The following is a 113,990-nucleotide window of genomic DNA, read 5'->3' as shown; positions in this document are numbered from 1 at the left end:
GATCTAACGAATTCGTACGGCATGGACACCAGATGAACGACACAGTCATTCTTTTTCACGGAATTGCCCGGACGAAGAAAAGTATGGAGAAGCTCGCGGTCTTCCTGTCCGGCCATGGATATCGGGTTATCAATGTCGGTTACCCCTCCACCAGGTTCTCGATCGGCGACCTCGTCGACCTCGTTCGGCCGCAGATCGACGCAGCCGCGAAGGAGGCGGGCGACGGCCGTCTGCACTTTGTCGGTTACTCAATGGGTGGGCTGCTCATCCGTGCTTTTCTCAGGAACCATCGCCCGCCGAACCTGGGAAGAGTGGTCATGGTCGGAACGCCGAACAGCGGCAGCCAGATCGCCGATTTCCTCAAGACCTGGCCACTCTACAGGAAGTTCTATGGACCGGCCGGGCAGCAGCTCATTACCGATCAAACCGCAATGACTAAGCTGTTCGGCACGGTCGATTATGAACTCGGCATCATCGCAGGGAACAAGACCATCGACCCGGTCTCTTCCCTGATCATCGGCCTCAGGGTTCCGAGTGACGGAAAGGTGTCGGTGGAGAGCACCCGTCTCGACGGTGCCGCGGCGCATATCGTCATTCCCGCCAACCACACTTTCCTGCCGGTCAACAAGATCATGTGGAGCCAGACCCTGTCGTTTCTGCAGGATGGGCGGTTTCTGGACTAAAACACGGATGGGCTGCCCATCGAGACAGTTTAACTTCTAACCATAGAACCGGCCCTCAGCGACCGGCGCCGATACGCCGTCCATTCATTCAGTTGGGCGTAAGCGCGCCAGGGGCCGACCTCACCGTTGAACGGTGAGGTCCTGCTTGACCTTTGAAATCAGCAGGCGTGAGCCGTCAGCGGTGAAGTGCCCGTAGTCGAATTGCACCGGGTCGCCGTTTTGTGTCCACACGACACAGTCCGGGTTGCACATGGTCTTATAGGTGGAGATATAGAGTGCTCCGCTTCCGGCCAATGCGTCCCGAATGTCGACACCGATGTGCTGCCGAGGCGCCAAATGATCGGCGGCTTTAAATGGCTGCCTGTCGTAGAGAGAGTGAGCGAGCAGCCGCGGCAAGGAGGATTTATACTCTGCCACTGGTCCGAAGACGACGATCTTTTTGGCAAAGGGTGAGAGGTAGTCCACCGTCTTTCTGATGAGTTTGACGTCATCTGCCGTCCAGCGTCCCGCCAAAACGAGCAAATCGACCTTGTGGCTCGGCAAAAACTCTTTGAATACGTAGTTCATCAGTTCCACGCACCGATCTTCGCCCTCGGCATCAAGCGTGGGACGGCATCCTGATGCGTTGGCTTGAATGATGTTGGCTCCCGGCAGCGTCTTCAATCCAGGATATAGGTGAGCGGCGTGGCTATCACCGACGAGCGCTATGTTTTGCTGATTATCTGAGAGAGCCAAACAGCCGTCGCGATCGTATTTTTCGATACCGTCGTTCGACGTCAGGAAACATTTTCCACTGCGGAAGGCTTGCGAGGGGTCGTAATCGGCAAATTCCGCCACCCGCTCAACGAGCTTGTTGTCGTCCTTCATTTGATTGGCGGCGAGTTGCCCGACGAATGCCAGCATTGCAACGGAGGCAATTGAGGCAGCCCCGGCGGCCACGGACACCATGGGTCGGTATCGCATCGTTCGGAACGGCGTTTCGATGAATCGCCACGAAACATAGGCGACGGCAAAACTCAAAGCGACCGGCACCAATTGCCAGCCATGCTCCCACGCCCCGTACTGGTTCGAAAACACCCAGATCGGCCAATGCCACAGATAGAGGGAATAGGAAATCAAGCCTATGGCGGTGGCGACCCGCAATGATAGAAGCTTGCTGACAAGCGTGCCTGGACCGGCCCAGATGATCAGAGCCGTGCCTGCCGTGGCGGGCAGGGCCATCAGCCCGGGAAACTCAGAGGTTTTTGACAAAAACAGTGCGCTCAGGCAGATCGCCAAGGCGCCGATTGCCGAAAGCGCACCGTTGATCCGCATATCGGCGAATTTCCTCAATGCCGGTGCTGCGATGAGGGAGCCGACCAGCAGTTCCCAAGCGCGATACTGCACAAGATAGAAGGCTGCCGAGCGATTGATTGGAACGGTGATCATTGCGGCAATGAGGCTGACTGCGAAAAGTCCCGCTATGGCTATCCCTGTTGCCCTGCGCCCGTACCGGCTCGCTGCCATGACGATCAGCGGAAAAATGACGTAGAACTGCTCTTCGACCGACAACGACCATGTGTGCAGGACCGGATTGAATTCCGCGGAATCATCGAAATATCCAGTCGTCAGATAGAAGTAGGCATTGGAAGCAAAGAGCGCGGAAGAGGTAACAGACTTAAAGACCCGCAGGCTTTCGTCAGGCAGCATCGTGAAATACGAAACCGCCATCACAACGGCATACATGGCCACGACAGCGGGAAGAATTCGTTTGGCTCGGCGGCTATAGAAGTTGCCGATCGAAAATCGGCCATCGCTCGCTTCAGCGAGAATGATTTTCGTAATCAGATATCCCGAAATCACGAAAAAAATGTCCACCCCGATAAATCCGCCGGGAAGAATGCGATCGAATCCACAGTGATAAAGAATCACAAAAATGACGGCTACGGCTCGCAGGCCGTCGATATCTTGACGATGCGTAATCATTTTCGGCCTCGGTGTTTGGCCTCCCAGGATTTCGTAACGTGAGACAGTTCAACATGCAACCAGGGTCAGCGTAAAATGAAAACTACTCGCCTTAAAAGCGTTTCTACCCACAGATAAAAGGCCCAGCGAGCGGGCGCCGAGCGGCCGCAAGGTCATCCAGGTTTTCGAGATAGTGTTTATTTTACCATTGGTCCAAGGACGCCGGCGAGGAGAAGCATGGCGTCCATCAGCTCAACAGTGACTGACCAAACAGCTGCCTTTCAACGGTCCCCGACTCAGGCCACGGAAGAAGACTGACGGGCGATTAAAATGAGCTGCTGAAACGCAGCGGCGGCGTTGTCATGACGCCATGCAGGAAAAATCGGGCGAACGTGTGACGAGCCCGGTGCAGCAGTGGGCCGATCTCGGGCCCGAGATGCGATGCGGCCTCAACGCGCTGGAGATAGCGGCCATTCAGGTTAAGATAATTTTCAGATATTCAAACATCCGCCATACCACAGTTCACTATTGTGAGCGACAAGCCTATCGAAGGAAGATCTGATGCCCGCCATCCTGCGAAAGAAAATTCATGGAGCATCCACCCGTGGGCAGGTCATTGACGGTGCTGAGGATATTGGCGTCGCCTATCAGGTGTTTTCCGATACGGTGGTCGAAGACGTGGTGGTCAAGAATTCCCCGCGTGGCTTCAAATTTCACAACGGCAAGAATCTTATCATAAGGCGCTGCGAAACCGAAAATGTGACGGGCGACGGCATTTACCTGACGATGACGTCGAATGTGTTGCTGGAGAACAACCGAGTCGGCGAGGCGCCCGGCCAGGGAGCGGATTGTTGCCAATTCGCCTACCAAAACCGTGACGCCAACATCAGTTCCAATGTGGTGGTCCGGGGCAACCTTTTTCTACAGAGGCCGACCAGCGCCTCGAACAAGGGGGCGCTGGTTTGCGGCAGGACCCGAAATTACCGGGTTGAATATAATTTCATCGGCGGGAAGAATTTTTCTTTTTCATCGATCGGCGACGACGCGGTGGTGCGCAGCAATATCATGCGCGACGGCCGGATGAACGATTATTCCTTCGGCTATGGCGTTGGCGATCAAGTCAGCCATGCCGGCCACCATGTTTATGACAACAGGATTGAGAACAGCAATCGCGGCGTGAGTTTGAGCGGTTATTCGGATCAAAATCTGGCGTTTCGCAAAGACATGAATATCCACGATAACGTCATCAGCGAATGTGAAATCGCTTTCTTCGCCAATCGACCATGGTCCGGAAGCTTTCGACGCAACATATTCCTGCGGTGCAAGCAGGGCATTCTGCTGAAGGGGAACGGGAAGGAGACCGCGGGGGAAGTTGACGACAACTATTTCAATGACGGCAGCTTTCTGAACGTGACTGCGCCGCCGCTTCGCTTCAACCCCGACGGAAAGGCTTCCGTTTCCTCCGGCGAATGGACAACCGAGCCCGACGAAATCCGCATCCAGTGGCGTGACAAGGGCATCGATATACCGGGCGCCAACCGGCCTTCCATTGCGGTCGAACCCGGCATGGAATTGTCATGCGTCCTATTGGCCCGCAAGGAGCAGAATTGGATGTTGGCGATCGCTGAGACTGCTTATGACGATTTCACGCCACGCGCCTGGCAAGAAAACATGCTACCTTGGCAGAAGCGCTATCTCTCGATTTGATCGACTGGTCGCATGCCGGTCCGGCGGTCGACAAAAATTGACCGATGCGCGACAACGGCGGAATGAGCGCTTTACCGCCAGGCGTCAAACACATTGTCCCTCAAGACTGGTGTTGATTCCGGTTTGTCCGCAACCTGGGACGCAGTTCCGAGAGTGCGATGACCATATGCGGCCAGCAAATGAAAGGTGCCAGCATCATGCCTGCCTCGGTCATGGCTCCAAGCATGATGAGGATGATGATGACAATTTCCTTTCGCCTGGCGCCCGATTCTGCCGGATCGGGGTCGACGATCGTCATCTTCCTGAACACGCGGGTCAGCGCAAACAACGTCCATGCGGTAACGCCTGGAATGCCGATATTGAGCGCTAGCTCAAGATAGGTGTTATGGGTCGATCGTGCATCGAAGGTAACTTTGACGTACTCTTCCATGACATCGGGCTGACGAAACATCGCAAACCCATAACCTGTTAGGGGCCTATCCCATATCAACGGCAATAGCTGTTCCCAGATATTGGTGCGACCGGAGAAGGTAATATCTTTGCCGAATGCTTCCGCAACCGCTGAAGCCACGCCGAGGTAAACGAAGCTGGCGCCGAACCCGATGATCACGAACAACAGGAAAACGACGAAGGAACGAAAAAGACGGTTCGGGTAAATGTGAATAACGCGAATGCCATACAGCATCATGCTGCCGAACATCGTCAAGACAACAGCTGTCGAGGACTTCGTTGCCACAATCAAGGCGAGAAGGCAAAGCATTGCAGCCCAGCGTATCAGGGTACTGTAACGAAGCCGGCCGAGTTTCTCCGTCGATAGCAGGCAGACAAAACTCACCGAGCAAAACTGCCCCAACGTGTTCTTGTGATAAAATGCGCCTTTGACCATGCCCGCATAGCTGCCACGCATGATGGCGAATTGTGGGAAAGCCGCTGTATAGAGAACGTTGATGAATGCGGCGGCAATCGCAAAACGGCCGAGGACTTTGAAGGCTTCGACATTGCCGTAGCGCGCGCGATACAGAAGAGGTGGGATGGCGAGAACGATGACCGCAGCCAATCCCTTTAAGGATGCGGTCTTGTCAATGGAGAAGACGATCGATGTCAGGCAGGAAATGCCGACAACCACGATGAACGGCGAAAACCTTGAGAAGACCCGCAGGAACTGTTTCTGTTCCAGCAGAAAATATAAGCCTGACAAAGGGATAAGGCCGTAAAGCAATATCTTCATCGGCAGCGGGTCGACCGCGGCGCCATCGTCGAAGTTTGCAGGCAGGCCGTACCACATGCCTGTCGCCCGCCAGAGAGACGCGTAAAACGCTATCGTAAGGACCAGCTTTGCCAGTACATCGCGCCGGACGCGCCACCGGGGCACAGACCGCCGATGGTAGCCCGCCGGATAGTGGTGTCTTGCCAAAGCTGCATTTTCTATCGTCATCAAAGGCTCTTATAAATCAATCTGGAGAGCCCCGGCTGTTCACCCCAATCAAGGCATATGCCGGGAGTCGATTGAACGGAGGCAGGAACTGATCCGTGCATTCCTCCGCTTGCACTTGCAAAGAACGAATTCGTTTGGCCGTTTCGATAACGTCGTCCTAGTTTCGCAAACTGCCCGTTTCGGTGGGCGATACAGCCAGGGCACGCTTGCCCAGTGGCCTCAAGTTTTTTGAAGCGGCGCGTCTCACTTCATCACGCGGCGCGACTTTAAGCGAACTCATACCGTGAATCCAGCCGATAAAATCATGTCATCATGTCGCGCCGTTTAACCGTCCCACCGGGGCGCTTTTGCGGCGAAACCAATTTTCGGAACCAAAAACCGAACCCGCCGTTGAATGCCATGTCCAACCGTGTCCGGGAGACAGACATGGCACGTCAGACATTCTGGAAAGGTTATCTCAAGCTCTCGCTGGTGACGGCCGCCGTCTCGCTGACGCCGGCGACGACCGAAAGCAACAAGGTGCGGTTCCACGTTCTCAATCGCCAGACCAGGAACCGCGTCGAAAGCCGCTATGTCGACAGCGTCACCCACAAGCCGGTTGCCGACAGGGATCAGGTCAAAGGTTATCCGCGCGGCGAGGACGACTATGTCCTGCTCGAAGACGAGGAGATCGAGGAGGTCGGGCTCGAAAGCACCCGCACCATCGATATCGACACATTCGTGCCGCGCGGCTCGATCGATTGGATCTGGTACGACAAACCGCATTTTCTGGCCCCTGAGGACAAGGTCGGGGTGGAAGCCTTCTGCGTCATTCGCGAGGCGATGAAGGCGAACGATGTCGTCGGCATCGCCCGTCTTGTGCTCTATCGTCGCGAGCGTGCCGTGCTCTTGGAGCCGCAGGGCAAGGGCATCGTTCTCTGGACCCTGCGTTACGGCGACGAAGTGCGCGAACCGGTGGCCGAACTCGACAGCAAGGCGGAGATCGACAGCAAGCTGCTGACGCTGATGAAGCAGCTGGTGAAGGAAGAAACGAAGGATTGGAGCCCGGACATGGTGCAGGATCCGATCCAGAAGCGCCTGAAGTCGATGATCCGCGGCAAGCAGAAGAGCCTGAAGAAGGCCGCGCCCGCGAAAAAGCCCGCACCGGTCAAATCGACCGGCAACGTCATCAATATTATGGATGCGCTGAAGAAGAGCCTCGCCGCGGAAGACGGGCGCAAGCCGCGTTAGAAAAAACGCGGTGGCATTTCGCCCGATAGGTTTCGAGAACCGTCTCAGCTCGCTTTCTTGCTGCGGCTGTCGCTGCGCGCCGGCGCCTTCTTCGCTGGCGCCTTCTTTGCCGAACTCTTGCCGCTCATCCCGGCGCTCTGGCGCAGTGCCTCCATCAGGTCGACCACCTTGCGTTCCGGCGGCTGCTTCTTCTTCGGTGGTGCTCGGCCCTCGATCTTTGCCTTCACCAGCTCGACGAGGGCAGCCTCGTAGCGATCCACATATTCGCTCGGTTCGAAACTGCCCTGCTTGGTGCCGATGATATGGCCCGCGAGCGCGATCATCTCCTTGTCGAACTTGATGTCGGGAATATCGTTGAAGACCGTCTCGGCCGAGCGCACCTCGTAGTCGAAATTCAACATCGTCGCGACGATGCAATCGTCATGCGGGCGGATCAGCAGCGTCCGGTTGCGCCGGAACAGCACGGCTTCAGCGAGTGCTGCGACCTTGCCGTCACGCATGCCCCGGGCGATCAGCGCCAGCGCCTCCTCGTCGTGTTTGTCCACCGGTGCAAGATAGTAGGGCCGGTCGAAATAAAGCTTGTCGATATCGTCGTAGCCGATGAACGCCTTGACATTAAGCACCTTGTCGCTTTCCGGCATGAGTGCGGCGATCTCGTCGCCCTCGATGACGATGTAATCGCCATTCTCCATCTGGTAGCCCTTGACCTGGTCGTCCCGCTCGACCGGTTTGCCAGTCTCGCTGTCGACGAATTGCCGCTCCACCCGATGGCCGGTCCTGCGATTGATGATGTTGAAGGAGACGCGGTCGGAAGAGGAAATGGCGGTGTAAAGTCCGACGGCGCAGGCAAGGTCGCCCACTTTCAGATGACCTTTCCAGCTTGCCCGCGCGGCCATTCCATCCTCCGTCGCAAATCAGAGCCGACTGTTGCTCTTGTCGGTTTCGAGTTCCTGGAACGCCCAGCCGCGGCCATCGGGCGCGGGGTAGGCAAGCAGTGCGTCGCCATCGCCGATCTTCTGGCGCGACGCGGCATCCCTGGCGTGAACGATCGCTTCATCGGCCGTCGCATAGGTTTCCGAGAGCGTATCGCCGAGCTTATAGGCCCAGCCATTGTCATGCGGCACGACCTGATAGGTGATATCGGCCATTTCGGATCTCCTCTACTATATAGGGGGCATCATGGCATTGCCATCATGCTCTAATTCCGATTTGTTTTACGCCGCTCGTCCAGCGCGATGATTTTCTCCACCGAAGCGATATCCTCGCTCGTGACGACGGGAACCGGATCGGCGGCGATTGCCTCCAGCACCTCCTGCGAGACGGCGCCGTTGCGGATCGCCCATTCCAGCGTCTCGCGTGTTTCCCGCTCGGCCTTGAGCTGAGCATAGAGCGCGACGATCAGCCGATCGCGGGCGTCCATGCGCCCGCCCTGGCGATCCACTCTGCGGACATGCACCATCGCAATCCACCTTTGTCACTGATTTCGTTCAGGTGTAATCAACTGCTGACGGGTGGAAAGGTTCCGAAACCGGCAGGCAGCCATTGCCCGGTGCGGCGCCGGGCTGACATTGCCATCCGCAGAATGTTCATGAGAGGATTTCATCATGGTCGATCTCAAGGCCCGTCCCCGCCCCACCGGCGCCACCGCCGTTCTCGGCCGCACCGGTTTTCCGCATGTCACCTCCGCCACCAGGGGCGAGATCGATATCGTCACGTCGCCGTCGCAGCCGGGCTTCAATCCACTCGACCTGCTCTATGCCTCGCTGTCTGCCTGCCTCGTCCTCAGCGCCCGCATGGCCGCCAGCCAGATGGGCGTCCTCGACAGGATCAGCGACATCACCGCCGAGGTTACCGGCGAGAAGGCGACGGAAGGCCTTTCGCGCGTTGCTAGGTTCAATATCGCCTTCTCGATCAAGGGCGATATCGATGAGGAGACCCGGCAGAAGATCGTCCATGCGGCTGAAGACGAGATCTGCACGGTGAGCAATACGATCCGCGGCAATCCCGATTTTTCGACGACGATATCGGCATAGGGCGAATCCTCATAATATTTATAGACAATTGCCAGCGGAGGATTGCGCGGCCCATGCCCGGCTTCTATGTTTGGGCATCGAAAGCGATGATACGGCCACCATGCAGTCCAAGCCTTTCCCGAATTCCGAACGGCCCGTCGTCGCCATCATCGGCGGCGGAGTTTCCGGCGCCGGCGTCGCCTATCATCTGGCCCGGGCGAATTGCGGCGAGCGCCCCGTTATCCAGGTCTTCGAGCCGCGCGCCGAGCTCGGCCGCGGCCTTGCCTATGACACGGATGATCCGGCTCACCGCATCAATGTCCCCGCCGCCAAGATGAGCCTGCAGCCCGACGAACTGGGCGAATTCCAGGCCTGGATCGAAGCCCGCGATGCCGTCGCCGGCGACCCCAAGGCCAAACAGCCCGATGGCTCGCTTTTCCCCCGCCGCCGGCTGTTCGGCGAATATGTCGCCTCCCTGCTGAAGCCATTGCTGGAAGATGGTCGCGTGCGTCATTGCCGCGCAGCGGTCACCGGCGTCGAGCGCCGTGCCGGCCGCTGGACGATCCGCGACGATAAGGGCGGCGTGACGCAAGCCGATATCGTCGCGATTGCCACCAGCCATCCGCCGCCCGCGGCCCCCGGCCGGCTCGCGAGCCGGCTCGCGGGCCATCCGCGTTTCGTCGCCGATACCACCAAATCCGCTGCGCTCGACGTCATCCGCCCGCATGACCGGGTGCTGGTCATCGGCAACGGCCTGACGGCGGCAGACGTCATCGCCTCGCTTGCCGAGCGCGGACATGACGGTCCGGTGACGGCGATCTCGCGCCGTGGCCTGCGTTCGCGCGGGCATGCGCCGGTGCCGCAGCCGCTCTTCGGCGATTTCCTTGCCGATGCGACGCATTCCGCCGGCGCGCTGCTGGCAAGGATCCGCGCTGCCATCGATGCGGCAAAAGCCGAGGGCATAAGCTGGCACGGCGTGCTCGATCAGGTGCGGGCGCAGGGATATGATCTCTGGCAGGCGCTGCCGGTTGCCGAACGCCGCCGTCTCGTCCGCCATCTCAGACCCTATTGGGACGTGCACCGTTTCCGGATCGCGCCGCAGGTCGAAGCAGTGCTCGACGCCGCGATTGCCGCCGGCCGCCTTGAGATCCTTGCCGGCTCCGTCGCCGATGCGCGCATCGAGGGCGAGTTCATCCTGTGTATCCTGCAGCCGCGGTATCAGCGCCAGCCGCTGGAGCGCAGTTATGACGCGGTCATCGTCACCACTGGCCCCGCTCATGGCGGTATACTCGAAACGCAGCCCTGGCTTGGAGCATTGGCGGCAAACGGCCACTTGTCGCTTGATCCTACAGGCCTCGGCCTTGCCTGCACCGGGCATTCGGAGGCGATCGGCCCGTCAGGAGAGGCGGATCCGTCGCTGCTGATCTCCGGGCCGCTGGCGCGCGGCACCTTCGGCGAGTTGATGGGCCTGCCGCAGGTGACCGAGCACGCCTTCTTCGTCGCCACCGAGATCGCCGGGAAGCTGCGGGTGAACGCGAAAAACACGCCCCCGGCCTGATTTCGCATCCCTATGTCGCGCATCGGCTGTCGCCGGGGATGGATTTCTGATACTCGCTCGGCGACGACCACATCGCGCTCGCGTCCGGGCGATTAAAAATATCGAGATCATGTCGCAGGCTGCCTCCCTTTCCGAAGCCTCGCCTTCCAATCGCCTTGCCCTTGCAGCCCTCATTCTCGGCGGGGCGGCAATCGGCGGTTCGCCGATCTTCGTGAGGCTCTCCGAAGTCGGGCCGATGGCGACGGCATTCTGGCGCGTGGCGCTGGCGCTGATCCCGATATTCGTCGTCTCGCTGATGAAGAAGAATGCGGGGGCGAAGCCGCAGAGCTTTGCCGACTACGGCATGCTGATCCTGCCGGGCGTCATGCTGTCGCTCGATCTCGCGGCCTGGCACCTGTCGATTACCATGACGTCAGTCGCCAATGCGACACTGCTTGCCAACCTCGCGCCTGTTTTCGTCACCGTGATCGCCTTCCTGTTTTTCAAGGCGCGGATCAGCCGCGTCTTCCTGCTCGGTCTTGCCCTGGCGCTGGCCGGCGTCGTCGTCTTGAAAGGCGGACCGACAGCGATCGGCAACGGCAACCTGCACGGCGACGGTCTGGCGATGATCGCCGCCTTCTTCTATGCCTGCTACATCCTTGCGCTCGGCAGCCTGCGCAGCCGGTTCGACACGAGGCGGATCATGCTGTGGAGCACGGCGTCCGCTGCCATCTGCATCTTTCCGGTCGCCTTTTTCATTGAGGGTCACATGCTGCCGGCGACCGTCTATGGCTGGTCGATGGTCTTTGGCCTCGCCTTTATCAGCCATGCCGGCGGGCAGGCGGCGATCACCTATGCGCTGGCCTATCTGCCGCCGGCCTTTTCCTCGCTGACGCTGCTGCTGCAACCGGTCGTCGCCGCGATCCTCGCCTGGGCCCTGCTCAATGAGGCGATCGGGCCGATGCAGGCGCTGGGCGGCGCCGTCGTGCTTGCCGGGATCATGGTTGCCCGAACATCTCGCTCTCCGGCTTGATCGCCTGCTGCGCCAGCGGCGGTGGATCGTCGCCCATTCTCTGGAGCAGCCACTTCTGGATGATCGGCACATCGGCATCGCCGAGGTCGTGGCCGCCGGCGATGACGTCTGAATCGACGGTGGCGCCCGAACTTTTCAGCCTTTCCTCCAGCTCGCTCGCATATTTGCCGTAGGCATCGGTCTTGCCGCTGATGACGAGCAGGTCCGTGCCCTTCAGATCGGCATGCGGACAGTCGCTCAGAACCGGCATGGAGCGCAGCAGAACGGCTTTATGAACCAGGTTCGGATGCAGATATAGAAGCGAGTTCAACAGGTTAGCCCCATTCGAATAGCCGACATAGACGATTTTCTTGGGGTCGAGCCCGTAGGACTTGACGGCGCCCTCGATGAAGGCCGCGAAGGCCTCCGCCTCGGTCTTGATGTCGTTCTGGTCGAAGGAGAAGGGGGTAATGCGCTTGTACCAGCGCGGAAACCCTTCCTCCGTCGCCCGGCCGCGCACGCCAAGCAGCGTCGCCCGCGGGGCCGCCTTGTTCAACAGCGGCATCAGCGTCGTTTCGTTGCCGCCGGAGCCATGCAGCAGCACGAAGACGCTGCCGTCGGGATTCGGCGGCGTATAGAAACGGTGGACGAAGGGCAGTTCGCGGTAATTGATTCGCGGCTGGCCGGGCATCGAAAATTGCGGCAGCACGACCTTCAGGTCATGGAGATTGGTGATCGCTTCGGGCGGCGCGAACAGCTTCGTCCCAAGAGCGGCCTGCTCTTCATCGACGGTCATGCCCGGCCTGTCGGTCGCAAGCTCTATCAGCGTGCCGCCGGGCTCGCGGGCATAGAGTGAGCGGAAATATTTGCGGTCATGCAGGTTGGTCGGCGATGCGTCGGTGGCTTCCAGGGTCTTGCGTACGGAAAGCAGCGTCTGCTCGTCGGCGGCGCGGAAGGCGACGTGGTCGACCGTGCCGGTGCCCGGCGCGCCGGACCAGAAGCCGCGCGCATCGCGCACGTCGATGACGTCGCCGGACTGCGAAACCAGCCTGTCGATCGTGCCGCGATTGGCCTGGAAGCGATAGCCGAAATGGCGCTCGAGAAAGCCGCGGCTTTCGGCGGGTTTCTCCGTCAGCATGGTTGCACCGCGCACGCGCTGGACGGCGTGCTCGACCGGGATCGAGGCGCCGTCCCAGACATCAGGCGATGTCAGGGTCTTTGTGCCGGCGAGCTTCAGGATGATATTGTCGGGGTCCTTCAGCCTCAGCACGGGTTCGCCGAATTCGTCGGTCGGCCCTTCCGATCGCAGGCCGAAGCTCATGGCCCGCGTCAGCCAATAGCCGATGCTCGCAGGGTCGATCGACAGCGATATTTCGCAGATCTGGCCGTAGCCGGCCCGTCCGGGCGCGCCATCTTCCCAGGCGAGGAAGGTCAGGAGCGAACCCGGCGATCCCGCTGCATCGCCATAGAAGAGATGCAGTTGCGTCGCGTCCTCGTAACCGGCCGTCTGCTTGACGAGGCGCATGCCGAGAAAGCCGGCGTAAAAGTCCACGTTCGCCTGCACTTTTCGAGTGACGGCTGTGACGTGATGTATGCCTGATACCATCTGGAGCAGTCCTGATTGAAGCGGTGTCGTCAGGAGCGCGAGTATGAAAGCTGCGAAGGTCATACCGTTGCCAATGACCATCGCTTAGTTTTGTTCCGCACAAAGCGCAAGCGAATCGCCGCGCTGCAGCAATTCCAAATGATCGACATATTCGAGCGCTTCTTCGAGTTGCTGCAGGGTCGGCGGCTTGACCATATAGGCGCGGGCACCGAGTTTTCTGGCCCGTCGCACGTCGCTCTCGTCGCTTGACGTGCTGAGAATGCAGACGGGAATCTGGCTAAGGCGGATATCGGCCGAAAGCGCACGCAGCACCTCGAAGCCGTCCATGATCGGCATGTTGATGTCGAGCAGCATCAGGTCGATCTGCGGCACCTCGGCAATGCCGGCGCGTTCTTCCAGCAGCCGCATCGCCTCGCGCCCGTTGGTGGCGACATGCAGGTTGAAATTCACCTTTTCCCGCCGCATCAGCTTGATCTTCAGAAGCTGGATGTCAGCCGGGCTGTCTTCCACCAACAGCACTTCGGCGAGCCGGCCGGCCCCTTCACCCGGCTGCTCCGCCGGTTTGCCGCTATGCGCGACGGCCGCTGCAGGCGGCGGCTCGAGCCGCGTCTCGGCGAGCGGCACGTCGAGAATGAAGGTGGCGCCCGGCCCAGTTTCCGCCTCGCACCAGATCGAACCGCCATGCAACTGCGCGATGCGGCGGCAGATGGCAAGACCGAGCCCGGTGCCTTCGATGCCGCGGCCGACGAGACGCTTGAACGGCTGGAAGATCAACTCGCGATGCTGAGGGTCGATGCCAAGCCCGTTGTCGCGCACGGTGAGGCGGCACATGTCACCATGCGCTTCGCCTGAGATCGTAACCTCCGGGATCTTCTGCTCGCAATAGCGGATGGCATTCGACACGAGGTTCTGCAGGAGCTGGGTCAGCAGCGTCGCATCGCCCATGACCTCCGGCAGCGCTCCGCGGATGATGACCGCGCCGCGGCTTTCGGTCTGCTGGCGCAGATTGTCTTCCACCTGATCGAGTACGGCAGAGAGCGAGACCGGCGTCAGCTCCGGCCCGCCGGAGGCCTCGAGCCTGGTGAAGCCCGAGACCTTGACGATCAGGTCTTCCATATGGTCGGCGGCACTCAGCACGTAATCGAGCAGTTCCCGGTCGTCGGCCGGCAGCGCTGGAGAACCATGCAGGATGCGGCTGAAGGATTTGATCGTCCGCAGCGGCTCCTTCAGATCATGGGCCATGGCGCGGGTGAAGATTTCAAGCGATTGCCGCTTCTGCTCCAGCTGTGCCTCCAGCATGCCGTGCATGATGGCGTTCTGGATGCAGCGATGCAGGGTTTCGGGCGACAGCGAATCCTTCGTCAGATAGTCGCGCGCGCCGCTCTTCATCACCTCGACAGCGACGGTTTCACTGCCCTGGCCGGTCAGCATGATGACGTTGGCGGCAGGATCGTTCTCCAGGATATCGGCAAGAACACCGAGCCCGTTGCGACCCGGCAGCGAATAGTCGAGCAGGATGCAGTTCGGCCGTTTCCGGCCGTTCAGCGCCAGACCCTCTTCGCCCGTCTCCGCCTCCAGGACGCTATAGGCGGTGCTGGAGACGCGGCTCAATATGCGGCGATAGACCTCGCGATCGTCGATATTGTCGTCGATGATGAGAATGCTGCAGTCTTCCGCCAATCTGTCAGTCCTCGAGCGGCAGGATGGCGATTTCGAACCAGTATTCCTTCAGCCGCTGGATCGCCGCAAACAGCCCGTCGAGATCGACCGGCTTCTGCACATAGGTATTGGCGCCGAGCGCATAGCAGCCTTCGATATCCCGCTCGTCGTCGGAAGTGGTGAGGATCACCACCGGGATCTTGCGCCAGCTGGCGTTCGACTTGATTGCCTCCAGCGTCTTGCGGCCGTCAAGGCCCGGCATGTTGAGGTCGAGCAAAATCAGCCCCGGTTTCGGCACCATCGAGGCCAGCATGTCGAGCGCCTCCTGCCCCGAGGCCGCCCAGCGGATCGAGTTGCGCAGGTTGGTGCGTTTGAAGGCGCGCATGGTCGCTTCGAAATCGTCTTCGCTGTCCTCGACGATCAGGATCGGTTGCGTGTCACGCTGCTGCATTGTGCCCCTCGCGCTTTTTTCCCAATGTAAAATAGAATGTCGTGCCGGCGCCGACCTCCGATTCCAGCCAGATATCGCCATTGTGCCGGGCGATGATCTTGCGGACGAAGGTCAGGCCTGCTCCGGTGCCGTCGTCGGAATCCTGCGACTTTTCCAGCCGTTTGAAAATGCGGAAAATGTCCTCATGGAATTCCTGGGGTATGCCCTTGCCGTTATCCCTGACGAAAAACACGTTGCGGGCAATCGTGCCGTCGTGGCCGACGAACCGATCGAGATAGCCGATCGAAACCAGCGGCGCCGGTTTGTCGTTGTATTTGATCGCATTGGTGATGAGATTGCGGAAGACCTCCGTAAGCCGCGGCGCGTCGCAGACCACATCCGGCAACTTGCCGTCGATGATGACCCTGGCATGCCGTTCCTCCAGCAGCAGTTCCATCGTCGCGACGACATCCTTGATGATCAGGCCGATGTCGGTGCGTTTGACCGCCAGCTGCTGCCGCCCGAGCCGGGAGAAATAAAGCAGGTCGTTGACGAGTTTTTCCATGCGCTGGCTAAGGCGCACCAGCCGGTTCAACCGGCGCACGCCGTCGTCGTCGAGCTTGTCCTCATAGTCCTCCAGGAGAAATCGCGAGTGGTTGTGCAGGCCGCGCAGCGGCTCCTTGAGATCATGCGAGGCGATATAGGCGAATTCGTCGAGATCGTGGTTGCTGCGCTCGAGTTCGGCCGTATAGGCCTCCAACTGGGCAAGCGTCGTTTTCATCCGCTCTTCCTGCCGGGCGCGCTCGCTGATGTCGCGCACGATGCCGACGAAGATCTTCGTATCGTCGGTCGCGACTGCGCTGATGGAGACGTCGATCGGAAAGACGATGCCGTTCCTGCGTCGTCCGGAGACCATGCGCGTCGTGCCGATGATGCGCTCCTCGCCGGTCTTCCGGTAATGGGCGAGATAGCCGTCATGCTCGGAATGGTAGGGTTCGGGCATCAGCATCTTGATATTCCGTCCGATCGTCTCCTGCGGGGAGTAGCCGAACATGCTTTCAGCCGCCGGGTTGAAGCTCCTGATCGTTCCCCCCTCGTCGATGACGATGACGGCATCGGGCGTGCCGCGCACCAGCGCGCCGAAACGGACGCGCTCGGTTTCGAGATTATGATTGTTGCGCATGAAATAAAAGATGAGGATCGCGATCAGCCAGAGCGTCGCCGCCGTAATCGTGCGGTTGGCGATCTCCTGCCAGAATGCCGTCTCGTTGTGCCTGACCGCGAAAAAGCCGAGCATCAAAAGCACGGTGCACGCAAAAGCGAAGAAAAGCGGCGCATTCCTGTTGCCGAACCAGAGCGCCGTCAGCACCAGCGGCACATAGAGAATGCCGTTGGCGACGCCGAGCGGCGTGTAGAGATCGACGAGAAGGCCGGTGAAGCAGACCGCAGCCGGGATCCACAGCGGGATTTGCGCCCGGTTTGCCGGCTGCATCCACCAGGAGCGCGCGAGCAGGCCCGAGCCGAAGATCACTATGCCGACCGCCGTATGCAGCGCCATCGCCGCATAGGGCCCCCAACGGTAACCCTGTTCGGCATCGGTGACATAGCTGGCGAGCGCGATCATGCCGAGGGTGATGACGACGTAGCTCGTCAACTCCTGCACCACCTGGCCTTTGCGCACCGCGTGGAGAGAGAGCAGCAGCGAAAGATTGGCGATCAGGAAGACCAGCGCCGTGTTCGGCCCCATGCCGCCGCCGATCTCAGCGATGAAATCGGGCGGAACCAGGAACTGCGTGATCAACACGTCGACATTGTGGAAAGTCCGCCCGATCGTGATGATTTCCACCAGCCGGGCCGCGGCGAACACCGCCGCAAGCCCTGCCATGATCGTTGCCGCCAACCGAAAGCGACGGGCGGCCAGCGTCGAGGCGGCGAGCCCCAGGCCGGACAGCACGAAGCAGAGGGCGGTGTTGAAGGCCATCGACGGAAAGCCGGGAACCAGCGAAATGATCACCTTGATCTGCAGCAGCCAGCCGGCAAGGGCGCTCGTTCCGAGAAGCAGCATCAGGCAGCCGACCGCAATCGCAAAGCCACGGTAGCGTCGCCGCCGCCGCTGGTCCTGCAGGTCCACGTTGCCATTATCCTGCACCCGTCATGCCCTCCCCGGTTCGCGCGGCCATTTTTTCCGAAATCGAGGAATACTCAATAGGCAGGCGAGGGCGCCGCCGCGCTTTTTGCGAAATGATTTTTTGAGAAGATGGATCGAATTTTCGCGAAATCGCGATATCGTGACGTCGAAAGACAGCGAGGTTCATTCGAACAATATCCAATCACGGTGCTGAATGCCTACCATAATCTACGTCGACGACAGCAGGGATGATCTCTTCTATCTCGACTATATCCGCAGGAAGCAGCAGATAGAGGTCGATCTATTCTGTTTCTCGACCGCCGAGACGGCGCTTGCGGCGCTGGAGCAGCGTGCGGCGGAAGGCTGGTCGCTGCCGGAACTGTTGGTCGCCGATCTCTACATGCCGCTCGACAGCGGCATCGCCCTGGTGAGCAGGCTGCGCCGGGACGATCGCTTCAAGGCGATGCGGCTTGCCATTTGCAGCGGCTCGGATGCTGCCGAGGATCGCGCGCGCTCGCTTAAGGCCGGCGCCGATGCCTATCTGGAAAAGCCGCTTGATCTCGCCGGGATGATTCTCAATCTTGAGATGTAGGAAACGGCAAAGGCCCGGTAACTTGTTTCCCCTCCTATGTCCCAACCATACGGCAAACCGCAATTGACAAGGTCGAGGACGCATAACAAGATGCAACCGAAGCGAAGGAAATGATACGCAAAGTAAGCGCTGAGAGAACCGATTGACCCGCGTTCGCCGCCACGAACATCAGCCAACCCCTTAGCTGAATGGGTCTGTCGGCTCTCTCGCGCTTACGTCTGGCACTGCCTTCCTGCATTCATGGATGTTGAATGCAGGAAGAATACGATACCCAGGTAAGAACTACTGCCCCTCAGTAAAATCTGCCCGTGCATCACTTGTAGTTGAGATAATTGATGATTTCCGCCTTTGAATGTCGAAAGTCCCCGTTTCGATATTCGTCATCAACCGTCTCGCAATTTTTGTAGCTCTTCGCGTCTAAGACGTATATCCCAAGATTTCGGGATCGGAGGCATCGAGGAGAGGAAGAGTGGGAATGAACAACGCCCCGGCAATTCCCTTTCATGCCGGACCGGAGCTGAGCCGGGCGATCAACCGCACCGATTTTTTCCGGCTGCTGAAGTCTGCGGCACAGCACTACAATTTCGATAGTTTCGCGCTGGCCCGTATTTCCGAGGCTTCGGCGCCTTTCGGTGAGCGCGATATCGTCATCACCAATGTCGCAGAGCGGCGTGTCGGCCTTTTCATCACGACGCTGAAGGAAGCGCTCGGGACCGTCCGGGCAAAGTCCGCCCAGTTTCTGGCAACGCCGGTTCACGGCAGGAGCGCAAAGCCGGAAGATTATCGCTCCGATCTCGTTTTCAACGAATTCCTGAGTGGCGTCTTTCTGTTCATCCCGCTGTTCACCCCGGAAGGGCGGCGTTATTGCCTCGTGCTCAGCGGCGAGCGTCAGGAGCCGGATCAGAGCGAGATTGCCGACATGCTTCTCGACGCCATGCGGATTTTCGACAAGCTGTATGAGGAAATCCTGACGCCGGAAATGTCCGGACGGCTGACCCATCGCGAGCAGGAAATCGTCAAATGGACGAGCGAAGGCAAGACGTCGGCTGAGATCGCCATCATCCTCGGTCTTTCCGAACATACGGTCAATTCGCACATTACCGCGGCGGCGCGCAAACTTGACGCTGTCAACCGCGTTCACATGGTGGCGATCGCCTTGAGGAACGGTTTGGTTACGTGACGCTGGTTTCGGGATTGGGGAATTGAGACGATGATCACCGAAACGAGCCGAAGGAACGCCGTAAAGGTTCTGTTTGTCGACGACGAATTCATCGAATTCCGTGCGCTCAAGAAGAAGATCGCCGATCTCTCCGAGCCGGCCGTCGAGGTTGAATATTCGCCGTCGATCGGTGACGCGCTGGAAAAGATCCGCTTGGCGCGTTTCGATCTCATCCTGCTCGACAACCGCCTTCTGCCGAACGCCGATTTCCGCGAGACGGTGCCGGAGCTGCGCGGCATCGGTTACACCGGCCCGATCGGCGTCGTCTCGACCGACATATCCGGCGGCTATTTTCAGGAATTCCCGGATTACGGCGTCGATTTTCGCATCGGCAAGGACGAAATCGACGCCCAGACGCTGCAGCACATCATCCGCGAATATGTGAACTACGACGTCCCGGATTTCTGGAAGGACGATTACAGCATCTGAAAAGACGCGCGCGCTGTAAGCTCAGGCGGGAAGGCGGATGAGGAAGCGGCTGCCGCTTGCATCGGAATCTTCGAGGCTGAGATCACCGCCGAGCGCTGCCAGGATCTCTCGCGCCGTCGTCAGTCCGAGACCGGCGCCAGGCACCGTTCCCGCCTGCGGCAATTTCCAGAACGGTTCGAAGATCCGCTCCCGATAGGCCGGATCGATGCCAGTCCCACTGTCGGAAACCCGGATGAACCAATCCGCCTCCTGCCGCTCCGCGGCAATGACCACATGGAGTGGCGCTTCGCTACGATAGCTCAGGGCGTTGGTCAGCAGGTGCCGGAGCACCAGGCCCAGCAGGGCAGGATCGCTCCGGAGGGAGGGCAGGCCCCGGCTTTCCAGCGTCGCATCGCGAACCGCGGTTTCGTCGGTCAGTTCGCGCCAGACATTTTCGGCCAGCGCCTGCAGATCGACCTCTTCGGGCGTCACTTGAGGTGTTCCGCCGGCAAGGCTCATCAGTGCCTTGGTCAGGCGTTGTGCGGCTTGCGCCTTTTCCATGATCATCCGGAGGCTCTGACGCTGTTCGCCGTCGAGCGTTTCCTCGAGATCGTCGAGCAGCAGCTCGGCATACATGGCGATATGGCGTAGCGGCGATTGCAGATCGTGCGAGGCGGTTGCGAGAAATCGCTTGATGCGCTCCTCATTGTTGTCGTCGGTTTCCGGTCGTCTCGTCGGGTTTGATGACATCTGGCGGTTCCCCCGATCTCTGCTGCAGCGCCGCGCATCCTTTTCAGACGCGCTAAGGACGCTGTAATCCTTTGAATCGCTGCAGGATTTTATCCCTGCAATTATCGACAATAGAAAGAGGGCGCCGGCTCTGCAACCGGCGCCCTCTTCAAGGATGCGTTAACACGCGGATTTTAGCTCGCCGACTTGCGCGGGCGACCCTGTTCGGGCGGGATGATTTCGACGGCGCCATCGGTGGCCGTTGCAGCCTTGGCGTGGCGGCGGCGCCAGTCGCCGAGGAAGAGCAGGATCGGCGCCGCGATGAAGATCGACGAGGCGCCGGCCACGAGAATGCCGAAGACCATCGGGATCGCGAAGCTCGAGACGGCGCTGCCGCCCCAGATCGCCATCGGCACCAGGGCGAGGAAGGCCGTCGCATTGGTGTAGAGGCTTCGTGCCAGGGTCTCGTTGATCGACTTGTCGATGATCTCGCGCAGCGGCATCGATTTGTAGAGCCGCATATTTTCGCGCATGCGGTCATAGACGACGACCTTGTCGTTCACCGAGTAACCGACGAGTGTCAGGATGGCGGCGATGGCCGTCAGGTTGAAGTCGAGGCCGGTGATCGCAAAGAAGCCGATCGCCTTGGTGACGTCGAGCACCAGCGTGACGATGGCGCCGACGGCAAACGGCCATTCGAACCGCACCCAGATATAGATGAGCATTGCGAGGCTGGCGATCACCACCGACAGGATGCCGGCCCAGGCAAGCTCGCCGCTGACCTTCGGGCCGATGACATCGGTGCCTTCGACGGTAGCGGTCGGATCGATCTTGGCGACTTCGGCCTTCAGCTTGGTCACAGCCGCCGTCTGCGCTTCTTCGCCGCCCTCCTGCCGCTGCGCGCGAACGAGAATGCTGCTTTTGTCGCCGAAGGACTGCAGGGTGATTTCGCCGAGGCCGAGACTATCGAGACCTTCGCGGAACTTGGCAAGATCGGCCGCCCCTTGAGTCTTGACGGACATCTGGATGCCGCCGCGGAAGTCGACGCCGTAGTTGAGGCCGGGGTGAATGAAGAGCACGACGGAGGCAATCGACAGCAGCGCCGAAACGGTGACGCCGAAGAAGCGCGCCTTCATGAACTCGATGTGCTTGTCATAGGGGCTGAACGGAATCAATGGCCGGATGTTCAGCACCTTGTACTTGCGGCGGCGGGTGATCTCGATCATGGCAACGCGAACGAAGGCGACCGAGGTGAACATCGAGATGATCAGGCCGAGCGCCATGGTCACGGCAAAGCCGCGAACCGGTCCGGAACCGAAAAAGAACAGAATGGCCGCGGCGATCAGGGCCGTCATATTGCCGTCGATGATCGTCGAATAGGCACGGTTGAAGCCCGTATCGATGGCGGCAAAGGCGCCCTTGCCCTTGCGCGTCTCTTCACGAATACGCTCGTTGATGAGAACGTTGGCGTCGACCGCAAGGCCGATGCCGAGCACGACACCGGCAATACCCGGCAGCGTCAGCGTCGCACCCACCAGCGTCAGGGCCGAGAAGGTGAGGATCGTGTGGATCAGCAGCGCGATATTTGCCAGCACGCCCCAGGTGCCATAGAGCACGAAGATGAAGAGTGCGACGAGGATAAAGCCGACGATGCCGGAATAGATACCCATCTTGATGGCGTCGGCGCCCAGATCGGCGCCGACAGTGCGTTCCTCGATGACCGTCAGCTTGGCGGGCAGGGCGCCGGCGCGCAGCATGGCGGCAAGCGTCGTTGCGCTGTCGGCCGAGAAGTTGCCGGAGATCTGGCCGGAACCGCCGGTGATCGGCTCGCGGATATTGGGTGCGCTCAGCACCTTGTCGTCGAGGACGATGGCGAAGGGATTGCCGACATTCTGACGGGTGATATCGGCAAAGCGGGTGGCGCCGGCGCTGTCGAAGCGGAAGCTGACGACCGGCTCATGCGTGTTCGGGTCGAAGCTGACGCGGGCATCCGAAAGGCGGTCGCCGGAGAGTTCGACGCGGTCGAGAACCGCATAGGACCGGCCTTCTTCGTCCTGCATCATGGTCACGCCCGGGCCGGGCTGATTGTTCGGGGCCACCATGTGGAATGACATCTTCGCCGTGGAGCCCAGAAGTTGGCGCAGCCGCGTCGGATCCTGCGCACCCGGAAGCTGCACGAGCACACGATTGGCGCCGATGCGCTGAATGGTCGGCTCGGAGACGCCGACCTGGTCGACGCGCTGGCGGATGACTTCAAGGCTCTGCTGGACGGCGTTGTCGACATTGGCGGAGATGCCGGCCCGGGAGAAGCCGACGGTAATGGTCGCCCCGTTCGCCGTGACATCAAGATCCGCCTGGCCGGCGCTGAGGCCGGTGCTGATCGGGTTGGCGAGCGTCTTGAGTTCGGTGACGGCGGCATCGCTCTGCGTGGCGTCGGCGAGCGTCACGACGATCTGGTTCTGGCTGCGCACGACGGCCTTCGGCTGGATGCCCTTTTCGCGCAGCACACGGCGCGCGTCCTGAAGCAGCGATTGCAGCCGCTCCTTGGTCAGATCCGCCTCGTCGACTTCCAGAACGAGATGCGAGCCGCCGCGAAGGTCGAGGCCGAGCGACACCTGCTCATGCGGCAGCCATGTCGGCACCCGCTGAAGGACGGATTGCGGCAGGACGTTCGGCAGGGCGATCAATAGGCCGAGAAAGATGATCACCGCATAGGTGAACACCAGCCATGGTGAAGTACGCATGTTGTATTCCTTAGATAATCGGGGGCCGGCGCTCGGGCGCTGGCGGCATGTCGTCAGATGTCGGAAGCGCGCTCAGCGCAAACGTCAGGCAGCAGCCGGCGGTCCGCGCGGCTGATGGGTCCTGGAGACCGCGGCATGAGGCGAAGCATCAAATGCCGGAAAGGCGGCGGAAATGGTCCAGCCGGCGAGATCGACAACTGGGGCAGCCGCAATGGCGGGCGATCCGCCGTCATGGGCTGCCTGCTTCGGCGCCAGCCTGCGCTCGGTGGCAAGCACGCCGCGCACGGCATCTCGCGCGGTCAGTTGCGGCGGTTGCGGATCCCGGCCGGAAGAGGAAAGCGTGTTGACGGCGGCGGCCGGCGAAATGACCAGATTGCCGCCGAGCAGCAGGCCGAGATAGGCTAGGATGGCGACAAGCAGGGAAACGGCGACACGGCTGGTCAGATGGTGCTGGTCCAGCTCCACCTTCTCCGTCCCTGTAATGTCACTCCCGTATCGGCTCAAAAGCGCGCCAATCTCTCATTCTTTCTCCAGCGGAGCAGTGCCCACCGGAATAATTGTATCAGGCTCATGCCTGTCTTCATAGGGAACACTCTCATGATGCACTTGAGCGAGGCGGTCAACCATGCCAAGCGCAATTTCGCGTTCGCCCATGATGACAGTGTCGGCGCCATATTGCTTCAGCTCATCGACCTCGGCGTCGGAATGGGCGCGGGCGACGATGAGGATCGACGGATTGACGCTGCGTGCTTGCTCGGCAATGCGGCAGGCCTCGAAGGCGTTCGGGATGGCGATGGCGATGCTGCGGGCGCCGGAAAGATTGGCGAGGTCGAGCGTTTCCCGCATCACCGCATTGCCCATCAGCGTTTCGATACCTTGCGTCTTCAGCTCGCCAATGCGCTTGTCGGAATCCTCGATGACCAGAAAAGGTGTAGCCGACGATTTCAGATTCTGTCCGACGATGCTGCCGACCCGCCCGTAGCCGACGAGAATGGCGTGACCGCTGAGAGCGGTCGGGTGCACCTCGTCGTCTTCGGGCGGCACCTCTTCGTGAGCGACCGCCGCATCCGCCGAGGAAGCGGGCTCCACCACGGCTTCCTCTCGTTTTGCACCTTCAAAAAGCGGCCGCATGCGGTCGCAGAGGAAGAACAGCAGCGGATTGAGGATGATCGAGATGATGGCGCCGGCAAGGATCAGATCGCGGCCTTCCTCCGGCAGCAGCCCGAGGTCGACGCCGAGGGCGGCGAGAATGAAGGAGAATTCGCCGATCTGGCCGAGGCTGGCCGAAATCGTCAGCGCTGTGCCGAGCGGCTTCTTGAAGGCGAGCACGATCAAGAAGGCGGCGATGGACTTGCCGATGACGATGATGAAGACGGTGGCGAGGATCGGCAGCGGCCTGTCGATCAGGATGTTCGGATCGAACAGCATGCCGACCGAGACGAAGAACAGCACGGCGAAGGCGTCGCGCAGCGGCAGGCTTTCCTGGGCGGCGCGATGGCTGAGCTCGCTTTCGGCCAGCACCATGCCGGCAAAGAAGGCGCCGAGCGCCAGCGACACGCCGAAGAGCTTGGCCGCGCCGAAAGCGACCCCGAGCGCGATCGCCAGCACGCCGAGCCGGAACAGCTCGCGCGATCCGGTATGGGCGATGCGGTGCATCGTCCATGGAATGAGCTTGCGGCCGAAGACCAGCATCAGCGCCACAAACAGCGCCACCTTCACCAGCGTCATGGCGATCATGCCGCCGATGCCGAGATCGAGTCCGAACAGCCGGCTCAGCCCGGCCGAGAGCGGCTCGACAGGCGCGTGACCTTCACCGCCGATGCTGGCTGCGGCGGGGATCAGCACCAGCGCCAGCACCATGGCGAGATCCTCGACAATCAGCCAGCCGACCGCGATGCGTCCGCGCTCCGTTTCGACCAGTCGGCGCTCCTGCAGCGCTTTCAGCAGCACCACGGTCGAAGCGACCGAAAGCGCCAGGCCGAAGACCAGGCTGCCGCCGGTCGGCCAGCCCATGAAGGCGCCGAGCCCCCAGCCGAGCAGGGTCGCAAAGGCGATCTGGGCGATGGCGCCGGGCACGGCGATGCCGCGCACCGACAGCAGGTCTTTCAGAGAAAAATGCAGCCCGACGCCGAACATCAGCAGGATGACGCCGATTTCGGCAAGCTCCGGCGCCAGGCTTTGATCCGCGACATAACCAGGCGTATGCGGTCCCACCAGCACACCGGCAATCAGATAGCCCACCAGCGGCGGCATGCGCAGCCGATGGGCAAACGCGCCGAAGATGAAAGCCAGCACGAGGCCGCCGACGATTGTCGAAATCAAGGGCGTATCGTGTGGCATTGCTGTCTCCCGATCTGGAAATCCCGTTCGTAATGTGACATATATGGTTTATATCGACCAATATGGGCAAGTTGTAATCATGGGTCAAGGCGCAAGGGAAACAATTCTGACCCCGGCTCTCTGCCGGGCGGCGCGCGGCCTGCTCGACTGGACCCAGACCGATCTTGCCGAAAGGGCTGCCGTCTCGCGCAGCACCATCCGCGATTATGAGGGTCGCCACCACGACATCCATCGCGCGACGGAGGCGCAGCTGCGCCTCGCCTTCGAGGAAGGCGGCGTCAAATTCGTCGAGATTGAAGGGGCGGGCACCGGCCTCTGCCTGCCCACCGCATAATTCCTTGAATCGGAATCGATTGGCTCACGGCGCCAGGCAGGTGGCGGAGACCTTGTAGAGCGACAGCGACTTGCCCTTGTAATAGCCCTCTGTCGGCTGCCAGTTCTTCAGCAGCTCGGGTGTCTCGGTGGCGCAGCTGAACGGACCGCCCGTCAGGAAAAGCACCTTGCCGGTGATATCGGCCGGCAGGGCGAATTCCTGCTCGTAATAGCTTTCGGGAAGGCCGGCCGGCGCTTGCGCATAGATCCTGTAGGATGTGTCGCGCAGCGTATAGAAAAGATCGGCAACCATATCGCGATCATTGGTGACGATGATGTCGGTCCCGGCCTGGCCGGCAAGGGCTGCGGCCTCGCGGCTGACCTCGGCGCGGCCGAGATAGCGCTTCATCAGCTCGTCGCCGTTCGGCAGCAGCAATTGTTGCGGAAAGATTGTCGCCAGCGGAAAGAGCAGGCTGGCGATGCCGTTGATGATAAGCGACAGCCTCAAGCCCTTCGGCCACATCCGGTAAAGCAGCCAGACGGCAAGGATGGTGCCGGCGACATAGGCGGTCACGGCCCAGTTGGCATAGGCCTTGGCGACTGTTGCCTGCAGCGTGATCAGCACCACGACCGGCATCGACAGCCAGACCAGCATCCTTTCGCGGTCGTCACTCCTGCCCTTGACCATGCGATAAACCGCCCACAGCATCGCGAAGAAGATGATCGGCCCGACGACGCCGAATTGGGCGGCGAAGAATTCAAGCCCGCGGCGGAGATTGATGCCGAGATCGCTCCAATGGGCGATATCCTGCGTATGCCGCACCGTCGTATTGTCGTGCTTGAGGTTCCACCAGAGGTTCGGCAATGCGACAACCGCCGCGACCGCGACCGCGACGATGAAATCCCGGATGCCGATGCGTGCCGCCGGAACAAGGAGGAGGGCAAGCGCCCCACCCGGAACGACGAACAGCACGGCGTACTTCGTCAGGAAGGCGAGGCCGACGCCGAGCCCCATGACCAGCGCCAGCCCGACCGAGCGCCGCTGCGTCAGGCCGAAATAGGCAAGCAGGACGATCGCAATGAAGAACAGCAGGATCACGTCGGTCGAGAAGAACACCGACGACAGTGCGACGCCCGGAAGGGTGATATAGGTGGCGCCCGTCCAGCCTTCGATCTCCCGCCCGACGAAACCCTTCGCAACCTTCATCAAAACCAGTGCCGCCGCCATGTGGATGAGCGGTCCGCTGAGCCTGATCCAGTAGATGGCGTCGGAGCCGGAAAGCTCGGTCATCGCCCGGATCACCCAGGCGATCATCGGCGGCTTGGAATAATAGCCGAGATCGAGATTCTGCGACCAGAACCAGTACTGCGCCTCGTCGACGAAAAGGTCCGTCGCATCGAAATGCAGCGTGACGACGCGCCAGAGCGTGAAGCCGAGAACGATGAGGAGACCTGATCTGGGGGACATGAACCGACAGTTCCGCTGACATGAAAGGCGCGAGTGCGATACACCAAAGGTGCCGGACTGCCAACGGGGAAGGATCGGTTTTAGAATACCCGAAGCATGCGGATGTCGCGGTTTGCGGCGAGAGAATCGATGCGGGCGACGGCGGCAAGCAGCGTCATTGCAATCAAGCAGGAACCCAATCCGAGAACAATCATTGCTCTGTCCTTGTCGACGTCATGTCTTGGTTATCGACCGGCCTATAACACGGAGCTTGCGTGTGCCTTGTAGCAGCCGTGCAACTCCGCCGCAGTATTTGCTGCCAACGGCCTTGAATTGCTTCAAAAGCCGCCACTGCGACAGGCTTATTAACCTTCAGGCAAGGAATTAACCATAAACATTGGTTTACACGTCGGAATGGGAAGATGCACTCGTTCCCACCAGGCATGACGCCGTCCCGCCGTACCGGTTGATCCGGTATCCATCTCTTCAGACAGCTCCGAAACATAGCTGATCAGAGGGCTCGACCCGCCGGTTGTAACCGGTGGTGAGGACCGTCTCCACGCTTCGTATTGATCGGATGCTGCAAGAATTTTTAGCCAGGCATCTGCCTGGAAAGCGGGTTTGGGGACAGGCGTTGAGGCAGGACATGCCATCAGATCAGGCACGTGGAGCGCAGGCAGGCAGCTTGCGCGACCGCCTGCGCTTTGCCGGTCTCGATGCCGAGCAGTGCGAACTGGTGCGCCGCAACCGGCCGGCCCTCGAAGCGCATCTGAAGGCGGGTCTCAGAGATCTCTTCCACAGGTTCCAGTCTTTCCCCGACGCCGCCCGCAATTTCGACAGCGAGCGCCAGGTCGAGCGCCTGCATGATCTGCAGTCCTCGCATTGGGACGTGCTGACCGATGCCCGGTTCGACAGCCTCTATGCCGAACGTGTCAAGGTTCTCTCCGATACCGAAAGCAAGATCGGCCTCGACCCCCGCTGGCACGTCGCCGGCCATGGCGTCATGCTGGAGCATGTCGTTGCCGGTCTCGCCGAGGAAATTGCCGGCCGTCCGCTGATGCCGTCCGCCAAGCGCCGTACCCGCGAAATCTCCGAGCTGATGACGGCGATCATCCGCATCGTCATGGTCGATGTGGAAATCGCCGTCTCGCTGCGCTTCAACGCCCAGCGCGCCGGAGAGCAGCGTGCGCTCGCCGATCAGCGCGCCGACAACGAGGCCGAGATCGCCAGGATCTTCGGCGATGTCATCGAAGGCCTTGCTGCCCGCGACCTGACGCGGCGCGCCCCCGTCGACGGCGACCATGCGGCGATCGCCGCCGCGCTGAACGGCGCATTGGATGGTCTCCAGGCCGAGTTCACCGAAATCACCGAGCGCACGCTGAAGGCCGAGGCGGCGACCGGTTCGCTCGCCGGCCTGTCGCGGCAGTTCGCCGGTACGGCGTCCGGCCAGGCCGACCGGCTGCAGCTTTCCGCCGCAGCCCTTGCCGGCATCGCCGGCAGCGTGCGCGACGGCGCCGCCGACAGCCGCGCTGCCGAACAGGCGGCCGCCTCGACGCGCGCCGCCGTCGAGGAAAGCGGCGAGGTCGTCGGCCGCGCGATCAGCGCCATGGCCGATATCGAGCAGTCGGCCGAAAAGATCGGCCAGATCATCGGCACGATCGACGAGATCGCCTTCCAGACCAATCTGCTGGCGCTGAATGCCGGCATCGAAGCCGCCCGCGCCGGCGATTCCGGCCGCGGTTTTGCCGTCGTCGCCCAGGAAGTTCGGGCGCTGGCCCAGCGTTCGGCCGAAGCCGCCCGCGAGATCAAGACGCTGGTGACGACGACCAAGGCGCAGGTCGATGCCGGCGTGCAGATGGTCGGCCGCACACAGGATTCGATCGGTAGCATCGTCCGTCAGGTCACCGACATCAATGCCGCCATTGCAGGCATCGCCACGAAGACCGGCGAACATGCCGTAAGCCTCGACAGCGTGACCGCGGACGTCAAGGGCCTGGGTGGCGAGGTGGCGGGTTGCGCCGGCCTTGCGCAGCGCTCGGCCGAAGGCGCCGACCACCTCCATACCGTCATTCTCGAGCTCGGCCGGACGATTCGTGAATTCCGCATTGCCCGGGAAAACGCCAATGTCGGACGCCCGGCCCCGGTTCGGGTGACGCCGCCGCGCGCCGTCGAGACAGCCGCCCGTCCGGCTGTGGCCGAGGACGAATACGAATATGGTGATTTTAGCCTTCCGCAGCCCTTCGCAAGCGTCGGAGGTGGGCGGAATGTTTACTAACCTATCGGATGATTACCACAGCTCGTCTTCTCGAGCCGGGGACAAGGGGACAAGGAAAAGCTGATGGTAGCAAAGAAGAGTGGCAAGACGCTGGATTTGACAGCGGTGCTCGACCTCAACGAGGCTTCCGCCTTGCGCGATAAGCTCCTCTCGCTCAGGGGCAGCGGTCTGTCGATAGACGCTTCCGGCGTCGAACGGATCGGTGCTCTTTGCGCCCAGGTTCTGATGTCCGCCGAGAAGACTTGGCAGCAGGACAAGCAGCCATTCACCTTTTCCAAGGTGTCCGATGCATTTCAGAAAACCATGCAGCTGGTGGGCGTCAATATTGATCACCTGCTTGCCAAGGAGATTCGGCAATGAAGAAAAAAGTTCTTACCGTGGATGATTCCCGCACCATCCGAAACATGCTTCTCGTGACGCTCAACAATGCCGGCTTCGAGACGATTCAGGCGGAAGACGGCGTCGAGGGCCTCGAGGTTCTCGAAGAGTCGAATCCTGACGTCATCGTGACCGACATCAACATGCCGCGCCTCGACGGTTTCGGCTTCATCGAAGGTGTCCGCCGCAACGAGAAATATCGGGCGATCCCGATCCTGGTCCTGACCACCGAAAGCGACGCGGAAAAGAAGAACCGCGCCCGCCAGGCCGGTGCCACGGGCTGGATCGTCAAGCCTTTCGACCCGGCCAAGCTGATCGATGCCATTGAGCGTGTAACCGCTTAAACCCAGGATTTGCTCCTATGGATATGAACGAAATCAAAGAGATCTTTTTCCAGGAGTGCGAGGAACAGCTCGCCGAGCTGGAATCCGGTCTTCTGAAAATGAATGATGGCGATCGCGATCCGGAAACCGTCAATGCGGTGTTCCGTGCCGTGCATTCGATCAAGGGTGGCGCCGGCGCCTTCGGCCTTGATGATCTGGTTGCCTTCGCCCATGTTTTCGAGACGACTCTCGATTGCGTTCGTTCCAACAAGCTCGAGCCGAACCAGGACGTCCTGAAGGTGATGCTGAAGTCGGCCGACGTGCTCGCCGACCTGACCAACGCTGCGCGCGACGGCGGCAGCGTCGATGAAAGCCGCAGCCGCGGCCTCGTCAAGGAGCTCGAGGCGCTGGCGAACGGCGAATTGCCGTCTCCATCGGCATCGGCCGAGGCACCGGCGCCGAAGGCGGCAGCAAAGCCTGCTCCGGCCGCCGCTGCACCCGCTGCCAAACCGACGGATGACAGCGGTTTCCAGCCGGTTCCCTTCTCCTTCGACGACTTCGGCGGCGAGGGCGATGCGGGCGCCGAGGTTCCGACCTTTGAAATCACCTTCAAGCCGCGCTACGAACTCTATTCCAAGGGCAATGACGCCACGCTGCTGTTGCGCGACCTTTCGCGCCTCGGCGAAATGACCATCTATTGCAATAGCGATGAGCTGCCGGGCCTCGATGAACTCGATCCGGAAGGCGCCTATTTCTTCTGGAACGTCACGATCAAGACGGACAAGGGCGAGGACGCCATTCGCACCGTCTTCGAATTCGCCGAATGGGATTGCGAACTGACGGTGAAGCCGGTCGAGGACGCAAGGGCTGAGGCGGCCAGCAACGACGAACTGCCGATGGTGCCGGTTCCATTCGATCTGTCGATCCTGGACGAATCGGGCGCGTCCGAAGACGTTTCCGGCGCTGCCGCCGCCGTTGCCGCTGCCGAGATCGCCTCCAATGTCACGCAGATGGCCGCCGCCGCCGCGCGCGTCGAAAAGAAGGAATCGGCAGCCGCGGCTGCGGCCGCCGCAAGCGCCGCTGCCGCCCAGAACAATGCCGCCGCCGCCGGCCAGACGATTCGCGTCGATCTCGACCGCGTCGACCGCCTGATCAACCTCGTCGGCGAACTGGTCATCAACCAGGCGATGCTGTCGCAGAGCGTCATCGAGAACGACACGACCGGTACCTCCTCGATCAATATGGGTCTGGAAGAGCTGCAGCAGCTCACCCGCGAAATCCAGGACTCGGTCATGGCGATCCGCGCGCAGCCGGTAAAGCCGGTCTTCCAGCGCATGTCGCGTATTGTCCGCGAAATCGCCGACATGACCGGCAAGTCGATCCGCCTGATCACCGAAGGTGAGAACACCGAAGTCGACAAGACGGTTATCGACAAGCTGGCCGAGCCGCTCACTCACATGATCCGCAATGCCGTTGACCACGGCATCGAAACGCCGGAAAAGCGCGCCGCCGCCGGCAAGAACACCGAAGGCACGGTCCGCCTCACCGCCAAGCATCGATCGGGACGCATCCTGATCGAGCTTGCCGACGACGGCGCCGGCATCAACCGCGAGAAGGTCCGCCAGAAGGCGATCGATAACGACCTCATCCCCGCCGATTCCAACCTTTCGGATGAAGAAATCGACAACCTGATCTTCCTGCCGGGCTTCTCGACGGCTGACAAGATCTCCGACATCTCCGGCCGCGGCGTCGGCATGGACGTCGTCAAGCGTTCGATCCAGGCGCTCGGCGGCCGTATCAACATCACCTCGAAGCCGGGCCACGGCTCGGTCTTCACCATGAGCCTGCCGCTGACGCTCGCCGTCCTCGACGGCATGGTGGTCACTGTCGCCGGCCAGACGCTGGTCGTGCCGCTGACCGCGATCGTCGAAACCCTGCAGCCGGAAGCGGCCGCGATCCATTCCTTCGGTGCCAACCACCGGCTGATCTCGATCCGCAACAGCTTCTGCCCGCTGGTCGATGTCGGCCGCATCCTGAACTTCCGCGCGACCCAGGCCAATCCCGTCGAAGGCGTGGCGCTTCTGGTGGAATCCGAAGGCGGCGGCCAGCGCGCCCTGATGGTCGACGCCATCCAGGGTCAGCGCCAGGTGGTCATCAAGAGCCTGGAAGCCAACTACACCCATGTGCCGGGCATTGCCGCTGCCACCATTCTCGGCGACGGGCGTGTCGCTCTCATTCTCGATGTCGATGCGGTTGTCGGCGCCTCGCGCGGCCAGTCGCTCAAAGCAGAAATGTCGTTAGCAGCGGTAGGGTAAGGGAATGTCGTACGCCGTAAAAAATCTGAACGAGGGGGATCGCGAGCTGATCGCGTTCCGCATCGGGGATCAGGAGTTTTGCGTGAACATCATGTCGGTTCGTGAGATCCGGGGCTGGACCCCGGCGACCGCGATGCCGCACTCGCCCGGTTATATGCTGGGAGTCATCAACCTGCGCGGCGCGGTGCTGCCGATCATCGACCTTGCCGCCCGGCTCGGCATGAAGCCGGCCGATCCGACTGCCCGTCATGTCATCATCGTCGCCCAGGTGCGGCGCAAGGTCGTCGGCCTGCTGGTCGATGCCGTCTCCGATATCCTGACGGTGACCGACGAAACCATCCAGCCGACGCCGGAGATTTCCTCCGAGCTCGAACGTCAATTTGCCCGCGGCATTCTTGCCATCGACAAGCGCATGATCTGCCTGATCGAACTGGAATCCCTCTTTCCCGAGACCGAAAGCGAAGCCGCATGAACGCAATGGGCGCAAAAGATCAGAGACAGGGACCCGACGAGGTCCTGGCGAGCGGAGAATATCCGCTGACGCGCCGCGACCTCACGGAGATCGCCGCGATGATCTATTCGGATGCCGGCATCTTCCTCAACGAGACGAAGGCGTCGCTGGTCTATTCGCGCCTGTCGAAGCATATCCGCAATCTCGGCCTGTCCGGCTTCCGGGAATATTGTGACCTCGTCGCTTCGCCGGCCGGTGCTGCGCCGCGCCGCGAGATGCTGTCGCATCTGACGACCAATTTTACCCGCTTCTTCCGCGAAAACCATCATTTCGACCACCTGCGCGACCATGTCCTGCCGGAACTTCTGCAACGGGCGAAATCCGGCGGCAGGGTGCGCATATGGTCGGCCGCCTCCTCCGACGGGCAGGAGCCTTATTCGATCGCGCTCACCGTGCTGTCGCTGATGCCGAACGTCGCCGATTACGACTTCAAGATCCTCGCAACCGACATAGATCCGAAGATCCTGGCGATCGCCCGGGCTGGCGCCTATGACGAAAACGCGCTCGAAACCGTTTCGCCCGCCATGCGCAAGCAATGGTTCAGCGAAGTCGAGGTGCAGGGGCGCCGGAAGTTCCAGGTCGACGACAGGGTCAAGCGGCTGATCACCTACAACGAGCTGAACCTGATGGCGCAGTGGCCGTTCAAGGGCAAGTTCGACGTCATCTTTTGCCGCAACGTCGTCATCTACTTCGACGAGCCGACGCAGATGAAGATCTGGCAGCGTTTCGCCGGCCTGCTGCCGGAGGGCGGTCATCTCTACATCGGTCATTCCGAGCGCGTGTCGGGCGAGGCGAAACATGTCTTCGACAATATCGGCATCACAACCTATCGCTATACGGCCAAAGGTTCTGGGAGGAAGGCATGAGCGCTCCTGCAAGGGTTCTCGTCGTTGACGACTCCCCGACGATGCGGGGGCTGATCACCGCCGTCCTGAGTTCCGACCCCGAGGTCAACGTCATCGGCCAAGCCGGCGATGCGCTTGAGGCGCGCGAGGCGATCAAGCGGCTGAACCCAGACGTCGTCACGCTCGACATCGAGATGCCGAACATGAACGGTCTCGATTTCCTCGAAAAGATCATGACGCTGCGTCCGATGCCTGTCATCATGGTATCGACAATGACCCATCGCGGCGCCGAGGCGTCGCTTGCTGCCCTTGAGATCGGCGCCTTCGACTGCGTCGGCAAGCCGGCGCCGGGCGAACTCAGGCCCTTCGGCGACCTCGCCGAGAAGGTCAAGGCAGCCGCGCGCACGCAGCGCCAGTTCTCCCATCCGGTCGCCGCCCCGACCCCTCCGCCCGCCGTTGCCGATTTCCGCGTCGGTCGCAAGATCGTCGCGATCGGTTCGTCCACAGGCGGCGTCGAGGCGCTGATCGCCGTGTTGCAGAAGTTCCCGGCCAATTGCCCGCCGACTGTTATCACCCAGCATATGCCGCCGACCTTTACCAAGAGCTTCGCCGAACGCCTGAACCGCCTCTGTGCGCCGGTGGTGCAGGAAGCGACCGATGGCGCCCGCCTGGAAATCGGCAAGATCTATCTGGCGCCGGGCGGCGAGCGTCATCTCCAGGTCAGCAACGCCTCGGCGCCATGCTGCCGTCTCGTCGACCGGGCGCCGGTCAACGGTCACCGCCCCTCGGTCGACGTGCTGTTCGATTCGGTCGCCGAGCTGGCTGGCCGCAACGCCGTCGGCGTCATCTTAACCGGAATGGGCCGCGATGGCGCCGCCGGATTGTTGAAAATGCGCCACGCCGGCGCCAGAACACTCGGCCAGAACGAAAAAACCTGTGTCGTTTACGGAATGCCAAGGGTTGCTCATGAACTTGGCGCCGTTGAGCAGCAGTTGCCCCTGTCTGCCATCGGTGAAGAAATATTGAAAATGACAGCCGCCCGAAAGGAAGGGACCGAATAAATGTCGATCGCGGAGAAAATCAAAGTTCTGATCGTCGACGATCAGGTAACGAGCCGGTTGCTGCTCAGCGACGCGCTGACCCAGCTCGGTTTCAAGCAGATCACGTCCGCAGGCGACGGCGAGCAGGGCATGAAGATCATGGCCGAGCAGCCGCACCACCTGGTGATCTCGGACTTCAACATGCCGAAGATGGATGGCATCGGCTTCCTTCAGGCCGTTCGCACCAACCCGAACACCAAGAAGGCGGCCTTCATCATCCTCACCGCCCAGGGCGACCGCGCACTGGTGCAGAAGGCAGCCCAGCTCGGCGCCAACAACGTGCTCGCCAAGCCGTTCACGATCGAGAAAATGAAGGCGGCCATCGAAGCCGTGTTTGGAGCCTTGAAATGATGACTGAGGGGGCAGCCCGCCGCGTGCACATCATTCAGGGCGAGTACAAGGTTCTGAGCGATCCAAATGCGGTCCTCTCGACCATTCTCGGCTCGTGCGTGGCTGCGTGCCTCAGAGACCCTGTCGCCGGAATCGGCGGCATGAACCACTTCTTGCTGCCGGGTTCTGCGACATCGCCGACATCGGGCGGCGATGCCACGCGTTACGGCGTGCATCTGATGGAACTGCTGATCAACGGTCTCCTCAAGCAGGGCGCCCGGCGCGACCGGCTGGAGGCCAAAATCTTCGGCGGCGCGAAGACGATCTCGACATTTTCCAATGTCGGTGAGCAGAACGCCGCCTTCGCCATGCAGTTCCTGCGGGATGAAGGCATTCCGGTGGTCGGCTCCTCCACAGGCGGAGACCATGGACGTAAGCTCGAATATTGGCCGGTCTCCGGTCGTGCCCGGCAATACCCCCTGACCGGCGCCGAAACGCAGAGAACCGTCGCTCTCGAGCAGCGCCCCGCCGCTCCGCCGAAGCCCGTCGAAACCAGTATCGAATTTTTTTGATGGCGAGGATTTTCATATGACATTTAATCCGGTGATGGAGCCGCCTGCGCCTGTTGAAGCGTTGAGCGACATCCTGATGCGCATCGTTTCGGAACTGCACGATGTCGCCTATCTCATCGAGCGCATTGAGCCGCAGCTTCTCGATCTCGGTGGTGCTGAAATCCTCAATTCGCCGGATTCCATGAAGGTCATGCAGGGCATCGATCTCGCCGTGCAGAAATCGCGCGGCCTTGCCGAGTTCATCGACACCATCACCGGCGAAATCCCGCACGGCTGGGCCGTCGACGTCGCAACCGCGCTCAGCCTCGTCAAGCTGGCGGAGATGCAGAAGGCCCTGGGCGGCGCCACACGCCACGGACATTCCCAGCCCCTGAGCAAGGCCGCCGGCGACTTCGATTTCTTCTAGTCCTTGGGGGGCCGCGCCCCTTCACGAAACGCTCGCACAAGTTTCGCCGATTATTCGTCAGATGAGGCAATAAGCCTGCTTTGTCCCTGACGGATCGTGCGAGAACAGAATGAATCTGTTAAATCAATTAGTTCAGATCTTTAAGAACTTCGGTTCCCTTGGCCGAACGCGCCTGATGATTCTCGGAGGCGTCGGTGCCGTCTCCATCGCAATCGTCCTTGCGGCCGCCCTTTTCGTCAACAAGCCGGCACAGGAAACGCTCTATGTCGGTCTGGACAATCCTGATCTCAACCAGATCAGCATGGCGCTTGCCGAAGCCAACATCAATTTCCAGGTCGGCACCGACGGTGCCAGCATCAGTGTCCCCGCGGGGATGACGGGCAAGGCCCGCCTGATGCTTGCCGAGCGCGGCCTGCCGAACAGCGCCAATGCCGGCTACGAACTCTTCGACAATGTCGGCTCGCTGGGCCTGACCTCCTTCATGCAGGAGGTGACGCGGGTTCGGGCGCTGGAAGGCGAAATCGCCCGCACCATCCAGTCGATCTCGGGCATAACGGCCGCGCGCGTCCATATCGTCATGCCGGAGGTCGGAAACTTCCGAAAGCAGGAACAGAAGCCGACCGCCTCCGTCATGATTCGCGCCAGCGCCACCACCGGGCGGAGTGCTGCGACCTCGATCCGCCACCTCGTCGCCTCGGCCGTGCCGGGGCTTGACGTCGATGATGTGACGATCCTTGATTCCGCCGGTCAGCTGCTCGCCTCCGGCGACGAAGCCAGCAACAGCTCGCTCAACCGTTCGCTCAACATCGTCCAGAACGTCCAGCAGGAAGTCGAATCCAACATCGACAAGGCGTTGGCACCCTTCCTCGGCATGGACAACTTCCGCTCCAGCGTCACGGCCGATCTCAACACCGACGCCCAGCAGATCCAGGAAACGACCTACGATCCCGAATCCAAGGTCGAACGCTCGGTCCGCTCGACCAAGGAAGCCCAGCAGTCGCAGCAGAAGCAGTCCGACAGTGCGACCACGGTCGAGCAGAACGTTCCGCAGGCGGCTCCCGAGGCCGGTGGTTCGGCCGGGCCTGAATCGCAGGACAAGTCCGACAAGCGCGAAGAGCAGACCAACTACGAAATCAACAGCCGGACGACGGCGACGACTCGCAACAGCTACAAGGTCGAGAAGCTCTCGATCGCCGTGGTGGTCAACAAGGGCCGCATCGCCAAGATGGTCGGCGAGCCTGCAGATCAGGCCAAGATCGATGCCTATCTTGCCGAAATGCAGAAGATCGTCGCTTCGGCGTCCGGCATCGACGCCAAGCGCGGCGACGTCGTCACCGTCACGGCCATGGACTTCCTCGAAAACCAGCTGCTCGAAGACGCCACCGGCGGTGTCCGCGTCATGGACATGCTGAGCCGCAACCTTGCCGGCATCATCAACTCGCTGGCCTTCGTCGCGGTCGCCTTCGTGGTGGTCTGGATGGGGCTGCGGCCTCTGGTGCGCAGCGTCAGCGGCAATGGCAGCTCTCAGGTTCTCGGCGACGCCACGCCGGAGGCGGCCGGTCTCGAGCTTCCGGACTTCGCGCCCGCACCTGGCGCCTCCGGAGGAGCCCTCATGGACGGCTTCGGATCCGACTTCGGCTTCGACAGCACCGAGGATCTGCTCAGCCTCGGCGACGACGACGGCAACTTCAACCGCCGCGTCAAGGAAGGCCCGGAACGCAAGCTTTCCCGCATGGTCGAAATCAACGAGGAACGCGCCGCGAAAATCCTCCGGAAATGGGCGATCGACGAAGCAGCGTAAGACAAAAGGCCGGGCAACCGGCCTTTTTTCATATCGGAGCCAAGCATCATTCCTGGAGCGGAAGAGTTATCAACTTGTGGACTCGCGTAAAACGCGAATGAAGTTGCGACACAGCCAGAATCACCTTAGCCTTCCAAATATCTTGATGGCTGGAAATGATCATCGAATCAGTGCATGGGCGGCAGCGGAAGTAAATCCCTAGAAGTCGGAGATGGTGATTTGCATCGGCTGGCTTACCCTTGGGTGATTCGAAATGGGATTCGAGCGGACTTGAATTGAATCCCTTATAGAAAAATTGCTGTTGCACCGAGTTTGATCGTTTCTCAGCCGCAGGACATTGCCAATGGATATGGACGTAATTCAGGCGAGCAAAGGCGAGAGGCAAATGTCGAATTTTGCGAGCGCTGTGGTGCCGGATCTGTTGCCACGCGATCAACTGCTCCAGCGCCTGCACGGTGTCGCCAACACTGGCAGGTTGCAGTCCGGTCTGCGCGCGCTGACCGAGTATGTCGGTGCTTCGCACTACCTCCTGGCGCGCTGCGATCTCCTCCAGGAAAGCGGCCTCGATTTCATTGTCTCGTCGGATTGGCCCTTTGACCTGGTCAGGGATATCGCCAATGATCTGGTTCGCGGCTATGCCCGTTCGACTGAGCTGGAAAAATGCATGCAGGTTTTCCAGCCGAATTTTGCTCTTATGCCTGACAATGCCGAGGTGCCGGACGGCGCCAGCCGCCAATATTGTTCGGTCACCTTCAATGTCGGGCGATCGCGGCTGGCCCTGATGTTTCTGTTCGGCGAGGGGTTCATTCTGTCGCCGGAGCGCCTGCGGGATGTCGGCCTGCTTGCCGGTTATGTCGCGAGTTTCCTGCGCTGCGGCGGAACGAGGGTCGATCGTGATTTCGAATTGACCGACCGCGAGCTCGAATGCCTGTTCTGGATCGCCGAGGGCAAGACCAGCGACGAGATCGCGATGATCCTCGGCATCTCCCGCAATACCATCAACAACTACATCACCAGCGTGATGCGCAAGACGGCGACAAAGACCCGCTCCGAGGCCATTGCCTTCGCCGTCCGCAATAATCTCGTATAGGGGGGATCCATGGCGCATCCATCAGCCAGGACGATGAGCAGCGCCGAGCAGTTGCGCATGGTGCGTGTGAACAGGATTTCCAGCCGCTCCGATCTCTTTCCGCGGCTGATTGCGATGCAGAAGCTCGCCGATGCCCACGGCTTTGCGATCTTCCGCGTCAGCGGGTCGGGTCTTCCGGCCAAGCAGCGGCTTGTCTGCGAGCTCGAGAACTGGGGCTCCGCCAATGCCGGTTTCGGCAAGGCCTTCACGGATGCCTATGGCGATGTCCTTCTCGAGCATATCGACAAGTCGCTATTGCCGCTCTCATGGGCCGGCGGTTACGACCGTGCCGCACCCGGTCCTGCCGACTTCGCGCCGTTCATGACGCGACTGCAGGATGGTATCCTGCCTTTTTCCGGCCTTGCCTTTCCGGTGCGGCTCGGCGCCGTCGGCAACGGTTTTATCGTTTTCACCGGCGATGAGATCGATCCGTCGAGCGATACTATTGTCGAGCTGCACGGTCGCTGCTGTCATATCATGATGGATCTGCTCTCGCTCGACGAACGCCGCACGGCGGCCGCCGAAGCGCTCAGCGAACGCGAGATCGCCTGTCTCCAGCTTGCCGGCGACGGCCGCATCAGCGAAGAGATTGCCGACAAGCTCGGCCTGTCGGTGCACACCGTCAACGCCTATCTCGGCTCGGCGACCATCAAGCTCGATTCCGTCAATCGCATCCAGGCGATCGCCAAGGCGATCCGGCTCGGCTACATCAGCTGAACCGCATGGATATGCTCTCGAAAGAGCGGATGAAAGCTCTCATGTCCTGATGACAGGTCAGCCGGCCAGCGCACGCGGCGTCTGGCTGACGCTGTAGCGCGATTCCCGAAGGCTCTTTTCGAGGAAGCGGGTGTTCTCATCGGGATCGGCCGAGGGATCCTGGAACGCGATATGGTTGATCTCGATGCCGGCGTGATCTTCGGCAAGCGTCAGCTGCGCATAGACGGTGACGCCGCGCGGCTTGATTTCGAGATCGAGAACGACTTCGGGCTTGCCGCCCCACTCCAGCGTATAGTTGCCGCCCAGGCCGAAATTCACCGTGCCCGGATGAAAGAAAAGCTCCGCCGCCGAAGCCACGAGATCGGAAAGATTGCCGTAATACTCGAAGCGCAGCAGCGAAATAAGGTCAGAAGCATCCAGGAGGCGCAGTTCCGTGGCGACCGGGCTGATCGCGACTGCGAGGATTTTTTCACGCTGGGTAGAGTGGGGGCATTTTTTCATTCGGCTTATCTTACCCGTTTGTTCTTGGCGTCTGCGGCGTAGACCCGGTGGATCAGCTCCGCAACGGCCTTATAGAAGACTGACGGTATGACACTATCTACCGAGACTTGCGCAAACATGGAGCGCGCAAGCGGCGGATCCTCGAACACCGGTATGCCGTTTTTCTCGGCGATCTCCCTGATTTTGAGCGCAATGAGGTCCTGGCCCTTGGCCAGCACCACCGGCGCGTCGTTTTCTTCACGCGCGTAGCGCAGCGCCACCGCGTAGTGCGTCGGGTTGGCGATAACGAGTGTCGCCCGGTCCACATTGGCAATCATGCGCCGGCGCGCCCGGTCGCGCATCAGCGAGCGCTGCCGGCCCTTGACGAAGGGGTCGCCCTGCGCCTGCTTGTTTTCTTCCTTGATCTCGTGCCGCGTCATCTTCAGCTCGGTGAACCAGTGATGGCGCGTCCAGAAGACATCGGCGATTGCCACGATCGCGGTCGCGATCAGCACGACGATGATGATCTTGCGCATCGCTGTCGAGATCCGCACCAGAATCGTCTGCGGGTCGGAGAACATTGCGTCGATCGAGCTGAAATATTCGCTCCGGAGCACGAAAAACAGGATCACCCCGACGACGACGACCTTGAACAGCGATTTTCCGAACTCGATCAGGCCCGGCAGGCTGAAGAGCCGTTCCCAGCCTTTGGCGGGAGAGATGCGTGAGGCCTGTGGCCGGATGCGTTCGAGCACGGGCGTCGGTAGGTTCTGGAAGATGGAGGAGGCGATGCCGAACACCATGAACAGGATGAAGGCGGGCGCCAGCAGCGCCGCAACTGCCCAACCGAGCCGGACGAACAGCGAAAGCACATCCGGCCCCGTCTCGATCTTCCATTGGTCGGGCTGTTCGAAGATGTCGCGCAACGTTTCAGCCATGCGCCCGACGCTGGCGGGGAGGAAGAACACCAGATAGATATAGGTGGCAAGGATGGTCGCGAAGATCGACAGCTCGCGCGAAAACGGCACGTTGCCTTTCTCGGCGGCATCGGTTTGCTTTTTCGCGGTCGGGGCTTCTGTTTTGCTGTCCTTGTCATCGTCTGCCAAGACGCGGCCCTCCGTCAAAGAAATAGGCCGCAGCTTGAGCGCGGCCTATCGGTTGAAGGGTAGTCGCCTGCGACGCGGCGATCAACAGCCGCCTTGTGGCGTGCCGGATTTGTCAACAGGCTCGAAGTGTTAGGCGGCTGCCGAAGCGTCGCCTTCCTTCTCCTTGAGCTCGATCTGGCCTGAGTTGGCCAGGCGAATCGCTTCCTGCGCCACGGCGCGCCGGGCAATGGCGATCTCGCGCGGGTTGACGCCGCCCATGCCGCTCTGCAGATCCGATTCGATCATGCGGCGCTGGCGCGGGCTGATGGCGGAGAGAACCGATTCGCGGATCTCGGGCGGCGAACCGCGCAACGCGACGGTGAGCACATCTGTCGAGATGTCGTTGAGCAGCATGACACGGCTGCGCTGCGGCATGTACATGAGGTCCTCGAACAGGAAGATCTTCGGGCGGACCTTGTTGACGGATTCGCGGCTGATCGATTCGAGCGAGGTGAGCAGCGTGTCGACCTGCGGCTTGTCGAGTTCGTTCATGAGATCGGCGACCTTCGTCGAGCCGGCGGCATTGCGCTCTGCCTCGACCTCGGCAAGCAGCGTCATGACCTGGTTCTCGATGATCTGCGCAGCCTTCGGGCTGACCGTCTTCATGTTGACGGTTCGGTTCATGATGTCTGCGCGGCGATTGTCGGGAAGCTGCAACAGCACCTTGGCGCCGAAGTTGGAAGGCATCATCGAAAGAATATAGGCGACGGTCTGCGGATGTTCGCGCAGCAGGAACTGGGCGACGAATGTCGGCTCCGCCTCGCTGAGGCGATCCCAGATCGAGGTTTCATAGGCCTGGAACGCCGTGCGGCGGCCGAGCAGGCTGTCGACCTCGTCGGGCGTCAGGCCTTCTTCCAGAATGGCCTCGATCGCCTTGGCATTGTCCATCAGGCCGGCGCCCTCGGTGAAGAGGTCTTCGAATTCGGAGACGAGCTGCAGGAGCTCGTCCGGCGGAATGGCGCGCAGCGACTGGGCGGATGAGATAATGGTCTGCAGTTCGGCCTGGGTGAAATATTTCAACAGCCGGCCGGCGACGCCCTTTCCCATAGCGAGAAGAACAGCCGCCGCCTTTTCAGCCTGGGTCAACGGTTTCCCGGCTAGCGCGCCGCCGAAATCGTCAAAGTCCATCATGGTCTAACCTCTCCGTCCCACACAGGGATCAGGCTTTTTTCGTACTCAAAACTTCTATCAGTTTCACACCGAATCGGGTGTCGTCGTTATCAAGCACCGTAATCTCGCCGCGGGCAATCCTGCGGCCGTTCACCATGATCTCGACCGGCTCGCCGATCTTCTTGTCGAGGGCGATCGTCGCCCCCTCATTGAGGTTCATCAGCCCCGAGACCTGCATGCGGCTGGTGCCGAGCATGATCTGGACATCGATCGGAATGTCCATGATCAGTTCAAAATTGGAATTCAAAGCGCTGCCGAGCGGAGCCGGCGATGCCTCGAAGGAAGGGCTGCCGCCGAAATCCATGCCCGCAGCCGGGCCGGCATTGCCGGCACCGAAATCGCCGCCGAAATCGTCGCCGCCGAACGGGCTGTCCGAAATCTCGCCGCCGAAAGCCGCCAGATCGGTTCCTGCTGCGAAGGCGTCGTTCTGCAGGTCGTCGCCAAACTGCGGCAGGTCGCCATCGGCATCCTGCTTCAGCACGCCGCGCAGATCGTCGATCGCCTGGTCGAGATCCGCTTCGCTGCCCGGCATATCCAGGGAGAGGTCGCTGTTCTGCTGTGTTTTCTTCGTAGCCATGAAATCACTATTCCAGTTGAAACTTGCCTCAAACTGCCTTTGCAGCCCAAAAGCCAGAGAACCGATTAATTCATTAAATGACGGATGAGTTCGTCATCCGAGTTCATCGTATCCTTGACGCGGACCATGTAATTTTCGCCTGAACGCCCGAACTCGCACACATACAATTCCTTGCTGTTGGCGCTGACCTCGACGCGCACGTCGCCATGGTCACGGAACGGGATGACATCGCCGACCATCAGCTTGGAGATCGTGCGCAATGTCAGGTCCTGCAGCCTGATCTTGGCCTCGAGCGTGACATGCGAACGGCGGACCTGGTCGCCGAGCTGCTCGGTCCATTCCGCCGATTGGCCGGTCTGGCGCTTCGGTTTCGGCGGCGTCACTTTGGTCTTGAGAAGCGCCGTCTGTGGAACGATCAACGAAAATTCCGACACGATACCGGCAAGCGTGATCGACATGTTGATGGCGGCGGCGAATTCATCCGGGCGGTCCTCCGGCGGCCGGGCACGCATCTCAAGGGCGTGCGGGACCGAAAGGCTCGGTTCGAAACCGCCGGGCGCGTTGACGGCCGAGCGCAGCACCTTGGCGATCTTGTCGAAAACCATCACCGCCAGGTCCATTTCGATGATCGACAGCAGCCGGTGGGCCGGCTCCTCGATCGTATCGGCGGTAGCGCCGAGCAGGTGTTCCATCAGCGTGATGACGAAACCGTTGCCGCAGGCAATCGTGATGTTCTGCGACCAGTTGCGCAGCGTCACGTCGACGAGCGTGACGTTCGAGCTCAGGTCGTCGATCAGGTGGTTCTTGTAGCCGATCTCGCAGCCGAGATAATTGACCGTCACGTCGAGGCCGGTCTCGCTCTTGATGACGTCGGGAAAGAATTCGCTGTAGATTTCCCCGAAGGAACTGCAGATCTTGGCGACCCTGCCTCTGTCGCCGAGCCCGCCGGTCAGCTTGGCGAGAAGGGCAGGATCCATTGCCGGTTTGTCGTGCGAAGCATTGCTCATGGTCATTTAAGCCGCCTTGTTTTCGCCGCCTGGGTTCATCATTTCCTGTTCGACCGCATCGATGGACGGACGCTCGTAAGCCGAGATCGTCTTGCGGCCGTATTCGAGAGCGACCTGCGGCACCGAGCCGTTCATGTAGGCAAGCAGCGTCTGCTTGACGATGACGTAGAGGCGGTGCTGCTTGTTGCGCACGATCTTGATCTGGGAGACCAGCGGGGAGCAGAGGCAGTAGGACAAGAGAATGCCGAGGAAGGTGCCGACCAGCGCCGAGCCGATCAGGTGACCGAGCACCTCGGGAGAGTCGTTGATGTGGGCCATCGCCTTGATAACGCCGAGAACGGCCGCGACGATACCGATGGCCGGGAAGGAGTCGCCCATGATCTGGATGGCGTGGTAAGGTTTCATCTTGTCGTGCATGATGGTGTTGAGTTCTTCGTCCATCAGCGCTTCGATCTCGTGGCTGCGGGCGTTGCCGATGATGATCAGGCGCACGTAGTCGCAGATGAACGCCGTCAATTCCTTGTTCTTCAGAACGGTCGGAGCCGACTGGAAGATGGTCGATTCCGCCGGATTGTCGATGTGGGCTTCGATTTCGTTTCGCGACTTGGTGCGCAGGTCGCGCATCAGCGAATAGAGCACGCCGAGCGTATCGAGATAATTGCGTTCCTTGGGAACTGCGTGCTTGAAGGCTTCGCCTAGCGCCTTGCCGGAATCCTTCACCACCTTCATCGGGTTCGCCATGATGAAGCTGCCGAGACCGGCGCCGCCGATGATGACGAATTCGAAGGGCTGGAACAGGGCGTCCACGTGGCCGCCCATCGCCATGAAGCTGCCGATGATACAGCCGCATACAACTACAAATCCAATAATAATGTTCATCGTCAGCCCAATCTGAACGTTGCTTTTCTTTGAGACGGATAGGGTTTCTGCCTTGCGTGAGGCTGATGAAAGGCCGCCGGCCAGGCATTTTCGCGTGCCAGCTTCGCGCAAGCATCTGCCGTCAGTCTAAAGGAGACGAATGGGTGCCCGCGCCCGTTTCTGAGATGCCGCCTCAGCGAAATCCCGGCCGAAACAGACAGACGACGCCCGGCTTTTCGTTCCGTTAATCGCCAATGCTTGGAGCTTACCGACATGCAATCCGGTCTTTATGTTTCTCTGTCGTCGCAGATGGCCCTCGAAAAGCGCCTGACCACCATCGCGGACAACATGGCGAACGTGAACACGACCGGTTTTCGCGCCACCGAGGTGAAGTTCGACGAGATGGTGGCGGCGACCAAGAACAAGCTGAACACCAAGGTCGCCTTCGTTTCCCAAGGCAACGACTATCTGAACGAGGCCAATGGCGAGCTGCAGCACACCGGCAACATGCTGGATTTCGCCATCAAGGGCGATGCCTGGTTCTCGCTCGATACGCCGGCCGGCCGAGTGTTGACGAGGGACGGCCGCTTTACGCTGAAGGACACCGGCGAACTGGTTTCGATCCGCGGATATCCCGTTCTCGACGCCGGCGGCGCGCCGATCCAGCTCAACTCCAAGGGCGGCGAGCCGGCCGTCGGCGCCGACGGCATCATCTATCAGGGCGACCGCCAGGTCGGTTCGCTCGGGCTGTTCGAGGCCGATATCAGCAAGGGTTATCTGCGCTACGAAAACAGCGGCATCATGACCACCGACCAGCCGCGTGCCGTCGTCGACCGCTTCAATGTCGGTGTCGAGCAGGGTTATCTCGAAAATTCCAACGTCAACGCGATGCGCGAGATCACCCAGCTGATCGAAGTCAACCGCGCCTTCGAAAGCGTCTCGTCGCTGATGCGTGACAGCGAGGATTCCTTCAAGGAAGCCGTCCAGACGCTAGGGGGCAGCCGCTAAGCATGAGCACGACGCTACTGTCCGAGGACGGCCTTTCCCCGAAGCTGGCGCATCTGGCAGGCCTCGTCGACCGATACGCATCGCCGGAATTCGCCGTTGCCCATGGCGGTCGCGTGCACACCATCGCCGCCGGCCACTACACGGTTCGCGGGCTTTCCCGCCACGTTCGCCTCGGCGAGTTCGTCGCCCATAAATCGGCGACCGGCATTCATCTGGGCGAGGTAGTTCGTGTCGAGCCTGATCTGATCTATGTCTGCCCGATCGAACCGGGCGAGCCGATCGGCATCCACGATACGGTGATCCGCAAGGGCGCCTTCCGCATCTCACCGTCGGACAGCTGGTGTGGGCGCACCGTCAACTCGCTCTGCGAGCCGATCGACGGGCTGGGGCCGATCGCCGAGGGCCTCGACCGCCGCTCGATCTCCAATGCCGCGCCGCCCTCGATGACCCGCAAGCGGGTCGAGGCCGGTTTCAAGACCGGCGTGCGCGCCATCGACATCTTCTCGCCGCTCTGCCTCGGGCAGCGCCTCGGCATCTTCGCTGGCTCCGGCGTCGGCAAGTCGACGCTTCTCTCCATGCTCGCCCGCGCCGATGCCTTCGACAAGGTCGTCATTGCGCTTGTCGGCGAACGCGGCCGCGAGGTACGCGAATTCATCGAGGATACGCTCGGCAGCAACATGAAGAAGGCGATCGCCGTCGTTGCCACCAGCGACGAGAGCCCGATGCTGCGCAAGATGGCGCCGCTGACGGCGGTCACCATCGCCGAGCATTTCCGTGACAAGGGTGAGAATGTTCTGTTCATCGTCGACAGCATCACGCGTTTCGCCCATGCCATCCGCGAGGTGGCGACCGCCTCTGGAGAGCCGCCGATCGCCCGCGGCTACCCCGCCTCCGTCTTCACCGAGCTGCCGCGCCTGTTGGAGCGCGCCGGTCCGGGCGCCGAGGGCGCCGGCACCATCACGGCGATCATCTCGATCCTCGTCGACGGCGACAACCACAACGACCCGATCGCCGATTCGACACGCGGCATCCTCGACGGCCATATCGTCCTGCAGCGCAGCCTTGCCGAAGAAGGGCGTTATCCGCCGATCGATCCGCTCGCCTCGATCTCGCGTCTTGCCCGCAAGGCCTGGACGCCGGATCAGGAAAAGCTGGTGTCGCGGCTGAAGGTGCTGATCCACCGCTTCGAGGAAACCCGCGACCTGCGCCTGATCGGCGGTTACCGCCAGGGCGCCGATCCCGATCTCGATATGGCGGTCAAGCAGGTGCCGATCATTTATGACGTCCTGAAACAGTCTCCGGGCGATCGCGACTCGCCCGATGCCTTTGCCGATCTCGCCGGCGCCCTCAAGGCTGCAGCCGGCATCGGCAATCAGGGCGGAGCCATCCAGAGGAGATAGACGTGTCAGAATTCGACGACGAACGCATAGCTTCCCCGAAGCAGCGCAGGAAGGCCGCCGGCCTGGATCGGTTTCTGACCGTTGCCGGTCTGGCGCTTGCCGGCGCCTCCGCGTTCTTTCCGTGGTATGTATTCTTCAACGAAGACAAATTCGGCATCAACGTCGCCGCCAGCGACAATTCGCGCGAACTGCCGGATTGGCCCGCCCGCAACGTCTTCAGCGTTTCGCCGCTGGCCATGGTCAACAAGAACGAGCCGGACAAGAAGGCGCCGCCGATCGATCCACTGACGACGGCGACGGTCTCCGACCTCGGCAAGGAGCGCGAGGGCCGCCCCATCCTGGAGGATCAGCCTTTTCCCGGCAAGTCGTCCTTCCGCCTGCTGCACGTCTCCAATGGCCGGGCGCTGATCGAGGATACTTCCGGCATGTATGTGGTGCGCGTCGGCTCGATCCTTCCGGACCAGAGCCGCCTTGCGACAATCGAACAGCGCGAGGGAAAGTGGATGATCGTCACCTCCAAGGGTGAGACCTACCAGAACAACTGAACCTGCCGGCCATCGCTGAGGCAACAGGGGCTCCGCCGCGAACCGGCCGGAGCTCCTTTTTTTGCGCGCGGCGCTCCCCGAAGAGCCGTCGAAACCTGAATTCCCGTAAGTCCCACGCAAGATTACCGCACTAGGTTCGGGACAGTAAAAACGGAGAGTCTCATGCAACCGATCCAACTTTTCGACTTGGCTTCGCGACAGGCGGAATGGCTGACGATCCGTCAGCAGGTTGTTGCCGGCAATATCGCGAATGCCAATACCCCGAAGTTCCGCGCCAAGGACGTCACGCCCTTCGACGCCGTGCTCGACAAGTCGGATATCACCATGGCGCGCACCAATCCGGCCCATCTCAGCGGCAATGATTTCAGCACCAGTGGCGATATCGACGTCAAGGACGCCGCACTCGACCAGGAAATCGGCGTCCAGGAATCCGGCAACACGGTCGGTCTGGCCGAGGAGCTCTCCAAATCTGGCGATATCAAGCGCCAGTACGATCTGAACACATCGCTGGTCAGTTCCTTCAACCGCATGATGCTGATGACCGTCAGGAAGTAAACTCATGGATCCGCTTTCAGCAGCAATGAAAATCGCTGGTTCCGGGCTCGAGGCGCAGTCGACGCGCCTGCGCATCGTTTCGGAAAACATCGCCAACGCCCGCTCGACCGGCGACACACCAGGTGCCGACCCCTATCGCCGCAAGACGATCACTTTCGGCCAGCAGATGGATCGCGTCAGCGGCGTCGAGACGGTTGACGTCAAGAAGGTCGGCGTCGACGAAGGCGACTTCAGCACCGAATTCGATCCCAGCAATCCGGCTGCGGACCAGAAGGGCGTCGTCAAGCTGCCGAACGTCAACATCCTGGTCGAGATGGCCGACATGCGCGAAGCCAACCGCTCCTATGACGCCAATCTGCAGACCATCAAGCAGACCCGCGATCTCATTTCCTCCACGATCGATCTCCTGAAGAGCCAATAATAATGATCAGCAGCGTCCAGAATGTCAGCAACCTTTCGATGACCCGTGCGCTCGGAGCCGTCGATACCGAAAATTCCGCCTCGTCGTCCGCCGCCACCATGCCGGGCACCGCGGGTACTGCCAATAATATGAGCTTCGCCTCCGTCATGGGCAATATGGCGAGCGACGCGGTCACCAGCCTGAAGGGTGCGGAAAGCATGTCCTTTGCCGGGATCAAGGGCACGGCGACGACGCGTGAAGTCGTCGATTCCATGCTCCAGGCCGAGCAGACGCTGCAGACGGCGATCGCCATCCGCGACAAGGTCGTCTCGGCCTTTCTCGAAGTCACCAAGATGCAGATGTAACTGATTTGAGGACGAACACATGAGAGCGCTCGCCATCGCAGCAACGGGCATGGATGCCCAGCAGACCAATCTGGAAGTCATCGCGAACAATATCGCCAACATCAATACGACGGGTTTCAAGCGTGCCCGCGCTGAATTCTCCGATCTTCTCTACCAGACCGAACGCGCCAAGGGTGTCGCCAACCGCGCCAACCAGGCGGTCGTTCCCGAAGGCGCCAATATCGGCCTCGGCGTCCAGACCTCGGCGGTCCGCAACCTGCATCTCCAGGGCGAACTGACCCAGACCGGCAACGACCTCGACGTGGCGCTGATCGGCAAGGGCTTCTTCCAGATCCAGTCGACCGACGGAACGACGCTTTATACCCGCGCCGGCGCCTTCAACAAGAACGACCAGGGCCAGCTCGTCACCATCGACGGCTACGAGGTCCTGCCCGGCATCAACATTCCGACGGGCTCGACCGAACTGACGATCAGCCGCTCCGGCCAGGTTTCGGCCAAGCTGCCCGGCGCCACGGACGCGACCGTGCTCGGCCAGCTGACGCTTGCTGATTTCGTCAACGAGGCCGGTCTCCAGCCGATCGGTGACAATCTCTTCCAGGAAACGGCGGCCTCCGGCGATGCCGTCGTCGGCAATCCTGACGAGGAAGGCTTCGCCTACATGAAGCAGGGCTATCTGGAATCGTCGAACGTCGACCCGGTGAAGGAAATCACCGAGCTGATCTCGGCCCAGCGCGCTTACGAAATGAATTCCAAGGTGATCACCACCGCTGATGAAATGGCCTCCATCGTCAGCAAGAACCTGAAGTAAAGGGAAGGGCCGAAACATGATGTTTTGCCGGGCACGACACATCTCAGGATGGGTGGCGGCAGCCACGATCGCAGTCGCGGGCATTTTCTTGCCCGCGGACGTGGATGCCGGCATGGGTTATGCCGTCGTCCCGACGACGATCATCTACCCCGGCGACACATTGTCGGCCAGCCAGCTTCAAGAGGTCGAGGTCACCAACCCCAACCTCGCCGGTGATTTCGCCAAATCCATTTCCCAGGTCGAAGGCATGGTCTCCAAGCGCACGCTGCTGCCGGGCCGGACGATTTCGGTTTCGGGTCTCCGCGAAGCCTACACGGTGACCCGCGGCTCCTCGATCCGCCTGGTGTTTTCACTCGGCGCGATGACCATCTCGGCTGCCGGCACGCCGCTCGAAGACGGCTCGACCGGCCAGGTCGTGCGCGCACGCAATATGGATTCCGGCGTCATCGTCAGCGGCACGGTGCTTGCGGACGGCACGGTCCATGTGAGGGCAAAATGAAATTGTTCTTCCGGTTCTTGACCCTTGTCGCGGTTCTCGCGATCAGCCTGGCCGACGTCGCGCCCGCCTGGGCGCTGACCTCCCGCATCAAGGATATTGCCTCCCTTCAGGCCGGCCGCGACAACCAGCTGATCGGTTATGGCCTGATCGTCGGCCTGCAGGGCACCGGCGACGGCTTCCGTGCCTCGCCGTTCACCGAGCAGTCGATGCGGGCGATGCTGCAGAATCTCGGCATCTCGACGCAGGGCGGTCAGTCCAATGCCAAGAACACGGCGGCCGTCATGGTCACCGCCAACCTGCCGCCCTTCGCAAGCCCCGGCAGCCGCATCGACGTCACGGTAAGCTCGCTTGGCGACGCGACGTCGCTGCGCGGCGGCACGCTCGTCATGACCTCGCTGTCCGGCGCCGACGGCCAGATCTACGCCGTCGCGCAGGGTGCGGCCATCGTTACCGGCTTCCAGGCCCAGGGACAAGCGGCGACCGTGACCGAAGGTGTCACCACCGCCGGTCGCGTACCCGGAGGCGCCATCATCGAACGCGAACTGCCGTCCCGCTTCAAGGACTCGGTCAATCTCGTCCTGCAGCTGCGCAACCCCGACTTCTCGACGGCGATCCGCATCGCCGACATCGTCAACGGGTATGCCTCGGCACGCTTCGGCGGCCCGGTCGCCGAAGCCAAGGATTCGCAGGAAGTGGTGATCCAGAAGCCGCGCACGGCCGATCTCACACGGCTGATGGCCGACATCGAAAATCTCATCGTCGAAACCGACACGCCAGCCAAGGTTGTCATCAACGAACGCACCGGAACGATCGTCATCGGCTCCGACGTCCGCGTTTCGCCGGTCGCCGTCAGCTACGGCACGCTGACGGTTCAGGTCACCGAGACGCCGCAGATCATCCAGCCCGAACCCTTCTCGCGCGGCCGGACCGCGGTCCAGCCGCAGACCGATATCGCGGCTGAGCAGACCGGCGGGCGCGTCGCCATCATCGATGGTCCCGATCTCAGGACACTCGTTGCCGGCCTCAACAATATCGGCGTGAAACCGGATGGCATCATCGCCATTCTCCAGGGCATCAAGTCGGCGGGCGCCCTGCAGGCGGAGCTCGTGCTGCAATGATAAAGACCATCAAAGACATAACGGTCCTGCAATTGCTGCGCCGGCTGGCGCTGCCGGCAGCAGGTCTCGTCCTTCTGTCGATCCCAGGCGCCTTCGCGCAGGAGCATGCGCCGGCGGGAGACATCACCTCCCAGGACGAGGTCAAGCAGTTCTGCACCAATATCGCCGACCCCGCCCGCGACCAGCGTTACCTCCTGCAGAAGCAGGAGCTGGAAAAGCTTCGCGCCGACATCGACGCCCGCATGGCAGAGATGGACAAGCGCAAGGCCGAATACCAGGACTGGCTGAAGCGGCGCGATGATTTCCTGAAGCAGGCCGAAGCCGGCCTCACCGAGATCTATAAGAAGATGAAGCCGGATGCGGCTGCACTCCAGCTGCAGGATATGAAGATCGAGGTGGCCTCCGCCGTGATCATGCGGCTTGGACCGCGTCAGTCGAGCCTCATCCTCAACGAGATGGACCCAGCCAAGGCAGCGGTCATCGCCAGCGTCATCGCCAGTGCGTCCGATCCCAATACGTCGAAGGATCCTTCATGAATATGCGTTTCCCGGCCGCGATCGCCGCCCTCGCACTGCTTGCAGGTTGCCAGTCTCCGACGGCAGTCAGCGAGATCGGCCGCGCGCCTGCCATGAGCCCGATCGGCAGCGGCCTTGCCTACGGACAGACTCCGCAGATGGCGCTTTATCCGAAGCAGCCGCGTGCCGTGGCGCAGGGTTATTCGCTGTGGAGCGATTCGCAGGCGGCGCTTTTCAAGGACGCGCGCGCGCTCAACGTCGGCGACATCCTGACCGTCGACATCCAGATCAACGACAAGGGCTCGTTCGACAACGAGACCAACCGCAGCCGCAAGAATTCGAGCGGCATGAGCTGGGACGTCAACGCCCAGATCTTCGGTTGGACGCCCGAGTCCAAGACCGACCTGACCTATGGTTCCGACACCAGCACCGACGGCAAGGGCAAGATCGAGCGCACCGACAAGCTCACCCTTCTGGTCGCCGCCGTCGTCACCGGCATTCTCGAAAACGGCAACCTCGTCATATCGGGCTCGCAGGAAGTCCGCCTGAACCAGGAACTGCGTATCCTCAACGTCGCCGGTATCGTTCGGCCGCAGGACGTCAATGCCGAAAACCAGATCTCCTACGACAAGATCGCCGAAGCCCGCATCTCCTACGGTGGCCGCGGCCGTCTGATGGAAGTGCAGCAGCCTCCGCGCGGCCAGCAGGCCGTCGATCTTTTCTCGCCGCTTTGAGGCTGAACGACGATGGCAGAGCCGGACGCAAGCGCAGGTCAAGCAAAGAAGAAATCCGCCACGCTGATGACGATCATCGGCATCGCCGTCCTGACGCTGCTCGGCGCCGGCGGCGGCTGGGCGGTCGGCACGATTGTCGCGCCCAACATCAAGGGCGCCAAGGAGGCCGAGCAGGCCAAGGACGCCGAGGCCAAGAAAAAGGCCGAGGAAGGCCTGGTCCATATCTCGACCGAGGCCAACAACGTCGTCCAGCTCGAGCCGATCACCTCGAACCTCGCTTACCCATCGGAAAACTGGGTTCGACTCGAGGTGGCGCTGCTGTTCAACGGGCCGCCGGATGTCAAGGTTTCCGAGGATATTCACCAGGATATCCTCGCCTATATCAGGACCGTTTCCCTGCAGCAGATCGAGGGGCCACGGGGCTTTCAATATCTCAAGGATGACATACAGGAACGTGTTGACCTTCGCTCGCAAGGGCGGGTATCGAAGGTCATGTTCAGGACATTTGTCATCGAATGATTCGTCTCATAGTTTTCCTTGCCGCCATGATGGCGGTACCGGAACTGGCGGTGGCACAGCAGCTGCCGACTGACTTGCTGAACGTGCCCGTCGATGGCTCCGTCGCCGCCTGGATCATCCGAACATTCGGCCTGCTGACCATTCTCTCGGTCGCGCCCGGCATCCTGATCATGGTGACGAGCTTCCCACGCTTCATCATCGCCTTCTCGATCCTGCGCTCGGGGATGGGCCTTTCCTCGACGCCCTCCAACATGATCCTCCTGTCGCTGTCGCTGTTCATGACCTTCTACGTCATGTCGCCGACCTTCGATCAGGCCTGGCAGAACGGCGTGCAGCCGCTGCTTGCCAACCAGGTCAACGAGACCGAGGCCGTCCAGCGCATTGCCGAACCCTTCCGCACCTTCATGGCGGCCAATACCCGCGACAAGGATCTGGCACTTTTCGTCGACCTGGCGCGTGAACGCGGGCAGACTATCCAGACGACCGATCCGATCGACTACCGCGTGCTGATCCCGGCTTTCATGATTTCCGAGATCCGCCGCGGCTTCGAGATCGGCTTCCTCGTCGTGCTGCCGTTCCTGGTCATCGACCTCATCGTCGCCACCATCACCATGGCGATGGGCATGATGATGCTGCCGCCCACATCGATCTCGCTGCCGTTCAAGATTCTCTTCTTCGTGCTGATCGACGGCTGGAACCTGCTGGTCGGCAGTCTGGTGCGCTCCTTCAACTGACCTGCCGCGACTGATGGCTTGGCCATGAGGAGCTTCGGACCGGTGTCCGCTAGGTTTGGTTCGCGAAATCCGTCAGCAATGCCAGACCTTCGGGCCAGTCACCCAGAGCGCTTTGGCCATTGATGTGGCCGGCAGCGCCAATGATTTTCAACTCGCTGCCCCATTGCCTTGCGCGCATTTCGGCGTAGGGCAGCGAACCATAGGGATCGTTGGTGCTTGCGACGATCAGCGATCGAAAGCCGAACTGCGCTTCCGGGACATCTGCAAAGCCTGCCGCGTCCGTAGGAAAGCTAGAGGACAGAGGGTCGGGCACGGCGGCGAGGAACGCTCCCTTGATCCGCGAAGGGGCACGCGGGTGCCAATGTGCTACAAGCAGGCAGGCGAGGCTATGCGCCACGAGAACAGGCGGTGTTTTAGCTCCGCGCACCGCCTCATCCAATGCTTCGATCCAGTCGGAAAGATCCGGCTTATCCCAGTTCCTCGGCGTAAAACGGCGTATGGCTGGATTGGCCTCCTCCCAACGGCTTTGCCAGTGCGTATTTCCGGAATTGCCGATACCCGGCAGATGAATGAATTCGGTCATATCTCGCCTCTTCCTAGCGTCAGCGGAAGTATGGCGATTTACACCTTTGAACGAAATTGGCATCTATCGGAAAACGAGGCAGTATTCCGATAGATTGAAGGTTGATGGCGAAGCGCACCGATACCAATCCAGATCTTGATCCAACCGACATCGCCATCATCGAGCTCTTGCAGGATGATGGACGCATGAGCGTCTCCGAACTCGGAAGGAAGGTCGGCCTTTCCCAACCGGCAGCGTCGGAGCGTCTCAAACGGCTCGAAGAACGCGGTATCATCGAGGCGTACCGAGCCGTCATCGACCCCGCCGCACTCGGACTTGGCATGATGGCGGTTATTCGCCTACGCACCACACATGAGCATATCAAGACATGCCTGAAGCAATTTTCCGAAATGTCGCAGATTATCGAGGTTCTGAGGCTGACGGGAGAAGATTGTTTTCACCTGAAAGTCATTGTTCCGACGCCCGCCGACCTTGAAAGCATCGTCGATGCTATCGCGCGCTATGGTTCGGTCACGACGGCCATCGTTCTGCGCAAAGAGCCGCCTAAGCGTATCGGGCGTGAACTGATTGCAAAGGCGTAGTTTTCGCAAAAATACCCGCTGAAGCGAATAGCTTGTTCGGCGGGTATACCGGCTCGGAAAAACCTTACTCGGCGCCGAATGGCGCCGTGCGCGGCGGCAGCGCGGCAATGTCCATGTGGTCGGGTGCGAGACCCTGTTTGGCGCGCGCGGCCATGATTTCGTAGGCCTGCTCCAGATGATTGCAGAAGCGTTCGGCGTCGAAGAGCGGCGCGATATAGCGCTTCTCTTTCAGATGCGCCTTGTATTCTGCGATCCTCCCGGGGTTCTCAGCCAGCTCAACGGCCATATCCTCATAGGCCTGCAGGTCGCTGGCGACGAGGTCGGGCAGGTCGATCGCCCTGAGCAGGCTCTCGCTGACACGTGAGGCGAAGTTGGTGCCCTTGACGGTCAGGACCGGCAGGCCACCCCAGAGCTGCTCCGAGGTGGTCGTGTGACCGTTGACGGGGAAAGTATCGATGCCGAGGTCGGCGGCCTGCTGACGGTCGATATGTTGTTCGTAAGGCGCGCGCGGGCAGAATATGATCCGCTTGGGTGAAATGCCCGCCGTCTGGAACTGCTTCAACAGGTTCGCCTGGTTGCGCGGCGTGTTCGCCATCAGCCAGAGCACGCTGTTCGGCGCCCGCTTGAGAATGCGGCACCAGCTGTCGATCGTCTCCGGCGTGATCTTGCGGTTGCCGTTGAACGAGGCGAAGATGAAGGTCTCTTCCGGCAGACCGAGCTGCTCGCGGGTGACGGGGCGCGGCTTCGGGCGATGCATTGGGTCGTTCGGCTGGTAGCTCTCCGGCAGCCGGCAGAATTTCTCATGGTAGAAGGGTTTGGCCACCTCGGGCAATACCGAATGGTCGCCGATGACGTAGTCGAGATCGATATTGACCGTGCTCCCGGGGAAACCGAGCCAGCCGACATGTACGGGTGCCAGCGGCAGGTTGAAGGCTGTCGCGCGACTGCCGGAGGTATGGCCCTTCAGGTCAACCATGATGTCGATATTGTGCTCGCGCACGACTGCCAGCACCGCCTGGTCGGAGAAGCCGTGAACGTCGACGATCCGGCCCCAGCGGCTGCGGTCGGTAACGTTGTGCTTCAGGTATTCCGGGCCGGTATGGCAGAAGAGCGTCACCTCGAACCGGTCCTTGTCGTGCAGTTCCAGGATGCGCTGCAGGAGCTTCATCGTCGCATGGCGATCCCAGAAGTCCGACGACATGTAGCCGATCCGGATCTTGTCCGACCATGTGTGCGGCTGGTTGCGGCGGAAGGCCACCCGTTCCGGATTGAGGGGGGTAGTGCCGATCGTTGCATAGCGGTTGTGGTCTTCGTTGCCGCACCAGTGCAGATGATAGAACGGATTGTCCTTGCGCAGGATCTCGAGATCGCCCTTTGCGAGTGCAGCATCAATCACCGCCTGATGTTTGCTGGCCTCTTCGAACTCATTGAATTCGCGGGCGAAAACCAGGTGCAGGAAGCGAAATGCAAGGTTGCCGGGAAACCGCTTGAAGAGGTTGCGCGAAAGGCTCTGATTGGTTGCGTCGTTCAGATCGTCGCTCAGCAGCAGGGCTGCCAGGCGCATATGATCGGGATTGGCGCTCTGTGACAGCACCGTCTTGAACGGGCGAATGATATCCCGCTGCTGGCGCTTCAGATAGATTGCGGTGATGATGAAGGCGAGTTCGGCGTCGTCCTGTGCCTTGGCGAGGTTGCGCATGGCAATCAGCAAAGCATCATCCTCGTTGCCGATCTCATAATGCAGCTTGGCAGCCTGTTTCTGGTATTCGTAGGCATTCGGTCCTTCGCAGTTGCCGGCCAGGCCATAGGCTTTCGCGGCATCGGCCTTGAAGCCGAGCTGCACGAGGTTCTTGGCCAGCAGCGCGTAGGTCTTGGCGTCCTGCTGCAGATCCATGAGCTGGTTGAGCGTCGCCAAGGACTGTGTGTAGCGGCCCGCCTGGTAATCTCTGGATGCCGCAGAGAACGAAACTTTGCTGTTCAAAACCCAACTCCGTGAAGGAAATGTTCTGGCATGGCTGTCGATCGCCGACGCGCGCCCGAGCCGTCCTCCCCGAAAACGGGTGGATCGATCCGATGATGCTATCCCGGCACCTGCCACATTGCCATGTGAAGCTTGCTTGAAACCGGTGCGCCGCCTGAAGACGCTTCCTTTCGTGAGAGAAAATGGTTCCTTTCCCGGTACGTTAGCATGCGAAGAAATAGATTAAGCCGGCATTAACTATGCGATGTAAGGAGCCGGCTCGGACCCTCCATTTTTAAGAAGTTGGCAAGCATTGGCTGCGAGATTGCCCTGGACATGACGGGTTTGGGCCAAACAAAAAAAGGCGCCGAGTAGCATGAAGCTGGTCCGTCATCGCCGGTACTTAGTCCGGTATGTCCTCCTTTTTGTATCTTGTTTCCAGGGGACAGATTTATGACAAGCATTAACACCAATTCTTCTGCACAGGCCGCTCTGCAGACGCTGCGTAGCGTCAACCAGAACCTGAACAGCACGCAGAACCACGTTTCGTCCGGCTACCGCGTCGAAAAGGCTTCCGACAACGCTGCTTACTGGTCGATCGCAACGACCATGCGTTCGGACAACAAGGCACTTTCCGCCGTTTCCGACGCTCTCGGCATGGGTGCTGCCAAGGTCGACACCGCTTACACCGCCATGGACAGCGCCATCGACGTCGTCGGCGACATCAAGGCCAAGCTGGTTGCCGCCACTGAAAACGGCGTCGACAAGGCCAAGGTCCAGGAAGAAATCAGCCAGTTGCAGGAACAGCTGAAGAGCATCGCTCAGTCGGCCTCCTTCAACGGTGAAAACTGGGTTGCCGGCGCTGACGGCACCAAGAGCGTCGTTTCCTCCTTCGTCCGTGACGGCTCCAACGCCGTTTCGGTCACCACGACCGACTACGTTCTCGACGACAGCTCTGCAGGCAACGTTCTGTTCGGCATGAGCGGCGGCGCGGTTGAAACCTCCACGGGTATCCTCGGTACTTCGAATGGTGCGACCGGTTCGATCTACTCGATGGACATCACCAGCTTCACCGCCGGCCAGATCCAGTCGGCTCTGACCAACGTCGAAGCGGCCCTGAAGTCCATGACCAGCGCCGGCGCTGCTCTCGGCTCGCTCTCCAAGCGTATCGACAGCCAGGACGACTTCGTAAACGCTCTCAGCGACTCGATCGACTCCGGTGTCGGCCGTCTCGTCGACGCCAACATGGAAGAAGAATCTTCCAGGCTCAGCGCCCTGCAGACCCAGCAGCAGCTCGCAATCCAGTCGCTGTCGATCGCGAACTCCTCTTCGCAGAACATCCTGTCGCTCTTCCGCTAAGAGCGGTTGGCAAAGGCTTTCAAGTTTCGCGGCCGGGTCATTCCCGGCCGCGAAATGTTTTAACATAAGGTTAATGAAAATCCTTCTAAGTGTCAGATATTTTTACATTATTTCCATTTTGAATTTAGCTTTCCTTAACCATCTTGCTGTTTTCTAGGCCCATCGAAACGGCGAGTTAACCTTAACGAGAATGGTTAACAGGCATGATGCTGATCGCTGTGGGCCGGCCGAAAATCCGGAATGTCCCTTCTTAAAATCTGCCAACAAGGGGCAAACAAACTATGACGAGCATCAACACCAATAACGCTGCAATGGCAGCCCTCCAGACTCTCCGTGGCATCAACCAGGGTCTCCAGACAACCCAGGCTCACGTGTCGTCCGGCTATCGCGTCGGCCAGGCGTCCGACAATGCTGCTTACTGGTCGATCGCAACGACCATGCGTTCGGACAACAAGGCACTTTCCGCCGTTTCCGACGCTCTCGGCCTCGGCGCCGCCAAGGTCGACACCGCTTACTCCGCCATGGACAGCGCCATCGACGTCGTCGGCGACATCAAGGCCAAGCTGGTTGCCGCCACTGAAAACGGCGTCGACAAGGCCAAGGTCCAGGAAGAAATCAGCCAGTTGCAGCAGCAGCTCCTGAGCGTTGCTCAGTCGGCTTCCTTCTCCGGCGAAAACTGGGTTGCCGGCGCTGACGGCACCAAGAACGTCGTTGCCTCCTTCGTCCGTGACGGCTCCAACGCCGTATCGGTCGTGATGACCGACTACGTTCTCGACGACAGCTCTGCAGGCAACGTTCTGTTCGGCATGAGCGGCGGCGCGGTGGAAACCTCCACGGGTATCCTCGGCACGTCGAATGGCGCCACCGGTTCTGTCTACGCCATGGACATCACCAACTTCACCCTCGGCCAGATCCAGTCGGCTCTGACCAACGTCGAAGCTGCCCTGAAGTCCATGACCAGCGCCGGCGCTGCTCTCGGCTCGATCTCCAAGCGCATCGAACTGCAGGAAAACTTCGTATCCGCTCTCAGCGACTCGATCGACTCCGGTGTCGGCCGTCTCGTCGACGCCGACATGGAAGAGGAATCCTCCAAGCTCAGCGCCCTGCAGACCCAGCAGCAGCTGGCCGTCCAGTCGCTGTCGATCGCGAACTCTTCTTCGCAGACGATCCTCACGCTGTTCCGCGGCTAATAATCCGCAATATCGGCCCGCCGGTCTCCAGCGGGCATCTACGAAACGAGCCGCGCTTCAATGGAGCGCGGCTTTTTTAATGTCTGTTAACGGTTGATTAACCATAATGCTGTTTTCTCAGGTCAACGAGACGGCGGGTTAACCAATTTTAAGAACCGGTTAACAGGCATGAGGCTGGTCCCCGTACCCGGTAGCTTTCCGGAATGTCCCTTTTTATCAACTGCCGACAAGGGGCAATCATTTCATGACCAGCATTTTGACGAACGTTGCGGCGATGGCCGCTCTTCAGACACTCCGCGGAATCAATGACGGCCTTGAGGCGACGCAGAACCGCGTATCGTCGGGTTACCGTGTCGAAAAGGCCGCCGATAACGCCGCCTACTGGTCGATCGCAACGACCATGCGATCGGACAACAAGGCTCTCTCCGCCGTCTCCGACGCTCTCGGCCTCGGCGCCGCCAAGGTCGACACGGCTTACTCCGCCATGGACAGCGCGATCGACATCATCAGCGAAATCAAGGCGAAGATCGTCGCCGCGACCGAAAAGGGTGTCGACAAGACCAAGGTCCAGGAAGAAATCGGCCAGCTGCAGCAGCAGCTGCTCAGCATTGCGCAATCGGCTTCCTTCTCCGGTGAAAACTGGGTTGCCGGCGCTGACGGCACGAAGAGCGTGGTTTCCACCTTCGTGCGCGATGGCAACGGCAATGTCTCGGTCAAGACGACGGACTACATCCTGGACTCGAGCTCCACGGGCAACGTCCTCTTCGGCATGGACTCGGTTGGCTCGATCGAGACGAGCTCCGGCATTATCGGCACCTCATATGGTACGATCGGCTCGATCTACTCGATGGACATCAGCAGCTTCGGCTCGGTCGAGATCTCCATGGCTCTGACGTCGATCGAGGCCGGCCTGGAGGCGATGACCAAGGCTGCCTCGCAGCTCGGCTCGATTTCCACGCGCATCGACCTGCAGGAAAATTTCGTCGGCGCGCTCAGCGACTCGATCGACTCGGGCGTCGGCCGCCTCGTCGATGCCGACATGGAGGAAGAATCGAGTAAGCTGACGGCGTTGCAAACGCAGCAACAGTTGGCGATCCAGTCGCTGTCGATCGCCAACTCCAGCGCTCAGAACATCCTCACCCTGTTCCGCAGCTAAATCAGGCGCTGAAGCTGGACCGAATCTTGCGCCTTCGTCCGGCAACAAGCAAAAAACCTATGAACCGCGCCCGAACGGCGCGGTTTTTTTGTTTTATATCAATGGCTTGGATTGAATAGTGATCGACCCACCGCGTTCGGTGCTGTGCTCTTGCCCAACGGGTTGATATCGAGTTACCTTTACTTTCAGTTGATTTGCTTTTGCGACACGCCGGTAGAAACTCTACCGGAGGCATGACGCCACGTCAGTCGCCGCCGGCATTCCGGCCTGCCCTTTGACCTTATTCCGAGACCCTGTCGATGACCGTTAAGATTACCAGCGCGGCCGCGGTGAATGCGCTTGCGGTGCTGCGCAGCATCAACAAAGAAGCCAGTCAGACCCAGCAGCAAGTTTCCTCGGGCTACCGTATCGAGACGGCCGCCGACGATGCATCCTACTGGTCGGTCGCGACCGTCATGCGCTCGGACAGCACCAATCTCGGAACGATCGGGGATGCGCTCGGTCTCGGGGCTGCCAAGGTGGACGCGACCTACACGGCGATGAATTCGGCGATCGATCTTATGGGCCAGATTCGCGCCAAGCTGGTTGCGGCAAGAGAGCCGGGCACCGACAAGGACAAGATTAATGCCGAGATCAGCGAATACAAGCAGCAGCTGCAGACGATAGTCGAATCGACTTCGTTTGCGGGGGAGAACTGGCTTCTGAACGGAAATACCACCGCGCCCCCGACATGGTCGGTCATATCGAGCTTCGTGCGCGCTCCGACCGGCGAATATCAAGCCCGGACCATCGACTTCCCGTCGTCGCAGACCATCCTGGTCGACAAGAACAATGCGAGCGGCGGTCTGTTTACCAAGGCGGTCGATGCCAATGCGATCAACAATACCGGCGCGACGGCGCGCAACTACTACCTGCTGAACGCCAATTCGACGACCCCGGCGGCAGGAACGGAAATTGCCATCGGCAAGAATACGACCGATGCGCAACTGACCGACATGCTCGATGTGACCGACTCGCTGCTCTCTTCGCTGACGACGACAGCCGCATCCATCGGCGTGATGAAAACGCGCATCGACGATCAGATAGACTATACCGCCGATCTCTCCGATTCGATCGACAAGAGCGTCGGTGCGCTCGTCGATACCGACATGGACGAGGCTTCGATCCGGCAGAAGGCGATCGAAACCCAGAAGCAGATGGCCGTCGAAGCAATCTCGATCCTCAACACGGCTTCCAGCAAGATTCTGATCCTGCTGGAATAAAGGTGGGCGCGATCGCGGATGGCGGCGTCATTCATCCTCGCGCAAGTTTGACTTCCTAGTTTCCGGCATGAAGGCATCGTCCGAAATTCGTGCCGGCGCAAGGTGAAGCCCTTGCCCGTTTCGAAGCGACATGCCGGTGCGCAAAGTCGTTTTGAGCGGGGGTGGATATGCTGCATGCCTCCCGAATGCTGGATGGTTCTTTATGAGCATTACGCTTTCCCGGTATTTGAAGGATTTCGGTGAACCGGAACCGTCAGCGCCGATCATCGAGATGGACGATTTCGGCGGCGACGGTTTTCCCGAGATGCCGAGCGAACCGGCGATCGACGTCGAGGCGGAGCGCCGCGACGCCTATGCGCAAGGTCATGCCGCAGCGACCGCTGATTTGACCGAAAAACACGAACGCGAGGCGCAGACGCTGGCCGAGGTTCACGCGCGTGAGCTCGAAGAGCTGAAGCTTCGCTACGAAGTCGAGGCCGCAGCGATCATTGCCTCCCGCGTCCGCGATATCGCCGAAGAGGTGGCGCAACTGGTCAGCGCCGGTGCCGCCATCGCCATCGCGCCGGTAATGTCCGAAGCGCTTGCCGCCAAGGCTGCCGAAAGCCTCGCCGTTCTGCTGCGCGAGGCGATCCTCGAGGGTGCCGCCGGTCCGATTCTCGTCCGCGGGCCAACCCGGCTTTTCGATCTATTGAAGGCCGAACTCGGTGAACATGCCGGGTCGGTACGACACCTTGAGACTGACGATATCGATCTTGCCGTCGAAATCGGCGAATCCGTCATCGTTACCCGTATGTCCGCCTGGGCAGCCAGCTTGAAGAAAGTTCTCGAATGAGCGAAGGCGAAAACCACCATCACGGCAAGAACGAGATCATCATCGTCAAGAGACATGGCGGCGGTGATCACGATGGCGCCCATGGCGGTGCGTGGAAAATTGCCTATGCCGACTTCATGACGGCGATGATGGCGTTCTTCCTGGTCATGTGGCTGGTCAATGCCGCCAACGAGGAGACCAAGGCCTCGGTCGCGACCTATTTTAATCCGATCAAGCTCTCCGATGAAAAGCCGACCGAAAAGGGCCTGAAGAAGCCCGTCGACAACGCCGAAGGCGAGGAGAAGCAGGAGAAGTCTAAGCAGAAGGAAGAAAATCCGAACGACGGCAAGGCTTCGGCGGATGGCGACGACCAGACATCGACATCAGGCGACCAGACCAATTATTCCGAGGCCGATTTCTTCGAAAACCCCTATTCGGTTCTGGCCGAGATCGCGCAGGAAGTCGGCCAGCAGGCCAATGTCAGCGCCAAGGGCGATGGTGGCGCCGCCGATTCCGGCCCGGCCACCGGCGCCGATGGCGGCGAAGCCTATCGCGATCCCTTCGATCCGGATTTCTGGACCAAGCAGGTCGAAGTGACGACGGCCGGGAAATCCGCGCCTCCCGGCAAGACCGACGAGCAAGCGGCCGAGAGCGGCGCAACCGAGGTCGCGAAGGTCGAGCATATGAAGCCGATCCCGCTGGCCACCGATCAGAAGGCCGGCCAAGAAGCCAAAGAAGCTAAGGAAAACAAGGGCGCGGCCGACAAGGACGGCAAGGCGCCGGACGACAAGAAGTCTGGCGATAAGAAGGCTGAGGACAAGAAGGCCGAAACGCCGAATGACGCCGATCATCAGAAGGATGCGGACAAGAGCGCGGCTCAGACCGAGCAGCAACAGCAGAAAGACGCAGAGCAGCTGCAAGCTGAGATCGCTGAGCAGATCGGCGGCGTCGCCGGCAAGCTGGCCGAAGGCCTGACCGTGACGGCATCCGAAGGTGGATTGCTGGTCAGTATCTCCGACCAGAACGACGACTCGATGTTCAATATCGGTTCGGCGGTTCCCCGCCAGGAGATGGTGCGCGCCATGGAAAAGATCGGCGCGATTCTGAAGGAGAGGGGTGGCGCGGTCGCCATCCGCGGCCACACCGACGGGCGCCCGTATAAGGGCACGCAGAACGAGAACTGGCGGCTTTCGATGGATCGCGCCCAGAGCGCCTATTACATGCTGGTGCGCGGCGGGCTCGACGAAAAACGCATCTCGCAGGTCTCGGGCTTTGCCGACCGCCGGCTGAAGCTGCCGTCCGACCCTTTCAACGCGACCAACCGCCGGATCGAGATCCTGGTGCAGGCGGATCGAGGATAACAGGATGGCGCGTCGGCAGCATCGCTATGTCGGATTTGTGGCGCTTGGCCTGGCGATGCTGTCGCCGGTTGCAGGCAAGGCGCAGGATCCGGATGATCTGGCGCCGTACAAGATGCTGCGATCGCTGCAGTTCGTGCAGGATTCCGTCGTCGCCGGCGATCATTCGGCCGGCGAGATGCAGCGCTTCATGCTCGGCACGATCGACGAGCGGCTGCGCACCGTCGACACGGCGGTCTTCGATGACGACCGCAACGTCGATGCGGCGCTGATCTACGCGATGAGCGGTGGCAATCCGCAGACGCTCGAATATCTGATTTCCCACGACGTCAACGGCTATTTCGACAATCGTGTCACCGATGTGCTCAGAAAATATCTGAGCGGCAAGGGGTTGCTTGTCGCCAAGACGCTGGAGGAGACGGCCAGGGAATACCGCGACAAGAAAATCGGCCCTTACCTGGCATTGATCGGCGGCAACGTGCTGATCGCGACAAAGCCGACAGACGCGCTGGATCTCTATGACCAGGCGCGCCTTGCAGCACCGGGTACGATCGTCGAGGAGGCGGCGTTGCGCCGCTCCGTCGCCATTTGCGTCGACAAGGGGATGCTCGACCGGGGCATGGCCTATTCGCAGCGCTATATCAGGCGCTTCCTGCATTCGCCCTATGCCAGCCAGTTCGCCGATCTTTTCGTCACGCTCGTCGTCGGCCACGACCATGCCGTCAAGCCGCAGGAAGTCATCGACATCCTGTCCTTCATGGATGCGCCGCGCCAGCGCGAGGTCTATCTGCGCATCGCCCGCGCTGCCGCGATCGCGGGCAAGCCGGAGCTGGCCCATATGGCGGTCGAGCGTGTGCAGTCGCTTGGCGCCGGCACCGACAATGTCTTTGGTCCGCTGGCGGACTTTTATGGCGGCATGGCCGGCCTTCCCACGGACGATATCGACCGGGCGGCGAAGAATGTCAGCGGCATCGCCGGCGACGCGCTTTCGCCGCGGGATCAGGCGCTGCAGGAGGCGGCCCGATCGGTCGCCGAGCAAATCCTGCGCGCTCCCGACCCGGCAAGCCTGACGCAAGCCTCCAACCCTAACACTTCTGATCAGGAAATCACTTCTGAAAAGGCTGCGGCTATAGCTCCGCAACCGGGAGCGCCGGGCGCGCTTCCCGAGCCTGTTCCGGGAGGTGTGGCATCGACTGGCCAGAGCCAGGGTACCGACCCCTCATTCAACGCATTTGTGACGACCAATCGGTCCAAGCTCGACGAGATCGACGGTCTTCTGGCGCAGGAAGGCAACGAACAATGATGGATATGAGCGTCTTGGGCGGAGCCGCCGGTGCGGAGTCCGCCGCGGCTGCAAAATCTGCACGGCCGATGGGCAAAGACGATGCCGCCGGCCAGAAGAACGGCTTCTCCGATGCGCTTGCCAAGGCAAGCAACGGTGCCGTCAATGACGACGCCGACGATGCGCAGCAGGGCGGGGTTGCCGATGCCGGCGCCGAGAACACGGCGCGGACAATCCGCAGCCGCAGCGGCGGCAAGCCGTTGATCGATCTCGGCGACGCCGCGCTGAAGGCGCAGGCCGAGGTGCAGCCGGCGACGATTGCCGATGTCGTAAAGGCCGCGGTAAAGACTGCAAAGGCCACGGTCAAGATGCCGGCGGATCTCGCCTTCGGCAAGCTTGACGCGAAGGACCGCTCGGCCGAGGAGGTCGTTCAGGCGGCCAAAGGCGGCAAGCACGGCAAAGCCGATGCATTGCGGACCGATACTGACCAGGACAGCGAGGACGACGACGGCGGTATTTCCGATGTCCTCGGCCTGCTAAAACAGGATCCTGTCGACGGCGCGGTCGCTTTGCAGGCGGCAGCAGGTGCCCACGCCTCCGCCAATGCCGATGAACTCGAGACGGCCGGCAAGAAGATCGAGGGCATCGACGCCAAGGCAGGCGGCCATGCATCCGACGCCCTGGCGGCCGTCAGCGGCAAAGCTGATAGCGGCAAGGTGGATGAAGTCAAGGTTCCCGGATCGGAGAGTGCCGAAGCCGCCGACGGCAGGACGTTCAGGATCAGTCGCGCCGATGGCCGTGGCGTGTCGATGGATGTTCACCTCGGCACCGATCAGGCCGGGCCGAAGGACGGCGCGAAGAAGGCCGATGTCGAAAGCGTTTCGGTCCTTGAATCGCGCCGCTATATCGGCCTGATGCAGAACTCGAATTCCGCCGCCGTCACCGCCGCTCTCTCCGGCGATTCCGAATGGGCGCGCGCCATGGAACCGAGCTCGGCGCTCTCCAACGCGGCGGAATTTACCAGCACCGGCAAGGTGGTTAATACGCTGAAGATCCAGATGAACCCGCTCGATCTCGGCATGGTGACGGCGACCATGCGTCTGTCCGGCGACGCCCTGAACGTCGACCTCAAGGTCGAAACCGGCGCGGCCTATCGTCAGATGAAGGAAGATCACGGCAAGATTCTCGAAGCTCTGCGCAGCCAGGGCTATGCCGTCGACAACGTCACCATCAGCATGGCGCCGGTCGAGCGTAGCGACGCCGGCAATCAGGCAGGCAGCCAGGGCCAGGCCTCCCAGCAGCAGTCGCTCGCCCAGCAGGGGCAGGGCGGCGAGGCGCGCGAGCGCCACAATCAGACGGCACAGCGGACGGACGGAGGCTTCAATGGTGCAGGCGAGACCGGTATTGAAGACGTTTCTGCTGGCCGCAGCGGCGGCACTGGCGGCGTTTACCTCTGAGGCGAAGGCCTCGACCGGCGCCTGCGAACGCGAGATCCAGTCGGCAGCTGCCAAATACGGCATCCCGGAAGGGATTCTCTATTCGGTCGGCCTGACGGAGACTGGCCGCAAGGGCTCGCTTTATCCCTATGCCATGAACGTCGAAGGCAAGGCGCTCTTTCCGCCTTCCGAACAGGACGCCATGCGGCAGTTCGATGTCGCCCGCAGCAGCGGCGCCAAGCTCATCGACATCGGCTGCATGCAGATCAACCACTACTATCATGGCGAAAATTTCGGTTCGGCCGAGGACATGTTCGACCCGCATCGCAACGTCGAGTATGCGGCGAAATTCCTCCGCAACCTGCATGACCGTCACGAGACATGGACAATGGCGGTAGCTAGATACCATGCCGGACCCAACAACGACCCCGCGCAGAAGCAATATGTCTGTCGCGTCATCGCCAATCTGGTCGCCACGGGTTACGGCAAGTGGACTCCCCATGCGAGTAACTTTTGTCGAAATTGATTCAACCAAAAATAGAAGAGGCATATTGTGACGAAACTGTGTCACAATATGGCAGGAATCCGGCATGAATCGCGTGCGCAAGTCATAATTAAGGGAGTGTTAACTTTTCCACGAAATTTTGGTGTGCACAAAATGCCAGACCCACTAGATATAGATCAAATCGCCACCCGGATCTTAATCAATTATTAGTTTCTGCCATTAACTTTAACGAGTTGTCGCCGATTCGCACGATTCGTACCCATAGATCATTGAAGTGCCACACTGATTCGGAGGCGGACGAATGATCGTCGTGGTTGATGAGCGTGAGCTCGTGAAAGATGGATACACATCTCTGTTTGGCCGTGAGGGCATTCCCTCCACCGGCTTTGATCCAACCGAATTCGGCGAGTGGGTACAGACCGCCGCCGATTCCGATATAGCGGCAGTCGAGGCCTTCCTGATCGGTCAGGGCCAGCGCAACCTCGAACTCCCCCGGGCGATCCGGGACCGGTCGATGGCGCCGGTGATTGCGGTCAGCGACCAGCCCTCTCTCGAAAACACCCTTGCGCTGTTCGATTGCGGCGTCGACGACGTGGTGCGCAAACCGGTGCACCCGCGCGAAATCCTCGCAAGGGCGGCTGCGATCCGGCGCCGGCTGAAGGCGATCGCCAACTACACCGAAATCGGCGGGATCCGCGTCTTCTCGGACGGTCGGGACCCCGAGATCAACGGCGAAGTCTTCGCGCTTCCCCGGCGCGAGCGCCGCATCCTCGAATATCTGATCGCCAATCGCGGTCGCCGGGTCACCAAGACCCAGATCTTCAACGCCATCTACGGCGTCTTCGATGAAGAGGTCGAAGAGAACGTCGTCGAAAGCCATATCTCGAAGCTGCGCAAGAAGCTGCGCAAAAAGCTCGGCGTCGATCCGGTCGATTCCAAGCGCTTCCTTGGCTACTGCATCGACTGGGCCTGATTTTCCGGCCGGGCGGCGGCGCCCGGCTGAACCTCGATATTAGCCTGGCAGTGCGCCATGACAGACAGCTTCACGCAAGGCCCGACAAATACTCTCGAGTTTAACAGGTAAAACGAGGTTTTCAGATGAGCATTTTCGGCAGCATGAAGACGGCGGTATCGGGGATGAACGCACAGGCGAACCGCCTCAGCACCGTCGCCGACAACATCGCCAACGTGAACACCACCGGCTACAAGGCCGTGTCGACGAGCTTCTCGTCGCTGGTCCTGCCTTCCTCGGGCGGCAACTACAATTCGGGCGGCGTTCAATCCTCGGTCCGCCAGGCCGTCTCCGACCAGGGCGACATCTCCTACACCACCTCGGGCACCGACCTCGCAATTTCGGGCGACGGCTTCTTCATCGTTCAGGGTGCCGACGGTACGCCGGTTCTGACCCGCGCCGGCGACTTCCAGAAAGACGATGAAGGCAATCTCGTCAATGCCGCCGGCTTCCAGCTGATGGGGTATTCCTACGACTCCGGCTCCCCCGCCGTTGTCGTCAATGGCTTCGATGGCCTCGTTCCCGTCAACGTCAGCCAGGACGGGCTGACCGCCATCGCCTCGACGTCGGGTGTCTTCAAGGGGAATCTCGATTCCAACGCCAATATCCCGGTCGCGCCTGCGACGGCTCCGAGCGCCAACCTTGCCACTACGACGGCCGACACCAAGAAGGTCTCGATGGTCGCCTACGACCGTCTCGGCAACAAGGTGATGTACGACTTCTATTTCACCAAGACCTCGGTCGCGGCGGCACCGCCGCCGGCACCGCCCGCAACAGCGGCCACTTGGGAAGTTGCGATGTTCCGCAACGCCAATGCGGCGGTCGGCGGCACGACATCCTTCCCTTACACCGCCGGTGGCGCCGTCGGCACGGGCACGCTCACCTTTGACGCCAACGGCAAGATGACCTCGAGCGGTGCCGTTAACATCGCCGATACGGTGACCGGCCAGACGATCGCGATGGATTTTTCCGGCTTGACGCAGCTCGGCGCCGCCTTTGCCGGCACTGGCACGCCGAACGGCCAGGCGGCGACCCCGGTCAAGGACGTCACGATCGATGGCGACGGCATTGTCTACGCCAAGTATGAAGACGGTAGCACCAAGCCGCTCTATCGCATCCCGCTCGCCAACGTCGCAAGCCCGGACAAGCTGACGCTGATGAGCGGCAACGTCTACAGCGCCAACGGCCAGTCGGGTGTCACCGTCACCGGCTTCCCGCAGACCAATGGCCTCGGCACGATCAAATCGGGCGCTCTTGAAGGTTCGAACGTCGATCTTGCCGGCGAGCTGACCGAGATGATCGAATCGCAGCGCAGCTATACCGCCAATTCCAAAGTCTTCCAGACGGGTTCCGACATCATGGACGTTCTCGTCAACCTCAAGAGATAAGCAGGGTAACGGGTAAGCTATGTCGCTCACATCCGCACTTAATACCGCGCAGAACATATTCAACAATACCGGCACGCAGAGCAGTGTCGTATCGAACAATATCTCGAACGCGGGCAACAAAGATTACGTGCGCCGACAGGCGATGCTCACCACGTCCTTGAACGGCGCGCAGGTCGTCAAGATCGACCGGGCACAGGAAGATGCCCTGCTGCGCCAATATCTGAAGACCTCCTCACAGGACAGCGCCCAGCAGGCATTGCTGGGCGGCCTCGAGGACCTCAAGTCGATCATGGGTGGCAACGACTACGAAACGTCGCCATCCACCTATCTCGGGATTTTCCAGCAGAAGCTTCAGGCCTTCCGCACGACGCCGGGCAGCACGGTTGCTGCCCAGGGCGCGATCACTGCCGCACAGGATGTCGCCAACTCGCTGAACAATGCCTCGCAATCCGTGCAGGACGTCCGCGCCACCGCCGACAAGCAGATCGCCACCGACGTCGATAAACTGAATACTCTGCTCAGCGACTTCGAGAAGGCCAACAATGCGGTGAAGACCGCCACGGCCTCGGGTGCGGATGCATCGGGCGCGCTCGACGAGCGCGAGAAAGCGCTCAAGCAGATTTCGCAGATCGTCGGCGTCAACACGACGACGCGCGACAACAACGACATGGTGCTGAGCACCTCCGACGGGACAATCCTTTTCGAGACGGTCCCGCGCAAGGTGACGTTCAAGTCTCAGGACGTCTACACCGCTACCACGGTCGGAAATTCGGTCTATATCGACGGTGTCGCACTTGCGCGCGGCAGCGGATCGACGACGACGGGGCAGGGAAGCCTCCAGTCGCTCCTCCAGGTTCGTGACGAGATCGCCCCCAACTTCCAGAAGCAGCTCGATGAAATCGCCCGTGGCCTGGTCTCGCTTTTCAAGGAGCAGAACACGGCAGCCGGCCCGGCCTATGTGCCCGGCCTCTTCACCTGGAGCGGCGGTACGGTCGATACTGGCGCCACCGCGGTTGCCGGCATGGCCTCGACCATCACCGTCAGCAGCCGCGTCATCACCTCGCAGGGCGGCGATCCGATGCGCCTGCGTGATGGCGGCGTCAATGCCAACGGCCTCGTCAGCAATCCCACCCACCTCAGCGGTTATACGACGGAGCTCGATCGTCTCTACACGGCGCTGGGCTCCGACATGGATTTCGACCCGGCAGCGGGACCAGCGGTCGGTTTCGACGCGACGACCGGCATCGATTCCAACGTCAGCATCATGGAATATGCCACCAATTCCCTCGGCTGGCTCGAGCAGTACCGCAGCAACGCCACGACGGCGGCGGAGAACAGCTCGGCGGCGCTGTCGCGCTCCGATGAAGCCTATTCCAATGAGACCGGCGTCAACCTCGACGAGGAACTGACGCTGCTCCTCGACATAGAGCAGTCCTACAAGGCGGCGACCAAGATTCTGAATGCCGTCGACGAAATGCTGAAGTCATTGCTGGATATTGCGAGTTAAGCCATGAAGAGCTCATTTATTTCAAGTTCGGCCATTCAGAATGCGATGCGGTTGACGATCCGTCAGGCGCAGAACCAGATGACCAAGGCGACGATGGAAGCAACGACGGGTGTCTATGCGGATATCGGTGTCTCGCTCGGCGGCAATGCCGCGAGAAGCGTCGACTTCAGCCGCGAAACCGACCGGATCGACTCGATCAAAGCAAGCAATTCGCTCGTCACCGCCCGCATGGAATCCTCGCAGCTCGGCCTCTCCAAGATGAAGGACGTCGGCGACGGCCTGGTTTCGAAGCTGACGGCGCTCCAGGGCAGCCACGATCCCGGCAGCGTCACCGTCGCCATCCAGTCGGCGACCAGCGCTCTGTCCACCATGATGGACACGGCCAATACAATGGTGAATGGCGAATATCTGTTCTCGGGCATCAACACCGATGTGCAGCCGCTGACCGACAAGACGACGGCGACGAGTGCGGCCATCGTCACAGCACTGAACACCTATGCCGGCGCTCTCGTCCCGCCGAAGGCGGTCAGCGCTCTCACCGGCGCTGAAATGCAGACCTTCATCACGACGACGGTCGAGCCGATGTTCAGCCAGGCAAACTGGACGAATGCGACGACCGGCTGGTCGCAGGCATCGAGCCAGAACATGACGAGCCGCATCAGCAATTCCGAAGTGATCGAATCCTCGACCAACGCCAATTCCGAAGGCATGCGCTACATGGCGCTCGCCTCGGTGATGACCTCGGCGCTGCTCGGCCAGAACCTCAGTGCCGATGCGATGAGCACGGTGTCGAAGCAGGCGATCACCTACACCACGAAGGCGACCAGCGGCCTCGTGACGCAGGCAAGCCAGCTCGGCCTTTCCCAGGAGCGCGTCAAGAAGTCCAACGACGCCCTCGACGCCCAGTCGAATATTATCAAGAACAAGCTCGTCGATCTCCAGGGCGTCGATCCCTACGAGGCATCGACCCTCGTCAAGACTTTGGAAACGCAGCTTGAAACGGCTTACACGATCGTCTCGAAGATCCAGCAGTTGAGTCTCGTAAACTACCTTTGATGATCAAAGGCGCGCAAGATTAAGAAGGATGCATGAATGTATCAGTTCTCTTATGCCGAAGTCATGCAGGACTCGGTGGCCGACGCGAAAGAGCGGGAATGGCAGGTCCTTGACCGGTCCATAGACCTGCTGTCGCTGGCGCGCGATAAGGAAAAATACGGTCGGGAAGCCATCGAAGCCCTGTTTTATACGCGCCGGGTCTGGATCAGCTTCATCGAGGATCTGAAACATCCCGACAACCAGCTGGAGATCGAGCTCAGGGCCAACCTCATCTCGATTGCGATCTGGATATTGAAGGAATGCGACAGGATCCGAAAACGTCTGTCGAACAATTACCAGGGCATCATCGACGTTACCACCATCATCAGGGATGGACTTAAATGAAAAGTACACTTCGCATTTCTCTGAAAGCCGGAGAAAGAATCTTCATCAACGGCGCCGTCCTGCGCGTCGACCGGAAGGTCGCGCTGGAATTCCTGAATGATGTGACGTTCCTTCTCGAAAACCACGTCCTCCAGCCGGAAGGCGCCACCACACCGCTGCGTCAGCTCTACTTCATCGCGCAGATGATCCTCATCAATCCCGAGGGCAAGGACCACTCGACGGCGATGTTCCGCAAGTCGATCACCATGCTGCTCACCTGCTTCAAGAACGAGGAAATCCTCGCCGAACTGAAGCGCATCGATGCACTCGTCTCGACCGGCCGCGCTTTCGACGCGCTGAAGGCCATCCGCGGCCTCTATGCAATCGAAGACAATATCCTCAACAACCACGAAATGCCGCCGACGATGGTCGAGCAGATTCGCAGGGAGATTGCACCATGGCGGTAGATGCAACATCAGGCGTGAGCACTTCGACATCGAACTCGACGAGTTCGGCCCAGAAGAAGGCGACGCTGAACTACGACAATTTCCTCCAGCTGCTCATCGCGCAGATGAAGAACCAGGATCCGACCGATCCGGTCGATGCCAGCGAGCAGATGTCACAGCTGGCAAGTTTCTCGCAGGTCGAGCAGACGATCCAGACCAACACCAAGCTGGATACGCTTCTGTCGAGCTCAAGCCTCACCCAGGCAAGCAGCTACGTCGGAAAATACATGGAAAGCGCCGACGGCACTGTCAAAGGCATCGTCGATTCCGTCAAAGTTTATTCCGACGGCATCATTGCGACGACCAAGGATGGCGGTAAGATACTCGTGCAGGCGGGAATCACTGTTGCCAGCCAGGCACCGACCACGACCACCACGACAACGGACAGCAGCGAGTCCTGATGCTACGGCGCGATGCGCCGGATAATCCAATCAATCGCGGCCCCTAACATGGCGGGGCCGCTTCAAGGCGATATGAGGTTGCCTTCAGATGAATGAAGCTGATGCACTGGATCTGTTCCAAGCGGCGATCTGGACCGTGCTCATAGCCTCCGGTCCGGCGGTCCTCGCCGCGATGGTAGTGGGTCTCGTCATCGCCTTGATCCAGGCGCTGACCCAGGTGCAGGAGGCAACACTGACCTTCGTGCCGAAGATCGTCGCCGTGCTGGTCGTGGTCGGCGTCACCGCCCCCTTCGTCGGCTCGCAGATCTCCATTTTCACCAATCTGGTCTTCTCGCGCATCCAGTCGGGCTTCTGAGCCAACTTCGCGCAAGCTTCGCCATTTAAGTCTCGATCCGAATTGGGCGGACTGCATGTCCGCCTCCTCTCATGAAGAGACGGAATCGATATGGCGCAACCACCTGCACTCCCCCTTCCGAAAGTTGCCCCGAGCCTACGCGATGTGGGTTTTGCCCTTGGCATCATCGGCATCATCTGCATTCTCTTCCTGCCGATCCCAGCCTTCCTGATCGACATGGGACTGGCCTTCTCGATCGCCTTTTCGGTGCTGATCCTGATGGTCGCGCTGTGGATCCAGAAACCGCTCGATTTCTCGTCTTTCCCAACCATTCTGCTGATCGCGACGATGACCCGGCTGGCGCTGAACATCGCGACGACCCGCGTCATCCTGTCCCACGGCAATGAAGGTCACGATGCAGCAGGCGGCGTCATCGCCGGTTTCGCAAGCCTTGTCATGTCCGGCGACTTCGTCATCGGTCTGATCGTCTTCCTGATCCTCATCACCATCAACTTCATCGTCATCACCAAGGGCGCCACGCGTATCGCCGAAGTCGGCGCGCGTTTCACCCTCGATGCCATTCCCGGCAAGCAGATGTCGATCGACGCCGATCTCTCGGCTGGTATCATCGACGAGAAGGAAGCCCAGCGCCGGCGCAGGGAGCTCGAAGAGGAAAGCTCCTTCTTCGGTGCGATGGACGGTGCCTCGAAATTCGTGCGCGGCGATGCCGTTGCCGGCCTCATCATTACCGCGATCAACGTCTTCGGCGGCATCATCATCGGCTATTTCCGCCACGGTATGCCGATCGGCGAAGCAGCCGATGTTTTCGTCAAGCTCTCCGTCGGCGACGGTCTGGTCTCGCAGATGCCGGCCCTCATCGTCTCGCTGGCCGCCGGCCTGCTCGTCTCGCGCGGCGGCACCACCGGCTCCACCGACCAGGCTGTCGTCAACCAGCTGAGCGGCTATCCCCGTGCGCTCTCGGTCTCGGCCGTTCTGATGTTTGTCCTCGCCCTCATGCCGGGCCTGCCGTTTGTCCCCTTCATGATCCTCGGCAGCCTTCTTGCCTTCGGCGCATGGTTCATTCCCCGTCAGGTCGAGGCGGAAAACATGCTTCGCCGCGAACAGGAGGAAAAGAAGGTCGTCCAGAGCAAGGAACTGGAAAAGGATTCGGTCAAGTCGGTGCTGCGCACCTCCGAGATCGAACTCGCACTCGGCAAGATGGTCTCGACGCGCCTGCTCGGCGCTCATCAGGAGCTCGCTTTCCGCGTCGGCAAGATGCGCAAGAAATTCGCCACGCAATACGGCTTCGTCGTGCCCGAGATCAAGGTGACGGATGATATCGCCATCGCCGAGAAGTCCTACCAGATCCGCATCCACGGCACGACGGTTGCCTCCAACCTGCTGCGGGTCGGCGAGGTCCTCGTCGTCACCGGCGCCGGCCGCAAGCCCAGCATTCCCGGCGACGAAATCCGCGAACCCGCCTTCGGCATGCCGGCCGTCTCGATCCTCGAAAATTTTGCCGACGATCTGAAGCGGGAGGGCTTCCAGCCGATCGACAACGTCTCCGTCGTGCTGACACATATGAGCGAGGTCATCCGCAACAACCTGCCGCAGCTTCTGTCCTACAAGGACGTCAAGGTGCTGATCGACCGGCTCGATCCTGAATACAAGAAGCTCGCCGACGAGATCTGCTCGTCGCACATGTCCTATTCGGGCCTACAGGCGGTGCTCAAGCTCCTGCTTGCTGAACGCGTCTCGATCCGCAACCTGCACCTCATTCTCGAAGCGGTGGCCGAGCTTGCCCCGCATGTCAGGAAGACCGAGCAGATCGTCGAGCATGTCCGCATCCGCATGGCCCAGCAGCTCTGCGGCGACCTCGCCGACAATGGCGTGCTGCGCGTGCTGAGGCTCGGCAGCAAATGGGATCTCGCTTTTCACCAGGCGCTGAAGCGCGACGCCAAGGGCGAGGTGATCGAATTCGACATCGACCCGCGCAGCCTGGAAGAATTCAGCGAGCAGGCCACCAAAGTTATCCGTGAGTTCATGGATCGCGGCCTGCCATTCGCCCTTGTCACGTCGCCGGAAACACGCTCCTATGTGCGCATGATCATCGAACGGCTGTTCGCCACGCTCCCGGTCCTGTCGCATGTCGAACTGGCCAAGGGCATCGAGATAAAGATTTTGGGCTCTATTTCATGATAACAGACCCGCAAGGGACCGTTCTCGCGCTGTTTCTGGTTTTCTGCCGGATCGGTGGCTGTGTGCTGGCTCTTCCGGGTTTTTCCTCGGCGCGCGTGCCCGAACAGCTGCGCGTCTTCATCGCCGGCGCGCTATCGATCGCCGTCATGCCGCTGCTTTGGGACACGGTCTATCCGGCCGTCCACACCAGTTCGGCAACCTATATCGGCCTGATTTTCAGCGAATCGCTGATCGGCGTGATGTACGGCATGCTGGCGCGAATCTACACGCTAGGCATGCAGTTCGCCGCGACGATCCTCGCCATGATGGTCGGCTATACCCAGCCGGGCTCCGCAGACATCATCGAAGATACGCCGGAGACCAGCCTGTCCGCCTTTATCACCTTTGCCGGCATCATGATCCTCTTCATCATGGATTTCCATCACATCGTCTTTCGGGCGCTGGTCGATTCCTACACAACCATGCCCTTCGGCGGCTTGATGCAGATGCGCGCGACGCTCATCTCCTTTACCGATACGCTGGAGCAGACCACCTACATCATGCTGCGGCTGTCGAGCCCGTTTTTGATCTACGGCCTGATCTTCAACGTCTCGATCGGCTTCATCAACAAGCTGGCGCCGCAGATCCCGGTCTACTTCATCTCCACACCCTATCTGCTGATGGGCGGGCTGTTCCTGATCTATTTCTCGATTGCGGCGTTGGTCAGCCAGTTCGGCCAGTCCTTCGGCTCCATCTATATCGGGCGATGAGGCTGTCATGGTCGAGAGGAACCGCTCCCAGAAGCTCAAGCGACTGCTCTCGGTGCAGCGGCATATCGAAAGAATGGCCGAGAACGATCTGGCCGAAACCAGCCGCCAGCGCGTCGAAGTCAATGCGGCGATGGACGACGTCATCGTCGCGCTCGGCTCGATGGACCCGGTCCACCATGCCTTCTCGCAGAACTACGCCGACCGATTCGGCAGGCTCAGCATCAAGGACAAGCAGCTGACCGGCATGCAGGAGGTCCACGAGATGCGGCTGGCGCGCGAGCGCGCCAAGGGCGACCGTTTCGAAGAAGGCATGAAAGAGGCCCTCGAGGCCGAGCGTCGCGAGGCCGACGATAATGCCGTCTATGATGTCATCGATCAGCAATTCGCAACGCCAGCCTCCAGCAAGCTTCGAAACCCATAGTCGTTACGATCTTAAATTAGAGGATTGTAACGTGGCTATTTCGCCCCCCAGTGATCTGGTCCTGGACGTTGTCAAAGCTGCCGACCCCATGGAGGTTCAGGTGGCCCAGGAAAAATTGAAGGCAAATCGTGCGGCCTTTGCCGCAACGAGCCTCGCCGAGAACGGCAAGGGCTTTTCCAATACGGTCGATGTTCTCGACCATATCGGCCAGAAGAGCGGCCTCAACAACATCCAGAACCGTACCAAGGCTGAGGAAGTGCCGGAAAGCTACCGGAAGTTCGAGGCCATGGTTCTGCAGAATTTCGTCAAGTCCATGCTGCCGAGCGAAAGCGAGGAGGTCTACGGCAAGGGCGCGACCGGCGATATCTGGAAAGGCATGATGGCCGAGCAGCTCGGCAACACCATGGCCAAGGGTGATGGCATCGGCATCGCCAAGCAGATGTACAGCGAACAGTTGCGCCGGCAGGAAGCCAAGATCGTCAATGCCTCGACCGATGATCATGACCGCAACACTGCGATCAGCATGATCGACGACTTCCAGCGCAAGACATTTGGCACGCCGACGGCCGACGCCAAGACCGATAGAACAGGATGATTTAGGCCCGTTGGCCCAAAATCTGAATCCAGTTCTCAATTAAGGGTTAGAGCATTATGCGTCCGAAAACCGCGGACAGTTTTCGGCATCATGCTCTAAGCGACGCATAACCGAGGGTACAATGGAAATAGTTTCGAACGAATACAGGATCAAATCCGTTCTCGGACGCCTCGAAATGATCATCGATAATGAGAACACCCGGATCGGCAGCGATCCGCAGTTCGATCTCAAGGTCTCCAATGCGCATAAGAGCCGCTGCCTCTACGAGCTGTCGATGCTCTTTCGCGACACCGATCCGGCCGAGCTTGCCGCTGCCCACCTCGATCAGTTGCACGGCCTGAAGAAGAAGCTGGTTCTCAATGCCCGCCGGGTCGAGGCGCATCTCGAAGCGGTTCGCGCTGTCGCCGATCTGCTGAAGAACGCCGTTCAGGACGCCGACGCCGACGGCACCTATTCCCAGGAACAATTCGCCGCGCGTGGAAACTGATGATCAAGCTCGTCCTCACCGGTGTATGGGTTTGCGCCATCACCTTGGCATCGGTCTATTTGTCGGTGTACCTGGCGACCGCGCCGGCGCCCGCGGCATCCGATTCCAAGCAAAGCGCGCTGGAACTGGTAAAGGGTGAAACCATCACGGTACCGATCATCGGCAACGGCGCGATCACCGGCTATTTCCTCGGCCGCGTTTCCTTCATGATGAACAAGGAGATGCTGAAGGGCGTGACGCTGCCGCTGGCCGAGATGACCACGGACGAGCTTTTCAGCCTGCTCGTCGGCAACAAGATGGTCGATATCGCCCACATCAAATCCTTCGATCCGAAGGCCTTCCGCGAAGAGATCAAGAAGGGCATGAATGAGCGCCTCGGCGGCGACTATGTCGCCGACGTGATGCTGGAGCAGCTCGACTATCTCTCCAAGGAAGAAGTCAAGGAAAGCTCCGCTGGTCAGCCGAAGAAGGTGGGCACAGCTGTCAAGATCGTCGAGGCCGCACCGGCCGGCGAAGCGCCGGCACCGGCCGCCCACTAAATATCCTCATATCATCAACGACAAACGGCGCCGTAGGGCGTCGTTTGTCGTTGGCGCGCGTGGTTAACAAACCACTTATGCGAGCAGGGAAATTCAAGGAATTTTCCTAAGGGTTGTTTGAACCCGTCCTGTTATACCAGCTGACACAGCTTGGCGTGCCGCTTCCGAAATCGGGGCGACGCCGTCACGGCGGGACGCGACCGGGGCTTTCGAGACCCGGTGGCGGAGGTGTGGGCTTGTTTTCCGGGATGTCGGGCGCATGAAGCATCCTCGGCAGGAGGTGAGAATGAATCTGATTGCAAACTTCGCGGTGCTCGCATCGCGGCGGACGATCTTCGATCTGCCGGTCTGCGATCTCGGCTGGGATGACGCCCTCGTTTTCATCAACGAGCTGGCTTCCATTCCCGTCGGCCAGACCGTGGTTTGCTTCGTCAACGCCCATAACATGCTGACGGCACTGCGCGACGATGAATATTACCGGATCATGTCGCACAATCTGGTGCTGCCGGATGGCATCGGACTCAACATCGCATCGCAGATCGCCCATGGTTCGCCCTTTCCCGCCAACCTGAATGGCACCGATTTCGTGCCGGCCTTCCTCACCTTCATGGAAACCCCGCGCCGCATCGGTCTCATCGGCGGTGCACCTTCGGTCGTCGAGGCGGCGGCGGAAAATTTCCGGCGACACACGCCCTGGCATGAATTCGTCGTCGTTTCCGACGGCTATTTCGACAAGGTCGATTCCTCCGCGGTTACCGAGGAGATCGAGCGGCAGAAACTCGATATCCTGATCGTCGGCATGGGAACACCGCTGCAGGAAAAATGGGTCCACGACAATATCCGCGCCGATCACGCCCGCCTGGTGCTGACCGTCGGCGCTCTCTTCGACTTCGTTTCCGGCGCCGTCCCGCGCGCCCCGAAGACGGTGCGGATGATGCGGCTGGAATGGGCTTATCGTATGATGCAGGAACCCTCGCGCCTCTGGCGCCGCTATATCATCGGCATTCCGATCTTCCTTTTCCATGTCCTGCGCTACCGCTTCCAGCGGCGTGAAAGGATCCTCAGCCAGCCGGAAGAGCATCACACCGTGCTGCAGCCGCCGTCGGACCGCAAGAAAGCGAGCTGACGCTCCGGCACTTTGTAGCTCTGGAAGATCTGTTCTTAAATCGATGCCGATTTAAGGGCCATAGTTCTTACACGCTGCGGTTAACCTTTTCTTTGCCATGAATATTTAGACTGGCTTAATCATCTGCATCAGTGGATGAGCGAATTCGGCCATCCTGTGCATGAGATGTGGCGCAAATGTACGATATCAGGGCCAGAAGCTTTCACGATCGCGCAGCCGCCCGGCCGGCGGCGCCCGCACCGGCGCGCGCGCATAATGATCCCCAATTATCGCCCCGCTTGAACCGGCCCGATATCGCGCCGCCCGAGGCCGAACTGCTGCGCGCCATCGGCCGCGCCCTGGAAGAGCAGCGGGCCAAAGCGTCGCGCCCGGCGCCGCTGGTTGATCGCATCGAAACCATCCTCGGCAATCGCCTGCTGGCCGCCAATGATGTCGGCCATCCATTTGCTCAGGAACAGGCACGCCATGAAGCCGTGGCTGCGCCGGCCAGCGAGCCGCTGATTTCGCCCGAAACGCCGGCGGTCATTCGTGAGGAACCGGTCGCAGCCCGCCCGACAGCGCCACGGCATCGCGCCGGCGGCATGGGTCTTGCGATAGTCGCCGCTGCCACGATCATCGGCGCGGGCCTGCCGTCGCTTATGCCGGCTTCGCCGGCCCTCTACCGTGCCGAAGCGACGCTTGCAGTGAAGACCGATGCCGCAAGCCGGGCCGCCTTCACGGAAGCTGCGGCAAAAGGGCTGGTGTCGGCGCGGGTGGTTGCTTCGACGGTCGCTGCCCTGAAACTCGATCACGATCCCGAATTTGCCGGCCGCAGTGTCGATGCGCTTGGCGTTGCGCTCGATCTGCTCTCGGCGACCGGTGCCGCCGCCGATCCGGCCTCGCGCGCCGAGGCAGCGTTGAAACATGCAGTCGAGATCCTGCCCGATGCCGCCGCTGCCACGATCCTCGTCAGGGTGACGACCGGCGACAGCGGTAAATCCATGCGCATCGCCGCAAGACTTGCCGAAGCGGTTTCCGCCGGAGGCAGATCCGGCGGCAATGCCGAAACCGATGCCGCCTTGCGCAAGGCCTATGACGAGGCGAAGGCGGAACTTGCAGCCTTCACGACAAAGAGCGGCGAGGGCAACGTCAAGGTGGCGGTCGATCTTCGCCGCCAGATCGACCGGCTCGATGCCGATCTGAAACAGGCCGACCAGACAATCCTCAACGCCAAGGCTGAGGCCGACCGGCTCAAGACCGCAAAACTTGCCGGGGTGCTCGACGGTTCGCTGCCCGCCAATATGCTCTCGCCGGCGCTACAGGACTGGCGCGACAAATATGCGGTCGCCAGGACAGCACTTGCGCAGCTCTCGGCCGAGCTCGGCCCGCGCCATCCGCGGCTGTTACAGCAACAGGCCGAAACCGACGGCCTGAAGGAGAATATGGGCAAGGAGCTTACCCGTCTTGCCCAGGCTGCCAACGTCGCTGCCAAGGCGGCCGTCGATGCGCGCAAGGGCCTGAACGACCGGCGCAACACGCTGATCGCGCAAAGCCGGGATACCGGCGTCGATCTTGCTCGTCTGACCGAGCTCAGCGAGAAGGCGACCGCCGCGCGTTCGCGCCTGGAAGATGCGGCCTCCGCCTCGACTGGGACGGCCGCCGACGGTCATATCACTCTGATGAAGCCGGCGCTCGCAACGGCGGTATCGGCGCCCGACGGCCTGGCTGGCCGTTCGCTAGGCGGTGCTGCCGCGGGTCTCGCCGCCGGTCTTGCCGCGGCCTTCCTGTTGCGCCTGCGGAAACCGATGGGTGCAGCCGCCGAGGAAATGCCGCTATCCCCACCGCTGTCTGCCGCGCCGCAGGCACCGCAACCGGTCGCGACCACCACGGTCGACGAGATGGAGGCGCTGCGCTCCGAAATCTCCGGACTGCGCGACCGGCTTCTTGTTCATGGCCTTGACGCACGGCAGCCGCTGCGCTGACCGAAACATTTCCTTGCATTTTTGATATTGCCTTGCTGCTTTCCGACAGGATAGGGCGTTAGCGGGCATTTGACGCTCGCCGACTATCCATAGATTGGCGCGAAACAGGGCGGAGAGACGCGTGACGACAGTAATCGACGGCAAGAACGTAGCTGCATCGGTCATTCAGACGGTCAAGAGTGCGACGGCAGCGCTGGAAAAGAGCAGCGGCGTCACCACCGGTCTTGCGGTCGTCATCGTCGGTGACGATCCGGCAAGCCACGCCTATGTCGGCTCCAAGGGCCGCATGGCCAAGGAATGCGGCTTCAAATCGGTCCAGCACACGCTGCCGGCCGAGACCAGCCAGGAGGAACTGGCAGCGCTCGTCGCCACCCTCAACGCCGATCCGTCGATCCACGGCATCCTGGTGCAATTGCCGCTGCCGAAGCCGCTCGATAGCGAGCCGATCATCCAGTCGATCCTGCCGGAAAAGGATGTCGACGGCTTGAGCATCGCCAATGCCGGCAAGCTTGCCATCGGCGACCTGAAGACCGGACTGGTCTCCTGCACGCCGGCCGGCGCCATGGTTTTCGTCCGCCGCACCCATGGCGAGGACCTCTCCGGCCTCAACGCCGTCGTTATCGGCCGCTCCAATCTATTCGGCAAGCCGATGGCGCAATTGCTGCTCAATGCCAATGCGACGGTGACGATCGCCCATTCAAGAACCAAGAACCTCGCCGAGGTCTGCCGCAACGCCGATATTCTGGTCGCCGCCGTCGGCCGGCCGGAAATGGTCAAGGCCGATTGGGTCAAGCCCGGTGCGACGGTCATCGACGTCGGCATCAATCGGGTGGCAGCCCCCGAAAGAGGCGAGGGCAAGACTCGGCTCGTCGGCGACGTAGCCTTCGCCGAGGTCTCCGAGGTCGCCAGCACCATCACCCCGGTTCCCGGCGGCGTCGGGCCGATGACCATTGCCATGCTGATGGCCAACACGGTCATCGCCGCCCATCGCGCCGCAGGGCAAACGCCGCCGCAATTCTGATTGATTAAGCCCGCTTTGATTGATTAAAAGCGGGGGACAGGGCCGGTCGAAGCCCGGACGATCAGTTCGGTCTTCCAGAGTTCCTGTTCGGGGAAGGGGCCTGCCTGCTTCACCGTGCCGATCAGCCGCTGGGCGATGCGAACGCCGGCGGCCCTCAGCGAGGAGCGCGTCGTCGTCAGCGGCACGGAGAAGTTTTCCGGCTTCAACAGCGGCAGCACGTCGTCATGGGCGATCAGCGAGATATCCTCGCCGAGCCGCAATCCAGCCTGATTGACCGCACGGATCGCGCCGAGCGCCAGCACAGTGCTGGAGCAGAGGATGGCCGTCGGCCGCTCCGGCAGCTGCAGGAAGTGTTCCATCGCCAGCAGGCCCTGCTCGTCCGTCATCAGTGTATGGCTCATGCAATCCTCGTCGAGCGCCAGTCCGCGCTCGGCCAGCGCCGATATGACGCCGTTCTTCCGGCGGATGGCGAAATCGAGATGCATCTGCCCGTTCATCAAAGCAAAGCGCGTATGGCCGAGCTGCAGCAAGAGGCGCGTCGCATCATAGAAGGCGCCTTCATTGTCGATGTCGAGATAGGGATAGTCCGGCTCCGAACCGAAGGATCGCCCGTGCACGACATAGGGCATCGAGAGCGATTTCAGCATGGGAAGCCGCGGGTCGTGGCCGCGCATATAGGCGACGAACAGCGCATCGACATTGCCGCTGATCGCCAGGCGCCTGAGTGCTGCCACCTCGTCATCCGGGTCGGCCGGCATGATGACGAAGTGGAAGTCGTGGCGCACGGCCTCTTCGCCGAGCCCGGCCAGGAATTCGCCGAAATGCACGTCGGACTGATGGCCGGGCGCCGTCGGCATGACCAGGCCGATCGAGCCGGCCTTGCCGGTGGCAAGCCGCTGCGCCGCCTTGTTCGGGCGATACCCGGTTTCCTTGACAGCTTGAAGCACGCGCTCCCGGGTCGCCTCGTTGACCTCGGGATAACCGTTGAGCGCTCGGCTCACCGTCGTCTGCGACAGCCCCAGCAATTCCGATAGCTGTTTGAGATTCACCTGCTATGCTTCCTCCCGGCCCGCCCGTCGGCCGTCTTGAAAAGACTGCCGCCTCCCAGTGGCATCCAAAGCGCTTTCAATTATGTAGCATCTGGCGCGCTTGACTCAAGAAAAATCGCTCCATATTTCCGGGTAACCCCTGTTGCGCTGCGATAAGAGCCGCGTCCACAGCGGTTTTTCGTGAAATGACTTGACTCCATTCCACCGAAAGTGGAATGAGTTTGGTGTCAAAGCGCTTTGAAATTTCTTTTAAAGGGAATTCGGCGCGGGTTGGGATTGTGATGGGAGGTTGATCACATGAAAAAGTCATTTTTGATGGGCGTTGCCATGGCAGCGCTTTTTGCCGGTGCTGCGTCTGCTGCCGATCTGAAATTTGCCCCGGGACAGGACTCCAAGTTCAACTGGAAGAGCTATGACGAATTCAAGGCCGCTCATGCCGATCTGAAGGGTCAGCCGCTGACGATCTTCGGGCCGTGGCGCGGCGAAGACGAGGCGTTCTTCATGAGCGTTCTCGCCTATTTCACCGAAGCGACCGGCATCGACGCCAAATACTCCTCTTCCGAAAATTACGAACAGCAGATCGTCATCGACACGCAGGCGGGCTCGCCGCCGAACATCGCCGTTCTGCCGCAGCCGGGCCTTCTGGCCGATCTCGCCAGCAAGGGCTTCCTGACGCCGCTTGGCGACGACAACTCCAAGTGGATCAAGGACAATTACGGCGCCGGCGACAGCTGGGTCGGTTACGGCACCTATAAGGGCAAGGACGGCAAGGAAGCCTTCTACGCCTTCCCTTACAAGGCCGATGTGAAGTCGCTGGTCTGGTACGTTCCGGAGAATTTCGAGGAAGCCGGCTACAAGATCCCGACGACCATGGAAGAACTGCATGCCCTGACCGATCAGATCGTCAAGGATGGCGGCGTTCCCTGGTGCATCGGTCTCGGTTCCGGCGGCGCCACCGGCTGGCCGGCGACCGACTGGGTCGAGGACATCATGCTGCGCACCCAGCCGCCGGAAGCCTATGACAAGTGGACGACCAACGAGTTGAAGTTCACCGATCCAGCCGTCGTTGCCGCGATCGACGAATTCGGCAAGTTCGCCAAGAACGAGAAATATGTCGATGGCGGCGTCGCGGCCGTGGCCTCGACCGACTTCCGCGACAGCCCGAAGGGCCTCTTTGCGGTTCCGCCAAAGTGCTACATGCACCATCAGGCCTCGTTCATCCCGTCCTTCTTCCCTGAGGGTACGAAGCTCGGCCAGGATGCCGACTTCTTCTACATGCCGACCTTTGCGTCGCATCCCGAACTCGGCAAGCCGGTTCTCGGCGCCGGCACGCTCGTCTCTATCGCCAAGGACTCGAAGACGGCCCGTGCCTTCATCGATTTCCTGAAGACCCCGATCGCCCATGAGGTTTGGATGGCGCAGTCGAGCTTCCTGACGCCGTATAAGGGCGTCAGCACCGAGGCCTATGCCAATCCGCAGATGAAGAAGGAAGGCGAGATCCTGACGTCGGCCACCACCTTCCGCTTCGACGGTTCCGACCTGATGCCGGGCAAGATCGGCGCCGGCGCCTTCTGGACGGGCATGGTCGATTTCGTCGGCGGCAAATCGGCTGAAGAGGCTGCCGGCGAAATCCAGAGCGCCTGGGACGGCATCAAGTAATCTTCCAGAATTATGCCGCCGGCTTGCCGGCGGCATGGCCTGCATGACTGGCCGGGTTCGCAAAGAGCCCGGCCATCACGGGATATATTGTGATTGGGCAATACGAATTGATTGACGATGACCGGCGCTGACCCGTCAGAATAACAACCGGTCGCATTAAGATCAGGGGAAGCAGGGGAGGGACGAAATGCTGTTGCAGATTGTGTCCGCTTTGGGCGTCGTGGTCGGAGCCGTTTTCGCGTGCTCGGCCTATTTCTATTTTTCGAACAAGATCCTGGACCTCGCTTTGCCGGTGAAGGATGGCGACATCCGCGCCGCATCGCGCAATCTCAACCGCCGTGCGCTGATCCGGCCGTGGCTGTTCATCGGCCCGGCGCTTTTCCTGCTGATCGTTTATCTCGTCTATCCCGTCGTTGCGACCGTCATCCTCTCCTTCTACGACCGGTCGGGCAATCAGTTCGTCGGTGCGACGAACTACCTTTGGGCCTTGAACGACCGCGAATTCCGCCAGTCGATCTTCAACAACATCCTCTGGCTTGCCGTCGTGCCGGCCGCCTGCACCTTCTTCGGCCTCGTCATCGCCGTGATGACCGATCGCATCTGGTGGGGCAATATCGCCAAAAGCATCGTCTTCATGCCGATGGCGATCTCCTTCGTCGGCGCCTCGGTCATCTGGAAATTCATCTATGAATATCGCGGCGGCAACGACGTCCAGATCGGCTTGCTGAACGCCATCGTCCAGACCTTCGGCGGCACCCCTGAGGTATGGATCTCCGTTCCCTTCTGGAACAATTTCTTCCTGATGATCATCCTGATCTGGATCCAGACCGGTTTTGCCATGGTCATCCTGTCGGCCGCCCTTCGCGGCATCCCAGAGGAGACGATCGAGGCCGCCGTCATCGACGGCGCCAATGGCTGGCAGATCTTCTGGCGCATCATGGTGCCGCAGGTCTGGGGCTCCATCGCCGTCGTCTGGACGACCATCACCATCCTCGTCCTCAAGGTCTTCGATATCGTGCTGACCATGACCAACGGCCAGTGGCAGACGATGGTGCTGGCCAATCTGATGTTCAACTGGCTGTTCCGGGGCGGCGGCGATTCCGGCCGAAGTGCGGTCATCGCCATCATCATCATGCTCGCCGTCACGCCGATCATGGTCTGGAACGTGCGCCGCGCCAATCGCGAACTGAAGGGCCACTGAGATGACCGCTGTTGGAAGCTACTTCAAGATCGGCCCGGCCCGCCTCTTCGTTCATGCCGCCGTCCTGCTGATCGTCATCGTCTGGCTGATCCCGACGCTCGGCATCTTCGTCAGTGCGCTCCGCGACAAGGACCAGATCGTCGTCTCCGGCTGGTGGACGGCCTTCGTCGGCTCGACGCAGACCGTCGCCGTCCGCTTGGGTACGCCGGACCAGCAGAAGCAGGAAGGGACTGCCTATGTCATTTCAGGCAATGTGCTGGAAGGTCAGACCGGTCGTTCGGTAAAAGCTTTCGGCAACCGCGTGCAGCAGCCGGCGGCCTTCGAAGCCGGTCAGACCGCCGATCTCGGCGACGGTGAAAGCCTGCTGATCAATAGCGACGGCAGTTACCGCTACATGAAGAACGCCGCCTTTTCGCCCGACGAACGCCCGCGGCGCATCTATGCGTCGGTCGCGGCGCCGCCGGAATTCACCATGCAGAACTACAAGACGGTTCTTACCGGCGAGGGTATCGGCCAGTCCTTCATCAATTCGCTGACCGTGACCATACCGGCGACGATCATCCCGATCCTGATTGCCGCTTTCGCCGCCTATGCGCTGAGCTGGATGGAGTTTCCCGGCCGCGCGCTGTTGATTGCGCTCGTCGTCGGCCTCATCGTCGTACCACTGCAAATGTCGCTGATCCCGCTGCTGCGCCTCTATAACGAGATCGGCACCATGCTCGGCCAGCCGTCGAAGACCTATCCCGGCATCTGGCTCGCCCACACCGCCTTCGGCATGCCGCTCGCCATCTATCTCTTGCGGGCCTATATCGCCGGCCTGCCGAAGGAGATCATCGAATCCGCCCGCGTCGACGGCGCCAGCGATTTCGAGATATTCACCCGCATCGTCCTGCCTCTGTCCTTCCCGGCGCTCGCCTCCTTCGCCATCTTCCAGTTCTTGTGGGTGTGGAACGACCTGCTCGTCGCCATGGTCTTCCTCGGCACCGACAAGGACCACATCGTGCTGACCGGCAGCCTCAACGCTCTGCTCGGCTCGCGCGGCGGCAACTGGGAGATTTTGACGGCGTCGGCCTTCGTCACCATCATTGTGCCGCTGCTCGTCTTCTTCGGGCTGCAGCGTTATCTGGTGCGTGGCCTGTTGGCGGGTTCGGTCAAGGGAGGCTGACCATTTCCAAACGTGACTTCAGACAGGATATTCCATGAACGTGGCTCCCCAATCGATCTCGACCCCTGACAAGGACTGGTGGCGCGGCGCGGTGATCTATCAGATCTACCCGCGCTCCTACCAGGATTCGAACGGTGACGGCATCGGCGACCTCAAGGGCATCACCGCCCGCCTGCCGCATGTGGCAAGCCTCGGCGTTGATGCGATCTGGATCTCGCCCTTTTTCACCTCGCCGATGCGCGATTTCGGTTACGACGTTTCCGACTATGAGAATGTCGATTCGATCTTCGGCACGCTGGTGGATTTCGACACGATGATCGCTGAGGCCCATCGCCTCGGCATCCGGGTGATGATCGATCTCGTTATCTCGCATAGCTCGGATCAGCACCCCTGGTTCGTCCAAAGCCGTTCCAGCAAGACCAACGCCAAGGCCGACTGGTATGTCTGGGCCGACGCCAGGCCGGATGGCACGCCGCCGAACAACTGGCTGTCGATCTTCGGCGGCTCGGCATGGGCGTGGGATCCGACGCGCATGCAATATTACCTGCACAACTTCCTGACCTCGCAGCCGGATATGAACCTGCATAATCCCGAGGTGCAGGACCGTCTGCTCGATGTCGTGCGCTTCTGGCTGAACCGTGGCGTCGACGGCTTCCGTCTCGACACCATCAATTTTTACTTCCACGACCCGCTTCTACGAGACAATCCGGCCCTTGCTCCCGAGCGACGCAACGCCTCGACGGCGCCGGCGGTCAATCCCTATAATTTTCAGGAGCATATCTACGACAAGAACCGGCCCGAGAACCTTGCCTTCCTGAAGCGCTTCCGCGCCGTACTCGAGGAATTCCCGGCGATTGCCGCCGTCGGCGAGGTCGGTGACAGCCAGCGCGGGCTCGAGATCGTCGGCGAATACACGTCCGGCAACGACAAGATGCATATGTGTTACGCTTTCGAGTTCCTGGCCCCCGATCCGCTGACGGCCGAGCGCGTCGAAGAGGTGATGCAGGATTTCGAAGCCGCAGCACCGGATGGCTGGGCCTGCTGGGCCTTTTCCAATCACGACGTCATGCGCCATGTCAGCCGCTGGGGCGGGCTGGTCGCCGATCACGACGCCTTCGCCAAGCTCTATGCCTCGCTGCTTATGACGCTGCGCGGCTCCGTCTGCCTTTATCAGGGCGAGGAGCTGGCGCTGACCGAGGCCGATCTCGCCTACCAGGATCTGCAGGATCCCTACGGCATCCAGTTCTGGCCGGAATTCAAGGGCCGCGACGGCTGCCGCACGCCGATGGTCTGGGACAGCCAGGTCGCCCAGGGCGGCTTTTCCACGGTCAAGCCCTGGCTGCCGGTGCCGGTCGAACATATCCTGCGCGCCGTCAGCGTCCAGCAGGGCGACGAGGCCTCGGTACTGGAGCACTATCGCCGCTTCATCGCCTTCCGCAAATTGCACCCGGCCTTTGCCAAGGGCGAGATCGAATTCGAGGAGCCGCAGGGCGACGCGCTGGTCTTCACCCGCGAATACGGCAATGAGAAGCTGCTCTGTATCTTCAATATGAGCCCGACTGAGTCTGGCGTCACTTTGCCTGCGGGAGAATGGCAGGCGTTGACGGGGCATGGCTTTATCAGCAACAACTATGGCGACAAGATCGATATTCCGGCTTGGGGGGCGTATTTCGCCCGTCTCGCTTAAGGATCAGGAGGGGAAAGAGACATGACTGGACTGACGCTGAAGGATATCCGCAAATCCTACGGTTCCGTGGACGTTCTCCACGGCATCGACCTCGATATCAAGCAAGGCGAGTTCATCGTCTTCGTCGGTCCGTCCGGCTGCGGCAAGTCCACGCTACTGCGCATGATCGCCGGTCTCGAGGCAATCACCGGCGGCGAGATGTATATTGACGGCCATCTCGTCAACGACGTGCCGCCCTCCAAGCGCGGCATCGCCATGGTCTTCCAGTCCTATGCGCTCTATCCGCATATGACCGTCTTCGATAACATGGCTTTCGGCATGAAGATCGCCGGCGAAAGCAAGCAGGAAATCGATCGACGCGTCAAAGCGGCGGCCGAGAGCCTGCAGCTGACCCAATATCTCGGTCGCCTGCCCAAGGCGCTGTCCGGCGGCCAGCGCCAGCGCGTGGCGATCGGCCGCGCCATCTGCCGCGATCCGAAGGTCTTCCTGTTCGACGAGCCGCTCTCCAACCTCGATGCGGCACTTCGCGTCGCTACCCGCATCGAGATCGCCCGCCTGAACGAACAGATGGCCGATACGACGATGATCTACGTGACCCACGACCAGGTCGAGGCGATGACGCTTGCCGACCGCATTGTCGTTCTCTCCGCCGGCAATATCGAGCAGGTCGGCGCGCCGCTGGATCTCTACGAGCGTCCGGCCAACCTCTTCGTTGCCAAATTCATCGGTTCGCCGGCCATGAACATCATCCCGGCAACGGTTGCCGCGACCGGAAACCAGACGACCGTGACGCTGACCGGAGGCATGTCGGTGACACTAGATGTGCCGACCGGCGCCTCCGAAGCCGGCAAGCAGGCAAGCTTCGGCGTTCGCCCGGAAGATCTGCGGATCGCCGACGGCGCCGACTATCTTTTCGAGGGTGAGGTGTCGATCGTCGAAGCGCTCGGCGAAGTCACGCTGCTCTATATCGAAGGCCTGGTTCCGGGCGAGCCGATCGTCGTCAAGCTGCCCGGCATATACGATGTGAAGAAGGGCCAGAGGATGCGCTTTGCCGCCGACAGGCAGAAGTTGCATCTGTTTGACGCAACCGGCCACACCTACCGGAAATGAGGTAGCTATTTTTGGGGTAATGATCCCCAGAATTATCTGCGGGCGGCCGAATTCTCACTTTCTGTTAAAGATCGGCTGCTACCTTTTCCCCATCGATTTATGAGGGGGAAAAGCACATGGCCGCTTCCAATCCGTCACAGCCAAAGTCTCATTTCCTGAGCAAGGAAGAGTCCTTCATGTATGACCGCGAACAGCGGTTCAAGATGGAGGACACGATGAATGCCGCGCGCATCGAGTATACGGAAAAGGGCGTCATGCACGCGGCTTCGCGCCGCTGCGATATCGTCCGTATTTCGATGAGCAGCGCGACGCTGGCGATCCTCACCCAGTTCAACCTGCCGAAGCAGTTCTATCTGGATATTCCGGATGCCCGCATCACCAAGGTCGGCTGCCTGCTGATGAAGGTCAACGCCAACAATACGATCGAAGTCCGCTTCCTGCGCCTGCTGACGCAGAAGGAACTGAACAAGATATTCGTCTACAGCACCCATCCGGCGCACCGCGACTATGTGCTCGATATCCGCGCCTGACGAATAAGACGGAACATCAAAAACCCGCGGGTGCTTCGCGCGCCCGCGGGTTTTTGTTTGTCTGGAGCTAACAAGCTTCAGTGATGGAAGAGCACGCTGGCACCTTGATCCGAAGCGCCGACGGCGCGGCGGAAGGGGGCGAAGAGTTCGCGGCCCATGCCGAATTCATTGTCGGAGAGATCGACGGTTACCGGCTCGCGCTCGGCCAGATCAGCCGCATCGACGAGCAGCTCCAGCGTGCCCTTGATCGCATCGAGGCGGATGATGTCGCCGTCGCGGATACGGGCGATCGGGCCGCCGTCGACAGCTTCCGGCGTCACATGGATCGCCGCCGGCACCTTGCCTGAGGCGCCGGACATGCGCCCGTCGGTCAACAGCGCCACGTGGAAGCCGCGATCCTGCAGCACGCCGAGCGGCGGCGTCAGCTTGTGCAGTTCCGGCATGCCGTTCGCCTTCGGGCCCTGGAAGCGCACGACGGCGATGAAATCGCGGTTGAGCTTGCCTTCCTTGAAGGCGTCCTGCAGTTCCTGCTGGCTGTGGAAGATGATCGCCGGCGCCTCGATGATGTGGCGCTCCGGCTTGACCGCTGAGATCTTGATGACTGCCTTGCCGAGATTGCCGCGCAGCATCTTCAACCCGCCGTTCGCCTGGAACGGCGTTTCGATGCTGGAGAGCACCTTCGGATCGTGGCTCTTTTCCGGCGACGGCTGGCGCAGGACGCCGCCGTTTTCGCCGAGCCGGGCATCGACCGTATAGGCTTCGAGACCCTGGCCGAAGACGGTGCGCACGTCGTCATGCACCAGGCCGTGCTTCAGCAGTTCCTTGATGAGGAAGCCCATGCCGCCGGCCGCCTGGAAATGGTTCACGTCGGCCAGCCCGTTCGGATAGACGCGGGCGAGCAGTGGCACCACTTCCGAAAGCTCGGCAATATCCTGCCAGGTAAGCTGGATGCCGGCTGCGCGTGCCATGGCGACGAGGTGCAGCGTGTGGTTGGTCGAGCCGCCTGTCGCATGCAGGCCGACGACGCCGTTGACGACCGAACGCTCGTCGATCATCTCGCCCGCCGGCGTGAATTCGTTGCCGAGCGCGGTGATCGCCAAGGCTCGCTTGGCGGCTTCGCGCGTCAGCGCTTCGCGCAGCGGCGTGCCGGGATTGATGAAGGAGGAGCCGGGCAAATGGAAGCCCATAATCTCCATCAGCATCTGGTTGGAATTGGCTGTGCCGTAGAAGGTGCAGGTGCCGGGGCCGTGATAGGATTTCGATTCCGCCTCCAAGAGCTCGGCGCGTCCGACCTTGCCCTCGGCAAAGAGCTGGCGCACGCGCGACTTCTCGTCGTTCGGCAGACCTGTCGTCATCGGACCGGCCGGAACGAAGATTGAAGGCAGGTGCCCGAAGGACAATGCAGCAATGACGAGGCCCGGCACGATCTTGTCGCAGACGCCGAGGAAGAGGGCGGCATCGAACATATTGTGCGACAGGCCGACGCCCGCCGACATCGCGATCAGGTCGCGCGAAAACAGCGAAAGCTCCATGCCCGGCTGTCCCTGGGTGACGCCGTCGCACATGGCCGGCACGCCGCCTGCCACCTGCGCCACGCCGCCTGCTTGTGCGGCCGCTTCGCGGATGATCGCCGGATAGGTCTCGAACGGCTGATGGGCCGAGAGCATGTCGTTATAGGCGGTGATGATGCCGAGATTGGGGATGCGGTCAGCGGCGAGCGCATCCTTGTCGGCGGGGGAACAGACTGCGAAGCCGTGGGCAAGGTTGGCGCAGCCGAGCACCGAGCGCGCCACACCCTTGGATGCTGCGGCGCGCAGGCGTTCCAGGTAGCGCTCTCGGGTTGGTTTCGAGCGTTCGACAATGCGATCGGTGATCGCAGATATGCGTGCGTGAGCGGACATGGAAAATCCCTGCCTTGTTCGTTGTCTTATCTGTTTCGGCGGCTCTGGCCTGATATTCGATCCGGACTGACGGCCGATCAGGGAGCCCAGTAGATCTCGACCGGGGAAGTGGCCCGGCGCAGAATGGCGCGGATCGGCATATCTGCCTCTTCACCGCTGCCTTCCGCCTTGGCGAGAACGTCTTTTTTGCCTTCGCCCTCGATATGGAGAACCAGGAGTGCGGCATCCTGAAGACTGGAGAAGGTGAAGGTCAGGCGCGGCTCGCCGGCCCCTTCCGCTTCCATGGTAATGATGCCGCGCGGCGTCGATGCATCGAGCGAGGTCGCAAGATTGCTGCCGCCCGGAAAGAACGAGGCCGTGTGGCCGTCGCCGCCCATGCCGAGGATGACGACGTCGAACGGAATGCCGATTTCGGCGCTCTTTTCGGTCGCCAGCCGGGCGGCCTCCTCGACGGTAGCCGCGGGCTGGTAAAGCGGCACGAAACGCGCGGACTTCGCCTTGTTCTGCAAGAGATTGGCATCGACCAGCATATGGTTCGAGCGCGGATTGTCGGCCGGCACGAAACGTTCGTCGACAAGCGTGATCGTCACCTTGTCCCAGGCGATGTCGCGGGTCGACAGCGCCTGGAAGAAGGCTTTCGGCGTCGAGCCGCCGGATACGGCGATGGACGCCGTTCCGCGGGCTGATATTGCCGCCGAAAGCCTGTCGGCGACCTTGTCGGCGAGGCTGCCAGCGAGATCTGCGGGGCTGGCGAAAGAATGCAGGGTCGATGCCATCGGTTTCGTCCTAGATATCGTCATGCCAGGTGCGGCCGTCACGCTCGATCAGCGCGATGGCCTGGCTCGGGCCCCAGGTGCCGGCGGTATAACCCTGCACCTGCTGGCCGGTGGTTTCCCAACCTTTCAGGATCGGATCTACCCATTTCCATGCGGCTTCGACTTCGTCGCGGCGCATGAACAGCGTCTGGTTGGAGCGGATCACGTCCATCAGCAGGCGCTCGTAGGCGTCCGGATTACGGACGTTGAAGGCCTGGGCGAAGCTCATGTCGAGCGAGACGTTGCGCAGGCGCATGCCGCCCGGGCCCGGATCCTTGATCATCAGCGACTGCTTGACGCCTTCGTCCGGTTGCAGCCGGATGATCAGCTGGTTGGCAACGATGCGTCCGGCCGCCTGGTCGAAGATCGCGTGCGGGATCGGCTTGAAGGTGATGACGATCTCGGACATGCGTCCGGTCAGGCGCTTGCCGGTTCTGATGTAGAAGGGAACGCCCGCCCAGCGCCAATTGTTGATCTCGGCCTTGATGGCGACGAAGGTCTCGGTATTGGAGACGCCGCCTTCGAGCTCTTCGAGATAGCCCTTGACCGGGCCGCTGCCCGACGCGCCGGCGCGATACTGGCCGCGCACCGTCGCCTGCTCGACATTGGAGGCATTGAGCGGCTTCAGTGCGCGTAGCACCTTCAGCTTCTCGTCGCGGACGGCTTCCGAATCCATCGACGAGGGCACTTCCATCGCCGTCAGGCAGAGCAGCTGCAGGATGTGGTTCTGCACCATGTCGCGCAAGGCGCCGGCCGTATCGTAATAGCCGGCACGACCTTCCAGGCCGACCGCTTCGGCCACGGTGATCTGCACGTGATCGATATAGTTGGCGTTCCACAGCGGCTCATAGAGCGCATTGGCAAAGCGCAGCGCCATCAGATTCTGCACCGTCTCCTTGCCGAGATAGTGGTCGATGCGGAAGATCTGTTCTTCCTTGAAGGCCCGGCCGATCGTATCGTTGAGCTGCAGCGCCGAGGCAAGGTCGCGGCCGATCGGCTTTTCGACGACGATGCGGGTCGATTTGGTGATCAGCTTGTGGTCGTGGATTTTCTGCGAAATGTCGCCGAAGATGCCGGGCGCGACGGCGAGGTAGAAGGCGCGCACACGCTCCTTGCCCTCGTCGAGCAGCTTCTTCAACTGATCCCAGCCGGTATCCGTGCGGGCGTCGACCGAGACGTAGTAGAGACGGGCGCAGAACTTCTCCACCTCAGCTTCGTCATACTCGCCCTTCTTCAGGTGCTCGTTCAACGCATCCTTGGCGAATTTGCGATATTCCTCGTGGGAAAGAGGGCTGCGCGAAGCGCCGATCACCCGGGTCGGTTCGGAGAACTGGCCCTCGATCTGGCGGTGATAGAGCGCCGGCAGAAGCTTGCGTTCGGCAAGGTCGCCGCTGCCGCCGAAGACGACGTAATCAAAAGGCTCAACGGGAATGATCTGGCTGCTCATGAGCTTGTCTCTCAATCAGGCTGGTTGGCGGCCCTTTTAATCTAATCGATTTAAAAAAGCCAGTGTGCAGTGCAATGAATCTGTCAGGCACCGGTTTTAGAGCGAATTCCCAGAAGAGGAAATCCGCAATCTGACTAAAATTTGTCGCGAAGCGCAAACCACGACAAGGCGAGGAAAAGCAGCGGCGCCCGCATGCGCTGACCGCCGGGAAAGGCCGGAATATCGAGCGATGCGAACAGGTCGAGATCGCCGGATTTTCCCAGCACCATTTCCGCGTAGAGCTTGCCACAGTAGTTTGACAGCATGACGCCATGGCCGGAATAACCGCCGATCGAGATGACGCCGGGCATGACCTCGCGCACGAAGGGCTGGCGCGGCATGGTGATGCCGACGCTGCCGCCCCAGGCATGGGTGATGTCGATATCCTTGAGGGCAGGATAGATCTCGGCGATCTGCCGGCGGATGTGCTCGGAAATATCCTTCGGATTGTCCGACGTATAGGCCTCGCGCCCGCCAAACAGCAACCGGCCGTCGCCGAATTTGCGGAAATAGCGCACGACAAAACGCGAATCGGCCACCGCCTCGCCGCCCGGCAGCACTTCGGGATGCCGGTCGAGCGGAGCGGTGGCGCCGATGAAGGAGCGGATCGGCATGACATGGCTTGCCGTCACCGGTTCGAGGTTGCCGATATGGCCGTTGCAGGCAATCAGCGCACGGCCGGCGGTGATCGTCCCCCTGTCGGTTTCGATCGTCACCTTGCCGCCGCCCTGGCGGATCGTTTTTGCCCGGGTCATCTCGAAGATCGCAGCACCGGCATTGGCGGCGACCCGCGCCAGCCCGATCAGCAGCTTCAGTGGATGGATATGGCCGGTGCCGACATCGCGCACGCCGCAATAAAAACGCTTCGAGCCGAGCCGCTCCTGCGTTTCCTTCTCGTCCATGAAGCTGATGTGCGGATAGCCGTAGCGCAGCGCGGCGATCTCGGCATTCTCACGAAAGTCGCGTTCGTAGCTTGCCTTGTGCGCGACGTTGAGCTGGCCCGGCGCATAGTCGATCTCGATCTGTTGCTCGCGGGCGAAATCGATGAGATGGCGCTTGGCCGCCTCGGCGAGATCAAACAGCGCCTTCGAGCGTTGGTAGCCAATCTTCTGCTCGAGCTCTTCCGGCCACCATCGCTGGCCGGTACCGAGTTGGCCGCCATTGCGCCCGGACGCCCCGTCGCCGAAGCGGCAGGCCTCGATCAGCACCACCGAGACGCCTGACTTGGCGAGATGATAGGCGGCCTGCAGGCCGGTATAGCCGCCGCCGATGATGGCGACGTCTGATGTTCTCGAGCCGTCGAGGGCCGGATATGTCGGCCGCTCCCCGACGGTTGCCTGATACCAGGACAGGCCCGGCGAGATCGGGCTCTGCCACGTCTCCTGCGATGCCATGACGCTGCCTCACACGTTGAGCAGAAGGAATTCCCGCTCCCAGGGGCTGATCACCTGCATGAAGGTCTCGAACTCGCCGCGCTTGACGCCGGCGTAGAGGCCGATGAACTGCTTGCCGAAAATCTCCTCGAAGGCCGGTTCGTCTTCCATCAGCGCCACGGCTTCCAACAGGCCGCGCGGCAGATCGATCGAGCCCTCATTGGCCGAATCTTCGGTCGGCGCCGTCGGTTCGATCTGCTTCATGATGCCGAGCAGGCCGGAGGCGAGCGAGGCGGCAAGCGCCAGATACGGATTGGCGTCCGAACTCGGCAGCCGGTTTTCGACGCGCCTGGCCTGCGGATCGGAAACCGGAACGCGGAAGGCGGTCGTGCGGTTGTCGTAACCCCAGGCATTGTTGACCGGGCAGGACATATCCGGCTGCAGGCGCCGGTAGGAGTTCACATAGGGTGCCAGCATCGCCATCGCGCTCGGCACGAATTTCTGCATGCCGCCGATGAAATGGAAGAATTCCTTCGACGCCGATCCGTCCGCATTGGAGAAGACGTTCTTGCCGGTCTCGATATTGACCACCGACTGATGGATGTGCATCGCCGAACCCGGCTGAGCCTGCATCGGCTTGGCCATGAAGGTTGCATAAATATCGTGTTTCAGCGCCGCCTCGCGGATCGTGCGCTTGAACAGGAACACCTGGTCGGCAAGCTCGATCGGATTGCCGTGGCGCAGGTTGATCTCGAGCTGCGCCGGTCCCTCTTCATGGATCAGCGTGTCGATCTCCAAACCCTGTTTTTCCGAGAAATGGTAGATGTCGTCGATCAGCTCGTCGAATTCGTTGATGCCGGCAATCGAATAACCCTGGCCGCCGAGGATCGAACGGCCGGACCGGCCCTTGGGCGGATGCAGCGGATAATCGGGGTCGTCATTCTTGGCGACCAGGTAGAATTCGATTTCGGGCGCCACGATCGGCTTCCAGCCGCGGTCGTGATAGAGGCTCATGATGCGCTTCAAGACGTTGCGCGGCGTATAGGGCACTTCGCCGCCGTCCGAATCGACGATGTCGCAGATCACCTGCGCCGTCGGGTCGGTCTCCCAGGGCACGACCGACAGCGTCGAAAGATCGGGCATCAGCTTCAGGTCGCTGTCACGCGGCTCGTAGCGGAAGCTCTCGGTCTCATCCGGGTACTCGCCCGAAATCGTGTGCCGGTAGATCGCCGAAGGCAGCGCTAAGGACGTGTTCGAGGTGAATTTTGAGCTCGGCATCATCTTGCCGCGCGGAACGCCGGCAAGGTCCGGCGTGATGCATTCGATGTCTTCGATGCCCCTGTCCCTGAGCCACCGCGCTGCTTCCTTCCAGTTCGCAACGCCGCGCAGGGATCCGGGGTCCGGAGGGGTCTGCTTCGAGGCGGGTACGTTTCTGGCAGGCTTCAGCGTCGTCTTTTTTGGGGACATGACACACCGGTTTGGTTGATCGTGGCGCCATCATAACCAGACTTTGCCGATTGGCGAGGGGTTGAGAACGTTGACTTTCGCCCTTCGATGGAAAAAGAAGACGCGGATCTATCGGGGAAACGGGTTTGCAGCGCAAAAGCGACGTCATCGTCATCGGCGCCGGGGCGGCGGGCATGATGGCGGCCATCCGGGCCGGAAAACGCGGCCGCTCGGTCGTGGTCCTCGACCATGCCAAGTCGCCCGGCGAGAAGATCCGCATCTCAGGCGGCGGCCGCTGCAATTTCACCAATATCCATGCCGGGCCGAAGAACTTCCTCTCCGCCAACCCGCATTTCTGCAAGTCCGCTCTTGCCCGTTTCACCCCCGCCGATTTCATCGCCATGGTCGACCGGCACGGCATTGCCTGGCATGAAAAGACGCTCGGCCAGCTGTTCTGCGATGACAGCGCCAAAGACGTCATTCGCATGCTGCTGACTGAGATGCGCGGCGCCGGCGCCCAGCTGTATCTCGGCACCGAGATATCAGGCGTCGAGAAGGTGGAGGCGGGTTTTCGCGTCTCCACAGGCGAGGGCGCCTTTGAAGCATCGTCGCTGATCATTGCCACCGGCGGCAAGTCGATCCCGAAGATGGGCGCCACCGGCTTTGCCTATCGCCTCGCCGAGCAGTTCGGCCTGCCTGTGCTTGAAACCCGCCCCGGCCTCGTGCCGCTGACGCTCGATCCCGGCCTGCTCGAGGCCGTCGCCCCGCTCGCCGGCATTTCGGCGCCAGCCGAAATCCGCCATGGCAGGACCGCTTTCCGCGAAGCGCTGCTGTTCACCCATCGGGGCTTGAGCGGCCCCGCCATTCTGCAGATTTCCTCCTACTGGCGCGAAGGCGACGAGATTGTTCTGTCGATCGAACCGGATATCGACATTGCGGCACATCTGAAGGCGGCAAAGCAGCGAAATGGCCGCCAGTCGCCGCAGACCGCACTCGGCGACATCTTGCCGAAGCGGCTGGCCCAATTTCTCGTCGAGCGCGAAAAGATCGCCGGCAATATGGCCGACCTGGCCGACAGGGTGCTGCTGCGCCTTGCCGCGGCCGCCCAGACCTTCGCGGTCAAACCGTCCGGCTCGGAAGGCTACCGCACCGCCGAAGTGACGCTCGGCGGCATCGATACCGCAGCGCTCGATTCCCGCAGCATGGAGGCCAAGGCCGTGCCCGGGCTTTATTTCATCGGCGAATGCGTCGACGTCACTGGCTGGCTCGGCGGCTATAATTTCCAATGGGCCTGGGCCTCCGGTTTTGCCGCCGGCGAATACGCGTAAGAATACCGATTCAAGACTTCTTAATAGAGGTGCGCCATCCTGTCTCAATTGGCGGTTTGCAAGATCGTTCCTAGATAATGCTTTACCGGCAAGCTGTTTTGTTGGATTGTTGTGTCAGAAGAAGTGAGGTTTCGAGCATGACCAGAAACGCACGACGCGCCCGCGCCATCGCAATTGCCGAGGCAAAGCCCAACGCCCGGATGGTCGCCCTGCGTTATCTGATGCTTGCCGCCGGCGCCACCGCCGCCAGCCTGGCGCTGCTGCTCTCGCACGTCCTCTGATCCTGTCTTCGGGCCTGCAATGACGGTCGCGGCGCAATGTGCCGCCCCGTGGCGCCACGGCTTACAAAATTGCAACTATTTCACCGCCTTGGCTTAATCCGCCGCAACCGCTTATCCGAAAATTAATATCTAATCTGACACAATTGCCCGCGATTATTTGGGCATCTCCAAGTTGTTTGGACATGAACTGGCAATGACTGCCGCCTGGCTTCCGGGTTCCCCAATGTAAATCTAAATAGCAGCTCGATGTGCACCCGGCTGGCGCCAAATGGCCGCCGGCGGGAGGAGTGGTGTATGAAAGGCCCGGAACGCCATGTTGATTGACAAGATTCTTTCCCGCTTCAGGATCAAGACCAAGGTCCTGATCTTCGTTCTGCCTTTCGTCGTCACCATTTCGGCGGTCGGCCTGACGGGTCTTTACGCCTCGGGACTGCTGCAGGGCCGCATGGAAATATCCAACAGCGTCCTGCAGTCGCTGAGCGGCTTCAAGGATCTTTACGGTTCGATGGACGATTTCCTGCGCGTCACCAGCCCGCAGGCACGCGACAAGCTGACTGCCGAGCTGAAGACGCAGCAGGGCGTGCTCGATGCGACGTTGAACCAGGTCGGCGACGAGGCCGCCGGCCGCGACAGCCTGGCCGAAGCGTCGCGCCGCACCAAGGATATAACCGGTGTCGTTGACAAGCTCTGGGCGCTGCACGAGCAGGAACAGGCACTGCATGAGCAGATCGACGCGGCGCAGAAGAGCCTGATCAGCACCCGCTTCACGGTCTCCTACCAGGCCGAGGAATTGCAGACCGCGCTGCAGAACGACGAGGGTGCCGCCACCATCACGCTGCGCACGGCCGACCGCCTGCTGAAGGGCGGCGACTTCCTCGGCACCGTCGCCAGCGGCTACAGCAAGCCGCAGACGCCGCAGGACAAGATCGCCTACATCAACGAACAGATGCCTGCGATCATCAAGGCCCAGCGGCAGATCGCCATTTCGGTTCCAACCAACCAGAAGAACGTCATCGACGCGCTGACCGCAACCATCGACAGCATCAAGGCGATCGCGGCGATGCCCGCTCCGACCGACGAGGACATCGCCGAACTCGGCCGTCTCGTCTCGCGTTTCCGCCAGACCTCGACCTATACGCAGCTGACGGCAACGCAGAAGATGCGCGAGGCGACACAGCGCTTCGCCGAACTCGAAGGCCGCATCGCCCAGACCAATTCCGTGCTTCAGGATACGCGTCGCCTCGAAAATTCCGTCTATGCGCTGCAGATCGTCCTTTCCGATTTCCTCGCCAACTCCAGCAAGGATAATCTCGTGCGTCTGCAGCAACAGGCCGGCACCCTTGGCAAGGACATGCAGGTGCTGGCCACCAGTGCCAAGGGCATGGGCTTTGCCGAGGGCATCTCCGGCGCGATCCAGCCGGCGCTCGACGCCATCTCCGGCGGCGGCTCGAAGATCGTCGATACGATCGGCGAGCGCGTCACGGCCTATGCCGCTGCCCGCCAGGAGCTCGACCATATCTGGACGAAGCTCACCGATTTCGCCGAACTGCAGAAACAGACGGCCGGCACCGAGCGCACCCAGGCAAACAGCATCTCCGTCATGACCACCGGTCTCGGCATCCTCCTGTCGATCCTTGGCGGTTTTGCCCTGGTCCTGACGCTGCAGCGGCCGATCAGCCATATCACCGCCGCCATGCGCCGCATCGCCGAAGGGGCGCTGGATACCAGCATCTCCGGCGAGCAGCGCTACGATGAAATCGGCGACATGGCCCGCGCACTCGGCATCTTCAAGGAAAATGCCATCTCGAAGATCCGCATCGAGGAGCAGAGCGACGAGGAACGCGCCGCCGCCGAACACGAGCGCCAGCGCAACGATGCCGAAAAGCGCGAAATGGATCGCCAGATCGAATTCGCGGTCAACGAACTCGCCGCCGGCCTCGAACGCATGTCGCAGGGCGATATCTCGACGACGATCGAGACACCCTTCATCGGCCGTCTCGAACAGCTGCGCCAGGACTTCAACGGTTCGATGATGCGCTTGCAGGCGACGATGAGCCAGATCCGCGACAATGTCGAGCTGATCCAGGGCAACGGCAACCAGATGGCCCAGTCGGCCGAGGATCTGTCGAAGCGCACCGAACAGCAGGCCGCCTCCCTCGAAGAGACCGCGGCCGCCGTCGACGAGATCACCGTCACCGTCCGTTCGTCGGCCGAACGCGCCAAGGATGCCGACCAGATTGTCCGCCAGGCCAAACGCAGCGCCGACGATTCCGCGGTGGTCGTCAGCAATGCGATCGATGCAATGGGCCGCATCGAGGAAGCCGCGCGCCAGATCGAGCAGATTATCGGCGTCATCGACGAGATCGCCTTCCAGACCAACCTTCTGGCGCTCAACGCCGGTATCGAGGCGGCGCGCGCCGGTGAAGCCGGCAAGGGCTTTGCGGTCGTCGCCATGGAAGTCCGCGAACTGGCCCAGCGCTCCGCAGCCGCCGCACAGGAGATCAAGGGCCTAATCAACAAGTCGACCAACGAGGTCAGCTCCGGCTCGCAGTTCGTCCAGGAGACCGGCACGGTGCTCGCCAAGATCAGCGCCCAGATCGTCACGATCAGCCAGCATGTCGAGATGATCGCCCGCGCCAGCCACGACCAGTCCAATGCGCTGCAGAGCGTCAACGCCACCGTCAACCAGATGGACCAGATGACGCAGCAAAACGCCGCCATGGTGGAGGAGACGACCGCCGCCAGCCGCGAACTGGCCGACGAGGCCGATTCTCTGCGCAGGCTCATCCAGCAGTTCAAGATCGACGGCGAGGCGGCCGCGCCGGTCTACCGCGCCGCCTGATCGTCGCCCGATCTGACTTGTTCGAACGGCCCCGGCTTTTTTTTCCGGGGCCGTTTCTGTGTTTCAGAATGGCGCTGCCTGCAGCCCTGATTTACGGAAAATTTTCCTTAACGCTTTTGGCTTAATTTGGCCTTGGTTTATCCGCCGGGGGTTTTGATGCTGCGCCTTTTCTCTACGTCGATCGTCCGTCAAATCGTTGCGATCACGCTGTGTCTGCTGACGGTCAGCACCGCTGCGATCGTCGGCGTGACCTATTACAATCTGAGCCGCCAGGTCATGGACGGGGCTGTCGCCGACGCCAGGGATGCCACCCGGGCAATGGCTGTGCTCTACGGCGCGGCCGATCAGGCGGCAAAGATCGAGCTGAAGGACAACCAGCTCGCAACCGTCACCGAAGGCGCCATTCCGGCGCTGGCCGATCATTCGCTGGTCGACCGCACCGCGCAGTCGATCGCCGGCGTTGCGACGATTTTCCAGAAGCAGGGCGGCGACTACGTCCGCATATCCACCAACGTCAAGAAGGAAAACGGCGACCGCGCCGTCGGCACCAAGCTCGTCGCCGAACATCCCGCCCAGCCGGTACTCGCCAAGGGTGAGGCCTATTACGGCCAGGCCGAGCTTTTCGGCCGCAAGTTCATGACCGGTTATTTCCCGATCAAGAATGCCTCGAATGCCAATGTCGGTATACTCTTCATCGGCATTCCGATGGAACTCTATTACGCAAGGCTGAACGAGCTGCAAATGCTGGTTCTCGGCGTCGGCGCCATCGTCATGCTCATCGTCGGGCTTCTCGCCTTTTATGCGATCCGCCTGTCGGTGAAGCCTTTGCAGGCACTGACGGCGCGCGTCCACTCGATTTCCTCGGGCGATCTCGACGGCGCGATCCCGTGTGTCGATAAGAAGAACGAATTCGGCGACATCGGCCGGGCCTTGGCGCTCTTCCGCGACAGCGCCCGCGACAGACGCGACCTCGAAACGCAGGCCGCCGAACAGCGCGCCTTGAGCGATGCCGAACGCGCCAGGAACGATGCCGACAAGCGCTCGCTCGACAGCCAGATCGACTTTGCCGTCAACCAGCTTGCCGCTGGCTTAGGGCGTCTGTCGCAGGGCGATGTCTCGGAAACGATCGGCACGCCCTTCGTCGGTCGGTTGGAGCAGCTGCGCGTCGATTTCAACGCCTCCCTGCTGCGGCTCCAGGATACGCTCTCCGGCATCCGCGACAGCGCCTCGACCATCCAGCGCAACAGTAGCTCGGTTTCTGCTTCAGCAGGCGAGCTTTCGAAACGCACCGAGGCGCAGGCGGCAAGCCTCGAAGAGACGGCCGCCGCGGTGGAGGAGATCACCGTCACGGTTCGCTCGTCCGCCGAGCGTGCCCGCGAAGCCAACAGCGTCGTCGCCGCGACCAAGAAGACGGCCGACAATTCCGGCGCCGTGGTCGGCGATGCCGTTGCCGCCATGGAGCGCATCGAGCAGGCTTCGCAGCAGATCGAGCAGATCATCGAGGTGATCGACGATATCGCCTTCCAGACCAATCTTCTGGCGTTGAACGCTGGCATCGAGGCGGCACGCGCCGGCGAGGCGGGCAAGGGTTTCGCCGTCGTCGCCCAGGAGGTCCGCGAACTCGCCCAGCGTTCGGCCGATGCGGCCCGCCAGATCAAGTCGCTGATCGAGACGTCAAGCCGCGAAGTGACGGTGGGCTCCGAACTGGTGCAGAAGACCGGCAGCGTCCTTGCCTCGATCAGCCAGGAGATCATCGCGATCAGCGGCCATGTCGAGACTATCGCCACAGCGAGCCGCGATCAGTCGGCCGCGTTGCAGGAGGTCAACGGTTCGGTAAACGCCATGGACCAGATGACCCAGAAGAACGCGTCGATGGTTGCCGAGACGACGCAGGCAAGCCGTCTGCTCGCCGGCGAGGCCGACACGCTGATGACGCTGATCGAGCGCTTCCGCATCGTGGCCGGGTCCGCACCGGCTCACCTCGGCGCAAGAAAAGTCGCCTGAGGCACGCAGCCGCAGCTATCGCAGGATTGCGCCGCGGCTTTGCGGCGTAGTCCTTTCGACGCGACACGCTTCAGCATGAGGTCAAGCGAGGTCAGCCAGCTGGCGAAGCGGATGAGGCCGTTGTCTCCGAACTCGGCATAGAACCGATCCTCCTCCGTCTTGTCCCCGCTTGGCCCGCGACGGTGTCGATATCCCAGCGTGCCTGCGATGGTCATCATGTCGATCATGGCGATGTCCTTTCCTGTAGAAGACATCACCTGATTTAGGCATCAAATTTCTCTTCATAAACAGAGAAAATCCCGCTATGTTTTTCATCGATGAAAAACGCGAATTGGGATTCCTATCAGCTTTTCCTGCAGGTTGCTCGCCTTGGCGGCTTGACGGGAGCAAGCACGGCAAGCGGGCTCAGCCCGGCGACCGTCGGCCGGCGGATGCTCGATCTCGAACAGGAGGTCGGCCGCGCCTTGTTTTCACGCAGCCAGACCGGCTACCGCCTGACGCGGGATGGCCAGGCGCTGCTCGATCACCTTCAGGAGATGGAGGCTGCCGCCCGCAAGGTGGAGGCGTGGCGGCAATCGGGCGAGGGCGGCACGACCGTCAAGGTTGCCGCCGGCACCTGGCTCGCCTGGCTGCTGACGGAGAATTTTGCCGCCATCCGCATGCCGGGTGATGGCTTTGCCATTTCGCTCACCATCGGCGAGGCGCGGGCGAGCCTTGCCTATCGCGAGAGCGATATCGGTATTCGCGCCTTCGAACCTGAGGAGGCCAATCTTGCCGCCCGCCGGCTCGGTGAAGTCGCCTATGCCTGTTATATCAGACGCAACGCCGCCGAGACGGACGAGCGCTGGATTGCGGTTGCCGAGGAGGAGGCAATCTCGGCCTATCTGCGCTGGCCGCACGCCAATGCTGCAGCCGCGATCGTCGCCACCGTCAACCGGCCGCGTTCGCTGCCGGATCTGGTGCGCGCCGGCGCCGGCAAGGCGGTGCTTCCCTGTTTTGTCGGCGATCTCCATCCAGATTTGCAGCGGCTTGGCGGCGAACTGCCGGAATTGCGCCACGCGCAATGGATCGTCATGAACGCCGAGGACCGCCATCGCCCGGAGATCCGCACGGTCGCCGACCGCATGACCAAACTCATCAGAAGTTATGCCGATCTGTTCGCCGGAAAACGGCCGAGCCGCGGCTGAAATTGGTGATGAAACGCCCGCGCATCTCTTCGGATGCGCGGGCGGTTCTCCTCAATGCCGGTTGGTGACGACGACGGGGATCAGCAGGTCGCCCCAGTTGCCGTCGCCGCCGTGATGGCGGGCCGAGCGCACCAGCTCGACCGAGACGCCGGCCTCGACGGCTTTCATGACTGACTGGTTCAGCCGATGCAGGTCGTTGGCGAGCATGCGGATCGTCGTCTGCTGATCCTCGCTCATACTGGTCGCCTGCTCCTCGGCCCGTTCCCTGACGCGTGAAATGGATGCCATGATCTTCTCCTCCTCTTTGCTCTATTCCGCAGCCGGTTTGAACTGCGCATGTTCGGTTGAGCCGTGCATCGCCGTGGTCGATGACCGGCCGCCGGTAATGGCGAGCGACACGGCGTCGAAATAGCCGGTGCCGACCTCGCGCTGGTGTTTGGTGGCGGTGTAGCCATTGACCTCGGCGTCGAATTCCGCCTGCTGCAGTTCGGAATAGGCCGACATCTGCCGCTGCTTGTAGCCGCGCGCCAGTTCGTACATGCCGTAATTCAGCTGGTGGAAGCCGGCGAGTGTGATGAACTGGAATTTGTAGCCCATCGCGCCGAGCTCGCGCTGGAATTTTGCGATCGTCGCCTCGTCGAGGTTTTTCCTCCAGTTGAAGGAAGGCGAGCAATTATAGGCGAGCAGCTTGCCGGGATGGACCTTGTGCACGCCTTCGGCAAAACGCCGCGCCTGGTCAAGATCCGGCTTGGAAGTCTCGCACCAGATGAGATCACAATGCGGTGCATAGGCGACGGCGCGCGCGATGCAGGGCTCGATGCCGTTTCTGACCTGGTAGAAACCTTCGACCGTGCGCCCGGCGTCATAATCAACGAAGGGCTGGTCGCGCTCGTCGATATCGGATGTCAGCAGCTTTGCCGCTTCCGCGTCGGTGCGCGCGATGACCAGCGTCGCAACACCCATGACGTCGGCGGCAAGCCGGGCGGCGTTGAGATTGCGGATATGGGCGGCCGTCGGGATCAGCACCTTGCCGCCGAGATGGCCGCATTTCTTCTCCGAGGCGAGCTGATCCTCGAAATGGACGCCGGCCGCACCCGCTTCGATATAGGCCTTCATGATCTCGAACGCGTTGAGCGGTCCGCCGAAGCCGGCTTCCGCATCGGCGACGATCGGCGCAAACCACGAGTCGACGGAAAGCCCCTGGCCCTCCGAAGTCTCGATCTGATCGGCGCGCTGCAGCGTCCGGTTGATGCGCTTGGCAAGCTCCGGCCCGGCATTGGCCGGGTAGAGCGACTGATCGGGATACATGGCGGACGCCGTATTGGCGTCGGCTGCCACCTGCCAGCCGGAAAGATAGATCGCCTTCAGCCCGGCGCGTACCATCTGCATGGCCTGGTTGCCGGAAAGCGCGCCGAGCGCATTGAGGAAATCCTCCTGGCGCAGCAGCCGCCACAACCGGTCCGCCCCCATTTCGGCCAGCGTATGGGTCAGCGCCACCGAGCCCCGGAGCCGCCGCACGTCATCGGCCGAATAGGGCCTGTCGATGCCGTCGAAGCGGCCTGCCGGTGCATTTGGAACAAGCTTGTAAAAATCGGTCATGCTGATCTCCTCGCAAAAAATCGATATCGGGGTGTTGATGACAAGTTTGACAATATCGCGCGACATGGCTAGGAAAACCTTTGATTTCTGGGTCAGAAAGAGGTTAAGATGACGAGGATTGACAGAGTGGCGCTGTGAATTTGTAAAATTTTGTAAAAAATGGTGCCACCTTTCTGTCAAAGGGTGTGACAATGGCGGAACGGAAGATATTCGCGGGCCCAAAATTGCGGCGCATCCGCAATGCGCTGACGCTGACGCAGACCGCCATGGCCGAGGCGCTGGAAATATCGCCCTCCTATCTGAACCTGATCGAACGCAACCAGCGGCCGCTGACGGTGCAGCTGCTGTTGAAGCTCGCGGCCGTCTACAGGGTCGATCTGGAGGAGTTGCGCGGGCAGACCGGCGGCAGTCTCGGCCAGCTCAAGGAGGTCTTTGCCGATCCGCTGCTGTCGGGCGAGCTGCCCGGCGACCAGGAACTGGTCGAGGTGGCGGAAGCCGCACCCAATGCGGCAAGCGGCATGATCAAGCTCTACCGCGCCTATCGCGAGCAGGCGGCAAGGCTGTCCGATCTGACGGCGCTGATGGCCGCCGAAGGTCACGCGCCGGTTGCCGCCGGCCGGTTGCCGCTCGACGAGGTGCGCGAGACGCTGGAACGCAGGTCGGCCTATTTCGGACGGATCGAGATGGCGGCGGAAGCCTTTGCGGCGACGTTGCCCGGCGGCCTCGATCTTGCTGCCGGCCTGAAGGATTGGCTGCGCGCCGAGCGCGGCATTGCGGTGCGAGTCCTGCCGGTCCATGTCATGCCGGATCTGCGCCGCCGTTTCGACCGCCATTCGATGCGGCTGTTCATCTCCGAGCGCCTGTCGCAGGCCGACCGCGCGCACGAGATATCGATCGAGGCAGCGACGCTTGCCTTGTCGCCGGCCATCGATGCCGAGCTCGACGATCTCCAGCTCTCCTCCGCCGAGGCGCGCCGCATCGCCCGCTTCGAGCTTGCCCGCATCGCCGCTCTGGCGCTGGCCATGCCCTACGAAGCCTTTCTTTCCGCGGCCAAGGCAACGCGTTATGACATCGATATTCTGCGGGCGCGTTTCGGCGTCTCCTTCGGCCATGCCGCCGCACGCCTGACGATGCTGCAGCGGCCGGGAGCTGCCGCCATTCCCTTCTTCCTGATCGAGATCGATGCCGCCGGCCACCGGCTGCGGCGGGCAGGCGCCCAGGGTTTTCCGCAGGCCCGTTTCGGCGGCGGCTGTCCGAAGCTCAATATCCACGCGGCCTTCCTGCAGCCCGGCCAGATCCTCGCCGAAACCGTAGTCACGCCGGATGGCGCCTCCTTCTTGACGGTCGCCCGCACCCTGGAGGGGCCGAGCGTCGAATTCGGCGAAAGGCTGAGGCGCACCGCGATCCTGATCGGCTGCGATGCCGCCCTTGGCGACGCACTGGTCTATGGCCAGGCAACAGTGCTCGAGCCGGTCGCAATCGGTCCGGCCTGTCGGCTCTGCGAGCGGCGCGGCTGCCTTTCCCGCGCCGAACCGCCGGTGACGCGGCCGCTGGGGCTCGACGAGATGGTGGCGGGGCTCAGCGCCTTCGATTTCCAGTGATTGTGAAATCATTGAAGGCGCAGGATTTTGCGCTTGTGGGCTGTGAAATTCCTTCTTAGTCTGCAGGCAAAACCAGAGGGAAAAGATGTCCGGGGGTGCGGGCTCTTTGAACAAACAGGAGAAGTCATGAGGTCAATCATTCCAAGTGTGACGGCCGTTGCCGTTGCCGCACTTCTTGCCGCCGCGCCGGCCTTTGCCCAGGAGCGCGTGGTCAACGTCTATAACTGGTCGGATTATATCGACGACTCCATCCTTGCCGACTTCACCAAGGAAACCGGCATCAAGGTCGTCTACGACACCTTCGATTCCAACGAGACCGTGGAAACCAAGCTGCTTGCCGGGGGCACCGGTTATGACGTTGTCGTTCCCACAGCCGACTTCCTGCAGCGCCAGATTCAGGCCGGCGTTTTCCAGAAGCTCGACAAGTCGAAACTGCCGAACCTTTCCAACATGTGGGATGTGATCCAGCAGCGCACTGCCGAATATGACCCGGGCAACGAACACGCGGTCGATTACATGTGGGGTACCGACGGCATCGGCTACAACGTCAAGAAGGTTGCCGAAATTCTCGGTCCCGATGTCAAGCCCGGCCTCGAAGTGATCTTCGATCCGAAGGTCGCCGCAAAGTTCAAGGATTGCGGCATCTATGTTCTCGATACACCGAAGGACGTCATCACCACGGCATTTCGTTATCTCGGCCTCGACCCGAACTCCACCAAGGCTGAGGATTTCAAGAAGGCCGAAGAACTGCTGACGGCGGTTCGCTCCAATATCCGCAAGTTCCACTCGTCCGAATACATCAATGCGCTTGCCAACGGCGACATCTGCATCGCCTTCGGTTATTCCGGGGACATGCTGCAGGCGCGCGACCGTGCGGCCGAAGCCAAGAACGGCGTCGAGGTCAATTATTCGGTTCCCCCGCAAGGCGCCCAGATGTGGTTCGACATGATGGCCATCCCCGCCGATGCGCCCCATGTCGCCGAAGCCCATGAGTTCCTGAATTATATGATGAAGCCTGAGGTCATCGCCAAGGCGAGCGACCACACCTTCTATGCCAACGGCAACAAGGCCTCGCAGCAGTTCGTCAGCAAGGACATTCTGGAAGACCCGGCAGTCTATCCGACCGCGGAGGTGATGAAGAACCTCTTCACGGTCAAGCCATGGGATCCGAAAACGCAGCGGCTGGGCACGCGCCTCTGGACGAAGGTCGTTACCGGCCAGTAATTTAAGCCTTGGGCCCGGACGGCAACGTCCGGGCCTTTCAATTACCGGCCCGGGGCGGAGGCCGGAAAAACCTTTATTCGGGGAATAATATGAAGTCTCTCGGCAATATCCGCCGCGCTTTCGCGCCTTGGACCGATCCCTCTGCAAAACCCTTCATTGCTTTCAAGAATGTCACCAAGCGCTTCGGCGATTTTACCGCCGTCGACAATCTGTCGCTTGATATCTATCACCGCGAGTTTTTCGCGCTGCTCGGCGCTTCGGGCTGCGGCAAGTCCACACTGCTGCGCATGCTCGCGGGCTTCGAGCAGCCGACCTCCGGCGAGATCGTTCTCGACGGAACCGATATGGCCGGCACGCCGCCCTATAAGCGGCCGGTCAACATGATGTTCCAGTCCTATGCGCTTTTCCCGCACATGACGGTGGAGAAGAATATCGCTTTCGGCCTGAAGCAGGACGGTATGCCCAAGGATGAGATGACCGAGCGCGTCTCGCAGATGCTGAAGCTTGTCAAGCTCGAGCAGTTCGCCTCGCGCAAGCCGAACCAGCTTTCCGGCGGTCAGCGCCAGCGTGTGGCACTGGCCCGCTCGCTCGCCAAGCGCCCGAAGGTACTGCTGCTCGACGAACCGCTCGGCGCACTCGACAAGAAGCTGCGCGAGGAAACCCAGTTCGAACTGATGGACCTGCAGCAGAACCTCGGCCTCACCTTCGTCGTCGTCACCCACGACCAGGAAGAGGCGATGACCATGGCCGATCGCATCGCCGTCATGAGCCACGGCAAGGTCGTGCAGGTGGCGACACCAGCGGAAATCTACGAGGCGCCGAATTCCCGTTTCGTTGCGGATTTCATCGGCGACGTCAACATCTTCGACGGCAAGGTCGCCGCATCGGGCAACGGCACCGTCGAAATATCAGTCGACAGCGGCTTCAACGTACGTGTCGCCGCCGCCGAGACACCTTCGGCCGGCAGCGCCGTCGGCTTCGCCATCCGGCCTGAAAAGATGCGGGTCGGGCGCCAGGCGCCGGTCAATGCTTCGGTCAATGCCGCCAGGGGCGAACTCTGGGACATCGCCTATCTCGGCGATATGACCGTCTTCCATGTGAAATTGCAGAGCGGCAAGATCGTCAAGGCCTCTTCCCTCAATGCACAGCGCTCCGTTGACGACCCCTTCACCTACGACCAGGACGTCTGGATCTCGTTCGACGAGAACGCCGGCGTTCTGCTGAAGGATTGAGATCATGGGCAAGCTCACCTCCGGCCTCTACAATCGGCTCGTCATCACCATCCCCTACGCCTGGCTGCTGCTCTTCTTCCTGGCGCCGTTCTTCATCGTCTTTCGGATTTCGCTGTCGACGACGGCGATCGCCATGCCGCCTTATGTGCCGGTCTTCTCGCTTGCCGATGGCTGGGCCGGGCTGTGGAGCAAGATCGGCGAGCTTTCCTTCGACAATTACGCCTACCTCACCGAGGATGCGCTCTATATCAATGCCTATATCTCGAGCGTGGTGATTGCCGGGATCTCGACTTTCCTCACCCTGCTGATTGCCTATCCGATTGCCTACGGCATGGCACAGGCGCCGCGCACCATCCGCCCGACGCTGGTGATGCTGGTCATCCTGCCGTTCTGGACGAGCTTCCTGATCCGCGTCTATTCATGGATCGCGATCCTGAAGCCGGAAGGCCTTCTCAACCAGCTTCTCCTGTCGCTGCACATCATCGACAGCCCACTGATCATCCTCAACACCAATACCGCCGTCTATATCGGCATCGTCTATTCCTATCTGCCCTTCATGGTGCTGCCGCTCTATTCAGCGCTGGAAAAGATGGACGGTACGCTGATCGAGGCGGCGCAGGATCTCGGTTGCACGCCGATCCGGGCCTTCTGGCGCGTCACCTTTCCGCTGTCGATCCCCGGTGTGGTCGCCGGCTGCATGCTGGTCTTCATTCCCGCCGTCGGTGAATTCGTCATTCCCGACCTGCTCGGCGGTTCGCAGACGCTGATGATCGGCAAGACGCTCTGGAACGAGTTCAACGCCAACCGCGACTGGCCGGTCTCCTCGGCGGTGGCAACGATCCTGCTGATGATCCTGGTGATCCCGATCGTCTTCTTCCAGAACGCCCAGGCCAAAGCCGAAGAGCGGGGGAAATAAGCCATGCTGAAATGGACCCGCTTCAACATCGTCTCCGTCACGCTCGGCTTTGCCTTCCTCTATCTGCCGATTGTGCTTCTGGTGATCTTCTCCTTCAACGAATCGAAGCTCGTCACCGTCTGGGGCGGCTTCTCCACGAAATGGTATGTCTCGCTGCTCTCGAACCAGGGCCTGCTCGACGCCGCCTGGGTGACGATCCGTGTCGGCCTATTGTCGGCGACGCTGGCAACGATCCTCGGCACGATGGCGGCGTTGACGCTGGTGCGCTACACGCGCTTTCGCGGCCGCATGCTGTTTTCCGGCATGATCTATGCGCCGCTCGTCATGCCTGACGTCATCACCGGCCTGTCGCTGCTGCTGCTCTTCGTCGCCATTGGCTTCGACCGCGGTTTCTGGACGATCACGCTGGCGCATACGACGCTGACCATGTGCTTCGTCGCCGTCGTCGTGCAGTCGCGCCTGTTGAGCTTCGATCAGTCGATCGAGGAGGCGGCCCAGGATCTCGGCGCGCCGCCGGTGCGCACCTTTTTCGAGATCACCCTGCCGATCATCGCACCGGCCGTGATCTCGGGCTGGATCCTTGCCTTCACCCTGTCGCTCGACGATCTGGTGATCGCCAGTTTCACCTCGGGGCCGGGCGCCACCACACTGCCGATGCGGATCTACAGCCAGGTTCGCCTCGGCGTGACGCCCGAGATCAACGCGGTCTGCACGATCCTGATCGGCATCGTTGCGGTCGGCGTCATCTGCGCCTCGATCGTCACCAAGCGCCGCGAAATCCAGCGCCAGCGGGATGAGCGTGCGGCGGCTGCCGGGGCTTAGACTAGAGCGGGATGATTTTAGGTGGAATCGCAATTGGGATTCCCTTTTGGACGCAAATCAGATTCATCCTT

The 113,990-nt window shown here is 61.1% G+C and carries 110 protein-coding genes and 1 pseudogene; 79 read left to right on the top strand and 32 right to left on the bottom strand.

From position 1 onward, the window contains the following. Positions 1-32: 32 nt before the first annotated feature. On the top strand, positions 33-683 hold the full coding sequence (locus tag ATY29_RS07725; protein WP_097535720.1) for an esterase/lipase family protein: 651 nt from the start codon (positions 33-35) through the stop codon (positions 681-683). 120 nt (positions 684-803) lie between these two features. Here the strand turns inward: ATY29_RS07725 and ATY29_RS07720 are convergent, their stop codons facing one another. Next, the gene (locus tag ATY29_RS07720) at positions 804-2,648 is read right to left on the bottom strand and encodes an acyltransferase family protein (protein ID WP_025415322.1); all 1,845 of its coding nucleotides are present in this window, start codon (positions 2,646-2,648) and stop codon (positions 804-806) included. Positions 2,649-3,188: 540 nt separating this feature from the next. On the opposite strand from ATY29_RS07720, the gene ATY29_RS07710 reads away from it, so the two are divergent. Then, on the top strand, positions 3,189-4,334 hold the full coding sequence (locus ATY29_RS07710) for a right-handed parallel beta-helix repeat-containing protein (protein WP_097535716.1): 1,146 nt from the start codon (positions 3,189-3,191) through the stop codon (positions 4,332-4,334). A 100-nt stretch (positions 4,335-4,434) separates the two neighbouring features. On the opposite strand, the gene ATY29_RS07705 is transcribed toward ATY29_RS07710, so the two are convergent. After that, positions 4,435-5,769, bottom strand: a complete 1,335-nt coding sequence (locus ATY29_RS07705; protein ID WP_037092334.1) for an O-antigen ligase family protein — start codon at positions 5,767-5,769, stop codon at positions 4,435-4,437. A 426-nt stretch (positions 5,770-6,195) separates the two neighbouring features. Between ATY29_RS07705 and ku (ATY29_RS07700) the strand changes: the two genes are divergently transcribed. Beyond that, entirely contained in the window at positions 6,196-6,999 is an 804-nt protein-coding gene (gene ku, locus ATY29_RS07700; RefSeq protein WP_097535714.1) for a non-homologous end joining protein Ku, read from the top strand. 44 nt (positions 7,000-7,043) lie between these two features. Here the strand turns inward: ku (ATY29_RS07700) and ku (ATY29_RS07695) are convergent, their stop codons facing one another. From ku (ATY29_RS07695) to ATY29_RS07685, 3 genes are read right to left on the bottom strand one after another with little or no spacing between them, the layout of a single operon-like run. Next, a complete protein-coding gene (ku, locus tag ATY29_RS07695) occupies positions 7,044-7,895 on the bottom strand; it encodes a non-homologous end joining protein Ku (protein ID WP_003570402.1) in 852 nt (283 codons plus the stop codon). 18 nt (positions 7,896-7,913) lie between these two features. Next, positions 7,914-8,147 (bottom strand): DUF2188 domain-containing protein, encoded by a 234-nt coding sequence (locus ATY29_RS07690; protein WP_003570400.1) that lies wholly within the window; start codon positions 8,145-8,147, stop codon positions 7,914-7,916. Between the two features lie 50 nt (positions 8,148-8,197). Further along, positions 8,198-8,458 carry a hypothetical protein gene (locus ATY29_RS07685; protein ID WP_097535712.1) on the bottom strand — a complete coding sequence of 87 codons (261 nt, stop codon included), beginning with the start codon at positions 8,456-8,458 and terminating at the stop codon, positions 8,198-8,200. A 145-nt stretch (positions 8,459-8,603) separates the two neighbouring features. On the opposite strand from ATY29_RS07685, the gene ATY29_RS07680 reads away from it, so the two are divergent. The 3 genes from ATY29_RS07680 to ATY29_RS07670 all read left to right on the top strand — a co-directional run bounded on the left by ATY29_RS07680 (position 8,604) and on the right by ATY29_RS07670 (position 11,581). Then, the gene (locus tag ATY29_RS07680) at positions 8,604-9,032 is read left to right on the top strand and encodes an OsmC family protein (protein ID WP_097535710.1); all 429 of its coding nucleotides are present in this window, start codon (positions 8,604-8,606) and stop codon (positions 9,030-9,032) included. 100 nt (positions 9,033-9,132) lie between these two features. Next, positions 9,133-10,569, top strand: a complete 1,437-nt coding sequence (locus tag ATY29_RS07675) for an FAD/NAD(P)-binding protein (protein WP_097535776.1) — start codon at positions 9,133-9,135, stop codon at positions 10,567-10,569. Between the two features lie 109 nt (positions 10,570-10,678). Further along, positions 10,679-11,581 (top strand): DMT family transporter, encoded by a 903-nt coding sequence (locus tag ATY29_RS07670; protein ID WP_097535707.1) that lies wholly within the window; start codon positions 10,679-10,681, stop codon positions 11,579-11,581. Here ATY29_RS07670 and ATY29_RS07665 read toward each other — a convergent pair. From ATY29_RS07665 to ATY29_RS36785, 5 genes are read right to left on the bottom strand one after another with little or no spacing between them, the layout of a single operon-like run. Further along, positions 11,547-13,229, bottom strand: coding sequence for a VOC family protein (locus tag ATY29_RS07665; protein WP_244597360.1), 1,683 nt, complete (start codon positions 13,227-13,229; stop codon positions 11,547-11,549). The genes ATY29_RS07670 and ATY29_RS07665 overlap by 35 nt on opposite strands. Positions 13,230-13,250: 21 nt before the next feature. Next, positions 13,251-14,846: a response regulator gene (locus ATY29_RS07660; protein ID WP_097535705.1), complete on the bottom strand. Its 1,596-nt coding sequence runs from the start codon at positions 14,844-14,846 to the stop codon at positions 13,251-13,253. A gap of 4 nt (positions 14,847-14,850) precedes the next feature. Beyond that, positions 14,851-15,276, bottom strand: coding sequence for a response regulator (locus ATY29_RS07655; RefSeq protein WP_097535703.1), 426 nt, complete (start codon positions 15,274-15,276; stop codon positions 14,851-14,853). Continuing rightward, a complete protein-coding gene (locus tag ATY29_RS07650; protein WP_097535701.1) occupies positions 15,263-17,404 on the bottom strand; it encodes a sensor histidine kinase in 2,142 nt (713 codons plus the stop codon). The genes ATY29_RS07655 and ATY29_RS07650 overlap by 14 nt, the downstream gene beginning before the upstream one ends. Next, positions 17,394-17,570 (bottom strand): hypothetical protein, encoded by a 177-nt coding sequence (locus ATY29_RS36785; RefSeq protein WP_165779402.1) that lies wholly within the window; start codon positions 17,568-17,570, stop codon positions 17,394-17,396. The genes ATY29_RS07650 and ATY29_RS36785 overlap by 11 nt, the downstream gene beginning before the upstream one ends. 27 nt (positions 17,571-17,597) lie before the next feature. On the opposite strand from ATY29_RS36785, the gene ATY29_RS07645 reads away from it, so the two are divergent. The 3 genes from ATY29_RS07645 (at position 17,598) to ATY29_RS07635 (ending at position 19,623) form a co-directional block, all read left to right on the top strand. Then, on the top strand, positions 17,598-17,975 hold the full coding sequence (locus tag ATY29_RS07645) for a response regulator (RefSeq protein ID WP_097535699.1): 378 nt from the start codon (positions 17,598-17,600) through the stop codon (positions 17,973-17,975). Between the two features lie 475 nt (positions 17,976-18,450). Next, positions 18,451-19,155 carry a helix-turn-helix transcriptional regulator gene (locus ATY29_RS07640; protein WP_003570383.1) on the top strand — a complete coding sequence of 235 codons (705 nt, stop codon included), beginning with the start codon at positions 18,451-18,453 and terminating at the stop codon, positions 19,153-19,155. 30 nt (positions 19,156-19,185) lie between these two features. Continuing rightward, on the top strand, positions 19,186-19,623 hold the full coding sequence (locus ATY29_RS07635; protein ID WP_003570381.1) for a response regulator: 438 nt from the start codon (positions 19,186-19,188) through the stop codon (positions 19,621-19,623). A 21-nt stretch (positions 19,624-19,644) separates the two neighbouring features. Here ATY29_RS07635 and ATY29_RS07630 read toward each other — a convergent pair whose 3' ends face one another. The 4 genes from ATY29_RS07630 to ybaL form a co-directional block, all read right to left on the bottom strand. Continuing rightward, positions 19,645-20,352: a sensor histidine kinase gene (locus ATY29_RS07630; protein WP_097535697.1), complete on the bottom strand. Its 708-nt coding sequence runs from the start codon at positions 20,350-20,352 to the stop codon at positions 19,645-19,647. A 173-nt stretch (positions 20,353-20,525) separates the two neighbouring features. Continuing rightward, complete coding sequence (gene secD / locus ATY29_RS07625; RefSeq protein ID WP_003570377.1) at positions 20,526-23,075, bottom strand: protein translocase subunit SecD; 2,550 nt, start codon at positions 23,073-23,075, stop codon at positions 20,526-20,528. An 84-nt stretch (positions 23,076-23,159) separates the two neighbouring features. Beyond that, a complete protein-coding gene (locus ATY29_RS07620) occupies positions 23,160-23,540 on the bottom strand; it encodes a hypothetical protein (RefSeq protein ID WP_025415329.1) in 381 nt (126 codons plus the stop codon). A gap of 54 nt (positions 23,541-23,594) precedes the next feature. Further along, positions 23,595-25,415, bottom strand: a complete 1,821-nt coding sequence (ybaL, locus tag ATY29_RS07615) for a YbaL family putative K(+) efflux transporter (RefSeq protein ID WP_025415330.1) — start codon at positions 25,413-25,415, stop codon at positions 23,595-23,597. Positions 25,416-25,449: 34 nt separating this feature from the next. Here ybaL and ATY29_RS07610 point away from each other — a divergent pair, with 34 nt between their 5' ends. Further along, complete coding sequence (locus ATY29_RS07610; RefSeq protein WP_173883797.1) at positions 25,450-25,749, top strand: helix-turn-helix transcriptional regulator; 300 nt, start codon at positions 25,450-25,452, stop codon at positions 25,747-25,749. A gap of 24 nt (positions 25,750-25,773) precedes the next feature. Here the strand turns inward: ATY29_RS07610 and ATY29_RS07605 are convergent, their stop codons facing one another. Beyond that, the gene (locus tag ATY29_RS07605) at positions 25,774-27,195 is read right to left on the bottom strand and encodes an ArnT family glycosyltransferase (RefSeq protein WP_097535695.1); all 1,422 of its coding nucleotides are present in this window, start codon (positions 27,193-27,195) and stop codon (positions 25,774-25,776) included. Positions 27,196-27,820: 625 nt separating this feature from the next. On the opposite strand from ATY29_RS07605, the gene ATY29_RS07600 reads away from it, so the two are divergent. From ATY29_RS07600 to visR, 13 genes are all read left to right on the top strand, one after another. Next, on the top strand, positions 27,821-29,449 hold the full coding sequence (locus tag ATY29_RS07600) for a globin-coupled sensor protein (RefSeq protein WP_097535693.1): 1,629 nt from the start codon (positions 27,821-27,823) through the stop codon (positions 29,447-29,449). Between the two features lie 63 nt (positions 29,450-29,512). Then, complete coding sequence (locus ATY29_RS07595; protein ID WP_003570364.1) at positions 29,513-29,809, top strand: STAS domain-containing protein; 297 nt, start codon at positions 29,513-29,515, stop codon at positions 29,807-29,809. Next, positions 29,806-30,171: a chemotaxis response regulator CheY1 gene (gene cheY1 / locus ATY29_RS07590; RefSeq protein WP_003570362.1), complete on the top strand. Its 366-nt coding sequence runs from the start codon at positions 29,806-29,808 to the stop codon at positions 30,169-30,171. Before ATY29_RS07595 ends, cheY1 begins: the two co-directional genes overlap by 4 nt. 17 nt (positions 30,172-30,188) lie before the next feature. Continuing rightward, on the top strand, positions 30,189-32,465 hold the full coding sequence (locus ATY29_RS07585; RefSeq protein ID WP_097535691.1) for a chemotaxis protein CheA: 2,277 nt from the start codon (positions 30,189-30,191) through the stop codon (positions 32,463-32,465). A 4-nt stretch (positions 32,466-32,469) separates the two neighbouring features. Further along, a complete protein-coding gene (locus ATY29_RS07580; protein ID WP_003570359.1) occupies positions 32,470-32,937 on the top strand; it encodes a chemotaxis protein CheW in 468 nt (155 codons plus the stop codon). Continuing rightward, complete coding sequence (cheR, locus tag ATY29_RS07575) at positions 32,934-33,842, top strand: protein-glutamate O-methyltransferase CheR (protein WP_003570358.1); 909 nt, start codon at positions 32,934-32,936, stop codon at positions 33,840-33,842. Before ATY29_RS07580 ends, cheR begins: the two co-directional genes overlap by 4 nt. Continuing rightward, entirely contained in the window at positions 33,839-34,882 is a 1,044-nt protein-coding gene (cheB, locus tag ATY29_RS07570; protein ID WP_003570357.1) for a protein-glutamate O-methylesterase CheB, read from the top strand. Before cheR ends, cheB begins: the two co-directional genes overlap by 4 nt. Beyond that, complete coding sequence (locus ATY29_RS07565; RefSeq protein ID WP_003556488.1) at positions 34,883-35,272, top strand: response regulator; 390 nt, start codon at positions 34,883-34,885, stop codon at positions 35,270-35,272. Further along, entirely contained in the window at positions 35,269-35,823 is a 555-nt protein-coding gene (cheD, locus tag ATY29_RS07560) for a chemoreceptor glutamine deamidase CheD (RefSeq protein ID WP_003570356.1), read from the top strand. The genes ATY29_RS07565 and cheD overlap by 4 nt, the downstream gene beginning before the upstream one ends. A gap of 16 nt (positions 35,824-35,839) precedes the next feature. Further along, complete coding sequence (gene cheT / locus ATY29_RS07555; protein WP_003570355.1) at positions 35,840-36,229, top strand: chemotaxis protein CheT; 390 nt, start codon at positions 35,840-35,842, stop codon at positions 36,227-36,229. A gap of 109 nt (positions 36,230-36,338) precedes the next feature. Then, positions 36,339-38,030, top strand: a complete 1,692-nt coding sequence (fliF, locus tag ATY29_RS07550) for a flagellar basal-body MS-ring/collar protein FliF (protein WP_003570354.1) — start codon at positions 36,339-36,341, stop codon at positions 38,028-38,030. A gap of 343 nt (positions 38,031-38,373) precedes the next feature. Then, positions 38,374-39,120 carry a transcriptional regulator VisN gene (gene visN / locus ATY29_RS07545; RefSeq protein WP_003570353.1) on the top strand — a complete coding sequence of 249 codons (747 nt, stop codon included), beginning with the start codon at positions 38,374-38,376 and terminating at the stop codon, positions 39,118-39,120. 9 nt (positions 39,121-39,129) lie between these two features. Then, positions 39,130-39,876, top strand: a complete 747-nt coding sequence (gene visR, locus ATY29_RS07540; RefSeq protein WP_003570352.1) for a transcriptional regulator VisR — start codon at positions 39,130-39,132, stop codon at positions 39,874-39,876. Positions 39,877-39,933: 57 nt separating this feature from the next. On the opposite strand, the gene ATY29_RS07535 is transcribed toward visR, so the two are convergent. The 6 genes from ATY29_RS07535 to motA all read right to left on the bottom strand — a co-directional run bounded on the left by ATY29_RS07535 (position 39,934) and on the right by motA (position 45,134). Then, on the bottom strand, positions 39,934-40,377 hold the full coding sequence (locus tag ATY29_RS07535; RefSeq protein ID WP_025415336.1) for a BspJ family T4SS effector nucleomodulin: 444 nt from the start codon (positions 40,375-40,377) through the stop codon (positions 39,934-39,936). Positions 40,378-40,382: 5 nt separating this feature from the next. Then, on the bottom strand, positions 40,383-41,462 hold the full coding sequence (flhB, locus tag ATY29_RS07530) for a flagellar biosynthesis protein FlhB (RefSeq protein ID WP_003570349.1): 1,080 nt from the start codon (positions 41,460-41,462) through the stop codon (positions 40,383-40,385). Positions 41,463-41,591: 129 nt separating this feature from the next. Then, positions 41,592-42,632, bottom strand: coding sequence for a flagellar motor switch protein FliG (gene fliG, locus ATY29_RS07525; RefSeq protein ID WP_003570348.1), 1,041 nt, complete (start codon positions 42,630-42,632; stop codon positions 41,592-41,594). 28 nt (positions 42,633-42,660) lie between these two features. Further along, positions 42,661-43,248: a flagellar motor switch protein FliN gene (fliN, locus tag ATY29_RS07520; RefSeq protein WP_003570347.1), complete on the bottom strand. Its 588-nt coding sequence runs from the start codon at positions 43,246-43,248 to the stop codon at positions 42,661-42,663. A gap of 65 nt (positions 43,249-43,313) precedes the next feature. After that, on the bottom strand, positions 43,314-44,261 hold the full coding sequence (locus tag ATY29_RS07515) for a FliM/FliN family flagellar motor switch protein (protein WP_003570346.1): 948 nt from the start codon (positions 44,259-44,261) through the stop codon (positions 43,314-43,316). Beyond that, positions 44,262-45,134: a flagellar motor stator protein MotA gene (gene motA, locus ATY29_RS07510; protein WP_003570345.1), complete on the bottom strand. Its 873-nt coding sequence runs from the start codon at positions 45,132-45,134 to the stop codon at positions 44,262-44,264. Between the two features lie 252 nt (positions 45,135-45,386). On the opposite strand from motA, the gene flgF reads away from it, so the two are divergent. From flgF to fliP, 13 genes are all read left to right on the top strand, one after another. Next, a complete protein-coding gene (gene flgF, locus ATY29_RS07505) occupies positions 45,387-46,121 on the top strand; it encodes a flagellar basal-body rod protein FlgF (RefSeq protein WP_003570344.1) in 735 nt (244 codons plus the stop codon). A 2-nt stretch (positions 46,122-46,123) separates the two neighbouring features. Next, positions 46,124-47,521 (top strand): flagellar protein export ATPase FliI, encoded by a 1,398-nt coding sequence (gene fliI, locus ATY29_RS07500; RefSeq protein ID WP_003570343.1) that lies wholly within the window; start codon positions 46,124-46,126, stop codon positions 47,519-47,521. Between the two features lie 2 nt (positions 47,522-47,523). Beyond that, complete coding sequence (locus tag ATY29_RS07495; protein WP_025415338.1) at positions 47,524-48,066, top strand: hypothetical protein; 543 nt, start codon at positions 47,524-47,526, stop codon at positions 48,064-48,066. Between the two features lie 162 nt (positions 48,067-48,228). Further along, positions 48,229-48,621, top strand: a complete 393-nt coding sequence (gene flgB / locus ATY29_RS07490; protein WP_003570340.1) for a flagellar basal body rod protein FlgB — start codon at positions 48,229-48,231, stop codon at positions 48,619-48,621. 4 nt (positions 48,622-48,625) lie between these two features. After that, positions 48,626-49,042 (top strand): flagellar basal body rod protein FlgC, encoded by a 417-nt coding sequence (flgC, locus tag ATY29_RS07485; RefSeq protein WP_003570338.1) that lies wholly within the window; start codon positions 48,626-48,628, stop codon positions 49,040-49,042. Between the two features lie 2 nt (positions 49,043-49,044). Then, positions 49,045-49,386 carry a flagellar hook-basal body complex protein FliE gene (fliE, locus tag ATY29_RS07480; RefSeq protein ID WP_097535688.1) on the top strand — a complete coding sequence of 114 codons (342 nt, stop codon included), beginning with the start codon at positions 49,045-49,047 and terminating at the stop codon, positions 49,384-49,386. Positions 49,387-49,405: 19 nt separating this feature from the next. Continuing rightward, positions 49,406-50,194, top strand: coding sequence for a flagellar basal-body rod protein FlgG (gene flgG / locus ATY29_RS07475; protein WP_003570335.1), 789 nt, complete (start codon positions 49,406-49,408; stop codon positions 50,192-50,194). 16 nt (positions 50,195-50,210) lie between these two features. Next, positions 50,211-50,693, top strand: coding sequence for a flagellar basal body P-ring formation chaperone FlgA (gene flgA / locus ATY29_RS07470; protein ID WP_025415339.1), 483 nt, complete (start codon positions 50,211-50,213; stop codon positions 50,691-50,693). Beyond that, a complete protein-coding gene (locus ATY29_RS07465; protein ID WP_003570331.1) occupies positions 50,690-51,811 on the top strand; it encodes a flagellar basal body P-ring protein FlgI in 1,122 nt (373 codons plus the stop codon). The genes flgA and ATY29_RS07465 overlap by 4 nt, the downstream gene beginning before the upstream one ends. Then, positions 51,808-52,347: a MotE family protein gene (locus tag ATY29_RS07460; protein ID WP_003570329.1), complete on the top strand. Its 540-nt coding sequence runs from the start codon at positions 51,808-51,810 to the stop codon at positions 52,345-52,347. The genes ATY29_RS07465 and ATY29_RS07460 overlap by 4 nt, the downstream gene beginning before the upstream one ends. After that, on the top strand, positions 52,344-53,060 hold the full coding sequence (gene flgH, locus ATY29_RS07455; RefSeq protein ID WP_003570327.1) for a flagellar basal body L-ring protein FlgH: 717 nt from the start codon (positions 52,344-52,346) through the stop codon (positions 53,058-53,060). Before ATY29_RS07460 ends, flgH begins: the two co-directional genes overlap by 4 nt. A gap of 12 nt (positions 53,061-53,072) precedes the next feature. Next, positions 53,073-53,579 (top strand): flagellar basal body-associated FliL family protein, encoded by a 507-nt coding sequence (locus tag ATY29_RS07450; protein WP_003570325.1) that lies wholly within the window; start codon positions 53,073-53,075, stop codon positions 53,577-53,579. Continuing rightward, on the top strand, positions 53,576-54,313 hold the full coding sequence (fliP, locus tag ATY29_RS07445; protein WP_097535686.1) for a flagellar type III secretion system pore protein FliP: 738 nt from the start codon (positions 53,576-53,578) through the stop codon (positions 54,311-54,313). Before ATY29_RS07450 ends, fliP begins: the two co-directional genes overlap by 4 nt. 49 nt (positions 54,314-54,362) lie before the next feature. Here fliP and ATY29_RS07440 read toward each other — a convergent pair whose 3' ends face one another. Continuing rightward, on the bottom strand, positions 54,363-54,896 hold the full coding sequence (locus ATY29_RS07440; RefSeq protein ID WP_097535684.1) for an RBBP9/YdeN family alpha/beta hydrolase: 534 nt from the start codon (positions 54,894-54,896) through the stop codon (positions 54,363-54,365). Positions 54,897-55,000: 104 nt separating this feature from the next. Between ATY29_RS07440 and ATY29_RS07435 the strand changes: the two genes are divergently transcribed. After that, positions 55,001-55,477: an Lrp/AsnC family transcriptional regulator gene (locus ATY29_RS07435; RefSeq protein ID WP_003570320.1), complete on the top strand. Its 477-nt coding sequence runs from the start codon at positions 55,001-55,003 to the stop codon at positions 55,475-55,477. 64 nt (positions 55,478-55,541) lie between these two features. Here the strand turns inward: ATY29_RS07435 and ATY29_RS07430 are convergent, their stop codons facing one another. Further along, positions 55,542-57,458: an O-linked N-acetylglucosamine transferase, SPINDLY family protein gene (locus tag ATY29_RS07430; RefSeq protein ID WP_037092330.1), complete on the bottom strand. Its 1,917-nt coding sequence runs from the start codon at positions 57,456-57,458 to the stop codon at positions 55,542-55,544. 432 nt (positions 57,459-57,890) lie between these two features. Between ATY29_RS07430 and ATY29_RS07420 the strand changes: the two genes are divergently transcribed. The 26 genes from ATY29_RS07420 (at position 57,891) to folD (ending at position 83,461) form a co-directional block, all read left to right on the top strand. Next, a complete protein-coding gene (locus tag ATY29_RS07420; protein ID WP_003570315.1) occupies positions 57,891-58,796 on the top strand; it encodes a flagellin N-terminal helical domain-containing protein in 906 nt (301 codons plus the stop codon). A 281-nt stretch (positions 58,797-59,077) separates the two neighbouring features. Continuing rightward, positions 59,078-59,986 (top strand): flagellin N-terminal helical domain-containing protein, encoded by a 909-nt coding sequence (locus ATY29_RS07415; protein ID WP_003570313.1) that lies wholly within the window; start codon positions 59,078-59,080, stop codon positions 59,984-59,986. A gap of 244 nt (positions 59,987-60,230) precedes the next feature. Continuing rightward, on the top strand, positions 60,231-61,142 hold the full coding sequence (locus ATY29_RS07410; protein ID WP_003570312.1) for a flagellin N-terminal helical domain-containing protein: 912 nt from the start codon (positions 60,231-60,233) through the stop codon (positions 61,140-61,142). Positions 61,143-61,441: 299 nt separating this feature from the next. Further along, the gene (locus ATY29_RS07405; RefSeq protein WP_003570311.1) at positions 61,442-62,404 is read left to right on the top strand and encodes a flagellin N-terminal helical domain-containing protein; all 963 of its coding nucleotides are present in this window, start codon (positions 61,442-61,444) and stop codon (positions 62,402-62,404) included. A gap of 202 nt (positions 62,405-62,606) precedes the next feature. Further along, positions 62,607-63,236, top strand: a complete 630-nt coding sequence (locus tag ATY29_RS07400) for a hypothetical protein (protein ID WP_003570310.1) — start codon at positions 62,607-62,609, stop codon at positions 63,234-63,236. Then, positions 63,233-64,576 (top strand): MotB family protein, encoded by a 1,344-nt coding sequence (locus ATY29_RS07395; RefSeq protein WP_097535682.1) that lies wholly within the window; start codon positions 63,233-63,235, stop codon positions 64,574-64,576. The genes ATY29_RS07400 and ATY29_RS07395 overlap by 4 nt, the downstream gene beginning before the upstream one ends. Before the next feature lie 4 nt (positions 64,577-64,580). Next, positions 64,581-65,876: a chemotaxis protein MotC gene (motC, locus tag ATY29_RS07390; protein ID WP_097535680.1), complete on the top strand. Its 1,296-nt coding sequence runs from the start codon at positions 64,581-64,583 to the stop codon at positions 65,874-65,876. Beyond that, positions 65,873-67,312, top strand: coding sequence for a flagellar hook-length control protein FliK (gene fliK, locus ATY29_RS07385; RefSeq protein ID WP_097535679.1), 1,440 nt, complete (start codon positions 65,873-65,875; stop codon positions 67,310-67,312). The genes motC and fliK overlap by 4 nt, the downstream gene beginning before the upstream one ends. After that, a complete protein-coding gene (locus tag ATY29_RS07380; protein WP_097535677.1) occupies positions 67,260-67,817 on the top strand; it encodes a lytic transglycosylase domain-containing protein in 558 nt (185 codons plus the stop codon). Before fliK ends, ATY29_RS07380 begins: the two co-directional genes overlap by 53 nt. Positions 67,818-68,097: 280 nt before the next feature. After that, entirely contained in the window at positions 68,098-68,769 is a 672-nt protein-coding gene (rem, locus tag ATY29_RS07375; protein ID WP_097535675.1) for a transcriptional activator Rem, read from the top strand. Between the two features lie 125 nt (positions 68,770-68,894). Further along, on the top strand, positions 68,895-70,196 hold the full coding sequence (locus tag ATY29_RS07370; protein ID WP_003570300.1) for a flagellar hook protein FlgE: 1,302 nt from the start codon (positions 68,895-68,897) through the stop codon (positions 70,194-70,196). Between the two features lie 19 nt (positions 70,197-70,215). Beyond that, positions 70,216-71,703: a flagellar hook-associated protein FlgK gene (gene flgK / locus ATY29_RS07365; RefSeq protein ID WP_003570298.1), complete on the top strand. Its 1,488-nt coding sequence runs from the start codon at positions 70,216-70,218 to the stop codon at positions 71,701-71,703. A gap of 3 nt (positions 71,704-71,706) precedes the next feature. Next, on the top strand, positions 71,707-72,759 hold the full coding sequence (locus tag ATY29_RS07360) for a flagellar hook-associated family protein (protein ID WP_003570296.1): 1,053 nt from the start codon (positions 71,707-71,709) through the stop codon (positions 72,757-72,759). 36 nt (positions 72,760-72,795) lie between these two features. Further along, positions 72,796-73,143 carry a flagellar biosynthesis regulator FlaF gene (gene flaF, locus ATY29_RS07355; protein ID WP_003570294.1) on the top strand — a complete coding sequence of 116 codons (348 nt, stop codon included), beginning with the start codon at positions 72,796-72,798 and terminating at the stop codon, positions 73,141-73,143. Beyond that, positions 73,140-73,589 carry a flagellar biosynthesis repressor FlbT gene (gene flbT, locus ATY29_RS07350; protein ID WP_003570292.1) on the top strand — a complete coding sequence of 150 codons (450 nt, stop codon included), beginning with the start codon at positions 73,140-73,142 and terminating at the stop codon, positions 73,587-73,589. Before flaF ends, flbT begins: the two co-directional genes overlap by 4 nt. Beyond that, positions 73,580-74,029, top strand: a complete 450-nt coding sequence (gene flgD, locus ATY29_RS07345; RefSeq protein ID WP_003570290.1) for a flagellar hook assembly protein FlgD — start codon at positions 73,580-73,582, stop codon at positions 74,027-74,029. Before flbT ends, flgD begins: the two co-directional genes overlap by 10 nt. Before the next feature lie 88 nt (positions 74,030-74,117). Continuing rightward, positions 74,118-74,384 carry a flagellar biosynthesis protein FliQ gene (gene fliQ, locus ATY29_RS07340; protein WP_003570287.1) on the top strand — a complete coding sequence of 89 codons (267 nt, stop codon included), beginning with the start codon at positions 74,118-74,120 and terminating at the stop codon, positions 74,382-74,384. A 90-nt stretch (positions 74,385-74,474) separates the two neighbouring features. Continuing rightward, entirely contained in the window at positions 74,475-76,562 is a 2,088-nt protein-coding gene (gene flhA / locus ATY29_RS07335; RefSeq protein WP_025415346.1) for a flagellar biosynthesis protein FlhA, read from the top strand. Further along, on the top strand, positions 76,559-77,311 hold the full coding sequence (gene fliR / locus ATY29_RS07330) for a flagellar biosynthetic protein FliR (protein ID WP_003570283.1): 753 nt from the start codon (positions 76,559-76,561) through the stop codon (positions 77,309-77,311). The genes flhA and fliR overlap by 4 nt, the downstream gene beginning before the upstream one ends. A gap of 7 nt (positions 77,312-77,318) precedes the next feature. Beyond that, positions 77,319-77,732 (top strand): hypothetical protein, encoded by a 414-nt coding sequence (locus ATY29_RS07325; protein ID WP_025415347.1) that lies wholly within the window; start codon positions 77,319-77,321, stop codon positions 77,730-77,732. A 31-nt stretch (positions 77,733-77,763) separates the two neighbouring features. Next, positions 77,764-78,327 carry a rod-binding protein gene (locus ATY29_RS07320; RefSeq protein ID WP_025415348.1) on the top strand — a complete coding sequence of 188 codons (564 nt, stop codon included), beginning with the start codon at positions 77,764-77,766 and terminating at the stop codon, positions 78,325-78,327. A 121-nt stretch (positions 78,328-78,448) separates the two neighbouring features. After that, entirely contained in the window at positions 78,449-78,814 is a 366-nt protein-coding gene (locus tag ATY29_RS07315) for a hypothetical protein (RefSeq protein ID WP_003570277.1), read from the top strand. After that, on the top strand, positions 78,814-79,353 hold the full coding sequence (locus ATY29_RS07310; RefSeq protein ID WP_003570275.1) for a hypothetical protein: 540 nt from the start codon (positions 78,814-78,816) through the stop codon (positions 79,351-79,353). Before ATY29_RS07315 ends, ATY29_RS07310 begins: the two co-directional genes overlap by 1 nt. Before the next feature lie 286 nt (positions 79,354-79,639). After that, positions 79,640-80,479: a WecB/TagA/CpsF family glycosyltransferase gene (locus tag ATY29_RS07305; RefSeq protein ID WP_097535673.1), complete on the top strand. Its 840-nt coding sequence runs from the start codon at positions 79,640-79,642 to the stop codon at positions 80,477-80,479. Positions 80,480-80,655: 176 nt separating this feature from the next. Then, a complete protein-coding gene (locus ATY29_RS07300) occupies positions 80,656-82,440 on the top strand; it encodes a GumC domain-containing protein (RefSeq protein ID WP_097535671.1) in 1,785 nt (594 codons plus the stop codon). A 121-nt stretch (positions 82,441-82,561) separates the two neighbouring features. Further along, entirely contained in the window at positions 82,562-83,461 is a 900-nt protein-coding gene (gene folD, locus ATY29_RS07295; RefSeq protein ID WP_003570270.1) for a bifunctional methylenetetrahydrofolate dehydrogenase/methenyltetrahydrofolate cyclohydrolase FolD, read from the top strand. 23 nt (positions 83,462-83,484) lie between these two features. On the opposite strand, the gene ATY29_RS07290 is transcribed toward folD, so the two are convergent. Further along, positions 83,485-84,510, bottom strand: coding sequence for a LacI family DNA-binding transcriptional regulator (locus ATY29_RS07290; RefSeq protein ID WP_003570267.1), 1,026 nt, complete (start codon positions 84,508-84,510; stop codon positions 83,485-83,487). 297 nt (positions 84,511-84,807) lie between these two features. Here ATY29_RS07290 and ATY29_RS07285 point away from each other — a divergent pair, with 297 nt between their 5' ends. The 6 genes from ATY29_RS07285 to ATY29_RS07260 all read left to right on the top strand — a co-directional run bounded on the left by ATY29_RS07285 (position 84,808) and on the right by ATY29_RS07260 (position 91,862). Then, positions 84,808-86,169, top strand: coding sequence for an ABC transporter substrate-binding protein (locus ATY29_RS07285; protein WP_097535669.1), 1,362 nt, complete (start codon positions 84,808-84,810; stop codon positions 86,167-86,169). A 187-nt stretch (positions 86,170-86,356) separates the two neighbouring features. Then, positions 86,357-87,370 (top strand): carbohydrate ABC transporter permease, encoded by a 1,014-nt coding sequence (locus ATY29_RS07280; protein ID WP_003570264.1) that lies wholly within the window; start codon positions 86,357-86,359, stop codon positions 87,368-87,370. Between the two features lies 1 nt (position 87,371). Continuing rightward, on the top strand, positions 87,372-88,535 hold the full coding sequence (locus ATY29_RS07275) for a carbohydrate ABC transporter permease (RefSeq protein ID WP_003570262.1): 1,164 nt from the start codon (positions 87,372-87,374) through the stop codon (positions 88,533-88,535). A gap of 34 nt (positions 88,536-88,569) precedes the next feature. Further along, a complete protein-coding gene (bglA, locus tag ATY29_RS07270) occupies positions 88,570-90,222 on the top strand; it encodes a beta-galactosidase BglA (protein ID WP_097535667.1) in 1,653 nt (550 codons plus the stop codon). A gap of 21 nt (positions 90,223-90,243) precedes the next feature. Further along, entirely contained in the window at positions 90,244-91,332 is a 1,089-nt protein-coding gene (locus ATY29_RS07265; RefSeq protein WP_025415353.1) for an ABC transporter ATP-binding protein, read from the top strand. Positions 91,333-91,448: 116 nt separating this feature from the next. Next, the gene (locus ATY29_RS07260; protein WP_003570259.1) at positions 91,449-91,862 is read left to right on the top strand and encodes a hypothetical protein; all 414 of its coding nucleotides are present in this window, start codon (positions 91,449-91,451) and stop codon (positions 91,860-91,862) included. A 77-nt stretch (positions 91,863-91,939) separates the two neighbouring features. Here the strand turns inward: ATY29_RS07260 and edd are convergent, their stop codons facing one another. The 5 genes from edd to ATY29_RS07235 form a co-directional block, all read right to left on the bottom strand. Next, positions 91,940-93,763: a phosphogluconate dehydratase gene (edd, locus tag ATY29_RS07255; RefSeq protein WP_097535665.1), complete on the bottom strand. Its 1,824-nt coding sequence runs from the start codon at positions 93,761-93,763 to the stop codon at positions 91,940-91,942. Between the two features lie 77 nt (positions 93,764-93,840). After that, the gene (gene pgl, locus ATY29_RS07250; RefSeq protein ID WP_097535663.1) at positions 93,841-94,539 is read right to left on the bottom strand and encodes a 6-phosphogluconolactonase; all 699 of its coding nucleotides are present in this window, start codon (positions 94,537-94,539) and stop codon (positions 93,841-93,843) included. 10 nt (positions 94,540-94,549) lie between these two features. Then, positions 94,550-96,025 (bottom strand): glucose-6-phosphate dehydrogenase, encoded by a 1,476-nt coding sequence (gene zwf, locus ATY29_RS07245; protein WP_003570253.1) that lies wholly within the window; start codon positions 96,023-96,025, stop codon positions 94,550-94,552. Between the two features lie 134 nt (positions 96,026-96,159). Beyond that, complete coding sequence (locus ATY29_RS07240; protein WP_097535661.1) at positions 96,160-97,458, bottom strand: NAD(P)/FAD-dependent oxidoreductase; 1,299 nt, start codon at positions 97,456-97,458, stop codon at positions 96,160-96,162. Positions 97,459-97,467: 9 nt separating this feature from the next. Then, complete coding sequence (locus ATY29_RS07235; protein WP_025415355.1) at positions 97,468-98,904, bottom strand: glutamine synthetase family protein; 1,437 nt, start codon at positions 98,902-98,904, stop codon at positions 97,468-97,470. 87 nt (positions 98,905-98,991) lie between these two features. Between ATY29_RS07235 and ATY29_RS07230 the strand changes: the two are divergent. From ATY29_RS07230 to ATY29_RS07220, 4 genes and pseudogenes are all read left to right on the top strand, one after another. Next, positions 98,992-100,211: pseudogene (locus ATY29_RS07230) on the top strand (BaiN/RdsA family NAD(P)/FAD-dependent oxidoreductase). 137 nt (positions 100,212-100,348) lie between these two features. Then, a complete protein-coding gene (locus ATY29_RS36780) occupies positions 100,349-100,492 on the top strand; it encodes a hypothetical protein (RefSeq protein ID WP_003570248.1) in 144 nt (47 codons plus the stop codon). Positions 100,493-100,805: 313 nt separating this feature from the next. After that, complete coding sequence (locus ATY29_RS07225; protein ID WP_097535657.1) at positions 100,806-103,334, top strand: methyl-accepting chemotaxis protein; 2,529 nt, start codon at positions 100,806-100,808, stop codon at positions 103,332-103,334. 156 nt (positions 103,335-103,490) lie between these two features. Then, complete coding sequence (locus ATY29_RS07220) at positions 103,491-105,338, top strand: methyl-accepting chemotaxis protein (RefSeq protein WP_097535772.1); 1,848 nt, start codon at positions 103,491-103,493, stop codon at positions 105,336-105,338. Here ATY29_RS07220 and ATY29_RS07215 read toward each other — a convergent pair. Next, positions 105,311-105,565, bottom strand: a complete 255-nt coding sequence (locus tag ATY29_RS07215; RefSeq protein ID WP_097535654.1) for a hypothetical protein — start codon at positions 105,563-105,565, stop codon at positions 105,311-105,313. The genes ATY29_RS07220 and ATY29_RS07215 overlap by 28 nt on opposite strands. Before the next feature lie 90 nt (positions 105,566-105,655). Here ATY29_RS07215 and ATY29_RS07210 point away from each other — a divergent pair, with 90 nt between their 5' ends. Beyond that, positions 105,656-106,525, top strand: a complete 870-nt coding sequence (locus tag ATY29_RS07210; protein ID WP_003570244.1) for a LysR family transcriptional regulator — start codon at positions 105,656-105,658, stop codon at positions 106,523-106,525. Positions 106,526-106,576: 51 nt separating this feature from the next. On the opposite strand, the gene ATY29_RS07205 is transcribed toward ATY29_RS07210, so the two are convergent. Together ATY29_RS07205 and aceA are read right to left on the bottom strand one after the other, a co-directional pair. Next, positions 106,577-106,813 carry an SMc00767 family acetate metabolism repressor gene (locus tag ATY29_RS07205; protein ID WP_003570242.1) on the bottom strand — a complete coding sequence of 79 codons (237 nt, stop codon included), beginning with the start codon at positions 106,811-106,813 and terminating at the stop codon, positions 106,577-106,579. Between the two features lie 21 nt (positions 106,814-106,834). Continuing rightward, positions 106,835-108,124, bottom strand: coding sequence for an isocitrate lyase (aceA, locus tag ATY29_RS07200; RefSeq protein ID WP_097535770.1), 1,290 nt, complete (start codon positions 108,122-108,124; stop codon positions 106,835-106,837). Positions 108,125-108,315: 191 nt separating this feature from the next. Between aceA and ATY29_RS07195 the strand changes: the two genes are divergently transcribed. The 5 genes from ATY29_RS07195 to ATY29_RS07175 all read left to right on the top strand — a co-directional run bounded on the left by ATY29_RS07195 (position 108,316) and on the right by ATY29_RS07175 (position 113,919). Beyond that, positions 108,316-109,725 (top strand): helix-turn-helix domain-containing protein, encoded by a 1,410-nt coding sequence (locus tag ATY29_RS07195; protein ID WP_097535652.1) that lies wholly within the window; start codon positions 108,316-108,318, stop codon positions 109,723-109,725. Between the two features lie 126 nt (positions 109,726-109,851). Further along, a complete protein-coding gene (locus tag ATY29_RS07190; RefSeq protein ID WP_097535650.1) occupies positions 109,852-110,949 on the top strand; it encodes a polyamine ABC transporter substrate-binding protein in 1,098 nt (365 codons plus the stop codon). Positions 110,950-111,038: 89 nt separating this feature from the next. Next, positions 111,039-112,181, top strand: coding sequence for an ABC transporter ATP-binding protein (locus ATY29_RS07185; RefSeq protein WP_097535648.1), 1,143 nt, complete (start codon positions 111,039-111,041; stop codon positions 112,179-112,181). Between the two features lie 4 nt (positions 112,182-112,185). Then, positions 112,186-113,097, top strand: coding sequence for an ABC transporter permease subunit (locus ATY29_RS07180; protein WP_003570234.1), 912 nt, complete (start codon positions 112,186-112,188; stop codon positions 113,095-113,097). 3 nt (positions 113,098-113,100) lie between these two features. Beyond that, the gene (locus tag ATY29_RS07175; protein ID WP_025415364.1) at positions 113,101-113,919 is read left to right on the top strand and encodes an ABC transporter permease; all 819 of its coding nucleotides are present in this window, start codon (positions 113,101-113,103) and stop codon (positions 113,917-113,919) included. Positions 113,920-113,990 lie beyond the last annotated feature (71 nt).

This window comes from Rhizobium hidalgonense, from assembly GCF_002914525.1.
Taxonomy (GTDB): domain Bacteria; phylum Pseudomonadota; class Alphaproteobacteria; order Rhizobiales; family Rhizobiaceae; genus Rhizobium; species Rhizobium hidalgonense.
This window is presented reverse-complemented; position numbering and strand designations above follow the sequence as displayed.

Excerpts from the sequence above, each read along its gene's own strand:
- ATY29_RS07725 (WP_097535720.1), top strand. The coding sequence starts at position 33 with ATGAACGACACAGTCATTCTTTTTCACGGAATTGCCCGGACGAAGAAA.
- ATY29_RS07720 (WP_025415322.1), bottom strand. The coding sequence starts at position 2,648 with ATGATTACGCATCGTCAAGATATCGACGGCCTGCGAGCCGTAGCCGTC.
- ATY29_RS07710 (WP_097535716.1), top strand. The coding sequence starts at position 3,189 with ATGCCCGCCATCCTGCGAAAGAAAATTCATGGAGCATCCACCCGTGGG.
- ATY29_RS07705 (WP_037092334.1), bottom strand. The coding sequence starts at position 5,769 with ATGACGATAGAAAATGCAGCTTTGGCAAGACACCACTATCCGGCGGGC.
- ku (WP_097535714.1), top strand. The coding sequence starts at position 6,196 with ATGGCACGTCAGACATTCTGGAAAGGTTATCTCAAGCTCTCGCTGGTG.
- ku (WP_003570402.1), bottom strand. The coding sequence starts at position 7,895 with ATGGCCGCGCGGGCAAGCTGGAAAGGTCATCTGAAAGTGGGCGACCTT.
- ATY29_RS07690 (WP_003570400.1), bottom strand. The coding sequence starts at position 8,147 with ATGGCCGATATCACCTATCAGGTCGTGCCGCATGACAATGGCTGGGCC.
- ATY29_RS07685 (WP_097535712.1), bottom strand. The coding sequence starts at position 8,458 with ATGGTGCATGTCCGCAGAGTGGATCGCCAGGGCGGGCGCATGGACGCC.
- ATY29_RS07680 (WP_097535710.1), top strand. The coding sequence starts at position 8,604 with ATGGTCGATCTCAAGGCCCGTCCCCGCCCCACCGGCGCCACCGCCGTT.
- ATY29_RS07675 (WP_097535776.1), top strand. The coding sequence starts at position 9,133 with ATGCAGTCCAAGCCTTTCCCGAATTCCGAACGGCCCGTCGTCGCCATC.
- ATY29_RS07670 (WP_097535707.1), top strand. The coding sequence starts at position 10,679 with ATGTCGCAGGCTGCCTCCCTTTCCGAAGCCTCGCCTTCCAATCGCCTT.
- ATY29_RS07665 (WP_244597360.1), bottom strand. The coding sequence starts at position 13,229 with ATGACCTTCGCAGCTTTCATACTCGCGCTCCTGACGACACCGCTTCAA.
- ATY29_RS07655 (WP_097535703.1), bottom strand. The coding sequence starts at position 15,276 with ATGCAGCAGCGTGACACGCAACCGATCCTGATCGTCGAGGACAGCGAA.
- ATY29_RS36785 (WP_165779402.1), bottom strand. The coding sequence starts at position 17,570 with ATGAACCTCGCTGTCTTTCGACGTCACGATATCGCGATTTCGCGAAAA.
- ATY29_RS07645 (WP_097535699.1), top strand. The coding sequence starts at position 17,598 with ATGCCTACCATAATCTACGTCGACGACAGCAGGGATGATCTCTTCTAT.
- ATY29_RS07640 (WP_003570383.1), top strand. The coding sequence starts at position 18,451 with ATGAACAACGCCCCGGCAATTCCCTTTCATGCCGGACCGGAGCTGAGC.
- ATY29_RS07635 (WP_003570381.1), top strand. The coding sequence starts at position 19,186 with ATGATCACCGAAACGAGCCGAAGGAACGCCGTAAAGGTTCTGTTTGTC.
- ATY29_RS07630 (WP_097535697.1), bottom strand. The coding sequence starts at position 20,352 with ATGTCATCAAACCCGACGAGACGACCGGAAACCGACGACAACAATGAG.
- secD (WP_003570377.1), bottom strand. The coding sequence starts at position 23,075 with ATGCGTACTTCACCATGGCTGGTGTTCACCTATGCGGTGATCATCTTT.
- ybaL (WP_025415330.1), bottom strand. The coding sequence starts at position 25,415 with ATGCCACACGATACGCCCTTGATTTCGACAATCGTCGGCGGCCTCGTG.
- ATY29_RS07605 (WP_097535695.1), bottom strand. The coding sequence starts at position 27,195 with ATGTCCCCCAGATCAGGTCTCCTCATCGTTCTCGGCTTCACGCTCTGG.
- ATY29_RS07600 (WP_097535693.1), top strand. The coding sequence starts at position 27,821 with ATGCCATCAGATCAGGCACGTGGAGCGCAGGCAGGCAGCTTGCGCGAC.
- ATY29_RS07595 (WP_003570364.1), top strand. The coding sequence starts at position 29,513 with ATGGTAGCAAAGAAGAGTGGCAAGACGCTGGATTTGACAGCGGTGCTC.
- cheY1 (WP_003570362.1), top strand. The coding sequence starts at position 29,806 with ATGAAGAAAAAAGTTCTTACCGTGGATGATTCCCGCACCATCCGAAAC.
- ATY29_RS07585 (WP_097535691.1), top strand. The coding sequence starts at position 30,189 with ATGGATATGAACGAAATCAAAGAGATCTTTTTCCAGGAGTGCGAGGAA.
- ATY29_RS07580 (WP_003570359.1), top strand. The coding sequence starts at position 32,470 with ATGTCGTACGCCGTAAAAAATCTGAACGAGGGGGATCGCGAGCTGATC.
- cheR (WP_003570358.1), top strand. The coding sequence starts at position 32,934 with ATGAACGCAATGGGCGCAAAAGATCAGAGACAGGGACCCGACGAGGTC.
- cheB (WP_003570357.1), top strand. The coding sequence starts at position 33,839 with ATGAGCGCTCCTGCAAGGGTTCTCGTCGTTGACGACTCCCCGACGATG.
- ATY29_RS07565 (WP_003556488.1), top strand. The coding sequence starts at position 34,883 with ATGTCGATCGCGGAGAAAATCAAAGTTCTGATCGTCGACGATCAGGTA.
- cheD (WP_003570356.1), top strand. The coding sequence starts at position 35,269 with ATGATGACTGAGGGGGCAGCCCGCCGCGTGCACATCATTCAGGGCGAG.
- cheT (WP_003570355.1), top strand. The coding sequence starts at position 35,840 with ATGACATTTAATCCGGTGATGGAGCCGCCTGCGCCTGTTGAAGCGTTG.
- fliF (WP_003570354.1), top strand. The coding sequence starts at position 36,339 with ATGAATCTGTTAAATCAATTAGTTCAGATCTTTAAGAACTTCGGTTCC.
- visN (WP_003570353.1), top strand. The coding sequence starts at position 38,374 with ATGGATATGGACGTAATTCAGGCGAGCAAAGGCGAGAGGCAAATGTCG.
- visR (WP_003570352.1), top strand. The coding sequence starts at position 39,130 with ATGGCGCATCCATCAGCCAGGACGATGAGCAGCGCCGAGCAGTTGCGC.
- ATY29_RS07535 (WP_025415336.1), bottom strand. The coding sequence starts at position 40,377 with ATGAAAAAATGCCCCCACTCTACCCAGCGTGAAAAAATCCTCGCAGTC.
- fliG (WP_003570348.1), bottom strand. The coding sequence starts at position 42,632 with ATGATGGACTTTGACGATTTCGGCGGCGCGCTAGCCGGGAAACCGTTG.
- fliN (WP_003570347.1), bottom strand. The coding sequence starts at position 43,248 with ATGGCTACGAAGAAAACACAGCAGAACAGCGACCTCTCCCTGGATATG.
- ATY29_RS07515 (WP_003570346.1), bottom strand. The coding sequence starts at position 44,261 with ATGACCATGAGCAATGCTTCGCACGACAAACCGGCAATGGATCCTGCC.
- motA (WP_003570345.1), bottom strand. The coding sequence starts at position 45,134 with ATGAACATTATTATTGGATTTGTAGTTGTATGCGGCTGTATCATCGGC.
- flgF (WP_003570344.1), top strand. The coding sequence starts at position 45,387 with ATGCAATCCGGTCTTTATGTTTCTCTGTCGTCGCAGATGGCCCTCGAA.
- fliI (WP_003570343.1), top strand. The coding sequence starts at position 46,124 with ATGAGCACGACGCTACTGTCCGAGGACGGCCTTTCCCCGAAGCTGGCG.
- flgB (WP_003570340.1), top strand. The coding sequence starts at position 48,229 with ATGCAACCGATCCAACTTTTCGACTTGGCTTCGCGACAGGCGGAATGG.
- flgC (WP_003570338.1), top strand. The coding sequence starts at position 48,626 with ATGGATCCGCTTTCAGCAGCAATGAAAATCGCTGGTTCCGGGCTCGAG.
- fliE (WP_097535688.1), top strand. The coding sequence starts at position 49,045 with ATGATCAGCAGCGTCCAGAATGTCAGCAACCTTTCGATGACCCGTGCG.
- flgG (WP_003570335.1), top strand. The coding sequence starts at position 49,406 with ATGAGAGCGCTCGCCATCGCAGCAACGGGCATGGATGCCCAGCAGACC.
- flgA (WP_025415339.1), top strand. The coding sequence starts at position 50,211 with ATGATGTTTTGCCGGGCACGACACATCTCAGGATGGGTGGCGGCAGCC.
- ATY29_RS07465 (WP_003570331.1), top strand. The coding sequence starts at position 50,690 with ATGAAATTGTTCTTCCGGTTCTTGACCCTTGTCGCGGTTCTCGCGATC.
- ATY29_RS07460 (WP_003570329.1), top strand. The coding sequence starts at position 51,808 with ATGATAAAGACCATCAAAGACATAACGGTCCTGCAATTGCTGCGCCGG.
- flgH (WP_003570327.1), top strand. The coding sequence starts at position 52,344 with ATGAATATGCGTTTCCCGGCCGCGATCGCCGCCCTCGCACTGCTTGCA.
- ATY29_RS07450 (WP_003570325.1), top strand. The coding sequence starts at position 53,073 with ATGGCAGAGCCGGACGCAAGCGCAGGTCAAGCAAAGAAGAAATCCGCC.
- fliP (WP_097535686.1), top strand. The coding sequence starts at position 53,576 with ATGATTCGTCTCATAGTTTTCCTTGCCGCCATGATGGCGGTACCGGAA.
- ATY29_RS07440 (WP_097535684.1), bottom strand. The coding sequence starts at position 54,896 with ATGACCGAATTCATTCATCTGCCGGGTATCGGCAATTCCGGAAATACG.
- ATY29_RS07435 (WP_003570320.1), top strand. The coding sequence starts at position 55,001 with ATGGCGAAGCGCACCGATACCAATCCAGATCTTGATCCAACCGACATC.
- ATY29_RS07420 (WP_003570315.1), top strand. The coding sequence starts at position 57,891 with ATGACAAGCATTAACACCAATTCTTCTGCACAGGCCGCTCTGCAGACG.
- ATY29_RS07415 (WP_003570313.1), top strand. The coding sequence starts at position 59,078 with ATGACGAGCATCAACACCAATAACGCTGCAATGGCAGCCCTCCAGACT.
- ATY29_RS07410 (WP_003570312.1), top strand. The coding sequence starts at position 60,231 with ATGACCAGCATTTTGACGAACGTTGCGGCGATGGCCGCTCTTCAGACA.
- ATY29_RS07405 (WP_003570311.1), top strand. The coding sequence starts at position 61,442 with ATGACCGTTAAGATTACCAGCGCGGCCGCGGTGAATGCGCTTGCGGTG.
- ATY29_RS07400 (WP_003570310.1), top strand. The coding sequence starts at position 62,607 with ATGAGCATTACGCTTTCCCGGTATTTGAAGGATTTCGGTGAACCGGAA.
- ATY29_RS07395 (WP_097535682.1), top strand. The coding sequence starts at position 63,233 with ATGAGCGAAGGCGAAAACCACCATCACGGCAAGAACGAGATCATCATC.
- motC (WP_097535680.1), top strand. The coding sequence starts at position 64,581 with ATGGCGCGTCGGCAGCATCGCTATGTCGGATTTGTGGCGCTTGGCCTG.
- fliK (WP_097535679.1), top strand. The coding sequence starts at position 65,873 with ATGATGGATATGAGCGTCTTGGGCGGAGCCGCCGGTGCGGAGTCCGCC.
- rem (WP_097535675.1), top strand. The coding sequence starts at position 68,098 with ATGATCGTCGTGGTTGATGAGCGTGAGCTCGTGAAAGATGGATACACA.
- ATY29_RS07370 (WP_003570300.1), top strand. The coding sequence starts at position 68,895 with ATGAGCATTTTCGGCAGCATGAAGACGGCGGTATCGGGGATGAACGCA.
- flgK (WP_003570298.1), top strand. The coding sequence starts at position 70,216 with ATGTCGCTCACATCCGCACTTAATACCGCGCAGAACATATTCAACAAT.
- ATY29_RS07360 (WP_003570296.1), top strand. The coding sequence starts at position 71,707 with ATGAAGAGCTCATTTATTTCAAGTTCGGCCATTCAGAATGCGATGCGG.
- flaF (WP_003570294.1), top strand. The coding sequence starts at position 72,796 with ATGTATCAGTTCTCTTATGCCGAAGTCATGCAGGACTCGGTGGCCGAC.
- flbT (WP_003570292.1), top strand. The coding sequence starts at position 73,140 with ATGAAAAGTACACTTCGCATTTCTCTGAAAGCCGGAGAAAGAATCTTC.
- flgD (WP_003570290.1), top strand. The coding sequence starts at position 73,580 with ATGGCGGTAGATGCAACATCAGGCGTGAGCACTTCGACATCGAACTCG.
- fliQ (WP_003570287.1), top strand. The coding sequence starts at position 74,118 with ATGAATGAAGCTGATGCACTGGATCTGTTCCAAGCGGCGATCTGGACC.
- flhA (WP_025415346.1), top strand. The coding sequence starts at position 74,475 with ATGGCGCAACCACCTGCACTCCCCCTTCCGAAAGTTGCCCCGAGCCTA.
- fliR (WP_003570283.1), top strand. The coding sequence starts at position 76,559 with ATGATAACAGACCCGCAAGGGACCGTTCTCGCGCTGTTTCTGGTTTTC.
- ATY29_RS07325 (WP_025415347.1), top strand. The coding sequence starts at position 77,319 with ATGGTCGAGAGGAACCGCTCCCAGAAGCTCAAGCGACTGCTCTCGGTG.
- ATY29_RS07315 (WP_003570277.1), top strand. The coding sequence starts at position 78,449 with ATGGAAATAGTTTCGAACGAATACAGGATCAAATCCGTTCTCGGACGC.
- ATY29_RS07310 (WP_003570275.1), top strand. The coding sequence starts at position 78,814 with ATGATCAAGCTCGTCCTCACCGGTGTATGGGTTTGCGCCATCACCTTG.
- ATY29_RS07305 (WP_097535673.1), top strand. The coding sequence starts at position 79,640 with ATGAATCTGATTGCAAACTTCGCGGTGCTCGCATCGCGGCGGACGATC.
- ATY29_RS07300 (WP_097535671.1), top strand. The coding sequence starts at position 80,656 with ATGTACGATATCAGGGCCAGAAGCTTTCACGATCGCGCAGCCGCCCGG.
- ATY29_RS07285 (WP_097535669.1), top strand. The coding sequence starts at position 84,808 with ATGAAAAAGTCATTTTTGATGGGCGTTGCCATGGCAGCGCTTTTTGCC.
- ATY29_RS07280 (WP_003570264.1), top strand. The coding sequence starts at position 86,357 with ATGCTGTTGCAGATTGTGTCCGCTTTGGGCGTCGTGGTCGGAGCCGTT.
- ATY29_RS07275 (WP_003570262.1), top strand. The coding sequence starts at position 87,372 with ATGACCGCTGTTGGAAGCTACTTCAAGATCGGCCCGGCCCGCCTCTTC.
- bglA (WP_097535667.1), top strand. The coding sequence starts at position 88,570 with ATGAACGTGGCTCCCCAATCGATCTCGACCCCTGACAAGGACTGGTGG.
- ATY29_RS07265 (WP_025415353.1), top strand. The coding sequence starts at position 90,244 with ATGACTGGACTGACGCTGAAGGATATCCGCAAATCCTACGGTTCCGTG.
- ATY29_RS07260 (WP_003570259.1), top strand. The coding sequence starts at position 91,449 with ATGGCCGCTTCCAATCCGTCACAGCCAAAGTCTCATTTCCTGAGCAAG.
- edd (WP_097535665.1), bottom strand. The coding sequence starts at position 93,763 with ATGTCCGCTCACGCACGCATATCTGCGATCACCGATCGCATTGTCGAA.
- pgl (WP_097535663.1), bottom strand. The coding sequence starts at position 94,539 with ATGGCATCGACCCTGCATTCTTTCGCCAGCCCCGCAGATCTCGCTGGC.
- zwf (WP_003570253.1), bottom strand. The coding sequence starts at position 96,025 with ATGAGCAGCCAGATCATTCCCGTTGAGCCTTTTGATTACGTCGTCTTC.
- ATY29_RS07240 (WP_097535661.1), bottom strand. The coding sequence starts at position 97,458 with ATGGCATCGCAGGAGACGTGGCAGAGCCCGATCTCGCCGGGCCTGTCC.
- ATY29_RS07235 (WP_025415355.1), bottom strand. The coding sequence starts at position 98,904 with ATGTCCCCAAAAAAGACGACGCTGAAGCCTGCCAGAAACGTACCCGCC.
- ATY29_RS36780 (WP_003570248.1), top strand. The coding sequence starts at position 100,349 with ATGACCAGAAACGCACGACGCGCCCGCGCCATCGCAATTGCCGAGGCA.
- ATY29_RS07225 (WP_097535657.1), top strand. The coding sequence starts at position 100,806 with ATGTTGATTGACAAGATTCTTTCCCGCTTCAGGATCAAGACCAAGGTC.
- ATY29_RS07220 (WP_097535772.1), top strand. The coding sequence starts at position 103,491 with ATGCTGCGCCTTTTCTCTACGTCGATCGTCCGTCAAATCGTTGCGATC.
- ATY29_RS07215 (WP_097535654.1), bottom strand. The coding sequence starts at position 105,565 with ATGATCGACATGATGACCATCGCAGGCACGCTGGGATATCGACACCGT.
- ATY29_RS07210 (WP_003570244.1), top strand. The coding sequence starts at position 105,656 with ATGAAAAACGCGAATTGGGATTCCTATCAGCTTTTCCTGCAGGTTGCT.
- ATY29_RS07205 (WP_003570242.1), bottom strand. The coding sequence starts at position 106,813 with ATGGCATCCATTTCACGCGTCAGGGAACGGGCCGAGGAGCAGGCGACC.
- aceA (WP_097535770.1), bottom strand. The coding sequence starts at position 108,124 with ATGACCGATTTTTACAAGCTTGTTCCAAATGCACCGGCAGGCCGCTTC.
- ATY29_RS07195 (WP_097535652.1), top strand. The coding sequence starts at position 108,316 with ATGGCGGAACGGAAGATATTCGCGGGCCCAAAATTGCGGCGCATCCGC.
- ATY29_RS07190 (WP_097535650.1), top strand. The coding sequence starts at position 109,852 with ATGAGGTCAATCATTCCAAGTGTGACGGCCGTTGCCGTTGCCGCACTT.
- ATY29_RS07185 (WP_097535648.1), top strand. The coding sequence starts at position 111,039 with ATGAAGTCTCTCGGCAATATCCGCCGCGCTTTCGCGCCTTGGACCGAT.
- ATY29_RS07180 (WP_003570234.1), top strand. The coding sequence starts at position 112,186 with ATGGGCAAGCTCACCTCCGGCCTCTACAATCGGCTCGTCATCACCATC.
- ATY29_RS07175 (WP_025415364.1), top strand. The coding sequence starts at position 113,101 with ATGCTGAAATGGACCCGCTTCAACATCGTCTCCGTCACGCTCGGCTTT.